This window comes from Alterluteimonas muca, from assembly GCF_021191595.1.
Classification (GTDB): Bacteria; Pseudomonadota; Gammaproteobacteria; order Xanthomonadales; family Xanthomonadaceae; genus Luteimonas; species Luteimonas muca.
Genome location: NZ_JAIWPS010000010.1, coordinates 56,551 through 146,792, shown reverse-complemented (window position 1 = coordinate 146,792; position 90,242 = coordinate 56,551). Strand labels below are relative to the sequence as shown.

Annotated in this window: 84 protein-coding genes, 1 other RNA gene, 2 pseudogenes and 1 riboswitch; of the genes and pseudogenes, 59 read left to right on the top strand and 28 right to left on the bottom strand. The window is 69.9% G+C overall.

The genetic code is table 11. From position 1 onward, the window contains the following. Positions 1–578: 578 nt before the first annotated feature. On the bottom strand, positions 579–1,541 hold the full coding sequence (locus tag LDO11_RS12415) for an aldo/keto reductase (protein ID WP_232141821.1): 963 nt from the start codon (positions 1,539–1,541) through the stop codon (positions 579–581). A gap of 154 nt (positions 1,542–1,695) precedes the next feature. Between LDO11_RS12415 and LDO11_RS12410 the strand changes: the two genes are divergently transcribed. Together LDO11_RS12410 and LDO11_RS12405 are read left to right on the top strand one after the other, a co-directional pair. Then, positions 1,696–2,700: an SDR family NAD(P)-dependent oxidoreductase gene (locus LDO11_RS12410; RefSeq protein WP_232141820.1), complete on the top strand. Its 1,005-nt coding sequence runs from the start codon at positions 1,696–1,698 to the stop codon at positions 2,698–2,700. Between the two features lie 31 nt (positions 2,701–2,731). Then, positions 2,732–3,376, top strand: coding sequence for an NAD-dependent epimerase/dehydratase family protein (locus LDO11_RS12405; protein WP_232141819.1), 645 nt, complete (start codon positions 2,732–2,734; stop codon positions 3,374–3,376). A gap of 160 nt (positions 3,377–3,536) precedes the next feature. Here LDO11_RS12405 and LDO11_RS12400 read toward each other — a convergent pair whose 3' ends face one another. Then, the gene (locus tag LDO11_RS12400) at positions 3,537–4,097 is read right to left on the bottom strand and encodes a COG4315 family predicted lipoprotein (protein ID WP_232141818.1); all 561 of its coding nucleotides are present in this window, start codon (positions 4,095–4,097) and stop codon (positions 3,537–3,539) included. Positions 4,098–4,329: 232 nt separating this feature from the next. On the opposite strand from LDO11_RS12400, the gene LDO11_RS12395 reads away from it, so the two are divergent. Beyond that, on the top strand, positions 4,330–5,472 hold the full coding sequence (locus LDO11_RS12395) for a BaiN/RdsA family NAD(P)/FAD-dependent oxidoreductase (RefSeq protein ID WP_435574643.1): 1,143 nt from the start codon (positions 4,330–4,332) through the stop codon (positions 5,470–5,472). 42 nt (positions 5,473–5,514) lie between these two features. Then, positions 5,515–5,961: an FKBP-type peptidyl-prolyl cis-trans isomerase gene (locus tag LDO11_RS12390; protein ID WP_232141816.1), complete on the top strand. Its 447-nt coding sequence runs from the start codon at positions 5,515–5,517 to the stop codon at positions 5,959–5,961. 4 nt (positions 5,962–5,965) lie between these two features. Here LDO11_RS12390 and LDO11_RS12385 read toward each other — a convergent pair whose 3' ends face one another. Then, positions 5,966–6,247, bottom strand: a complete 282-nt coding sequence (locus tag LDO11_RS12385) for a hypothetical protein (RefSeq protein ID WP_232141815.1) — start codon at positions 6,245–6,247, stop codon at positions 5,966–5,968. 218 nt (positions 6,248–6,465) lie between these two features. Between LDO11_RS12385 and LDO11_RS12380 the strand changes: the two genes are divergently transcribed. Together LDO11_RS12380 and LDO11_RS12375 are read left to right on the top strand one after the other, a co-directional pair. Beyond that, positions 6,466–6,804 carry a thioredoxin family protein gene (locus tag LDO11_RS12380; protein ID WP_232141814.1) on the top strand — a complete coding sequence of 113 codons (339 nt, stop codon included), beginning with the start codon at positions 6,466–6,468 and terminating at the stop codon, positions 6,802–6,804. A 75-nt stretch (positions 6,805–6,879) separates the two neighbouring features. Next, a complete protein-coding gene (locus tag LDO11_RS12375) occupies positions 6,880–7,293 on the top strand; it encodes a host attachment family protein (protein ID WP_129136753.1) in 414 nt (137 codons plus the stop codon). A 22-nt stretch (positions 7,294–7,315) separates the two neighbouring features. On the opposite strand, the gene LDO11_RS12370 is transcribed toward LDO11_RS12375, so the two are convergent. Both LDO11_RS12370 and LDO11_RS12365 read right to left on the bottom strand, forming a co-directional pair. Further along, the gene (locus LDO11_RS12370) at positions 7,316–8,362 is read right to left on the bottom strand and encodes an NAD(P)-dependent alcohol dehydrogenase (RefSeq protein ID WP_232141813.1); all 1,047 of its coding nucleotides are present in this window, start codon (positions 8,360–8,362) and stop codon (positions 7,316–7,318) included. A gap of 174 nt (positions 8,363–8,536) precedes the next feature. Continuing rightward, positions 8,537–8,740 (bottom strand): oxidoreductase-like domain-containing protein, encoded by a 204-nt coding sequence (locus tag LDO11_RS12365; protein WP_232141812.1) that lies wholly within the window; start codon positions 8,738–8,740, stop codon positions 8,537–8,539. Positions 8,741–8,869: 129 nt separating this feature from the next. On the opposite strand from LDO11_RS12365, the gene gspE reads away from it, so the two are divergent. From gspE to LDO11_RS12285, 16 genes are all read left to right on the top strand, one after another. Further along, a complete protein-coding gene (gene gspE, locus LDO11_RS12360) occupies positions 8,870–10,594 on the top strand; it encodes a type II secretion system ATPase GspE (RefSeq protein ID WP_255683455.1) in 1,725 nt (574 codons plus the stop codon). Positions 10,595–10,707: 113 nt separating this feature from the next. Further along, positions 10,708–11,109, top strand: a complete 402-nt coding sequence (locus LDO11_RS12355; RefSeq protein WP_129136750.1) for a GIY-YIG nuclease family protein — start codon at positions 10,708–10,710, stop codon at positions 11,107–11,109. A gap of 9 nt (positions 11,110–11,118) precedes the next feature. Beyond that, positions 11,119–12,336 (top strand): type II secretion system protein XpsF, encoded by a 1,218-nt coding sequence (gene xpsF, locus LDO11_RS12350; protein ID WP_232141810.1) that lies wholly within the window; start codon positions 11,119–11,121, stop codon positions 12,334–12,336. 235 nt (positions 12,337–12,571) lie between these two features. Next, positions 12,572–12,970, top strand: a complete 399-nt coding sequence (gspG, locus tag LDO11_RS12345) for a type II secretion system major pseudopilin GspG (protein ID WP_232141809.1) — start codon at positions 12,572–12,574, stop codon at positions 12,968–12,970. Positions 12,971–12,974: 4 nt separating this feature from the next. Further along, complete coding sequence (gene xpsH, locus LDO11_RS12340; RefSeq protein WP_232141808.1) at positions 12,975–13,451, top strand: type II secretion system protein XpsH; 477 nt, start codon at positions 12,975–12,977, stop codon at positions 13,449–13,451. A 65-nt stretch (positions 13,452–13,516) separates the two neighbouring features. Next, positions 13,517–13,930, top strand: coding sequence for a type II secretion system protein XpsI (gene xpsI / locus LDO11_RS12335; RefSeq protein WP_232141807.1), 414 nt, complete (start codon positions 13,517–13,519; stop codon positions 13,928–13,930). A gap of 287 nt (positions 13,931–14,217) precedes the next feature. Beyond that, positions 14,218–14,862 (top strand): type II secretion system protein GspJ, encoded by a 645-nt coding sequence (locus tag LDO11_RS12330; protein ID WP_232141825.1) that lies wholly within the window; start codon positions 14,218–14,220, stop codon positions 14,860–14,862. Continuing rightward, positions 14,859–15,746, top strand: coding sequence for a type II secretion system minor pseudopilin (locus LDO11_RS12325; RefSeq protein WP_232141806.1), 888 nt, complete (start codon positions 14,859–14,861; stop codon positions 15,744–15,746). The genes LDO11_RS12330 and LDO11_RS12325 overlap by 4 nt, the downstream gene beginning before the upstream one ends. A 115-nt stretch (positions 15,747–15,861) precedes the next feature. Beyond that, positions 15,862–17,016, top strand: coding sequence for a PilN domain-containing protein (locus tag LDO11_RS12320; protein WP_232141805.1), 1,155 nt, complete (start codon positions 15,862–15,864; stop codon positions 17,014–17,016). Continuing rightward, complete coding sequence (gene gspM, locus LDO11_RS12315; protein WP_232141804.1) at positions 17,003–17,617, top strand: type II secretion system protein GspM; 615 nt, start codon at positions 17,003–17,005, stop codon at positions 17,615–17,617. Before LDO11_RS12320 ends, gspM begins: the two co-directional genes overlap by 14 nt. Next, positions 17,607–18,431: a type II secretion system protein, XpsN-like gene (locus LDO11_RS12310; protein WP_232141803.1), complete on the top strand. Its 825-nt coding sequence runs from the start codon at positions 17,607–17,609 to the stop codon at positions 18,429–18,431. Before gspM ends, LDO11_RS12310 begins: the two co-directional genes overlap by 11 nt. A 62-nt stretch (positions 18,432–18,493) precedes the next feature. Further along, complete coding sequence (gspD, locus tag LDO11_RS12305) at positions 18,494–20,704, top strand: type II secretion system secretin GspD (RefSeq protein WP_232141824.1); 2,211 nt, start codon at positions 18,494–18,496, stop codon at positions 20,702–20,704. Between the two features lie 25 nt (positions 20,705–20,729). Further along, positions 20,730–21,647 carry a glycosyltransferase family 2 protein gene (locus LDO11_RS12300; RefSeq protein ID WP_435574640.1) on the top strand — a complete coding sequence of 306 codons (918 nt, stop codon included), beginning with the start codon at positions 20,730–20,732 and terminating at the stop codon, positions 21,645–21,647. Beyond that, positions 21,644–22,498, top strand: coding sequence for a glycosyltransferase family 2 protein (locus LDO11_RS12295; protein WP_232141802.1), 855 nt, complete (start codon positions 21,644–21,646; stop codon positions 22,496–22,498). Before LDO11_RS12300 ends, LDO11_RS12295 begins: the two co-directional genes overlap by 4 nt. A gap of 60 nt (positions 22,499–22,558) precedes the next feature. After that, complete coding sequence (pncB, locus tag LDO11_RS12290; RefSeq protein WP_232141801.1) at positions 22,559–23,740, top strand: nicotinate phosphoribosyltransferase; 1,182 nt, start codon at positions 22,559–22,561, stop codon at positions 23,738–23,740. Continuing rightward, a complete protein-coding gene (locus LDO11_RS12285; protein WP_232141800.1) occupies positions 23,737–24,303 on the top strand; it encodes a gluconokinase in 567 nt (188 codons plus the stop codon). Before pncB ends, LDO11_RS12285 begins: the two co-directional genes overlap by 4 nt. Positions 24,304–24,306: 3 nt before the next feature. On the opposite strand, the gene pyrF is transcribed toward LDO11_RS12285, so the two are convergent. Both pyrF and ettA read right to left on the bottom strand, forming a co-directional pair. Next, positions 24,307–25,119: an orotidine-5'-phosphate decarboxylase gene (pyrF, locus tag LDO11_RS12280; protein ID WP_232141799.1), complete on the bottom strand. Its 813-nt coding sequence runs from the start codon at positions 25,117–25,119 to the stop codon at positions 24,307–24,309. A gap of 315 nt (positions 25,120–25,434) precedes the next feature. Then, positions 25,435–27,099 (bottom strand): energy-dependent translational throttle protein EttA, encoded by a 1,665-nt coding sequence (gene ettA, locus LDO11_RS12275; protein ID WP_129136737.1) that lies wholly within the window; start codon positions 27,097–27,099, stop codon positions 25,435–25,437. Positions 27,100–27,335: 236 nt separating this feature from the next. Here ettA and glyA point away from each other — a divergent pair, with 236 nt between their 5' ends. The 9 genes from glyA (at position 27,336) to thiL (ending at position 34,753) form a co-directional block, all read left to right on the top strand. Then, positions 27,336–28,604, top strand: coding sequence for a serine hydroxymethyltransferase (gene glyA, locus LDO11_RS12270; protein ID WP_232141798.1), 1,269 nt, complete (start codon positions 27,336–27,338; stop codon positions 28,602–28,604). A 51-nt stretch (positions 28,605–28,655) separates the two neighbouring features. Next, positions 28,656–29,192, top strand: coding sequence for a transcriptional regulator NrdR (nrdR, locus tag LDO11_RS12265; protein ID WP_100321799.1), 537 nt, complete (start codon positions 28,656–28,658; stop codon positions 29,190–29,192). 29 nt (positions 29,193–29,221) lie between these two features. Then, positions 29,222–29,539: a hypothetical protein gene (locus LDO11_RS12260; protein ID WP_232141797.1), complete on the top strand. Its 318-nt coding sequence runs from the start codon at positions 29,222–29,224 to the stop codon at positions 29,537–29,539. Between the two features lie 46 nt (positions 29,540–29,585). Then, a complete protein-coding gene (gene ribD, locus LDO11_RS12255; RefSeq protein ID WP_232141796.1) occupies positions 29,586–30,695 on the top strand; it encodes a bifunctional diaminohydroxyphosphoribosylaminopyrimidine deaminase/5-amino-6-(5-phosphoribosylamino)uracil reductase RibD in 1,110 nt (369 codons plus the stop codon). A gap of 102 nt (positions 30,696–30,797) precedes the next feature. Next, a riboswitch (FMN riboswitch) is annotated at positions 30,798–30,952 on the top strand. A 67-nt stretch (positions 30,953–31,019) separates the two neighbouring features. After that, on the top strand, positions 31,020–31,640 hold the full coding sequence (locus tag LDO11_RS12250; RefSeq protein ID WP_232141795.1) for a riboflavin synthase: 621 nt from the start codon (positions 31,020–31,022) through the stop codon (positions 31,638–31,640). Positions 31,641–31,649: 9 nt separating this feature from the next. Continuing rightward, on the top strand, positions 31,650–32,786 hold the full coding sequence (gene ribB / locus LDO11_RS12245) for a 3,4-dihydroxy-2-butanone-4-phosphate synthase (protein WP_232141794.1): 1,137 nt from the start codon (positions 31,650–31,652) through the stop codon (positions 32,784–32,786). A 27-nt stretch (positions 32,787–32,813) separates the two neighbouring features. Continuing rightward, positions 32,814–33,281: a 6,7-dimethyl-8-ribityllumazine synthase gene (ribH, locus tag LDO11_RS12240; protein WP_232141793.1), complete on the top strand. Its 468-nt coding sequence runs from the start codon at positions 32,814–32,816 to the stop codon at positions 33,279–33,281. Then, positions 33,278–33,736, top strand: coding sequence for a transcription antitermination factor NusB (nusB, locus tag LDO11_RS12235; protein WP_232141792.1), 459 nt, complete (start codon positions 33,278–33,280; stop codon positions 33,734–33,736). The genes ribH and nusB overlap by 4 nt, the downstream gene beginning before the upstream one ends. A gap of 60 nt (positions 33,737–33,796) precedes the next feature. Next, positions 33,797–34,753 carry a thiamine-phosphate kinase gene (gene thiL / locus LDO11_RS12230; RefSeq protein WP_232141791.1) on the top strand — a complete coding sequence of 319 codons (957 nt, stop codon included), beginning with the start codon at positions 33,797–33,799 and terminating at the stop codon, positions 34,751–34,753. Between the two features lie 131 nt (positions 34,754–34,884). On the opposite strand, the gene LDO11_RS12225 is transcribed toward thiL, so the two are convergent. The 4 genes from LDO11_RS12225 to LDO11_RS12210 all read right to left on the bottom strand — a co-directional run bounded on the left by LDO11_RS12225 (position 34,885) and on the right by LDO11_RS12210 (position 40,070). Next, the gene (locus tag LDO11_RS12225; protein ID WP_232141790.1) at positions 34,885–36,069 is read right to left on the bottom strand and encodes a MalY/PatB family protein; all 1,185 of its coding nucleotides are present in this window, start codon (positions 36,067–36,069) and stop codon (positions 34,885–34,887) included. A 792-nt stretch (positions 36,070–36,861) separates the two neighbouring features. Next, a complete protein-coding gene (locus LDO11_RS12220; protein WP_232141789.1) occupies positions 36,862–38,142 on the bottom strand; it encodes an APC family permease in 1,281 nt (426 codons plus the stop codon). Between the two features lie 112 nt (positions 38,143–38,254). Then, a complete protein-coding gene (locus LDO11_RS12215; protein WP_232141788.1) occupies positions 38,255–38,644 on the bottom strand; it encodes a YraN family protein in 390 nt (129 codons plus the stop codon). A gap of 40 nt (positions 38,645–38,684) precedes the next feature. Then, positions 38,685–40,070, bottom strand: coding sequence for a penicillin-binding protein activator (locus LDO11_RS12210; protein ID WP_232141787.1), 1,386 nt, complete (start codon positions 40,068–40,070; stop codon positions 38,685–38,687). A 62-nt stretch (positions 40,071–40,132) separates the two neighbouring features. Here LDO11_RS12210 and rsmI point away from each other — a divergent pair, with 62 nt between their 5' ends. The 17 genes from rsmI (at position 40,133) to lpxC (ending at position 59,091) form a co-directional block, all read left to right on the top strand. Then, the gene (gene rsmI, locus LDO11_RS12205) at positions 40,133–40,993 is read left to right on the top strand and encodes a 16S rRNA (cytidine(1402)-2'-O)-methyltransferase (RefSeq protein WP_232141786.1); all 861 of its coding nucleotides are present in this window, start codon (positions 40,133–40,135) and stop codon (positions 40,991–40,993) included. Between the two features lie 153 nt (positions 40,994–41,146). Beyond that, an RNA gene (gene rnpB, locus LDO11_RS12200) (RNase P RNA component class A) lies at positions 41,147–41,591 on the top strand. A gap of 176 nt (positions 41,592–41,767) precedes the next feature. Further along, positions 41,768–42,718 carry an energy transducer TonB gene (locus LDO11_RS12195; protein ID WP_232141785.1) on the top strand — a complete coding sequence of 317 codons (951 nt, stop codon included), beginning with the start codon at positions 41,768–41,770 and terminating at the stop codon, positions 42,716–42,718. 497 nt (positions 42,719–43,215) lie between these two features. Beyond that, positions 43,216–43,662: a division/cell wall cluster transcriptional repressor MraZ gene (mraZ, locus tag LDO11_RS12190; RefSeq protein ID WP_129136721.1), complete on the top strand. Its 447-nt coding sequence runs from the start codon at positions 43,216–43,218 to the stop codon at positions 43,660–43,662. Continuing rightward, the gene (rsmH, locus tag LDO11_RS12185; protein WP_255683452.1) at positions 43,659–44,624 is read left to right on the top strand and encodes a 16S rRNA (cytosine(1402)-N(4))-methyltransferase RsmH; all 966 of its coding nucleotides are present in this window, start codon (positions 43,659–43,661) and stop codon (positions 44,622–44,624) included. Before mraZ ends, rsmH begins: the two co-directional genes overlap by 4 nt. Next, on the top strand, positions 44,621–44,887 hold the full coding sequence (ftsL, locus tag LDO11_RS12180; protein ID WP_255683450.1) for a cell division protein FtsL: 267 nt from the start codon (positions 44,621–44,623) through the stop codon (positions 44,885–44,887). Before rsmH ends, ftsL begins: the two co-directional genes overlap by 4 nt. Then, a complete protein-coding gene (locus LDO11_RS12175) occupies positions 44,884–46,728 on the top strand; it encodes a peptidoglycan D,D-transpeptidase FtsI family protein (RefSeq protein ID WP_435574639.1) in 1,845 nt (614 codons plus the stop codon). Before ftsL ends, LDO11_RS12175 begins: the two co-directional genes overlap by 4 nt. Further along, the gene (locus LDO11_RS12170) at positions 46,725–48,188 is read left to right on the top strand and encodes a UDP-N-acetylmuramoyl-L-alanyl-D-glutamate--2,6-diaminopimelate ligase (RefSeq protein ID WP_232141783.1); all 1,464 of its coding nucleotides are present in this window, start codon (positions 46,725–46,727) and stop codon (positions 48,186–48,188) included. Before LDO11_RS12175 ends, LDO11_RS12170 begins: the two co-directional genes overlap by 4 nt. Beyond that, the gene (locus tag LDO11_RS12165) at positions 48,185–49,603 is read left to right on the top strand and encodes a UDP-N-acetylmuramoyl-tripeptide--D-alanyl-D-alanine ligase (RefSeq protein ID WP_232141782.1); all 1,419 of its coding nucleotides are present in this window, start codon (positions 48,185–48,187) and stop codon (positions 49,601–49,603) included. The genes LDO11_RS12170 and LDO11_RS12165 overlap by 4 nt, the downstream gene beginning before the upstream one ends. Continuing rightward, positions 49,593–50,678: a phospho-N-acetylmuramoyl-pentapeptide-transferase gene (mraY, locus tag LDO11_RS12160; RefSeq protein WP_136412764.1), complete on the top strand. Its 1,086-nt coding sequence runs from the start codon at positions 49,593–49,595 to the stop codon at positions 50,676–50,678. The genes LDO11_RS12165 and mraY overlap by 11 nt, the downstream gene beginning before the upstream one ends. Continuing rightward, positions 50,678–52,015 (top strand): putative lipid II flippase FtsW, encoded by a 1,338-nt coding sequence (gene ftsW, locus LDO11_RS12155; RefSeq protein ID WP_232141781.1) that lies wholly within the window; start codon positions 50,678–50,680, stop codon positions 52,013–52,015. Before mraY ends, ftsW begins: the two co-directional genes overlap by 1 nt. Next, entirely contained in the window at positions 52,012–53,460 is a 1,449-nt protein-coding gene (gene murC, locus LDO11_RS12150; protein WP_232141780.1) for a UDP-N-acetylmuramate--L-alanine ligase, read from the top strand. Before ftsW ends, murC begins: the two co-directional genes overlap by 4 nt. Then, positions 53,457–54,419 (top strand): D-alanine--D-alanine ligase, encoded by a 963-nt coding sequence (locus tag LDO11_RS12145; RefSeq protein ID WP_232141779.1) that lies wholly within the window; start codon positions 53,457–53,459, stop codon positions 54,417–54,419. The genes murC and LDO11_RS12145 overlap by 4 nt, the downstream gene beginning before the upstream one ends. Next, on the top strand, positions 54,416–55,276 hold the full coding sequence (locus tag LDO11_RS12140) for a cell division protein FtsQ/DivIB (protein WP_232141778.1): 861 nt from the start codon (positions 54,416–54,418) through the stop codon (positions 55,274–55,276). Before LDO11_RS12145 ends, LDO11_RS12140 begins: the two co-directional genes overlap by 4 nt. Beyond that, a complete protein-coding gene (ftsA, locus tag LDO11_RS12135) occupies positions 55,273–56,508 on the top strand; it encodes a cell division protein FtsA (RefSeq protein ID WP_100321820.1) in 1,236 nt (411 codons plus the stop codon). Before LDO11_RS12140 ends, ftsA begins: the two co-directional genes overlap by 4 nt. 102 nt (positions 56,509–56,610) lie before the next feature. Further along, the gene (ftsZ, locus tag LDO11_RS12130; RefSeq protein WP_232141777.1) at positions 56,611–57,843 is read left to right on the top strand and encodes a cell division protein FtsZ; all 1,233 of its coding nucleotides are present in this window, start codon (positions 56,611–56,613) and stop codon (positions 57,841–57,843) included. A gap of 339 nt (positions 57,844–58,182) precedes the next feature. Further along, on the top strand, positions 58,183–59,091 hold the full coding sequence (gene lpxC / locus LDO11_RS12125; RefSeq protein ID WP_232141776.1) for a UDP-3-O-acyl-N-acetylglucosamine deacetylase: 909 nt from the start codon (positions 58,183–58,185) through the stop codon (positions 59,089–59,091). A 470-nt stretch (positions 59,092–59,561) separates the two neighbouring features. Here the strand turns inward: lpxC and LDO11_RS12120 are convergent, their stop codons facing one another. Further along, the gene (locus tag LDO11_RS12120; RefSeq protein WP_129136710.1) at positions 59,562–60,011 is read right to left on the bottom strand and encodes a DciA family protein; all 450 of its coding nucleotides are present in this window, start codon (positions 60,009–60,011) and stop codon (positions 59,562–59,564) included. An 8-nt stretch (positions 60,012–60,019) separates the two neighbouring features. Here LDO11_RS12120 and LDO11_RS12115 point away from each other — a divergent pair, with 8 nt between their 5' ends. From LDO11_RS12115 to LDO11_RS12105, 3 genes and pseudogenes are all read left to right on the top strand, one after another. Beyond that, positions 60,020–60,931 carry a M23 family metallopeptidase gene (locus LDO11_RS12115; protein WP_435574638.1) on the top strand — a complete coding sequence of 304 codons (912 nt, stop codon included), beginning with the start codon at positions 60,020–60,022 and terminating at the stop codon, positions 60,929–60,931. A 302-nt stretch (positions 60,932–61,233) separates the two neighbouring features. Then, positions 61,234–63,969 carry a preprotein translocase subunit SecA gene (gene secA / locus LDO11_RS12110; RefSeq protein ID WP_232141774.1) on the top strand — a complete coding sequence of 912 codons (2,736 nt, stop codon included), beginning with the start codon at positions 61,234–61,236 and terminating at the stop codon, positions 63,967–63,969. A gap of 365 nt (positions 63,970–64,334) precedes the next feature. After that, positions 64,335–65,288, top strand: a pseudogene (locus tag LDO11_RS12105) (Nudix family hydrolase); the annotation flags it as partial. A gap of 294 nt (positions 65,289–65,582) precedes the next feature. Here the strand turns inward: LDO11_RS12105 and LDO11_RS12100 are convergent. The 6 genes from LDO11_RS12100 to xth form a co-directional block, all read right to left on the bottom strand. Further along, on the bottom strand, positions 65,583–66,083 hold the full coding sequence (locus LDO11_RS12100) for a YciE/YciF ferroxidase family protein (protein WP_232141773.1): 501 nt from the start codon (positions 66,081–66,083) through the stop codon (positions 65,583–65,585). A 243-nt stretch (positions 66,084–66,326) separates the two neighbouring features. Next, positions 66,327–66,941: a dephospho-CoA kinase gene (gene coaE, locus LDO11_RS12095; protein WP_232141772.1), complete on the bottom strand. Its 615-nt coding sequence runs from the start codon at positions 66,939–66,941 to the stop codon at positions 66,327–66,329. Beyond that, positions 66,938–69,361: a DUF3772 domain-containing protein gene (locus LDO11_RS12090; RefSeq protein WP_232141771.1), complete on the bottom strand. Its 2,424-nt coding sequence runs from the start codon at positions 69,359–69,361 to the stop codon at positions 66,938–66,940. The genes coaE and LDO11_RS12090 overlap by 4 nt, the downstream gene beginning before the upstream one ends. A 178-nt stretch (positions 69,362–69,539) precedes the next feature. Next, on the bottom strand, positions 69,540–72,218 hold the full coding sequence (gene ligD, locus LDO11_RS12085) for a DNA ligase D (protein WP_232141770.1): 2,679 nt from the start codon (positions 72,216–72,218) through the stop codon (positions 69,540–69,542). 15 nt (positions 72,219–72,233) lie between these two features. After that, positions 72,234–72,410, bottom strand: a complete 177-nt coding sequence (locus LDO11_RS12080; RefSeq protein WP_129136703.1) for a DUF3606 domain-containing protein — start codon at positions 72,408–72,410, stop codon at positions 72,234–72,236. A 117-nt stretch (positions 72,411–72,527) separates the two neighbouring features. After that, complete coding sequence (gene xth, locus LDO11_RS12075) at positions 72,528–73,394, bottom strand: exodeoxyribonuclease III (RefSeq protein WP_232141769.1); 867 nt, start codon at positions 73,392–73,394, stop codon at positions 72,528–72,530. Between the two features lie 491 nt (positions 73,395–73,885). On the opposite strand from xth, the gene LDO11_RS12070 reads away from it, so the two are divergent. Further along, positions 73,886–74,167 (top strand): hypothetical protein, encoded by a 282-nt coding sequence (locus tag LDO11_RS12070; protein ID WP_232141768.1) that lies wholly within the window; start codon positions 73,886–73,888, stop codon positions 74,165–74,167. Between the two features lie 125 nt (positions 74,168–74,292). Here LDO11_RS12070 and LDO11_RS12065 read toward each other — a convergent pair whose 3' ends face one another. The 3 genes from LDO11_RS12065 to pilB form a co-directional block, all read right to left on the bottom strand. Then, positions 74,293–75,159: a prepilin peptidase gene (locus LDO11_RS12065; RefSeq protein ID WP_232141767.1), complete on the bottom strand. Its 867-nt coding sequence runs from the start codon at positions 75,157–75,159 to the stop codon at positions 74,293–74,295. 37 nt (positions 75,160–75,196) lie between these two features. After that, positions 75,197–76,468, bottom strand: coding sequence for a type II secretion system F family protein (locus tag LDO11_RS12060; protein WP_232141766.1), 1,272 nt, complete (start codon positions 76,466–76,468; stop codon positions 75,197–75,199). Positions 76,469–76,647: 179 nt separating this feature from the next. Then, positions 76,648–78,369 (bottom strand): type IV-A pilus assembly ATPase PilB, encoded by a 1,722-nt coding sequence (gene pilB / locus LDO11_RS12055; protein ID WP_232141765.1) that lies wholly within the window; start codon positions 78,367–78,369, stop codon positions 76,648–76,650. Positions 78,370–78,562: 193 nt separating this feature from the next. Between pilB and LDO11_RS12050 the strand changes: the two genes are divergently transcribed. Then, positions 78,563–78,802, top strand: a complete 240-nt coding sequence (locus LDO11_RS12050; protein WP_232141764.1) for a type II toxin-antitoxin system Phd/YefM family antitoxin — start codon at positions 78,563–78,565, stop codon at positions 78,800–78,802. Position 78,803: 1 nt separating this feature from the next. Beyond that, complete coding sequence (locus LDO11_RS12045; protein ID WP_232141763.1) at positions 78,804–79,181, top strand: type II toxin-antitoxin system VapC family toxin; 378 nt, start codon at positions 78,804–78,806, stop codon at positions 79,179–79,181. Here LDO11_RS12045 and LDO11_RS12040 read toward each other — a convergent pair. The 5 genes and pseudogenes from LDO11_RS12040 to LDO11_RS12020 all read right to left on the bottom strand — a co-directional run. Next, positions 79,181–79,597 (bottom strand): annotated as a pseudogene (locus LDO11_RS12040) (GspE/PulE/PilB domain-containing protein); the annotation flags it as partial. The gene LDO11_RS12045 and the pseudogene LDO11_RS12040 overlap by 1 nt on opposite strands. 263 nt (positions 79,598–79,860) lie before the next feature. After that, on the bottom strand, positions 79,861–80,304 hold the full coding sequence (locus LDO11_RS12035) for a pilin (protein ID WP_232141762.1): 444 nt from the start codon (positions 80,302–80,304) through the stop codon (positions 79,861–79,863). A gap of 255 nt (positions 80,305–80,559) precedes the next feature. Beyond that, positions 80,560–80,832 (bottom strand): hypothetical protein, encoded by a 273-nt coding sequence (locus LDO11_RS12030; protein WP_232141761.1) that lies wholly within the window; start codon positions 80,830–80,832, stop codon positions 80,560–80,562. 2 nt (positions 80,833–80,834) lie between these two features. Continuing rightward, positions 80,835–82,121, bottom strand: a complete 1,287-nt coding sequence (locus LDO11_RS12025) for a type II toxin-antitoxin system HipA family toxin (protein ID WP_232141760.1) — start codon at positions 82,119–82,121, stop codon at positions 80,835–80,837. Beyond that, a complete protein-coding gene (locus tag LDO11_RS12020; protein WP_232141759.1) occupies positions 82,118–82,426 on the bottom strand; it encodes a helix-turn-helix transcriptional regulator in 309 nt (102 codons plus the stop codon). The genes LDO11_RS12025 and LDO11_RS12020 overlap by 4 nt, the downstream gene beginning before the upstream one ends. 160 nt (positions 82,427–82,586) lie before the next feature. Between LDO11_RS12020 and LDO11_RS12015 the strand changes: the two genes are divergently transcribed. After that, positions 82,587–82,880: a BrnT family toxin gene (locus LDO11_RS12015; protein WP_232141758.1), complete on the top strand. Its 294-nt coding sequence runs from the start codon at positions 82,587–82,589 to the stop codon at positions 82,878–82,880. Next, positions 82,870–83,151: a BrnA antitoxin family protein gene (locus LDO11_RS12010; protein WP_232141757.1), complete on the top strand. Its 282-nt coding sequence runs from the start codon at positions 82,870–82,872 to the stop codon at positions 83,149–83,151. Before LDO11_RS12015 ends, LDO11_RS12010 begins: the two co-directional genes overlap by 11 nt. A 172-nt stretch (positions 83,152–83,323) precedes the next feature. Here the strand turns inward: LDO11_RS12010 and LDO11_RS12005 are convergent, their stop codons facing one another. Then, the gene (locus LDO11_RS12005; RefSeq protein ID WP_232141756.1) at positions 83,324–84,769 is read right to left on the bottom strand and encodes a sigma-54-dependent transcriptional regulator; all 1,446 of its coding nucleotides are present in this window, start codon (positions 84,767–84,769) and stop codon (positions 83,324–83,326) included. Positions 84,770–85,010: 241 nt separating this feature from the next. Then, positions 85,011–86,609, bottom strand: a complete 1,599-nt coding sequence (locus LDO11_RS12000; RefSeq protein ID WP_232141755.1) for a sensor histidine kinase — start codon at positions 86,607–86,609, stop codon at positions 85,011–85,013. A gap of 510 nt (positions 86,610–87,119) precedes the next feature. Here LDO11_RS12000 and sucC point away from each other — a divergent pair. The 3 genes from sucC (at position 87,120) to LDO11_RS11985 (ending at position 89,990) form a co-directional block, all read left to right on the top strand. Beyond that, on the top strand, positions 87,120–88,280 hold the full coding sequence (gene sucC / locus LDO11_RS11995) for an ADP-forming succinate--CoA ligase subunit beta (protein WP_232141754.1): 1,161 nt from the start codon (positions 87,120–87,122) through the stop codon (positions 88,278–88,280). Between the two features lie 26 nt (positions 88,281–88,306). Then, positions 88,307–89,179 carry a succinate--CoA ligase subunit alpha gene (gene sucD, locus LDO11_RS11990; RefSeq protein ID WP_232141753.1) on the top strand — a complete coding sequence of 291 codons (873 nt, stop codon included), beginning with the start codon at positions 88,307–88,309 and terminating at the stop codon, positions 89,177–89,179. A 421-nt stretch (positions 89,180–89,600) separates the two neighbouring features. Further along, a complete protein-coding gene (locus LDO11_RS11985) occupies positions 89,601–89,990 on the top strand; it encodes an endonuclease domain-containing protein (protein ID WP_129136690.1) in 390 nt (129 codons plus the stop codon). Positions 89,991–90,242: the final 252 nt, after the last annotated feature.

Here is a 90,242-nt window from a genome sequence, read left to right as displayed (position 1 = left end):
GTGCTCCCCCGGCCGGAGTCCGCGTCCAGCTACCACGGCCGGCCGCCGGCCATCCATGGCCGGCTGGGAGCACACCCCCCGGTGCACGCGACGGGTCCGTGCATCGGCGGCTGCGGTACGCAGAGCAGGAGCATTGCGCGCGGCTGACCCGCAACGACCACTCCCGTGTGTTGGGGCGATTCCGGGCACGGAGCCAAGAGCGGCGGTTGCTGACGGCGTCGCCTGCAACGACCACGCTTGTTTGGCAGTTCCGGCATGGAGGTCAACAGCGGCAGCCGGAAGTCGGCGACTGCCCCGACGGCCTACGTTCTTCGCCGTTGACCTTCGGGACGCGACGACGGTCGGGGCTCGCCGTGGACGCAGGGGGATGTCCAGAGCCGGCCATGGATGGCCGGCGGCCGGATGTGGGAGCAGGACGCGGAGATATCCGGCTGGGCATCCCCCTGTGGCCGCGGCGGGCTGCCCGCGCCCCTCCCGGGCCCGTGCTCTGGCACTGGCTTGACTCCGGTCTTACGGGCTTCCGGGCTCGATGCTCTGCGCCTGGATGGAACTCTCTCCCAGGGGAGGAACCATCTCTATCAGGACTGCTCCGGCAGCGCGTCCCAGAACGCCTCGATGCGGCGGCGCTGCGCCGCATCCGGCAACGGGCCGCGGCCCGCCGCCAGGTTGTCCTCGAGGTTGGCCAGGCGCGTGGTGCCGGGCAGCACTGCGGTGACCGCGGGATGGCCGAGGTTGTACTTCAGGAACAGCTGCGCCCAGCTGGTGGCGCCGAACTCCGCGGCCCACTCCGGCAGCGGCACGTCCCTGACCCGCCCGAACAGGCTGCCGCGGCGGCCACCCAGCGGCACGTTGAGCAGCACGGCGGTGCCACGCTCCCGGGCGGCGGGGAACACGGTGTCCTCGGCCACCCGGTTGCCCAGCGAATAGTTGACCTGCACCACGTCGAGGGGATGCGCGCGGATCAGCGCCGCGGCTTCGGCATGCTGTCCGTCGTTCGAGGTGGTGATGCCGATATGGCGCAGGCGCCCGGCCTGCTTCCACTCCAGCAGCGTCGGGATGATCGCTTCGGCACCATTGAGGTTGTGCACCATCATCAGGTCGATGGTGTCGGTGCGCAGGTTGCGCAGGGAGGCTTCCATCTGCGCGATTCCCGCGGCGACATCGCCATCGGGCGCGGTCACCTTGGTGGCCAGGAAGAAGCGATCGCGCAGGCCCAGTTCCTCGATCAGTTCGCCGAGGACCGCTTCGGAATTTCGGTACGCCGGCGCGGTGTCGATCACGCTGTTCCCGACCTCCGCCAGTCGCCGCAGCACCTCGCGCAGCGGCGCCTTCTCCCCGGCCGTCTGCACGCCGTAGGCATTGGTGCCCAGCCCGACCACCGGGATGCGCTCGCCGCTGGAGGGAATCGCACGCAGGATCGGCGCATCCGCTGCGGCCGCCGTGGCGGCGCGTGCCCAGGCGGGCAGTGCCAGCGCGGCGGTGGACAGGGCGATCCCCTGCAGCAGGCGGCGGCGCCGCGGATCGCGGACGAAAGTGGTCATGGCAGGTTCCTCGCGGGAGACGTCCCGGATTCTTCCACCGCGTCGGCGTGCGGACAACACGGGCGGCGGCCTGCCCGCGCAGGGCGATGAGTCGTCTGGGGCCGCGACGCACGGGTCCGCTAGCATGGCGTTCCTCCTGCACCCGAGCACATGGATGGCCATCTCCCGAAACCGGCGCGCGTTGCTCGCCGCACTGCCGGCACTGCTGGTTCCGTGGCTGGCTGGCGATGCGCGCGGCGCCGCACCGCCGGCACCGGCGGGTGGGGCTGCTTCCGGTCCGCGACCGCTTGCAGGTGCCACCGCCGACGAGGTGATGCGGGGCATTGACCTCACCGGGCGGACGATCGTGGTGACCGGCTGCAACTCGGGCATCGGGCTGGAGACCATGCGCGTGCTCGCCGCCAATGGGGCACACGTGATCGGTACCGCACGCGACGAGGCCAGGGGCAGGGCGGCCTGCGGCTCCGTACGCGGCAGGGCGACACCGGTCGTGCTGGAACTCACCGAGCCGGAATCGATCGTCGCGTGCGCGCGGCAGGTGGCGACGCTGGCGCCACGCATCGATGCGCTGGTCTGCAATGCCGGCATCGTGCTCGATACCCATGAGCAGCTCGGCGCGCTGGAGAAGCAGTTCGCGGTGAACCACCTCGGCCACTTCCTGCTGGTCAACCGTCTGCTGGCGCCGGTGCTGGCGGCACGCGGCCGCGTGGTGGTGGTGGGCAGCGGCAACCACCGCGATGCACCCGACGGCGGCATCCAGTTCGACGACCTGTCCGGCGCCGGCTGGTACCGGCGCGGCTACTCGCATTCCAAGCTTGCCAACGGGCTGTTCTCGTTCGAGCTTGCGCGACGGCTGGCCGGCACCGGCGCGACCTCGAACTGCGTGACACCCGGCCACACGCGCACCAACATCCTGCGCTCCACCGGTCTGGGTTATGCCGACAACGCACGCACGCCTGCCCAGGGCGCGGCGACGCCGTGCTATGCCGCCGCGCACCCGGCAATGGCAGGCATCAACGGTGCCTACCTGAGCGACTTCCGCGAGGCGCCACAGGGTGCGGCGCAGACCGACCGCGCGATGGCCGCGCGTCTGTGGCGGGTGTCGGAAGCGCTGGTGGCACCGCATCTTCAACCGTGGCCGCGGGCACTGCGCGACTGACCGCTCACGCCCGACACGCGACGATCCGGGGATGAACATCACCAGCGTGCTGCATGTGGGTGCCACCGGGCTGGTCGGCCGCGACGTCCTTGCACGGCTGCTCGATGATCCGCGCGCCACCCGGGTGGTGGCGCCGACGCGGCGGCCGCTTTCGGTCGCGCATCCGAAGCTCGTCAATCCGGTGGTCGATTTCGATGCCCTGCCGGCGACCGCCGACTGGTGGAAGGTCGATGCGGTGATCTGCACGCTTGGCACCACGATGCGCCAGGCGGGTTCGCGCGAGGCGTTCCGCCGCGTCGACCACGCTTACCCGCTGCAGGTGGCGCGCCATGCGCAGGCGGCGGGTGCGCGCGTGTACGCGCTGAACTCGGCGGCTGGTGCCGACCAGCGATCGCGGGTGTTCTACAGCCGGGTCAAGGGCGAGCTGGAACGCGACCTCGAGGCGGTGGGTTTCGAATCGCTGGTGCTCGTGCGGCCGGGGCTGATCGGTGGCGAGCGCCAGGAACACCGCGCCGGCGAGGCCGCGGCATCGGTGGTGCTGCGCGTGCTCGGGCCCGTCTTGCCGCGCGGGTGGCGGATCAATCCGGCGACGCGTGTTGCCGCAGCGCTGGTCGATGCCACGCTTGCGCCACAGCCCGGCCGGCAGGTCGTCGACGCGGCGTTGCTGGCCGGATGACGCCAGGGTGGCGCCGGCGGCATGGAGCCTCTGATCTTCGCGAGGCAGCTGCCGCATCAACGGGTCAGCCGGTCGGAGTGGCAGCCGAGGCGGGTCCGCCCGGCAACGATGACGGCAGCCGACGCGCCAGGTGCCGGCGCGCCGCCGCCTGCTCCGGTGCTCAGTCGTTGGCGGTATTGGTGCCCTGCGGTGCTCCGTCGACCCGTACCAGCTTCCACAGGCCCCACTGGTCCTGCACGCCGTCGCCGGTGGTCCGGCCGGCGCCGGCATCGGCGGCGTAGCGGTAGAGCGGCTCGCCGCTGTAGGTCACGTGGTGGCTGCTGTCGTCGCGCGGGATCACGCCGGCGCCACCGGAGCCGATGCGCGGATCGGCACGGGGCGTGGTGGTGCTGTCGGTCAGCGCCGGCGGCCAGACTTCCTCGCACGCGGCATCGCAGCGTTCGCCGGCGGTGTTGCCCTCGAGTACGTACAGCGACTGGCCGGCGCCGTCGGTCAGGTAACCCGGACCGGTGCCGTCACCGGCGATCGACCGCAGCTGGCGGTCGCTGCCGCCACCCGGGCCGCCTGCGGCCGATGCCTCGGCGGGCCTGGTGCCGCCGGGCATGGTGGTGTCTGCTGCGGTGTCGCCGCGCGCTCCGGTGTTCGCGGTGTCGCCGTCGTTGGCACGGTCCTGGCAGGCCGTGAGCAGCAACAGCAGGGCAAGGGCGGAACCGGACTTCATGCATGCGGACATGGCAATCCCTTCGCGTTGGCGTGTGGGTCCGAGTATCGACAGCGCCGCGACGAGCCTGCGTGAAGCGCCATGCGCGCGGCCGCGGCGGCAGCCACGGCCTAGAATGCGCGGCCCGCAGTCCCACGAGCCGAGCCATGCCGCACTCCTTCCGTTCGCAACGGCGCCCGTGAGCCGGCTCGAAGCCGACGTCGTGGTGATCGGCGGCGGCGCCGCCGGGCTGATGTGCGCGATGACCGCAGGCGCGCGCGGGCTGCGCGTGCTGGTGCTGGAGGGATCCAACCGGGTCGGCAAGAAGATCCTCATGTCGGGCGGCGGCCGCTGCAATTTCACCAATACCGGGACCGGGCCGGGCAACTACCTGTCGGCCAACCCGCACTTCGTGAAGTCGGCGCTGGCGCGCTACACGCCGTGGCATTTCATCGAGCTGGTCGAGCGCCACCGCATCGCCTGGCACGAGAAGGAGCCCGGCCAGCTGTTCTGCGACGAGTCGTCGAAGCAGATCGTGCGCATGCTGCTCGACGAGTGCGCGCAGGCGGGCGTGCGGGTGGAGACGCAGGCGGCGATCGATACCGTGGCAGTCGGCGAGGACGGACGCTTCGAACTCGAGTGCCGGCTCGGGCGCGTGCACGCCGCGCGGCTGGTGGTGGCCAGCGGCGGGCTGTCGATTCCCAGCCTGGGTGCCAGCGGCTTCGGTTACCGGCTGGCCGCGCAGTTCGACCATGCGCTGCTGCCCACCCGCGCCGGCCTGGTGCCGCTGACGCTCAGCGGCAAGCACCAGGAACGCATGGACGGGCTGGCCGGGGTGGCGTTTCCCATCGAGGCCCACTGCAACGGCCAGTCGTTCCGCGACGCCATGCTGGTCACCCATCGCGGCGTCAGCGGACCGGCGATCCTGCAGATCTCCTCGTACTGGCAGCCCGGCGATGAGCTGCGCATCGACCTGCTGCCCGACCACGACATCGACGCATTGCTGCAGGGCTGGCGGCACGACCGCCCGGATGCGGAACTGCGCACGCTGCTGGGCGAGGTGCTGCCGCGCCGCTTCGCCCAGCGCCTGGCCGAGGTGTGGCTGCCGAGCCGGCCGATGCGCCAGTACAGCGCACCGCAGCTGCGCGAGGTGGCCACGCTGCTGCGCGCCTGGCCGCTGGTGGCCAGTGGCACGGAGGGCTACCGCACCGCGGAGGTCACGCTGGGTGGCGTGGATACCCGCGAGGTGTCGTCGGCCACGTTCGAATCGCGCCGCGTGCCCGGGCTGTACTTCATCGGCGAGGTGCTCGATGTCACCGGCTGGCTGGGCGGCTACAACTTCCAGTGGGCGTGGGCCTGCGCGCACGCCGCCGGCAGCGCGCTCGGGGGCGAATGACTGCTGGCATGGCATGCTCTGGCGCCGCATCCGGAGCCCGTCATGACCGTCTTCCCGTTCCGCGCCGCGCTCGTCGCCGGCTGCCTGGCCGTGCTGGCCGCCTGCGGCGGTCCGCCGCCCTACACCGGTGGCGACGTGGCGAGCCTTGAACGCATCGACCTGCGCCCCGGCGACGGCGAGACCGCACGTGCCGGCGACACGGTGACCGTGCACTACAGCGGCTGGCTGTACGACGAGAATGCCGTCGACCGCCGCGGCGCGGCCTTCGACAGTTCGCGCGAGCGCGGCGAACCCTTCGAATTCACCCTCGGCGCCGGCCAGGTGATCCGCGGCTGGGACGAGGGCGTGGCCGGGATGCGGGTGGGGGGCCAGCGCGAACTGCGCATTCCGGCCGGACTCGGCTATGGCCAGCGCGGTGCCGGCCGGGCGATCCCGCCGGGCGCGTCGCTCGTGTTCGATGTCGAGTTGCTGGGCGTCGAGCGCCCCTGAGCCCTCAGCGCGGCAGCTTCAGCGCCGGGAACTGGGTGGTGGTACGTACGCCGTCCACCAGCCCCCAACGCACGCCGATGCGGCGCAGGCGGGCTTCCACGTCGGCACGCAGGTGCGCCGGCGTCATCGCCAGCACCGCGTCATGGCGCTCCGCCCAGGCGTTGGCATAGGCGAACAGGTCGCGGTGGCGATGCTGCAGGTCCTGCATCTCGGCCTCGAGCCGGGCAAGCGCCGCGTCGACGGCGAGTTGCGCGGATTCCGGGTCGGCGGAGGAGAGCTGGGACATGCGGACTTCTCGGTCAACCATCGAACACGTCGCCGGAGCGACAGTGGCTGCCGCCTGACTGCGACAGTGGGCACATTCTCGGCCAGATGGACTGAGAGGCAACCCAATGCTGTAGCGGCCGCCGCATTGACATCTGGAGACCGCCGGTCGGCCACCCGACCACGGCGCGCGCACGTCCTGTCGGTCAGGCTGCAGCCCGGTTCTCCAGGAGCGTTGCCATGACCCATGACTATCTGCCGGAAACCCTCACCCGCGCCGATGCCGATGCACTTGCAGGGGTGACCGTGCTGGATTTCGGCACCGGCTGGTGCGGCCACTGCCAGATGGCCATGCCGCTGGTCGACGCGGCCGTCCGTGCCTGCAATGGCGCGATCCGCCATGTCCGCATCGAGGACGGGCGCGGCCGCCCGCTGGGGCGCAGCTACCGGGTCAAGCTGTGGCCGACGCTGGTGGTGCTGCGCGATGGCGAGGAAGTGGCACGCGTGGTGCGGCCGCAGGAACGTGGCGAAGTGGAACAGGCGCTGGCCGCCGGTGCCCCGGCACCCGGCGAGGCCTGAGGCGGGCGTCTCGCCGCGTCCGTCACGGCAGGCTTCCTAGAGTGGACGCCAACATCCCGAGACACAGGAGGCTCCATGAAGATTCCGGCCCGTACCCTGGTGGTGGTTGCAGATGGCGGCGGCGCGCGTGTGTTCCGCAACGTCGGCGACGAGCAGTACCTGATGCTCAAGCAGGAGGAACTGCTCGAGCTGATGAACATGAACGACGACGGCCCGGCGGGCAGCATGCCCACCGAATCCAGCGGCGAGGCGATCGACGAGGCCACCTTCGCCAAGCAGCTGGCGCAGAACCTCAATGCCGGCGCGCTCAAGCACAGGTATGACCACCTGGTGCTGATGGCGGATCCGCAGACGCTGGGACAGATGCGCCCGCTGCTGCACAAGGAAACCACCGCGCGGATGCTGGCCGAGATCGGCAAGAACCTCACCAACGTGCCGCTGGAGGACATCGAGCGCGCCCTGCAGAACGGCAAGGCCCAGGGCGCCTGAACGCCCCTGGCCAGGTGCGGGCTCAGGCGTCGGCGAGCGACGCCGTATCGATCACGAAGCGGTAGCGCACGTCGCCCTTGAGCATGCGCTCGTAGGCGGTGTTGATGTCGGCGATGTCGATCATCTCCACGTCCGCGGCCACGCCGTGCTCGGCACAGAAGTCGAGCATTTCCTGGGTCTCGCGGATGCCGCCGATCATCGAGCCGGCCAGGCGCCGGCGCCCGGAGACCAGCGGGAATGCGCTCAACGGTGTCGGGTCGGGGATGCCCAGCAGCACCATGGTGCCGTCGATCCTCAGCAGGTTGAGGTAGGCGTTGTAGTCGTGCTGCGCCGAGACCGTGTCGATGATGAAGTCGAAGGTGCCGGCGTGCTCGCGGAACATGCTGCGCTCGCGCGTGGACAGGAAGCCGGTGGCGCCCAGGGCCATCGCGTCCTGGCGCTTGGATTCCGAGGTGCTGAGCACGGTCACCCGCGCCCCCATCGCCCGGGCCAGCTTGACCGCCATATGGCCGAGCCCGCCCAGACCGACCACGGCGACCTCGTCGCCGGCCTTGACGCCGAAGTGGCGCAGCGGCGAATAGGTGGTGATGCCGGCGCACAGCAGTGGCGCGGCACGCTCGGGCGCGATGCCATCGGGGATGCGCACGACGTAGTTCTCGTCGACCACGATGCGGGTCGAATAGCCGCCGTAGGTCGGCTCGCCGCTGCCGCGTTCCCGGCTGTTGTAGGTGCCGGTCATGCCTTCGCGGCAGTACTGCTCCTCGCCGGCACGGCAGGGCTCGCAGTTGCGGCAGGAATCGACGAAACAGCCGACGCCCACCAGGTCACCGACCGCGAACTTCGTCGCGCCTTCGCCGGCACGGCTGACGCGGCCGACGATCTCGTGGCCCGGCACCATCGGGAAGATCGATCCACCCCATTCGTCGCGGACCTGGTGGATGTCGGAATGGCAGACACCGCAGTAGAGGATGTCGATCAGGACCTCGTGCGCGCGCGGTTCGCGGCGCTCGACGGTGAACGGGGCCAGCGGCTCGTCGGCTGACGGCGCGGCATAGGCGGGAGTGCGCATGGCGGCCTCGCGGTGCGGGGAAAGCGCGCATGCTAGACCATCGGCGGGAACATCCCGTTGTCGCGCAGCGGTGGATCGGCAGCCGGCCGATGCCCTGAACCAGGCCAGCGCGGCATCTCCCGCGTATGCGCCCGGCCCCCCCGGCCCCCGGCCGTAGGGGGGGGCGATGCATCCTCAGTCTGTGGCGTCGGGGTTGCGCTGTCTCCAGGCCGCCAGCCGCCGCCGGTAGTCGTCCAGCTCCTCGGCGTAGCTGTCGTACACGCAGACGCTGCAGCCGCTTTCGCAGCAGTCGCTCGGCAGTGGTGGTTCCGGCGCCAGCGGGCGCGGATCCGGGGCGGGAGCCGCCGCGCGTGGGCGTTCCGGGGCGGAATCAGGCATGCGGTGAAGGATATCGCACGGCAGAAGTCCCCTCCGGAAAGGTCGTGGGGGCGCCGCGTGGCGCGCGACGGGCCTGCTAAAGTCCGGCGGGTTGCAGCACGGGACGGCGATCTGGTGAACGCGGTATCCATGGACACGGGCGGGGCGGCGGCCGCGCCCGACAACGAGGGCCGCATCGTGGCCGCACTGGTCGCACGCGGTCGCCTCAAGGAAGCGGACCTCGCCCGCGCGCGCCGCGTGCATGACGAATCCGGTGGCAGCCTGCTGGGCCTGCTCGGAAGGCTCGGGCTGGTCTCCGAGCGCGACCATGCCGAGACCTGCGCCGAGGTGCTCGAACTGCCGCTGCTTGCCGCACGCGAACTGCCGGATACCCCGCCCGAGCCGCTGGAAGGCAGCCAGCCGCTGGCGCCGCGCTTCCTCAAGGAATTCCATCTCTGTCCGCTCGGCGAGCGCGACGGCCGCCTCGAACTGCTGATGGCCGACCCCTGGGACGACTACGCACGCCAGGCGGTGGCGCTGGCCACCGGCAGCGCGCTGGCGCCGGTGGTCGGCCTGCGTTCGGAAATCGCCGACCTCGTCGAGCGCTGGCACGGGCAGGGGCGCAGCGCGATGGGCACGATCGTCGAATCCGCCGATGGCGACGGCGGTGCCGATGTCGACGACGTCGAGCACCTGCGCGACCTCGCGTCCGGCGCGCCGGTGATCCGGCTGGTGAACCTGGTGATCCAGCGCGCCGTCGAACTGCGTGCCTCCGACATCCACATCGAACCGTTCGAGAGCCGGCTGAAAGTCCGCTACCGCGTCGACGGCGTGCTGATCGACGGCGAGAGTCCACCGGTCAACCTGACCGCCGCGGTGATCAGCCGCATCAAGATCATGGCGCGTCTCAACATCGCCGAGCGCCGGCTGCCGCAGGACGGCCGCATCATGCTGCGCGTGCAGGGCAAGGAACTCGACCTGCGCGTGTCGACCGTGCCCACCGCGCACGGCGAGAGCGTGGTGATGCGCCTGCTCGACCGCGAGACCGTGGTGCTGGACTTCCACCGGCTCGGCTTCACCGACGAGTTCCTGCCGCAGTTCCAGCAGGTGCTCGAGCAGCCGCACGGCATCCTGCTGGTCACCGGCCCGACCGGCTCGGGCAAGACCACCACGCTGTACACCGCGCTGTCGAAACTCAACACCGCCGACGTCAAGATCATCACCGTCGAGGACCCGGTCGAATACCAGATCGAGGGCATCAACCAGATCCAGGCGAAACCGGCCATCGGCCTCGACTTCGCCAATGCGCTGCGTTCGATCGTGCGCCAGGATCCGGACATCATCATGATCGGCGAGATGCGCGATCTGGAGACCGCGCGCATCGCGATCCAGTCGGCACTGACCGGGCATCTGGTCCTGAGCACGCTGCACACCAACAACGCCGCCGGCGGGATCACCCGCCTGCTCGACATGGGTGTGGAGGACTACCTGCTGACCTCGACCGTCAACGGCATCCTCGCCCAGCGGCTGGTGCGGCGGCTGGAGCCGACGCATGCCGAGAGCTACCCGGCGAGCCTGGAGGAGATCGGGAAGTTCGACCTGCGCCGCTTCCAGCCTGAAGGCACGATCCGCCTGTACCGTCCGCGCGCCTCGGCGATCGCGCCGACCGGCTACCTCGGCCGGACCACCATCGTCGAGTTCCTGGTGATGAACGACGAACTCCGCCGCGCGGTGATGCGTCACGCCGGCATGGGCGAACTCGAACAGCTTGCCCGCGAATCGGGCATGCGCACGATGTACGAGGACGGCATCCTCAAGGCGCTGGCCGGCGAGACGACGATCGAGGAAGTGCTGCGCGTGACCGAGGATGCGTGACGGGGACGCATGGATGCTGCCGTGGCAGTGGAGCGTCCATGAAGCGATCCCGCTGTTGCCGTCATCCCCGCGAAGGCGGGGATCCAGTGTCTTTCTCTTCGCGGACAACGGTCATGGACAGACTTCCGGCGGTCTACATCCTGGGTAGTGGCCGCAATGGCACGCTGTACATCGGCGTGACCCGCGACCTGGTTGCGCGGATCTGGCAGCACCGCGAGCACGTTGTGGATGGATTCACCCGCAAGTACGACGTCACGCGATTGCTCTGGTACGACGTCGCGGAGACTATGGAAGCCGCGATCCGGCGCGAGAAGCAACTGAAGAAGTGGAACAGGGACTGGAAGGTTCGCCTGATCGAAACGCAGAACCCGTACTGGAATGACTTGTGGCCGACAATCTCGGATACCGTGCCGAAGACGCTGGATTCCCGCCTTCGCGGGAATGACGGGCAAGGGCCTGGGCACGGGAACGACGAGCAAGGACAGGACCACAGGGATGACAGGCAAGAGTCTTAGCCGGATCAAATGACCCTCTACCGCTACAAGGCACTCAACGCGCGCGGGGAACTGCTCGACGGCCAGATGGAGGCCGCCAGCGAGCAGGAGGTCGCGCTGCGCCTGCAGGAGCAGGGGCATCTTCCGGTCGAGGCGCGGCCGGCCAGCGAAGGCGGTGGCGACGGTGCGTGGAAGACATTGTTCAAACCGAAGCCTTTCGGAGGCCAGCGGCTGGTGCAGTTCACCCAGCAGCTGGCGACATTGCTTGCGGCCGGGCAGCCGCTCGATCGCGCGCTGACCATCCTGCTCGACCTGCCGGAGGATGCCGCGGCGCGGCGCACGCTGGTCGACGTGCGTGATGCGGTGCGCGGTGGCAGCCCGCTGTCGACCGCGCTCGAGCGCCAGCACGGCACGTTCTCGCGGCTGTACGTGAACATGATCCGCGCCGGCGAGGCCGGTGGCAGCCTGCACGAAACGCTGCAGCGCCTGGCCGACTATCTGGAACGCAGCCGCGCGTTGCGCGGACGGGTGGTGAACGCGTTGATCTATCCGGCGATCCTGCTGGTGATGGTCGGCGGCTCGCTGCTGTTCCTGCTCGGCTACGTGGTGCCGCAGTTCGCGGCGATGTACGAAAGCCTCGATGCCACGCTGCCGTTCTTCACCCGCATCGTGCTCGGCATCGGCGAGGCGGTGCGCGACTGGTGGATCGTGCTGCTGGTGCTGCCATCGCTGGCGCTGGGGTGGCTGGACCGGCGCCTGCGCGATCCGGCATTCCGCCTGCGTTTCGATGAGCGCCTGCTGGGCGTGCGCGTTGCCGGGCCGCTGGTGGCGCGGCTGGAAACCGCACGGCTGACGCGCACGCTGGGCACGCTGTTGCGCAACGGAGTGCCGTTGATGGGCGCGCTGGGCATCGGCCGCAACGTGCTGGGCAATCGCGCACTCGCCGCCGACGTCGCGGCAGCCGCGGAAGAGGTGAAGGGCGGGACGGGACTTGCCACCGCGCTCGCACGCGGCAAGCGCTTCCCGCGACTGGCGGTGCAGATGATCCAGGTCGGCGAGGAATCCGGCGCGCTGGATACCATGCTGCTCAAGACCGCCGACACCTTCGAACAGGAAACCGCGCAGGCGCTGGACCGGATGCTGGCCGCGCTGGTGCCGGTGATCACCATGGCACTGGCGCTCATCGTGATGGTCGTCATCCTCGCCGTGCTGGTCCCGATCTACGATCTCACCAACGTCATGGGCTGATGGCATGAATTCATATCGTTATTGCAGAAGGGCGGGGCGCGTGGGTCCTGCCGGAACAAATGGAGTTTCGCGGGTGGGTGTGCGTGGGGGTTCGCCTTGCGCAGGCCGTGGCGACGGCTTCAACAGCGCCAACGTTTCATTCCAGTCCCTGCGCGGCCGTGGCGACGGCTCCGGCAGCATCAGACTTTCACTCCAGTCCCAGCGCCGCGACGGCTTCGGCAGGCCGGGCGCTTCGATGTCCGCGCAGCACGGTTTCAGCCTGATCGAGATCATCCTGGTGGTGGTGCTGATCGGCGGCATCGTGGCGTTCGCCGCCACCCGCATCCTCGGCGGCGGCGACCGTGCGCGGGTCAACCTTGCGCGCGCGCAGGTGCAGACGCTGGTGGAAAAGGTCGACAGCTACCGCATGGATACCGGCCGCCTGCCGAATGCACTCGGCGACCTGGTCACCCAGCCCGGCGACGCCGGCGGCTGGCTTGGTCCGTACGCACGCGCGTCCGAACTCAACGACCCCTGGGGCACGCCGTTCGAGTTCCGCGTGCCCGGCGAAGGCAGGCCGTTCGAGATTGTGAGCTACGGTGCCGACCGCAGCCCGGGCGGCGACAGCGTCAACGCCGACATCCGCAGCGAGTGATCCCATGGCGGCGGCGCACCGGGCGTGGCCGTCGCGTTCGCGCGGGTTTTCGCTGATCGAGGTGCTGGTGGTGGTGGCGTTGATCGCCGCCACCGGTGTGCTGGCGGTCGGCGTGTTCGGCAACGGCTTCGAACGCCTGCGGCTGCGCTCGGCGGTCAACGAGGTCGCCGGCAACCTGCGCCACACCCGTGCACTGGCGATCGCCACCGGCCAGCCGCAGCGATTCGTGGTGGTGCCGCAGGAGCGTACCTGGCGTGCCGCCGGCGATCGCCATGGCCGCTTGCCGGAGCAGCTCACGGTGGAGTTCACCGGCGCACGCGAAGTACAGCCGCGCGAGGGCGAAGGCGCGATCGTGTTCTTCGCCGACGGTGCGTCCACCGGTGGCCGCGTCGCGCTGGTGACCGGCAACGCGCGCTGGCATGTCGACGTGGCCTGGCTGACCGGCGAGGTGCGCGTGCACCGCGGTGGGGTGACGCCATGACGGCCGCGCATCGCGGGACCTCCGCGCCTGCCGGTTGCCGGCACCACCGTGGTCCGGCCCGGCACATGCGCGGCTACACCCTGCTCGAGGTGCTGGTCGCGTTCGCGGTGCTGGCACTGGCGCTGACCCTGCTGCTCGGCACGCTGTCGGGCGGTACGCGGCAGGTGCGCTGGTCGGCCGATGCGGGTCGTGCGGCGTTGCATGCGCAATCGCTGCTGGCCGATGTCGGCGTCGGTACGGTGCTCGAGGCCGGTCGTCGTGACGGCGTGTTCGACGATGGGCGTTACCGCTGGTCGCTCGAGGTCTCGCCATGGGTGGAACCAAGCCTGCCACCGCCGGCCGTGGTCGATCCCTTTGCGCCGCACCTGCTGTCGCTGCAGCTCACCGTGCTGTGGGGCGAGGGTGGCCCGCGCGAACGCCTGCAGCTGCATTCGTTGCGGCTGGTGCAGGCCGATGCCATTGCCGGGCCGCTGCCATGAGGCCGCCCCGGTACCGCGGTCCGGGTCGTGCAGGCGGTGGCGATGGCTTCAATGGAACGGGTGGGTCGTGCCGGTCCAGGCGGCAGGCACGCTCACGCGGTGACCTGCCTTGCGCAGGCCGTGGCGACGGCCCCGACAGCACCGGGGTTTCATCTCCGTCCTTGCGCGGCCGTGGCGACGGCTTCCACCGGCCCGGTGCGTCGTTCCAGTTCCAGCGGCAAGGGCTTTGTCGCAGTGGTTCACCGTGCGCAAGCCGTGCCGACGGCTTCTGCAGGCCGGTTGCTTCCATATCTGCTCAGCGGGGCTTCACCCTGATCGAGATCCTGCTGGCCACCGTGCTGCTGGCGGCCGGGCTCGCGCTGGGGTTTGCCACGTTGCGCGCGGCCACCGCCACCGTCGAACGCGGCGAGACGCTGGCGCGCGACAGCGAGCGCATGCGTGCGGTCAGCACCTTCCTGCGCGGACGCCTGACCGCGGCGTTGCCGATGGCGTTCGGCCAGGACGAACAGACCGGCGCGCCGCTGCGCTTCGTCGGCGAGGCCGACCGCATGCGGTTCGTCTCGCAGCTTCCGGACTACCTCGGACGCGGCGGGCCGGCCCTGCACGATGTCGGTGTCGAACGCAGCCGCGACGGGCTGCGCCTGGTGGTCTCGTTCGCCAGCGTGGTCGGCGGCAGCACCTTCGAGGAACGTCCCGCACGCGCGCCGGAGCCACTGGCGGACGGACTGGAGGCGGTGCGCTTCGCCTATCGCGGCCTGGATGCCAACGGCGAACCGACCGCGTGGCTGGAGCGCTGGGGCGGTGCCGACGAGCTGCCGCTGCAGGTGCGGGTGGAGATCACCGGCAGGAACGGCGCAACGTGGCCGACGCTGCTGGTGGCGCTGCCACAGGGCAGTGGCCGCATGCAGGATCCCGCGGGCCTGGTGCCGTGACGCTAGTACCCGCGGGTCGACATGCACGTGGCGCGGCGCTGCTGCTGGTGCTGTGGCTGATCGCGCTGCTGGCCGCACTGATCGGGGCATTCGCGCTGACCGCGCGCACCGAACATCTGCAGGGCCGCGTGCTCCACCGCGGCGTGGTGGCCAGCGAAGCGGCGCGTGCCGGCCTGGAGTACGCCGTTGCGCGGGTCATCGACACTAGGCCGGAAGGGCGCTGGCTGCCCGACGGGCGCGACTACGCATGGCGTTTCCACGATGCCGCGCTGACCCTGCGCATCGTCGACGAGACCGGCAAGGTCGACCTCAATGTCGCCCAGCCACCGTTGCTTGCCGCGCTGCTGCAGGCGGCCGGTGCCGAGGCGGACATGGCGGCGCGGTTGGCGGGCGCCATCGCCGACTGGCGCGACACCGATGACCTCGGCCAGCCCTCCGGCGCCGCGGAGGATCCGCAGTACGCCGCGGCCGGCCTGCCCTACGGTGCCAAGGACGCACCGTTCGAGGACGTCGGCGAACTGCAGCAGGTGCTGGGCATGACCCCCGCGCTGTACGCCGCGGTCGCGCCGCACGTCACGGTCCATAGCGGGCTGCCATCGCCGGACCCGCGGTTCGCCGGCGCGCTGGTGCTGCAGGCCATGGGTCTCGACCCGCAGCCGGTGCTGGAGCAACGCACGCAACTGTCTGGAATCACCCCGCCGCCGGACCTGCTGGGCGCCGGAACCGGCACGTATAGTATCGACAGCCATGCCCGCCTCGCCGATGGTCGCGAGGCGGTGCTGCGGGCGGTGGTGCGGGTCGGCGGGGGGGCGCCGGGCACCGCCTATACGCCACTGTTCTGGAACGAAGGAGTGTCCATATCCGAGCCGCAGTCCAGTCCCTGATGCGCCCCGTCGCCGGTGCCGGTGCCGGCGTGGCCGTGCACGGGGACACGCCGTTGCCGGTGCGTGCCGACGCTGCGGTCGGCCATGACCGGAGTGCCAGCCGATGGCGGGCGTGATGTCGCCCGCGCCCGCGACCTCGCGCGCGGCGTTCGCTGGAAGGATCGGCCCCCGCCTGCTTGCGGCGTGGCGGTGGTGGACCGCGGCACTGCTGGCGTGGCTGCCATTGCGCCTGCGCGAGCGGCTCGGCCTGTTGCCGCAGCGCCTGCTGCTGCACCCGCAGGGTGCCGATCTCGCGATCGCGCTGGAACGTGCCGGTGAGGCGCGCGCGCTGGCCGTGCTGCCCTGGCAGGACGACAGCAATGCCGCCGCGGTGCTGGCACGCGTGCTCGCACCGCAGCTTGCGGACATGCCGCGCTGGCTGGTGCTGCCGGCCGGCAGCGGCCTGCGGCGCACGCTGCGCCTGCCGGCGGCTGCGGCGGAGCGGCTGCGCGACGTGGTCTCGTTCGAGATCGATCGCCAGACGCCGTTCTCAGCGCAGACCGCGGTGTTCGATGCCCGCGTGGTCGCGCTGCGCGACGACGGCCAGCTCGATGCCGAACTGGTGGTGGTGCCGCGGCGCACGCTCGACGACGCGCTCGCGGCGCTGGGTCCGGTTGCCGACACCCTCGCGGGCGTCGATCTCGATGACGGCAGCGGCCAGGCGCTGGGCATCGACCTGCTGCCAGCCGGGCGCAGGCTGCACCGCGTGGATCCGCGGCGGCGCTGGAACCTGCTGCTGGCGGCGATCGCGCTGTGCGCGCTGATGGCCGGGATGTGGCAGGTGCTGGACAACCGCCGCGCCGCGGCCGATGCATTCGAGGATGCGTCGCGCCCGGTGATCGCGCAGGCGCGTGCGGCCTCGGCGCAGCGCCAGCGCCTGACCGGGCTGATCGAAGGCATGCAGTACCTGGAGACGCAACGCGCGGCGCGCCCGACGATGGTCGAGATCCTCGACGAGCTCAGCCAACGGCTGCCCGACAGCACCTATCTGGAGAAGCTCGCGGTCGAGAACGACCGCCTGCTGCTGATCGGCCTGAGCAGCGAGGCCTCCGCGCTGGTCGGCCAGCTGGAAGGCTCGCCGCTGTGGCGGTCGCCGGCGCTGACCGGTGCGCTGCAACCCGATCCGCGCAGTCGCCGCGACCGCTTCACGCTGACTGCCTCGCTGGCAGTCAGTGACGTGGCGACGACCGCCGCGCCGCCGGCACGCGGAGCTCCCGATGCAGGCGGCTGAGGTGCGGCCGCGGGATCGCTGGCTGGCGCTGGGCCTGCTGGTGGCGGTGCTGGCGGTCGCCTACCTGGTGCTGGTGCATCCGTGGTGGACGCGGCCGATGCGCGAGGCCGGGGCGCGGATCGAATCGCTGCAGCAGCGCGAGCTGCGCGCACGCACGGTGCTGCAGCAGGCGCCGCAGGTCGAGGCGCGCGCGATCGAGCTCGCCGAACGCTACGCGCGCACGCCCGGGTTCCTGCCCGAGCGCAGCCCGGAACTGGCCACCGCGTTCCTGGTGCAGCGGCTGGAATCGGCGGTGGCCGAGGCCAGCCCGGGCAACCGCAGCTGCGCGATCGTCAACCGCTCGCCGATGCAGCTGCCGGGGCACGACGCCCGCTTCCCGCGGGTGGTGGTGCAGGTACGGATCCGCTGTGGCGCACCGGAGCTCGCCGCGCTGCTGCACGCGCTCGAAAGCGGTGCGCCGCGGCTGTTCGTGGACAACCTCAACGTGCTGTCGCAGCGGCATTTCCTTGCGGCGGAAGCGCCCGGCCAGGGCGTCGGCCTCGACGTGAGTTTCGACCTGTACGGCTTCCTGCAGCCGGCGGAGGCCCCCGATGCGCCTTGAGCAGGTGGGCACCTCGACCGGCGTGCTCGCGGCGCTTGCGCTTTGGGCGCTGCTGCTGTGGCTGCTGGCGCTCGGCGGCCTCGGTAGCCGCGTCGGCGCACTGGCCGATGACGCGGCGCTGCTGCAGCCGTTGCCGCAGGCCGGCGAGCCCGCGGCCGAGCGCCTCGGCCCGCTGCCGCAGTACGCGGCCATCGGCGAGCGGCCGCTGTTCGCCGATGACCGTCGCCATCGCCCGTTCGTGCTGGATGGCGGTACCGGGGAGACCGGCGCCCCGGATTTCGATGTCGTGCTGACCAGCGTGCTGATCACCCCATCGCTGCAGATGGCGATCGTGCAGCCACGCGAGGGCGGTGATGCGTTGCGCGTGCGCGTGGGCGATGCCCCGCGCGGGTTCGGCAACTGGGCGCTGCGCTCGGTGTCGCCGCGTGCGGCGGTGTTCGCCGGTCCGGATGGCGAGCGCGTGCTGGAACTGCGCGTCTACGACGGCCAGGGCGGGCAGCCGCCGACGCCTTCGACTGCCGTCACGCCACCGGGCGCGGCCGCGATGCCGGTGCAGCCTGTACCGCCGCCTGTGCGCACCCGCGCACAGGCCCGACAGCAGGCGCAGCAGGCCCGGGACGCGGCACAGCCCGCGCAGGCCGCGCAACCTACGCAGGCGGGCGCGGTGGAGGCCGGCGACAGCCCGCCGCGCGACGCCGACCCCACGCCTGCCAGCCAGGCCGAAGCCATCCGCCGCCGCATCGAGGCGCGCCGCGCGCGCCTGCAGGCCGAACGGGCCACCCAGCCCGCAGAACCCGTAGAGTCCCCGCAATGACGCGATCCCGATCCGCCCTGCTCAGTTACGGCCTGCTCCATTACCGCCTGCTCCATCACGGCATGTTCCGTCTCCGCCCCTTCGCGCTCGCACTGCTGGTGGGCCTGCTCGCCGGCTGCGCCTCGATCGCGGTGCCGGAGATCCGCCGCGATGCCCAGCCGATGGTGGCGCCGGGCGAGGTCGAGCGCGAAGCACTCGACGAGGCGGAAGCCGGCCCGCGCGCGCAGGTGCGCCGCGGCACCCAGCAGACCATCAACCGCGCCGCCGCCGCGCAGCCGCTGCCCAACCTCGGCGCCACCAGCGGCGAGGCCACCTTCAACTTCGAGGGCGAATCCGTGCACGCCGTGGTCAAGGCGGTGCTCGGCGACATGCTGGGCCAGAACTACGTGATCGCCCCGGAAGTGCAGGGCACGGTGACCCTGGCCACGCCGCGTCCGGTCGGCGCCTCGCAGGCGCTGAGCCTGCTGGAGATGGTGCTGGGCTGGAACAACGCGCGGATGATCTACAGCGACGGCCGCTACAACATCGTGCCGGCGGATACCGCGATGGCCACCGGCGCGGTCGCCCCGCGCACCGGCAGCGCGGCGGGCGCGCGCGGCTTCGAGGCGCGCACGGTGCAGCTGCAGTACATCTCCGCGACCGAGATGGAGAAGATCCTCGAGCCGTACGCACGGCCGAATTCGATCGTCAACGTCGACAACGGCCGCAACGTGATCACCGTGGCCGGTACCCGCGCCGAACTCGAGAACTACCTGCGCACGATCGAGATCTTCGATGTCGACTGGCTGGCCGGGATGTCGGTGGGCGTGTTCCCGCTGGAGTCCGGTCGCGCCACCCAGGTGGTCGGTGACCTCGAGAAGGTGTTCGGCGAGGACAGCGGCTCGCCGGTGGCCGGCATGTTCCGCTTCCTGCCGCTGGACGGGGCCAACGCGGTGATGGTGATCACCTCGCAGCCGGCCTACCTCGACGAGATCCAGCGCTGGCTGGAGCGCATCGACACCGCCGGCGGCGAATCGCGGCTGTTCTCCTACGAACTCAAGTACATCAAGGCGGCGGAGCTGGCCGAGCGGCTGGCGCAGGTGTTCGGGGCATCGTCGGGTGGTTCCGGCGATACCGGGGGTAGCGCGTCGCTGATGCCGGGCACCACGCAGACGCGCATCGGCAGCCAGGACGACAGCCGCCGCGACGACACGTCGATGAGCGGCGGCAACGACCGTTTCGGCGGTGGTGCCGGCACCGGCGGAGGCTTCCAGGGCGAGATGTCGCTCAACCCGGCCAGCCAGGGCAATACCAGCGTGATGCTGGAGGTCGAGGGGTCGCGGGTCGGTGTGTCCGCGGTGGACGAGACCAACACCCTGCTGGTACGTGCGACGGCCTCGGCGTGGAAGTCGATCCGCGAAGTGGTGGAGCGGCTCGACGTGATGCCGATGCAGGTGCATATCGAGGCGCAGGTGGCCGAGGTGCTGCTCACCGGCGACCTGCGCTACGGCGTGAACTGGTTCTTCGAGCGCGCGGTGACCGATGCGGGCCTGCCCAGCGCGGTGGGGCGCACGACCTGGAGTGGCCTGGCCGGCAATGTCAGTGGCACCGAACGAGGCGGAGTCGCCCCGGGGCTGGGCTGGACCTTCCTCGGCCGCAATGCGGCGGCGGTGCTGTCGGCGCTCGACCAGGTCACCGACGTGCGCCTGCTGCAGACGCCGTCGGTGTTCGTGCGCAACAACGCAGAGGCCACGCTCAATGTCGGCAGCCGCATCCCGGTGGCCTCGGTCAGCGTCAACCCGGTGTTCGGCGGCGGCGACAACGCGATCAGCCAGGTGCAGTACATCGATACCGGCATCATCCTCACCGTGCGCCCGCGGGTGACCCGCGACGGCACGGTGTTCCTCGACATCGTGCAGGAAGTGAGCACCCCCGGCGACGAGCCCGACCAGTACGGGAACGTGCGCATCAACACCCGGCGCATGAAGACCGAAGCGGCGGTGCAGGCCGGCGACACGGTGATGCTGGCCGGCCTCATCAGCGACCAGAACACCCGCGGCTCCACCGGCTTCCCGGGGCTGAGCCGGATCCCGGTGGTGGGCGGGCTGTTCGGCCAGCAGCGCATCGCCAGCGAGCGCAGCGAGGTGATCATCCTGCTGACGCCGACCATCGTGCGCGATCCCAACGAAGCGCGCCGCCTCACCGACGAGTACGGCCGCCGCTTCCGCGCGCTCGATCCGATGCGCCAGCAGCAGGCGGACGAGGCCGGCCGGGCCGCCGACCGGGTCGAGTGAGCATGTCGCGGGACGGGGCCCGCCGATGAGCACCTTACCGATCATCGTGCTGCCGCTGGGCAGCGACGACGACGCGCTCGACGCCTGCCTGGCCGCGCTCGATGCCGGCACGCCGGCGGGTACGCGCGTGTGGCTGGCCGACGACGCCTGCGCCGGCCCGCGCGGGCTGGCGATCGTCGAGCGCTGGCTGGCCGGCACCCGTCTGCAGGCCGACTACAGCCGCCGCCAGCGCAGCATCGGCGAGGTCGCGCACCTCGACGAGGTGCTGGCCGCCTGCGGCGATGCCGACATCGTCGTGCTCGCGCCCGATGCCATTCCCGCAGCCGGCTGGCTGACGCAGCTGGTGGCCTGCTTCGCCCGCGACGCCGCCATCGCCACCGCCACGCCCTGGTGCAACGCCGGCGAAACCGTGGCCTGGCCGCGGATCGGCGAGATCTGCGCGGTGCCGCGCGACCTCGTGCGCCTGGGTGACGCCTGTCTCACGCTGCCGCCGCTGCATCCGGAACTGCCCGCGGCGGTCGGCCACGCGGTGCTGCTGCGCGGCAGTGCACGGCGCCGGGCCGGTGGTCTCGATGCGTCGAGCTACGCCTCCTGGTATGCGGCGCTGATCGACCTGTCGCTGCGCCTCGCCGGGCTCGGCTGGCGCAATGTGCTGTGCGAGACGGCATTCGTCGCGCGCGGCGGCGAGGGCGGTGCCGCGGATGGCGACATGCCGGCGCTCGCCGCGCGCTGGCCCGACTGGCATGCGCGCCTGGCGGCGTTCCTGATGCGCGACCCGCTGGCAGGCTGCCGGCAGGCGCTGCAGGCCGCGTATGCCGCGCTGGAAGGCCCGCCGACCCAGCGCGAACTGTTCCAGCAGGAAGCGGCCGCCCCCGGCGGCCCGCCACCGTCCCTCCCCCCTGCCACGCCGCCGCCTTCCGCTCCACGGACCCATTCCGCATGACGCACGCCAGTGCCACCACCACCGACGGCATCGCCGCGGTGGTGGTCAGCTACAACAGCGCCTCGACCATCGATGACTGCCTGACGCGCCTGCGCGCGGCCGATGGCGTCACCGAGATCCGCATCGTCGACAACAACTCGCAGGATGCGACCGTCGCCCTCGTGCAGCGCCATGCCAGCGCCGATGCGCGCGTGCGTTTCATCGCCAACCCGGACAACCCGGGGTTCTCGGTGGCCTGCAACCAGGGCGCCGCGGCCAGCACCGCGCCGTGGCTGGCCTTCGTCAATCCGGACTGCCTGCCCGATGCCGATGCACTGGCGCGGCTGCGCGCGCATGCCGCCGCGCACGACGGCCCGGTGCTGCTGGGCGGCGACCTGGTCGACGAGGCCGGCGTGCGCGATGGCGCCGCGCGCAGGCGCGATCCCGACTTCGGCGCGATGCTGCGCTCGGCGGCGGCACGACAGCTGGACGTGCCGGTCGACGATGGCACCGCGTTGCAGGACGTCGATGCGATCTCCGGTGCGCTGATGCTGATGCCGCGCGCGCTGTTCCGCCGTATCGACGGCTTCGACAGCGGCTATCGCCTGCATGCCGAGGATCTCGACCTGTGCCGGCGCGCGCGCATGGCGGGGGCCGCGGTGCGGGTCGCCAATGACGTGCGGGTCGTGCATGTGCGCGGGGTGTCCAGCCGCTCGCGGCCGGTGTTCGTGGAATGGCACAAGCACCGCGGCCTGTGGCGCTATTTCCGGCGTTTCGAGGCGCCACGACGCAGCCTGCCGGAGCGCGGCGCGGTGTGGGCGGCGATCTGGCTGCGCTTCCCGCTGGCGGTGCTGCGGCAGCTGCGCCGGTAGGCGTCGCCGTCCGTTCGCGGGAAATGTCCTAGCCTGTCAGCCCGCACACGGGGGCCGCACATGCCCGTCATCCAGTCGCTGCTCGACACCGATCTCTACAAGTTCACGATGATGCAGGCGGTGCTGCACCAGTACCCGGCCGCGCAGGCCGAGTACCGCTTCCGCTGCCGGACCCCCGGCGTGGACCTCGCCCGCCACCTCGATGCGATCTCGGCCGGGATCGATGCGTTGTGCGCGCTGCGCCTGCAGCCCGACGAGCTCGACTACCTGCGCGGCCTGCGCTTCATCAAGCCGGACTTCGTCGACTTCCTCGCCCTGTTCCGCTTCGACCGCAAGTACGTCGACCTGGGGGCCTCGGCCACCGTGCCGGGCGAGATCGAACTGACGATCAGCGGGCCGTGGCTGCACACCATCCTGTTCGAGGTGCCGCTGCTGGCGATCATCAACGAGGTGTATTTCCGCGACAGCCACGGTGCACCGGACGTGGCCGAGGGCATGCGCCGGCTGCAGGCCAAGATCGGACGCATCAACGACGCGGTCGGCTACGAGGACTGCCGCATCACCGATTTCGGCACCCGCCGTCGGTATTCGCGTGCCTGGCACGAGGCGCTGGTCCCGCACCTGGTGGATGGCCTTGGCGCGAAGTTCGCCGGCACCAGCAATGTCGACCTTGCCCGTCGCCACGGGCTGGTGGCGCAGGGCACGATGGCGCACGAATGGCTGCAGGCCTTCCAGGCACTCGGGCCGCGGCTGCGCGATTCGCAGGCCGCGGCGTTCGATGCCTGGGCGCAGGAATACCGTGGCGACCTCGGCATCGCGCTGACCGACGTCATCGGCCTGGATGCCTTCCTGCGCGATTTCGACCTGTACTTCTGCAAGCTGTTCGACGGCATGCGCCACGACTCCGGCGATCCGGTGGACTGGGGCGAGCGCCTGATCGCGCATCTGGAAGCGCATCGCATCGACCCGCGCACCCGCACGCTGGTGTTCAGCGATGGCCTCGACATTGAACGCGTGATGCAGCTGTACGCGCATTTCCATGGCCGCTGCCGGATGTCGTTCGGGGTCGGCACCAACCTCACCAACGACCTCGGCCCGACGCCGCTGTCGATCGTGATCAAGATGGTCCGCTGCAACGGCCAGCCGGTGGCCAAGCTCAGCGATTCGCCGGGCAAGACCATGTGCGACGACCCCGCCTACCTGGCCTATCTGCGGCAGGTGTTCGACGTGCCCGCCCCGTGAACGCGGCCGCCGCATCCGACCCGACGCCGGTGCTCGTCATCACGATGGGCGTGAGCGGTTGCGGCAAGTCGACGCTGTCAGCAGGGCTCGCCGCGGAATTCGGGTTGCAGCTGCTCGAGGCCGATGACTTCCACCCGCCCACGAACGTGGCACACATGCGCGCCGGCGCACCGTTGAGCGATGCCATGCGCGAGCCGTGGATCGCCGCGCTGTGCGCGACCCTGCGCGGGCACCGGCAGCGCGATGAGAGCTGCGTACTGGCCTTTTCCGGCCTGCGCCGCGCCCATCGTCAGCGTTTCCGCGAGCTGGGCTACCCGACGCTGTTCCTGCACCTGGTCGGCGACCCCGGCGTCATCCGCGCCCGCCTGCAGGCCCGCCGCGGTCACTTCGCGCCACCCGGCCTGCTGCACAGCCAGCTGGAGGCGCTGGAACGCCCCATGGACGAGGCGGATGTCGTGCCCATCGACGTCACGTCCGGGTGCGGCCCGATGCATCCACAGGCCATCGCTGCCGTGCGGGCGTTCATCGCCGGCGTCCGGAGCGCGGGCGCCGCCCGGGACTGATCCTCAGCGTGCGGCGTCGAGGGTGTCGCGCAGCGTGCGTGCGGCGTCGGCCGCGGCGTCCGCGTAATCGTCGCCGGACGACGCGTACAGGATCGCGCGCGACGAACTCACCAGCAGGCCGGTGCCGTCGGCGCTTTTCGCATTGCGCACCACCGCTTCGGCATCGCCGCCCTGGGCGCCGACACCCGGCACCAGCAGGGGCATGTCGCCGACGATCGCGCGCACCTCGGCCAGCTGGGCAGGCCAGGTGGCACCCACCACCAGCGCGCAGTTGCCGTGCGCGTTCCAGTCACGGGCGATGGTTCCGGCCACGTGCTGGTACAGCGGGCGGCCACCCACGTCGAGATCCTGCAGGTCGCCGGCACCGGGGTTGGAGGTGCGGCACAGGATCACCACGCCACGCTCGGCGTGGTCCAGGAACGGCTGCACCGAGTCGCGGCCGAGGTACGGGTTCACGGTCACCGCATCGGCGTCGTAGCGCTGGAACGCTTCGACCGCGTAGCGCTGCGCGGTGCTGCCGATATCGCCGCGCTTGGCATCGAGGATCACCGGCACCCCGGGGTGCGCGGCATGCAGATGGGCGATCAGCCGTTCCAGCGCGTCCTCGGCGCCGAGCGCGGCGAAATGCGCGATCTGCGGCTTGAACGCGCAGGCGAATTCCGCGGTGGCATCGGCGATATCACGGCAGAACGCGAACACCGCATCGGGATCGCCGCTGAACTTCGCGGGGAACTTGGCGGGCTCGGGATCCAGCCCCACACAGACCAGCGAACCCGACGTGACCCAGCGTTGCCGGAGCTGCTGCATGAAACCCATTGGATGCCTCCTCTCGCAAACGATGTTTATGCCGCGGATTCATGCGGACAGCGGGCCGGGCCGGACATGCACGGTTGCCGTCACTCCCGCGAAGGCGGGAGTCCAGTGTCGTCCGTGGGTGGTCGCCGGAAGACACCGGATCATCGTAATCCGCAATCCGCGGACCTCCAGCGCAACTCCGACTTACGCACGCAACCGCAACCGCAACCGCAGTGGCCCGGGATGGCCGCCACGCGGCCGTCGAGCGCTCCGACAGAAGCAGTCGGGCTGAAGGCCTGGCCAACGCGCCCGCGCGAACGCGGGCGCGTCAGGCCGTCACTTCAGGGCCTTGAACCGCAGGCGCTTGGGGCCGGCGTCGTCGCCCATGCGGCGCTTCTTGTCTTCCTCGTACTCGCGGTAGTTGCCCTGGAAGAACTCCACGTGGCTGTTGCCTTCGAACGCGAGGATGTGGGTGGCGATGCGGTCCAGGAACCAGCGGTCATGGGAGATCACGAAGGTGTTGCCCGGGAACTCCAGCAGCGCGTCCTCGAGCGCACGCAGGGTCTCGATGTCGAGGTCGTTGGACGGTTCGTCGAGCAGCAGCACGTTGCCGCCCTGCAGCAGGGTCTTGGCCATGTGCAGGCGGCCGCGCTCACCACCCGACAGCGTGCCCACCAGCTTCTGCTGGTCCTGGCCCTTGAAGTTGAAGCGCCCGATATAGGCGCGCGACTGGATCTCGATACCGTTGATGTTGAGGATGTCGAGGCCGCCGGAGACTTCCTGGAACACGTTGTGGTTGCCCGTCAGCGCATCGCGGCTCTGGTCGACGTAGGCCAGCTTCACGGTCGGGCCGATGTCGATCGAGCCCGAATCCGGCTGTTCCTGCCCGGTGATCATCTTGAACAGCGTCGACTTGCCGGCGCCGTTCGGCCCGATGATGCCGACGATCGCACCCGGCGGCACCATGAAGCTCAGATCGTCGATCAGCAGGCGGTCGCCGAACTTCTTCGAGACGTTCCTGAACTCGATCACCTTGTTGCCCAGGCGCTCGCCCGGCGGGATGAAGATCTCGTTGGTCTCGTTGCGCTTCTGGTAATCGACCGACTGCAGTTCCTCGATGCGGGCGAGACGCGCCTTGCCCTTGGAGCGGCCGCCCTTGGCGTTCTGCCGCGCCCACTCGAGCTCCTTCTGGATCGCCTTCTGGCGCGCCTTTTCCTGGTTGTCTTCCTGCTTGAGGCGGTCTTCCTTCTGCGTCAGCCATTCGGTGTAGTTGCCCTTCCACGGAATCCCGCGGCCGCGGTCGAGTTCGAGGATCCACTCGGCGGCGTTGTCGAGGAAGTAGCGGTCATGGGTGACGGCGACCACGGTGCCGGTGTAGCGGGCGAGGAACTGTTCCAGCCACTCCACCGATTCGGCGTCGAGATGGTTGGTGGGCTCGTCGAGCAGCAGCATGTCGGGCTTCTGCAGCAGCAGGCGGCACAGCGCCACACGGCGCTTCTCGCCACCCGACAGCTTGCCGATCACCGCATCCCACGGCGGCAGGCGCAGCGCGTCGGCGGCGACTTCCAGCTGGTTCTCCAGCGTATGCGCGTCACCGGCGGCGAGGATCGCCTCGAGGCGCTCCTGCTCCTTGGCCAGCGCGTCGAAATCCGCGCCTTCCTCGGCGTAGGCGGCATACACCTCTTCCAGGCGCGCCTGCGCCTGCAGCACTTCACCCACGCCTTCCTCGACCGCCTGGCGCACGGTGTGCTCGGGGTTCAATTCCGGTTCCTGCGCGAGGTAGCCGACCTTGGTGCCGGGCTGCGGGCGTGCCTCGCCCTCGAAGTCCTGGTCGACGCCGGCCATGATCCGCAGCACCGTGGACTTGCCGGAACCGTTGAGGCCGAGCAGGCCGATCTTGGCGCCCGGGAAGAACGACAGCGAGATGTCCTTGATGATCTGCCGCTTGGGCGGAACCACCTTGGACACGCGGTTCATGGTGTAGATGTATTGCGAGGACATGCAGGCTCCGTACGCGGACGGCGACGCGAGCCGGGGGCTGCGCCGCGAAGGGAATTCGGGAACGGGGCATTATAGCGTCCGCCCGCGGGCCGGCTCCCGGTGGCGGGGTCGCCGGTTCAGCTGGAGCGGCGCGCCCGGCGGGTTTCCGGGGCACATGGCCGACCCTGGTCGCGGGGGCCGATACCGGCGCGCGGGGCTACAATCGACGGCACGCCCCCGCTGCCTGTGGAGTCACGATGTTCCCCCGCGATGCACGTATCGAAACCTACGATCCCGAGCTGGCCCGGGCGATTGCCGACGAGGCGCGCCGCCAGGAAGACCACGTCGAGCTGATCGCAAGCGAGAACTACGCAAGCCCGCGGGTGATGGAGGCCCAGGGCAGCCAGCTCACCAACAAGTACGCCGAGGGCTACCCGGGCAAGCGCTACTACGGCGGCTGCGAATACGTCGACGTCGCCGAACAGCTGGCGATCGACCGCGCCAGGGAACTGTTCGGCGCGGACTATGCGAACGTGCAGCCGCATTCCGGCTCGCAGGCCAACCAGGCCGTCTACCTGGCGCTGCTGCAACCGGGTGACACCATCCTCGGCATGAGCCTTGCCCACGGGGGCCATCTCACCCACGGCGCCAGGGTCAACGTGTCGGGCAAGCTGTTCAACGCCGTGCAGTACGGCGTCGACGAACAGGGCCTGATCGACTACGACGAGGTCGAGCGGCTCGCGGTCGAGCACCAGCCGAAGATGGTGATCGCCGGTTTCTCGGCGTATTCGCAGGTCATCGACTGGGCGCGTTTCCGCGCGATCGCCGACAGGGTCGGTGCGTATTTCTTCGTCGACATGGCCCACGTCGCCGGGCTGGTGGCGGCCGGCGTGTATCCGAATCCGGTGCCGCACGCGCACGTCTGCACGTCCACCACGCACAAGACGCTGCGCGGGCCGCGCGGCGGCATCATCGTCGCCAGCCGTGACGCGATGGGCGAGCGCGCCGACGAGATCGTCAAGAAGCTGCAGTCGATCGTGTTCCCGGGCATCCAGGGCGGCCCGCTGATGCACGTGATCGCCGCCAAGGCCGTCGCGTTCAAGGAAGCGCTGGAGCCGGAGTTCAAGGCCTACCAGCAGCAGGTGGTGAAGAACGCGCAGGCGATGGCGAAGGTGATCATCGAGCGTGGCTACCGCATCGTGTCCGGCGGCACCGAGAACCACCTGATGCTGGTCGACATGATCGGCAAGGGCGTGACCGGCAAGGCCGCCGAGGAAGCACTCGGCCGCGCCCACATCACCGTCAACAAGAACGCGGTGCCCAACGACCCGCAGAAGCCGTTCGTGACCTCGGGGCTGCGCATCGGCACGCCGGCGGTCACCACCCGCGGCTACACCGAGGCCGATTGCGCGGAACTGGCCGGCTGGCTGTGCGACGTGCTCGACGCCCCGGAAGACGAGGCGGTGATCGAGCGCGTGCGCGCGCTGGTGACGGAGCAGTGCCGGAAGTACCCGGTCTATGGCTGAGCACGGAGCCGATGTGCTGACCGACGCCGTGCCCCTGCGCGCGGCCGCCTGATGCATTGCCCGTTCTGCCAGCACACCGACACCCGCGTGATCGATTCGCGGGTGTCGGAGGACGGCGCGACGATCCGCCGCCGTCGCGAGTGCGAGGCCTGCGGCCAGCGCTGCTCCACGCTGGAGACGATCGAGCTCAAGCTGCCGGCGATCATCAAGTCCGATGGCCGGCGCGAGCAGTTCGACGCCAGGAAACTGCGCATCGGCTTCGACCGGGCACTGCAGAAGCGGCCGGTGTCGGAGGAACGCATCGAGGCCGCGGTGCGCGCGGTGGTGCACGCGGTGCGCATGAGCGGCGAGCGCGAGTTGCCGTCGATCCAGGTCGGCGGCTTCGTGATGGACGAGCTGCGCAAGCTCGACCATGTGGGCTATGTGCGTTTCGCGTCGGTGTACCGCTCGTTCCAGGATGTCGCCGATTTCCGCGAGGAACTCGACCGTCTCGAGCGCGAACAGCCGGCCGAGGCGCAGCTGCCGCTGCTGGCCGGCGACGTGGTCGCCTTCGACAAGGGCGGCAAGGGCAAGGGCCGCAAGCGGTGAGGCGTGGCGCGGCGGTCACGGATGGCGCGGTGGCGGGACTGGTGAAGGCGCTGGTCGCGTCACTGCCCGGCGCGTTGCTGCCCTGGTTGCTGGATCGCACGCTGGTGCCGGTGTTCATGCAGGCCGATGCCGGCGTGCCGGCACTGTCCGCGGCGTGGGCACGGCTGTATCCGCTGGCCTTCGCATGGCCGCTGCTGGTGGCCGGGATCTGGTGGCTGCTGCGCCGGCATCCGCTGCGCGACCGCCTGGCCGTGGGCATCGCCTGGGGCGGCTCGCTGCTGATCGATGCGGTGAGCATCGTCGCGGTGTTCCTGCTGGTGCTGGCGCTGCCGGCCTCGATCGCCTGAGGCGTCCGCGGCGCGTTTCGCCGCCCATCCTTTTCCCGGAGCGACGATGACCGCGAACACGTTCACAGCAATCGACCACGCGATGATGGCGCACGCGCTGCGCCTGGCCGAACGCGGTGCGTACACCACGAAGCCCAACCCGATGGTCGGCTGCGTGGTCGCGCACGCCGACCAGGTCGTCGGCGAAGGCTTCCATGCCCGCCGCGGCGGGCCGCATGCCGAGGTGGTCGCACTGGCCGCGGCCGGTGGCCGCGCCCGCGGCGCCACCGCCTACGTCACGCTCGAACCCTGCGCGCACACCGGCAGCACCCCGCCATGCGTGGACGCGTTGCTGGCCGCCGGGGTGTCGAAGGTCATCGCCGCGATGCGCGATCCGTTTCCGCAGGTCGACGGCCGCGGCTTCGAGCGCCTGCGCGCAGCCGGCGTGGACGTCGCGTCCGGGCTGATGGAGGCGCAGGCGCGCCAGCTCAACCGCGGCTTCCTGTCGCGGGTGGAGCGCGGCCGCCCGTGGGTGCGGGTGAAGCTCGCGATGAGCCTGGACGGCCGCACCGCCGCCGCCGACGGCGATTCGAAATGGATCAGCGGCGAGGCGTCGCGCCGCGACGTGCACCAGTGGCGTGCCCGCGCCGGGGCGATCCTGACCGCCAGCGGCACCGTGCTTGCCGACGACCCGGCGCTGACCGTGCGCTTCGATGACGACACGCCATTCGTGCCACCGCTGCGGGTGGTGCTCGATGCCGGGCTCGCCACCACCCACCGCGGCCGCATCCGCGAGGGCGATGCGCCCACGCTCTACCTGCATGCACCGGACGCGCGGCCGCCGCGCGATCTCGACATCGCCCGCGCCGCCGTGCCCACCCGCGATGGTCGCCTCGACCTGCTTGCGGTGATGGCAACACTCGCGGACCTGCAGATCAACGAGGTCCACGTCGAGGCCGGCGCCTCGCTGTCCGGCGGCCTGCTCAGGGCCGGGCTGGTGGACGAGATCGTGCTGTACGTCGCGCCGCTGCTGCTGGGCGAGGATGCGCGCCCGCTGTTCGACGGGCTCGACCTGCGCACCATGGCGCAGCGCATCGGGCTGGAAACGCTGGAGACCCGCCAGGTCGGCGCCGACCTGCGGCTGATCCTGCGGCCACGCGTGTCCGCCACGGCCTGAACGGCGCCGCCGGCGGGACGGTGCGTCTGCCGCCGCCCCGGGGGCGCGCCGGGGCCCGGTGCTAGAATCCCGGGCTGCCGGCCAGCCGGCATTCCCACCACCAGGCGTCTTCAGGGCGGGGTGCAACTCCCCACCGGCGGTAGGTGCCAGCAATGGCACGAGCCCGCGAGCGCTCCTTCGGCGTCAGCCGCGGGAGGTCAGCAGATCCGGTCCAATGCCGGAGCCGACGGTTACAGTCCGGATGGAAGAAGACGGGTTTCCGCGGCGCGCAGCCGCGCGTCCGTCGTGTCCGCAGACGTCTTTCGCCCAGCGGAAGACAGCAGCATGTTCACTGGAATCATCACCGGGGTCGGCCGGATTGCCGCACGCGAGCCGCGTGGCGGCGACCTGCGCCTGACCGTCGCCACCGGCAACCTGCCGTTCGAGACCCCGCAGCTGGGGGAAAGCATCGCCGTCAACGGCGTGTGCCTGACCGTGGTGGCTTTCGACGCGGCGAGCTTCCAGGCCGACGTCTCCACCGAGACCCTGGCGCTGACCACGCTCGGCCGCCTGGCCGACGAGGCCCCGGTCAACCTCGAACGCGCGCTGCGCGTCAGCGACCGTCTCGGCGGGCACCTGGTCAGCGGCCATGTCGACGGGCTCGGGCGGGTGGCGTCGATCACCGACGATGCGCGCGCGCAGCGCTGGCGCTTCGAGGCGCCGCCGGCGCTGCTGCGCTATATCGCGAAGAAGGGTTCGATCTGTGTCGACGGCGTCAGCCTCACCGTCAATGCGGTGGATGCACAAGGCTTCGAGGTGGCGCTGGTGCCGCACACCGTGGCCAATACCGCGTTCGCCGCCATCGGCGTGGGCGATGCGGTGAACCTCGAGGTCGATCTCGTCGCGCGCTATGTCGAGCGGCTGCTGGCCGACCGCGGCCCCACCGCGCTTCCTTCCGCTTCCTGACGGACCGCCATGTCATTCGCCCCCATTCCCGAACTGATCGAAGAAATCCGCGCTGGCCGCATGGTCGTCATCGTCGACGACGAGGACCGCGAGAACGAGGGCGACCTCGTGATGGCCGCGGAACTGGTCAGGGCCACCGACATCAATTTCATGGTCACCCACGGCCGTGGCCTGGTGTGCCTGTCGATCTCGCAGCCGCGCAGCCGCCAGCTGGGCCTGGAGCCGATGGTCCAGTCCAACACCGCGCAGTTCGCCACCAACTTCACGGTGAGCATCGAGGCGGCCGAGGGCGTGACCACCGGCATCTCGGCGGCGGATCGTGCGCACACCATCCGCACCGCGGTGCGCCCGGATGCCAAGCCGACCGACCTCAGCCGCCCGGGCCACATCTTCCCGCTGATCGCGCAGCCCGGCGGCGTGCTGACCCGCGCCGGCCATACCGAGGCCACCGCCGATCTCGCCGAACTCGCCGGGCTGGAGCCCGCCGGCGTGCTGGTGGAGATCCTCAATGCCGACGGCACCATGGCCCGGCGCCCCGAGCTGGAAGTGTTCGCACGCGAGCACGGCCTCAAGATCGGCTCGATCGCCGACCTCATCGCCTACCGGCTGGCCACCGAGCACACCGTTGAGCGCGTCGACGAGCGCGACGTCGAGACCGATGCCGGTCCGTTCCGGCTGGTGACCTACCGCGACCGCATCGCCCACGAGCTGCATTTCGCGCTGGTGCGCGGCACGCCCTCGGCGGAGCGGCCGGCGCTGGTGCGCGTGCACGTGGAGAATCCGCTGTCGGACCTGCTGCGCTGGCGCCGCGAGGACTTCGGCGTGTCCACCACCGATGCGCTGCGTGCGATCGCCGACGCCGGTGAGGGCGTGCTGGTGGTGCTGTCGTCGCCACGCGATTCCGATGCACTGCTGTCGCGCGTGCGCTCGCAGCCGGAGTCCACGACGGCGGGCAAGGGCAAGGATGTCGGCCAGTGGCGTCGCAACGGTGCCGGTGCACAGATCCTCGCCGACCTCGGCCTGCGCCGCCTGCGCGTGCTGGGCACGCCGCGGCGGCAGGTCGGGCTGTCCGGCTTCGGCCTGGAGGTGGTGGACACCATCGAGCCGGCCATGCTCGCCACCGGTCCCGCGACCCTCGCGGGTTAAACTGCCGCCTTCCCCGGAGTCCCCCGCATGAGTCATTACGAAGGCGACCTGCAACCGCCGCAGGGCGCGCGTTTCGCCATCATCGCCAGCCGCTGGAACCCGCGCATCACCGACGCGCTGGTGGCCGGCGCGCGCAAGGTCTTCGCCGACAACGGCGTGCCCGACGACGCTATCGACGTGGTCCGCGTGCCCGGCGCCTGGGAGATTCCCGTGGCCGCCGCGCGCGTGGCCTCGATGCGCAGCCACGTCGCGCTGCTGGCGCTGGGCTGCGTGATCCGCGGCGATACCCGCCACTTCGAGCATGTCGCCGACTACTGCGCGGAAGCCCTGATGCAGCTGCAGCTGGAGTTCGGCGTGCCGGTGACCAATGGCGTGCTGGCGGTCGACGATGCCGACGATGCCGAGCGCCGCGCCGGTGGCAGCCATGGCAACAAGGGCGAGGAGTGCGCGCTGGTGGCGATCGAGATGAGTGACCTGATGGAGAAGCTGCCATGACCCGCCCCCAGCGTTCCGGTATCGACCCGGTGCTGCGCACGCGCGCGCGCCGGCGTGCATTGCAGGCGGTGTACGCCTGGCAGGTGAGCGGTGGCGAGGCGACCGCGGTGATCGCGCAGTTCGCCCACGAACAGGCCAATGAAGTGGCCGACCTCGAGTATTTCGAGGACCTGGTGCGCGGCGTGATCACCCACCGCCGCGCGCTCGACGAAGCCCTGCAGCCGTTCCTCGACCGCCGCATCGAGGAGGTCGACCAGATCGAGCGCGCGATGCTGCGCATTGCCGGCTACGAGTTGCAGCACCGCATCGACGTGCCCTACCGGGTGGTCATCGACGAGGCGCTGAAGACCGTCAAGCGCTTCGGCTCCGAACACGGCCATATCTACGTCAACGGCGTGCTCGACCGCGCCGCCGCCACATGGCGCGCGACCGAGGTGCAGGCCCCGCGCGGCTGACGTGCCCGGCCATGCGATGAGCGCCCGCCTCCGCGTCATTCCCACGGCGATCGCGCCGGCATGAGCGGCGAGTTCGACCTCATCGCGCGCATCCGCGCACGTGCCGGCAGCCGCGACGACGTGGTGCTCGGCATCGGTGACGATGCCGCGGTGCTGCAGCCGCCACCCGGCCGCCAGCTGGTGGTGTGCACCGACACGCTCAATGCGGGCGTGCATTTCCCAGACGACACCGCTCCAGCCGATATCGGCTGGAAGGCGCTGGCGGTGAACCTGTCCGACCTCGCGGCGATGGGCGCGGTGCCGTCCTGGTGCACGCTTTCGCTCTCGCTGCCCGACGCCGACCGCGCGCGTGCCGACGCCCTGCTGGGTGGTCTGCTGGAACTGGCGGCGCTGCACGGGGTCGCGCTGGTGGGTGGCGATACCACCCGCGGGCCGCTGTCGCTGTGCGTGACCGCGATCGGCCATGTCGCGCCCGGGCATGCGCTGCGGCGCGATGGCGCACGCGCAGGCGACGAGCTCTGGGTGAGCGGCACGCTCGGTGACGCGGCGGCGGCCCTGCGCGGCTGGTCGCGCGGCGAGACGGTGCCGGCGGCGTTGCGCGCGCGGCTGGACCGGCCATCGCCACGCGTCGCGCTCGGGCTCGCGCTGGCGGGGCTGGCGACGTCGGCGATCGATGTCTCCGACGGCCTGTTGGCGGACCTCGGTCATGTGCTCACCGCCAGCCGCATCGGCGCGGAAGTCGATGTCGACGCGCTGCCGGCATCGCCCGCGTTGCATGCGGCCTGCGCCGACGCGGCGCTGCGTCGCAGCCTGCAGGCCGGTGGCGGCGATGATTACGAACTCTGCTTCACCGCACCGCCCGCACTGCATGACGCCGTGCGCGCGGCGGCGGAAGGCGCCGGGATCACGGTAACCCCGATCGGCCGGATGCGTGCCGACGGCGGCCTGCAATGCCGGACCGCGGACGGCACCCCGTGGACCGGCACGCGCGCAGGCTACGAGCATTTCATGGGGTAGCGGCATGCTCGCGCGTGGCGTCGGCGACCTGATGCCGCGCGTCGCCAGCAAGCCAGTGCGGTGGGAACTCGAAGCCGGCCGTGCCTCGGCAGCGCACCGGACCGCCGTCCACGGCCGGCCCGGATATGCGCTCAGGTCCTGCCGACCGCGCCTGCCATCCGTGTCAGCGCTTCCTCCAGCAACGGTCGCGGCATCGCGAAGTTGATCCGCACGAACCCCTCGCCGCCGCGGCCGCAGTCCGCTCCGTCGGTGAGCGCCACGCCGGCCGCCCGGAACCGCGGCGCATGCGGCCCCGGGCCCAGCGTGCGGCAGTCCAGCCATGCCAGATAGGTGCCTTCGGGTTTGCGACAACCGATGCCGGGCATCTCATCGCGCACGCGCTGCATCAGCAGTGCGCGATTGCCGGCGAGGTAGGCGAGCACTTCCGCCAGCCAGTCGCCAGCCTCGCGGTAGGCGACGGTATTGCCGATGACGCCTAGGGTGGCGGTGGCATGTCCGGCCAGCGGCTCCATCGCACGCCAGCGCCGCTGGTCGTCGTCGTTGGTCAGGATCAGCTGCGCGCACTTCAGGCCGGGCAGGTTCCAGCCCTTGGAGGCGGACGTGGCGGTGATCGCCTGCGCCGCAGCGTCGGCGTTCACTGCGGCGTAGGGCAGATGCCGGTGCGGTGCGAACACCAGCGGCGCGTGGATCTCGTCGCTGAACACGCGTGCATCGTGGCGGGCAACGATGGCGGACAGCCGCGCGAGTTCCTCGCGCGTGTACACGCGGCCGATCGGGTTGTGCGGGTTGCACAGCAGCAGCAGCTTCGCCCCATGCGCGAAGGCCGCATCCAGGGCGTCCTCGTCGAAGCGCCAGTGGCCGTCGACATCCAGCATCGGCACTTCGATCACCGGGTGCCCGAGCAAATGCAGCAGCGGCAGGAACGGCATGTAGCTGGGCGTCGGCAGCACCACCGGCGCACCCGGCGGCAACAGATGCCGCAGCGCCAGCTCCAGCCCGGTCAGCACGTCGGGCAGCGGGTGGATGCGTGCGGGCTCGACGTTCCAGCCATAGGCGCTCGCGTGCCACCCGGCACAGGCTTCGGCGAGCGCGTTGGTCAGCGGGGTCGACAGGTAGCCGGTGCGGCCATCCGCGATCGCGGCGTGCAGGGCATCGGCGATCGCTGGCGCGATCCCGAAATCCATCTCGGCAACGAACGCACCGATGCAGTCGGGGAACGCGTTCCACTTGAGTCCGCCAGCCGCGCGCAGCTGATCGTGGGTGAGGGCGTCGATCCGGGTGGCGAAGTCCACGGTGGTCCTCGGTGCTGCTGGCATTGCAGTCTAGGACGAACCGCCTGGCGGACTCCGGCGGACTCCGTTCCTGATGGCGCGGAGGGTGCTCGCACCCGGGCCGTCCGAACGCTCATGGATAACTCGTCGGCCGGGGGCCCATCGGTGGGCCAATTCGCAGGACTGCGCAGAGTATCGTTCCGGCGTTTCGTCGGGCTCGTCCAGAGATGCGGCACTGAAGCAGATCGGGAGTGTTCGTGCGGCCCTGTGTCGCTTCGTTGTGCCGCGCGCCGCCCGGCGCGCCCCCCGGGGGGGGGGGTGCTCCCCCGGCCGGAGTCCGCGTCCAGCTACCACGGCCGGCCGCCGGCCATCCATGGCCGGCTGGGAGCACACCCCCCGGCGCACGCGACGGGCTCAGGCAATCGCGGGCTTCGGCACGAAGAGCAGGAAGCAGGAGCGGTCCCGCTGCAATCGTCTGCAACGACGACGCGCTCGTTCCTGCTTTTGATTTGGATCTTTCGCGCCGATGCGACGACCGGTCGGTGCCCGCCGCGGACGCAGGGGGATGTCCAGAGCCGGCCATGGATGGCCGGCGGCCGGATGTGGTAGCAGGACGCGGAGATATCCGGCTGGGCATCCCCCTGTGGCCGTGGCGGGCTACCCGGACATCCATTGCCCGGAGACCCGGCTCAGGGTCCGCGAGCACAGCCTGGTGACTTGCGTGGCGCGGGTTGTCCCAGGGCACTGGCCTCGCGAAGACGCCATGTACGGCGCGCAGGCTGCACACCGAATCCGCGTCAATGCGTTGCCTGGGCATTCCAGACGCATCCGCCGCGTCTACGCCTTGCGCGGAAACCGGTAGATGACGCTGCCGACGAGGATCGCCACGCCCACTGCCAGCAGGTTGGTGGTGCTGGCGCCCAGCAGCAGGGTGATGCCCAGCAGCAGTGCCGCCACCGGGATCAGCGCGCCGCCGGGCAGGCGCAGCGTGCCGGGAGGATCGCCATGCCGGCGCCGCAGCACCAGCACGCTGGCGGCGGTGGAGATGTAGGCCAGCAACCGCGTGACCATCGACAGCAGTGCCAGCTGCACGAACGAACCCGACAGCGCCAGTGCCAGCGCGAGCACGCACTGCACCACGATCGCGGCCATCGGCGTGCGGAACCGCGGGTGTACGCGCGACAGCGCCGCCGGGCCGTAGCCGTCCGCGGCCAGCGCATGCAGGAAGCGCGGGCCGAGCAGCATGGTGTTGTTGTTGGTGCCGAGGATCGACAGCGCCGCGCCGATAGTAAGCAGCAGGGCCAGTCCCTCGCCGCCGAACACGGCCGCGGCATCCGCCAGCGGCGTGGTCGACGCGGCGATGCCCGGCAGCGTGCCCTGCGCCACCAGCTGCACCGCGGCATACAGCAGCGTCACCAGCGCGATCATCGTCACCAGCGCGAACGGCACGTTGCGTTGCGGGTTGCGGTACTCGCCGGCGGCGGCGGGCAGGTTCTCGAAGCCGGCGTACGCGAACAGGAGGAGCAGCGCGGCTTCGGCCGCACCGTCGCCGGACAGTGACGTCGGCGGCCCACCCGCGGCCAGGCCCCAGTCGACATGGAACAGGCCGATGAACACGAACAGCAGCAGCGGCAGCAGTTTGCCCACCACCAGCACCATCGCCGCGCGCGCCGCCCAGCGCACACCGGCGATGTTGATCGCTGTCAGCAGCAGCAGGGATCCGCCGATCACCGCCACGCGACCGCTGCCATCGCCCGCCGCAGGCCAGAACCGCGCGACCGCATCGGCCAGGCCATTCGACAGCGACGCGGCAACGCTGATGCGGGTCAGCCAGATCGTCCAGCCGACCTGGAAGCCCACGAACGGCCCGAACGCCTCGCGGGCATAGAGATAGCTGCCTCCAGGCTGTTCGAAGTAGCTCGCCGCCTTGGCGTAGCACAGCACCAGCAGCGCGACGGTCAGCCCGGCCAGCAGCACCGCCCACACGCTGAAGGGCCCGAGCAGGCCGAACGCGATGGCCGGCAGCAGATAGATGCCACTGCCGACGACGTCGTTGATCGACAGGCCGACGATCTGCCAGCGCCCGACCGCGCGCAGCAGGCCGGCCTGCACCGGCACCCGGGTGGTGGATGGATCGGATGTGTCCAGCGACGCGTCCCCCGCAGCGTGAGCATCCGATGGTAACCGCGTCGCTGGCGCGGGCAGGCCTCACGCGGAGCGGGCCTGGGCGTCAGTCGTCGGCGCGGAACGCGTCGCGGATCCACTGCAGCCGCGGCGGCTCGCCGCTGGCCTCGACGACGTCGAAACGACAGGGGGCCGCCATCCAGCGCGGGTGGCGCGACAGGAACACCTGCGCGGCGCGTACCAGTCGCAGGCGCTTGCGCGCATCGATCGATTCCGCGCCGCCGCCATAACCCGCATTGCGGCGGTAGCGCACCTCGACGAACACCAGCGTGGTGCCGTCGCGCATCACCAGGTCGAGCTCGCCGACGCGGTAACCGGCGTTGCGGGCGACATCCCGCAGGCCGTGCGCGTGCAGCAGGTCGCGGGCGAGCTGCTCGACGGCGTCGCCGCGGCGTCGTTTCGCGGTCGCCGCGCGCCTGTCGATCGGGTTGGGCATCCTGCCTCCGGTGGCGCGCATCCTGCGCGCGGTCAGTGGATCAGCGGTCGGCGACCGGCACCACGTGGCCGCCGGTAAAGGTGGCCCACGACGGCGCGCGCACGATATTGCCTTCACCGTCGATGCGCAGCAGCCCGGTCGCGCCGCGCAGCTCCGCCTCGTCGCCGGTGACCAGGCGCTCCATGAAAGCGGTCAGCAGCCAGGCGTCGTAACCGAACGCAAACAGCCGCGCGGCTGGGCCACGCGCGGTCGGCAGCGACGATGCCACCGTCGAGGCCATCGGCAGGCCGGCCACGCCGGCCGCTGCCCAGCGCTCGGTCGGGAACACGATGCCGTCGAGCACGGAGTCCTGTTCGGAGCGTCCGCTCGAATACAGCTGCGAGGTGCCGATGCGCGGGCGCGTGGCGAACCCGGCCGCCACCAGCTGCGGGGCGATCGCGCGCGCCTGCGCCACGCGCAGGGCCAGGAACACCGCCTGTGCGCCGTTGTCCTTCAGCATCGCGGTGCGCATCGCCTCGGTCATGTCGGCCGGGGTTTCGCCGGTGACCACCAGCATGTCGCTGACCGCGCCGCCACCGGCTTCCAGACGCTTGCGGAAAGCATCGACGCTGCGGCGCGCAGTGCCGTCACCGCCGTTGAGCACCAGCACCTGGCGCACGTTGCGCGCAAGCAGGTAGTCGGCGGCCGCGGTGCCGTCGTCCTCGGGTGCCAGCGCAAAGCTGAAGGAGCCGGCCGGGGCGCCTTCGCCGGCGCGGTTGAGCGCGAGCACCGGCACCTGCAGGCGATCGGGGCGGGCGAGCAGGGCGGCGACCTCGTCCTGGCCGAGCGGGCCGAGCACGTAGTCGGCACCTTCGGTTACCGCACGCTCGTAGGCCGCACCGGCACCGCCGGCGGTGTCGTAGAACACCAGTTCCGGGCGGTTGCGACGCTCGCCGTAATACCCGGCCAGCAGCCCGTCGCGCACCGGCGCGGCCGCGGTGGCGAGGTTGCCCGACAGCGGCAGCAGCACGCCCAGCCGCATCGGCGGGCGATAGCCGTCGTGGTCGGCCGGCGGCCGGTTGCCTGCGTGCACCGCCCACAGCGCGGCCAGGTCGTAGGGGCGCGGCAGCGGCAGCCCGCGCGCCTGCAGCACGCGGCCGGCGTGCGCATACATGGGATCGCCCTCCGGCAGGCCGGCGGCGAAATCCGTCAGTGCCTGGTCGGGCACCGTGGACAGCAGCTGCTCGATCGCCTGCGCGGCCTGCGCGCGTTCCGGCCCGCGTAGGGTGGGGTAGCGCTGCGCCAGTTCATTCGCGGCGACCAGGTTCGGATCGGTCGGGACTGGCGGTGGCGCCGTCGGCGCGAACGTCACCGATGCGCAGCCGGCCAGCAGCAGTGCGGCCGTCAGCAGGAGCGTGCGGGAAAGGCGACTTGCCTGGTTGCGCATGGAAACCGGTCCGGAAGGGAGAAACGGCTAGGATTCTACCGACCCCGAGTGTGGAGACACGATTGGCCGCTTCCCCCGATGCCCGCGGCGTGCTGCACGTCGTCGCCACCCCGATCGGCAACCTCGCCGATCTTTCGCCGCGCGCGCAGCAGGTGTTGCGCGACGTCGATGCGATCTGTGCCGAGGACACCCGCCACACGCGCGCGCTGCTGGCGCATTTCGGCATCGATACGCCGGCGCTGGCGTTGCACGAGCACAACGAGGATGCATTGGCCGGGCGGGTGGTCGCGAGGCTCGTCGCTGGCGAATCGCTGGCGCTGGTCAGCGATGCCGGCACGCCGCTGGTCAGCGACCCCGGCTTCCGCCTGGTGCGCGCTGCCCGCGCGGCGGGTGTGCGCGTCAGCCCGGTTCCGGGGCCGAGCGCGGTGGTCGCGGCGCTCAGCGTCGCCGGCCTGCCCAGCGACCGCTTCACTTTCGAGGGCTTCCTGCCGGCGAAGGCGGCAGCGCGACGCGAGGCGCTGGCGCGGCTGGCCGGCGAGCCGCGCACACTGGTGTTCTACGAATCCTCGCACCGTATCGCCGAGACCCTGGGCGACATGCGCGGCGCATTCGGCGACGACCGCCCCGCGGCGCTCGCCCGCGAGCTGACCAAGCTGTTCGAGACCGTGCTCGACGGCAGCCTCGCCGACCTGCAGGCGCAGGTCGACGCCGATCCGAACCAGCGGAAAGGCGAGTTCGTCGTGGTCGTGCAGGGTGCCGGCGAAGATGCCGATGCCCAGCTGGCCGAAGGCCGGCGTGTCTACATGCTGCTCTCGGCGCACCTGCCGCCTTCTTCGGCGGCGCGGCTGGCCGCGGAGATCACCGGCGCGCCGCGCAAGGCGCTGTATGGCGGCGGCAACGAAAACCCGCACCAGCACCCGTAGCACCGGTGACAGGAATGGCGATGGATCGCCCGTTGCGTCTGGCCCGGCCGCTGGTGCGGCCGACATGCGGGCGCAGTGACCGGACCGATCGACCCTCTGTTCCTGCCCCGGTGGCGGCAGACGACGCTGGCGCGTGAGACAATCCGCGCCGGCGGAGTCGGCCGGACAGTCGCGTCATCGCTTGCGATGCCGAGGAAAGTCCGGGCTCCACAGGGCACGGTGCCAGGTAACGCCTGGGCGGCGCGAGCCGACGGAAAGTGCAACAGAAAGATACCGCCGATGGCCCTGTCACCCCTTTGCCGCCACCCGATCGAACGGGTGGACATCTCCAGCGCGCTGCCGGCGAAGCCGGCCAAGTGTTTTCTGGAGACGGCAAAGGGGTGGCAGGGATCAGGCAAGGGTGAAATGGTGCGGTAAGAGCGCACCGCGAGTCTGGCAACAGACCGGCACGGCAAACCCCACCGGGAGCAAGACCAAATAGGGACCTCATGGCGCGGCCCGCGTCGGGTCCGGGTAGGTTGCTTGAGCGTATCGGTGACGATGCGCCTAGAGGAATGACTGTCCACGACAGAACCCGGCTTACAGGCCGGCTCCGCCACCTCTCAACTCGAAGTCCCCGACCACGGCACGCGTGGTCCGCAGTGTCGGCATCCCGCTCCGTGCCTGGGGAAGCGTGGTGGCGGCCAAGCCGCCCGTACCGCCTTCGCTCTGTCGTCGCGGCGTCATCCGCACTGCGCAAGATCGCCGTCCCGCAGACAGGGGGACGGGTACACGATGGCTCACCGCTACGCTTCTGGTGCCGTATTGCTGCTGGCGCTCGCCTGCCTGTCGGCAGGGTGTGGACGCGGGCCGGAGCCGGCCGCGTCCACCACGGCACCGGTCACGGACGGCGGCATCGACGCCCACGGCGATGTCCAAGGGCTGCGGCGGCGCGCGCACGCGGCCCTTGAGGCGCGGCGGCTGCATGCCCCGGCGGGAGACAACGCCGCCGAGCATTTCCTTGAGGTGCAGCGGCAGGCACCGGACGACACCGCGGCGCGCGAAGCGCTCGTCGCGCTGCAGCCGTACGTGATGATCGCCGCCGAGCAGGCGCTTGCCCGCGGCGATGCCGGTGAGGCAAAACGACTGACGGCGCTGCTGGAGCGCATCGACCCAGCGGCCCCGTCCCTGCCCAGGCTCGCCGCAGGCCTGGCGACGCTCGCGGCCGCGCCACCCCGGCCTGCCGTTCGGGCGCCTGACGATGCCGGTGCCGAAACGGCTTCCACCGCCGTGGCCGGGGCAGCGGCGGTGGGAGTCGCCGCACGCGAGGCCCCGGTCGCGACCGCGCCCGTGGAGACCGCCACCGCGGCCCCTCCCGGACGTGCTGCCGCGGTGGCATCGCCGGCTCCGGCGCCTCCGATGGCCGTCCCCGTCGCTGCGGAGGCTGGCACCGGCGTGGCGGCGCGAGGCGGTCCCTCGCCCGCGCCGCCCTCGCCGACACCGGCGCTGTTGGAAGACGCCACGCCGCGTTATCCGATGATTGCGTTGAACCGCCGCCTGGAAGGTCGGGTGCAGATCGCGTTCACGATCGACCCGGAAGGCCGGGTGCGGGACCCCCGGGTCACCGCATCGGATCCCCAGGGCGTGTTCGACCGCGCCGCGCTCACCGCTGCTGAACGCTGGCGCTTCGAAGCCACCGGTCGCGTGCATACCAGCACCCGCACCCTGCAGTTTTCCCTCGACTGAGCGCTGCCCCGGCCGCACGTCGGCCCCGCGGGCGGCGCCGAAGACCCCGGTGGCGCCCGGCGGGCGCCGATGTCGCAGCTACGCTTCGCTGATGGGCGGGGGGCCATCTCGACCCGTCCCGCGCCACTGCCGCGTGGTGCGCCGCCCGTGCCCACCAGCCCCGCCGATGCTTCGACCCGGGCTGTGCCTGCGCAAAAGCGGGAGCGCCGCGCGCCTTGCGCACCGCTGTGACGCGCGCCTTTCACGCGCCCTCGACCACCCTGAATTTGGTGATCAATCTCAAATTCTGAGACGAAACAGTCGCTTGTGGATAAAGCTTGAACAAGTATGTGAACTTCTTCGCAAGTCATTGACCGGACTAGCGAAAATTTGACAAACGCATTGTTGACAACCCCCTGACCCGACCCTAAGGTGGCGCCACGTGGGGAAGCCGGGGTTTTTGTGGTTTTCCGCGGAATCTGAAGCCCGCCGCAGACGGGCATCCGGGCCGAGACCAAGTGTTCCAGGGCGAGACCGCCATCACCATTGACGACAAGGGCCGACTGGCGATTCCCACCGCCTATCGGGACATTGTCGCGCGCGTGTGCGCCGGTCGCCTGGTCCTGACCTACAACCCGTTCGAGTCCGGCTGCCTGTTCCTGTACCCGGAAGCGGAGTGGGAGCGGGTGCGCGACGCGGTCAACCAGCTGCCCGGCTCCCTGTCGGCGCACCGGCGCATGCAGCGCTGCCTGGTCGGTTCGGCGGCGCATGTGGAACTCGACGGCAACGCCCGCATCAGCGTGCCGTCCAGCCACCGCGCCGCGGTCGGCATCGAGAAGAAGGCCGTGCTGCTGGGCATGGGCGACAAGTTCGAACTCTGGAGCGAGCAGGCGCACCACGCGCAGATCCGCCAGGTGATCACCGACGAGGATCTCAGCGGGCAACTGCTCGAGTTGAAGCTATGAACGGCGGTGGCACGGACACCCCGTCCGGCCACCTTCCAGTCATGGTCGCGCAGGTCATCGACGGCCTGCGGGTGGTGGAGGACGGCGTGTATCTGGACGGCACGTTCGGGCGTGGCGGCCATGCGCGACGCGTACTGGAACGTCTGGGCGCACAGGGCCGGCTGCTCTTGATGGACAAGGATCCCGAAGCGATCGCCGTGGCCGGACGCGAGTTCGGCGCCGACGCACGCGTGCACGTGCGCCAGGCCAGCTTCGCCTCGCTCGGCGGCTGGGACCTCGCGCGTGCCGGCGTCGACGGCATCCTGTTCGACCTCGGCGTGTCCTCGCCGCAGCTCGACGTTGCCGAGCGCGGATTCTCGTTCGGCAAGGACGGCCCGCTCGACATGCGCATGGACCCGGGCTCCGGCGAGAGCGCGGCCGAGTGGCTGGCGCACGCCGACGAGCGCGCGATCGCCGACGTGCTGTGGACCTATGGCGAGGAACGCCACAGCCGCCGCATCGCCCGCGCGATCGTCGCCCGGCGCGCGCAGGAGCCGATCGTGCGCACTGCGCAGCTGGCCGAACTGGTGGCCGCGGCGATGCCGCGCGGCAAGCCGGGCAGCGAGCGCAACCGCATCCACCCGGCCACGCGCAGCTTCCAGGCCATCCGCATCCACATCAACCGGGAACTGGCCGATCTCGAGGCCGGGCTCGATGCCGCCCTCGAGGTGCTGCGACCGGGCGGGCGGCTGGCGGTGATCAGCTTCCATTCGCTGGAAGACCGCATCGTCAAGCAGTTCATCGCACGCCACGCCAAGCCGCCGCCGAGCAACCGCCGGCTGCCGGAGATCGCGTCGTTCGTGCCGCGCCTGCGCGACCTCGGCGGTGCCATCCATGCCGATGCCGACGAAGTGGCGGCCAACCCGCGCGCGCGCAGCGCGGTGCTGCGGGTGGCCGGGAAACTTGACGGGGTGGCGCCATGATCACCCGCTTCCTGGTCGCCATCGTGCTGGTCGCCATCGTCATCACCGCGATCGGCGTGGTGCATGCGCGCCACCAGCACCGGCAGCTCTTCAGCCAGCTCACGCGGCTGGAGAACGCCCGCGACGAACTCAACATCGAATTCGGCCGGCTGCAACTCGAGCAGGCGACCTGGGCGGAGAGCACCCGCATCGACCAGGTGGCGCGCGAGCGGCTGGGGATGAAGTTCCCGGAAACCGCCGACATCGTGGTGATCCGCCCATGAGGTTCGGACGCATCCCCGGCGGCCATGCCAAGCGCCCGCGCACGCGTGCGCAGTTCGACCTGCGCGCGCGGCTTCTGCTGGTGGGCGGCGGACTCGGGGTGGTGGCGCTGGTGCTGATCGGCCGTGCCATCGACCTGCAGCTCATCGACAACGCCTTCTACCAGCAGAAGGCGGACTCGCGTTTCCTGCGCGAACTGCCGATCGCCACCTCGCGCGGCATGATCACCGACCGCAACGGCGAGCCGCTGGCGATCTCCACGCCGGTGGCGTCGCTGTGGGCGAACCCGCAGGAACTGGTGAAGCACCCCGAGCGCATCACCGAGCTGGCCGAAGCGATCGGCCAGGACCCGGACCAGCTTGCGCGCGCGGTCGCACAGCGCGCCGACAAGGAGTTCATGTACCTGCCGGGGCAGCGCCGCATCCACCCGGCCAGCGCGCAGAAGATCGTCGCGCTCAATATCCCCGGCGTGTTCAGCCAGCGCGAGTTCCGCCGCTTCTACCCGCAGGGCGAGGCGCTGGCGCATGTGCTCGGCTTCACCAATATCGACGACCGTGGCCAGGAAGGCATCGAGCTGGCGTTCGACGAATGGCTGCGCGGGCATCCGGGTGCGCAGAAGGTCATCCGCGACCGCCGCGGCCGCATCGTCGAGAACGTCGACCTGGTGCGCCCCGCGCAGCCGGGCAAGGACCTGACGCTGTCGATCGACCGGCGCATCCAGTACCTCGCCCACCGCGAACTGCGCAACGCGATCGTCAGCTCCGGCGCCAGCGCCGGTTCCTCGGTGATCCTCGACGTCGCCACCGGCGAAGTGCTGGCGATGGCCAACCTGCCGGCCTACAACCCGCATGTGCTCGGCAGCACCGACCGCGAGGCGCGCCGCAACCGCGCGGTGACCGACCTCATCGAGCCGGGCTCGACGATCAAGCCGCTGACCGTGGCCGCGGGGCTCGAGGCCGGCACCATCCGCCCCGACACCCGCATCGACACCAACCCGGGCTGGATCCCGAACGGGCGCTACCGCACCAGCGACTTCCGCAACTACGGCGTGCTCGACGTCACCGGCGTGCTGACCAAGAGTTCCAACGTCGGCGTGGCCAAGATCGTGCACACGCTGCCTGACGAGCGCTTCTACCAGTTCCTGCGCCGCTTCGGTTACGGCCGCAGCACCGGCAGCGGCTTTCCCGGCGAGGCGGCGGGCTTCCTGCGCGAGCCGGCGAGCTGGGACGGCACCATGAAGCAGACGATGTCCTACGGCTACAGCATGTCGGTGACGCCGCTGCAGCTGGCGGTCGCCTACGCGGCGCTGGGCAACGGCGGCAGGCTGATCGCGCCGACCTTCGTCAAGGGCCAGCACAACGAGCCGACCCAGGTGCTCGATCCGGGCATCGCCGCCGAAGTGATGCGGATGATGCAGACCGTGACCGAGCCGGGTGGCACCGCCACGCGCGCGGCGATCCTGGGCTACCACGTGGCCGGCAAGACCGGCACCGCGCGCAAGGCCAGCGGCGGCGGCTATGCGCGCCGCTACGTCGCGTTCTTCGCCGGCCTGGTGCCGGTCGACAACCCGCGTTTCTCGATGGTGATCGTGATCGACGACCCCGACACCTCGCGCGGGGGTTCCACCTATGGCGGCGGCTACATCTCCGCACCGGTGTTCAAGGCGACCATGGAAGGCACGTTGCGGCTGATGGACGTGCCGCCCGACGACATCGACACCTGGCTTGCGGCGCAGGCCGATGCCGAGCGCAAGCGCCGCGCCACCGCCGCGCGCCAGGCACCGGCGCGCCCGGTCGCACCGGCGGTGGCCGCCGCGGTGGCCAATGCGGGAGCCGCGCGATGAGCCGGGTCGCGCTGCGCGAACTGCTGCCCGACGTCGCCGGCGTGCCGGCCGGGCTGGTCGTCTCCGGGCTGGTGCAGGACAGCCGCGAGGTCGGCCCGGGCGATGTATTCATCGCCATCCCGGGCTTCGGCACCCACGGCCTGCGCTTCTCGTCGCGCGCGCTGGATGCCGGTGCCGCGGCGATCGTCTACGAGACCCCGGCGCCGGAAGACCTCGAGGTGCCGGCCGACGCGATCGCGGTGCCCGGGCTGCGCGGCCGCCTGGGTGCAATGGCCGACCGCTTCCATGGTTCGCCCTCGAAAGCGATGGTCACCGTCGGCGTCACCGGTACCAACGGCAAGACCTCCACGGTGCAACTGCTGGCACAGGCGTGGACGCTGCGCGGCCTGCGGGCGGGCAGCATCGGCACCCTCGGCGCCGGCCTGCATGGCGCGGTGGAACCGACCGGTTTCACCACGCCGCAGGTCTCGCAGCTGCATGTGCTGCTCGCGCGGCTGCGCGACGACGGCGCGCAGGCGGTGGCGATGGAGGTCAGTTCGCACGCGCTCGACCAGGGGCGCGTGGACGGCGTGCATTTTCGCGTCGGCGTGTTCACCAACCTCACCCGCGACCACCTCGACTACCACGGCGACATGGCCAGCTACGGTGCCGCCAAGGCGCGCCTGCTGCGCTGGCCGGGGCTGGAAGCGGCGGTGGTCAACCTCGACGATCCTTACGGCCTGCAGCTGTTCGAGTCCGGCCATGCCGGGCGCACGATCGGCATCAGCGCCCGCGGCCATCCTGCGGCGCTGCTGCGCGCGGAGTCGGTGGTGCTGGACGGTGCCGGCATCGGCTTCCGGCTGTGTACCGGTGGTGCGGAGCATCCGGTGCGTTCACCGCTGCTGGGGCGCTTCAATGTCGACAACCTGCTGGCGGTGGCCGGCGTGTTGCATGCACTCGGCGAGGACGCCGCGACCATCGCCGACACCCTGTCGCAGCTGCAGCCGGTGCCCGGGCGCATGACCCGGCTCGGCGGCGCCGGCCGACCGACCGTGGTGGTCGATTACGCGCATACCCCCGACGCACTGGAGCAGGCGCTCGCCAGCCTGCGCGACCACGTGCGCGGTCGGCTGGTCTGCGTGTTCGGCTGCGGTGGCGAGCGCGACCGTGGCAAGCGCGCGCAGATGGCGGCGATCGCCGAACGCCTGGCCGAAGCGGTGGTGGTCACCGACGACAACCCGCGCGGCGAGGACGGCGATGCCATCGTCGCGGAGATCCTCGACGGCTTTGCCGAGCGCAGCGCGGTGACCGTGCAGCGCGACCGCGCTGCCGCGATCGCGCAGGCGGTCGGCCAGTCCGGCCCGGGCGACATCGTGCTGGTCGCCGGCAAGGGGCACGAGCCCTACCAGGAGATCAGCGGCGTGCGCCATCCCTTCGACGACGCGCAGGTCGCGCGCGCTGTGCTGGAGCAGTGCGCATGAGCCTGGCGATCACCCCGATGCCGCTGTCGCAGATTGCCCGTTGGGCGCAGGGCCGGCTCGATGCCGCGCCCGACAGCGACCCGCTGATCGATGCGGTCGAAACCGATACCCGTGCGTTCGGTGCCGGCGCCAGCACCCTGTTCGTCGCCCTGCGCGGCGAACGCTTCGACGGCAACGACCATGTCGCCGCCGCTGCGGACTGTGGCGCGCGCGCCGCGCTGGTGTCGCGGCCGTCCGATGCCGGCATCGCACAGATCGTGGTCGACGACACCCAGACCGCGCTGGCAATGTGGGCGGGCGCCGTGCAGCGTGCGCGCAGCGGCGCCGTGGTCGGCATCACCGGCAGCAACGGGAAGACGGGGGTCAAGGAACTCACGCGCACGATCCTGTCGCGGCTGGGGCCGACCTACGCCAACCCCGGCAACCGCAACAACGAAATCGGGCTGCCGCTGTCGGTGCTGTCGGCGCCGGAAGACAGCCGCTACGCGATCTACGAGATGGGCGCCGGCAAGCCCGGCGACATCGCCTGGCTGACGGCGGTCGCGCGGCCGCAGGTGGCGCTGGTCAACAACGTGGCGCCGGCGCATCTCGAGCGCATGGGCAGCCTGTTCGGCATCGCCGAGACCAAGGCCGCGATCTACGAGGCGCTGCCCGCCGACGGCACCGCCATCATCAATGCCGACGATGCCTTCGCGCCGTACTTCGCCGAACGCGCGCATGGCCGCCGCCTGCTGCGCTTCGGCATCGACAACGGTGCCGACATCGCCGCCACCGCGATCCGCGCCAGCGACGCCGGCAGTAACTTCGTGCTGGTGCTGCCCGATGCCGAGGCCGCGGTGGAACTGCCGCTGGCCGGCCGTCACAGCATCCGCAATGCGCTGGCGGCGGCATCCATCGCGTGGGCGCTTGGCGCCAGCGCGGGCGTCATCGCCAACGCGCTGTCCACCGCGCAGCCGGTGGCTGGCCGCCTGGTGCGCCATCGCATGGGCGGCGGCGGCCTGCTCATCGACGACAGCTACAACGCCAACCCCGGTTCGATGGACGCCGCGATCGACACCCTGGCGGCCGCTGCGGGCCAGCGCTGGCTGGTGCTGGGCGACATGGGCGAGCTGGGCACGGATGCCGCCGCGCTGCATGCCGAGATCGGCCGCCGCGCACACCAGGCGGGCATCGAACGGCTGTACACGGTGGGCCGGCTGAGCGCCGCCGCGGCGCAGGCATTCGGCGCCGACGCCCACCACCACGACGACCAGCCCGCACTGATCAACGCGTTGCGACGCGAGGTGCAGGCGCGGGCTGCGGCAGGCGAGGGCGCGTCGCTGCGCGTGCTGGTCAAGGGATCGCGCTCGAGCGCGATGGAGCGGGTCGTGTCCGCATTGCTGGACCTGACGGAGGACACCACCGATGCTGCTTGAGCTGGCGCGCTGGCTGCAGGGGCTCGAGGATTTCTTCGGCCTGTTCGCGTACCTGACCTTCCGCGGCATCCTCGCCGCGCTGACCGCGCTGCTGCTGTCGCTGTGGTGGGGCCCGGCGGTGATCCGCAGGCTGGCCCAGTACAAGGGTGGCCAGCCGATCCGCAGTGACGGCCCGCAGACCCACTTCTCCAAGGCCGGCACCCCGACCATGGGCGGTGCGCTGATCCTGTTGACCGTGCTCGCCTCGGTGCTGCTGTGGGGCGACCTGCGCAACAAGTACGTGTGGGTGGTGCTGCTGGTGATGCTCGCCTTCGGTGCCATCGGCTGGTACGACGACTGGATCAAGATCGTCAAACGCGACCCGAACGGGCTGAAGTCGCGCTGGAAGTACCTGCTGCAGTCGGTGTTTGGCCTGGCGGCCGGCATCTACCTGTACCAGACCGCGGACGTACCGGCGGCCACCACGTTCTATATCCCGCTGTTCAAGGCGGTGGCGTTGCCGCTGGTGTCGATCACCTTCGTCGCCATCGCCTATTTCTGGATCGTCGGCTTCTCCAACGCGGTCAACCTCACCGACGGCCTCGATGGCCTGGCGATCATGCCGACGGTGCTGGTGGCCTGCGCGCTGGGCGTGTTCGCCTATGCCTCGGGCAACGCGGTGTTCTCCAACTACCTGCAGATCCCGCAGATTCCGGGTGCCGGCGAACTGGTGATCATCTGCGCGGCGATCGCCGGCGCAGGGCTCGGCTTCCTGTGGTTCAACACCTATCCGGCGATGGTGTTCATGGGTGATATCGGCGCGCTGGCGCTCGGTGCGGTGCTGGGCACCATCGCGGTGATCGTTCGCCAGGAACTGGTGCTGGTGATCATGGGCGGCATCTTCGTCATCGAGACGCTCTCGGTGATGATCCAGGTGGCGTCGTTCAAGCTCACCGGCAAGCGCGTGTTCCGGATGGCGCCCATCCACCACCACTTCGAGCTCAAGGGCTGGCCGGAGCCGCGCGTCATCGTGCGCTTCTGGATCATCTCGGTGATCCTGGTGCTGGTCGGCCTCGCGACGTTGAAGGTGCGCTGATGGCCGTTGCCGACACCACCGCCAGCCGCCAGGCCACCCGCCTGGATGCCATCCAGGGGCGCTTCGACCCGTGGCTGTGTGGCGCCGCCATCGCGCTCGCGGTGCTGGGCGTGGTGATGGTCGGTTCCAGCTCGATCGCGGTGGCCGAGGAGCTGGAGGTCGGCCCGTTCTACTTCCTGGTGCGCCACCTGATGTTCCTGGGCATGGGCGCGGTGCTGTGCGCGCTGGTGATGCGCACCGAGCTCAAGAGCATCGAGAAGTACGACCGCCTGCTGCTGCTGGGCTGCTTCGGCCTGCTGCTGCTGGTGTTCATCCCGGGCCTTGGCCACAGCGTCAATGGTGCGCAGCGCTGGATCAACCTGGGCGTCTCCAACTTCCAGGTCGTGGAAGCGGTGAAGCTGATGTACATCGTGTGGCTGGCCAGCTACCTGGTGCGCTTCCGCGACGAGGTCAACGCGACCTGGGGCGCGATGCTCAAGCCGATCTTCGTGGCCTGCGGGCTCATGGTGCTGCTGGTGTTCCAGCCCGACTTCGGCTCGCTGGCGCTGATGCTGGCGATCACCGCCGGGATGCTGGTGCTGGGCGGCGTGCACCTGCCGCGGATGGCGGCGCCGGTGGTCATCGGCCTGCCACTGCTGGCGATCGTGGCGATCGCCGAGCCGTACCGCATGCGCCGCCTCACCTCGTTCATGGACCCGTTCGCGGATCCGTTCAATTCCGGCTACCAGCTCGCCAACGCGCTGATGGCGGTGGGCCGCGGCGAACTCACCGGCGTCGGCCTGGGCGCGTCGATCCAGAAGCTCAACTACCTGCCCGAGGCGCATACCGACTTCATCCTGGCGGTGATCGCGGAGGAACTCGGCTTCCTCGGCGTGTGCCTGGTGATCGGCCTGTACGCGCTGCTGGTCGGGCGCGCGCTGTGGATCGGCCTGAAGTGCGTGGAGATGCGCCGCCACTTCGCCGGCTACTGCGCCTTCGGCGTGGCACTGGCGATCGCGCTGCAGAGCCTGGTGTCGATCGGCGTCAACCTCGGCCTGCTGCCAACCAAGGGCCTGACGCTGCCGCTGATCTCGTCGGGCGGCTCCAGCGTGATGATGACCTGCGTCGCGGTCGGCCTGCTGCTGCGGGTGTCGTTCGAACTCGACCGCGCGCAGCGCCAGGTCGCGCGCCTGCGGGGCGATGCACCTGCTCCGGCACCGACCGCGCACGACCCTGCGCCCGCACGCGCCACGCCTGCCACGCACGCGCCGGCCGCCGAGGCCGCGCCGCTGCCCACCTACGGCACCAGCCGCCTGCGCCAGCGCGTTGAACCCACCTTCGGGAGAACCTCTGCATGATCCGTCGCCTGCTCGACGCCCGCCTGCTGTCCGGCGCCGAACTCGCGCGTGCCTACGGGCGGGTGCATTTCGTCGGCATCGGCGGCGCCGGCATGAGCGGCATCGCCGAGGTGCTCGACACGCTGGGCTACAACGTGTCGGGTTCCGACCTCGCCGACAACGCGGTGACGCGTCGCCTGCAGGCGCTCGGCATCCGCGTGCATCGCGGGCATGCCGCCAACAACGTGCAGGGCACCGACTGCGTGGTGATCTCCAGCGCGATCCGGGCCGACAACCCGGAACTGGTGGAAGCGCGTGCGCGCCGCATCCCGGTGGTGCCGCGTGCGGAGATGCTGGCCGAACTGATGCGCCTCAAGCGCGGCATCGCGGTCGCCGGCACCCACGGCAAGACCACCACCACCTCGTTGACGGCCAGCGTGCTGGCCGAGGGCGGCATGGACCCGACCTTCGTCATCGGCGGGCAGCTGCTGGCCGCCGGCGCCAATGCGCGTCTGGGCGGCGGTGACTGGCTGGTGGCCGAGGCCGACGAGAGCGACGGCAGCTTCCTGCGGCTGAACCCGCTGGTGGCGGTGGTCACCAATATCGATGCCGACCACCTCGAGAACTACGGTGGCGATTTCGCGCGCGTGCAGGCGGCGTTCTCCGAATTCCTGCACCGGCTGCCGTTCTACGGGCTGGCGGTGCTGTGCATCGACGATCCCGAAGTCGCGCGGCTGGCCGAGGAGACTCCGCGCCACGTGACCACCTACGGCTTCAGCGTGGATGCCGACGTGCGCGCCGAGGACGTGGTGCAGCATGGTGCGCGCATGTGCTTCACGCTGTGCCTGCCCGATGGCAGCCGCATGCCGGCGACGCTGGCACTGCCCGGCCGCCACAACGTGCAGAACGCGCTGGCGGCGGCGTCGGTGGGCTGGCAGGTCGGTGTGGACCCGGCGCGCATCGTGCAGGCGCTGGAGAAGTTCCAGGGCATCGGCCGCCGCTTCAACCTGCTGGCCGAACTGACCACCGCGCAGGGCGCGACGGTGCAGCTGGTCGACGACTACGGCCACCACCCGAAGGAACTCAAGGCGGTGTTCGAGGCCGCGCGCGGCGGCTGGCCGGACAAGCGGCTGGTCGTTGCCTTCCAGCCGCATCGCTACAGCCGCACCCGCGACCTCCTCGACGATTTCGCCGCGGTGCTGTCGGATGTCGACGTGCTGGTGCTGACCGAGGTCTATGCCGCCGGCGAGGCGCCGCTGGCGAATGCCGATTCGCGGGCGCTGGCACGTGCAATCCGTGCGCGCGGGCGTCTCGATCCGGTGGTCGTCGACGGCACCGATGAACTGCGTGCGGTGCTGCCCGACGTGCTTGCCGATGGCGACCTGCTGCTGGTGATGGGCGCGGGCGACATCGGCCATGCCGCACAGCAGCTGGCACTGGAAGGTTTCCCGGAGGCGGCGCGATGAGTGCACGTCCGCTGCCCGCCCCGCGCCTCGTCGATCCCGCCGGCTTCGGCCGCGTCGCCGTGCTGCTCGGCGGCACCGGGTCCGAGCGCGAGGTGTCGCTGGAATCCGGTCGCAACGTGCTCGAAGCACTGCGCGCGCGTGGCGTCGATGCACAGCCGGTCGACGGCATCGCCGCGCTGGCGCAGGCACTGGTGGCACGCCGCTACGACCGCGTGTTCAACGTGCTGCACGGCCAGCACGGCGGTGGCGAGGACGGCGTGGTGCAGGGGCTGATGGATGCGCTCGGGGTGCCGTACACCGGCTCCGGCGTGCTCGGCTCGGCGCTGAGCATGGACAAGATCCGCACCAAGCAGGTGTGGTTGAGCCTCGGTCTGCCGACCCCGGCCTATGCGCGCCTGGCGCGTGGCGACGACGTGCATGCCGCCGCGCGCACGCTGGGCCTGCCGGTGATCGTCAAACCGTCGCAGGAAGGCTCCAGCGTCGGCGTCAGCCGCGTGTTCGACGATGCCGGCCTCGAGGAGGCGGTGCAGCTGGCCGCGCGCTACTCGGGCGAGCTGCTGGTGGAGCGCATGGTGGTCGGCGACGAGCTCACCGTCGGCATCCTCGACACCGGCGACGGCCTGCGCGCGTTGCCGTCGATCCGCATCGTGCCAAAGGGGGCGTGGTACGACTACGAAGCCAAGTACGTGTCCGACGCCACGCAGTACCTGTGCCCGGGCCTCGAGGGCGACGACGAGCGTCGCATCGGCGAACTCGCGCTGGCGGCCTTCGTCGCCGCCGGCTGCGGTGGCTGGGGCCGCGTCGACATCATGCGCGACCGCGACAGCGGCAACTTCCAGCTGCTCGAGGTCAACACCGCGCCGGGGATGACCAGCCACTCGCTGGTGCCCAAGGCCGCCGGCCGGATCGGCATCGGGTTCGAGGAACTGTGCTGGCGCGTGCTGGAGCAGACCCTGTGAACGCGATGCTGCGCATCCTCGCCTGGGCACTGGCGCTGGCACTGGTGGCACTGCCGGTGGTGGCGGTGGTGCAGGGCTGGATCGGCGCCGAGCGCTGGCCGCTGCGCACGCTGCGGGTGATCGGCGACCTCGCCTGGGTCGAGGACGCGGCGCTGCGCGAGGCGGTGTTGCCGCATGCACAGCGCGGGTTCTTCGCCGTCGACCTCGCTGCCGCCCAGGCCGCCGTATCGACGCTGCCGTGGGTGGAACAGGCGGAAGTGCGCAAGCGCTGGCCGGACGTGCTGGAAGTGCGCGTCAGCGAACACCGTCCGTTCGCGCGCTGGGGCGACGACCGCCTGCTGTCCGAGCAGGGTCGGCTGTTCCCGGCCGCGGGCACCACGCCGCCAGATGGCCTGCCGTGGTTCGACGGCCCGGAGGCACGCGTGCCGGACGTGGTCGCGCTCTACAACGAGTCGCGCGCGCTGTTCACCGCGGTCGGCGACGACGTCGAGCGCGTGGCGGTGGATTCGCGTGGCAGCTGGTCGATGCGCCTGGCCAGCGGCACCGACGTGGTCATCGGTGGGCAGCAGGCGCGCCCGCGCATCGAACGCTTCGCCCGCCTGTTGCCGCGGCTGCTGCACGAGCGCGCCGAGCGCCTGCAGCGGGCGGACCTGCGCTACACGAATGGCTTTGCACTGACCTGGGGCGAAGCCGCCCCGGCCGATGGCACGGACACCGCCACCGTGGCGGTGGATGGCCGTCCGCTCGCAGCCGCGCGAATGCGTGCAGCGCAGCCGCTCGACGCGATCGTCCGTGCCCTGACCTCCGGCGCCCCGCGCGCACTGTTTCCCCCCTTCATTTCCGGCAGCACCGCATGAACCGCAAAGGCGACAAGGCCCTGATCGTCGGCCTCGACATCGGCACCTCCAAGGTGGTGGCGCTGGTGGGCGAGTACTCCCCCGGCAACCCGATCGAGGTGATCGGCATCGGCAGCCATGAATCGCGCGGGCTCAAGCGCGGCGTGGTGGTCGACATCGAATCCACCGTGCAGTCGATCCAGCGCGCGATCGAGGAAGCCGAGCTGATGGCCGGCTGCGAGATCCGCTCGGTGTATGCCTCGATCTCCGGTAACCACGTGCAGTGCAAGAACTCGCCGGGCATCGTGCCGATCCGCGACGGCGAGGTGACCTGGGCCGATCTCGACCGCGTGCTCGACGCCGCCAAGGCGGTGGCGATCCCGGCCGACCAGAAGATCCTGCACGCGATTCCCCGCGAGTACGTGCTCGACGACTCGCAGGAAGGCATCCGCAATCCCGTCGGCATGACCGGCGTGCGCCTGGAGGTGCACGCGCACCTGGTGGTGTGCGCGCAGTCGGCCGCCGCCAACATCTCCAAGTGCGTGCAGCGCTGCGGCCTGCAGATCGACGACCTGGTGCTGTCGTCGCTGGCATCCAGCACCGCCGTGCTCACCGCCGACGAGCGCGAGCTGGGCGTGGTGCTGGTCGACATCGGCGCCGGCACCACCGATCTGGCGGTGTTCGTGCAGGGCGCGATCTCGCACACCTCGTCGCTGCCGATCGCCGGCGACAAGGTCACCGAGGACATCGCGCACATGCTGCGCACGCCCACGCCGGAAGCCGAGCAGATCAAGGTGCGCTACGCCTGCGCGCTGGCGCAGCTGGCCACCAGCGAGGAATCGATCCAGGTGCCGAGCGTGGGCGACCGCCCGCCGCGGCGTCTGCCGCGGCAGTCGCTGGCGCAGGCGGTGCAGGCACGCTACGAGGAGATCTTCGAGATGGTGCAGGCCGAACTGCGCCGCTCGGGCTTCGAGCAGCACGTGCGCGCCGGCATGGTGCTGACCGGCGGCGCCGCGAAGATGGAAGGCGTGGTCGAACTCGCCGAGGAAATGCTGCAGATGCCGGTGCGCGTGGGCATTCCGCAGCACGTGACCGGGCTGGGCGAAGTGGTCGGCAACCCGGTGCACGCCACCGGCGTGGGCCTGCTGCTGATGGGCAGCCAGATCGAACATCCCCGCCGCCCGGTGATCCCGACCGGGCGCGCAGGCAGCTTCTTCAAGAAATTGAAGGAGTGGTACCGGGGCGAATTCTGAGCCGGCCCGCCACGCGCGGGACGGACGGAGGGAAGCAGGGCGGAGCAGGGCGTTTCAACAACATATCGATAAGCAACACACACACTTGCGAGGACAACGGACATGGCGCATTTCGAACTGGTAGAGAAGATGGCACCCAATGCCGTCATCAAGGTCATTGGCGTGGGCGGTGGCGGTGGCAACGCCGTGGCCCACATGGTCAGCAGCAGCGTGGACGGGGTGGAGTTCATCACCGCCAACACCGACTCGCAGGCGATCAAGAACTGCGGCGCGAAGCTGCAGCTGCAGCTCGGTGGCAATGTCACCAAGGGCCTCGGTGCGGGCGCGAACCCGGAGGTCGGCCGCCAGGCCGCGCTGGAAGACCGCGAGATCATCATGGACGCGCTGCAGGGCGCGGACATGGTGTTCATCACCGCCGGCATGGGCGGTGGCACCGGCACCGGTGCGGCGCCCGTGGTTGCGCAGCTGGCGAAGGAGATGGGCATCCTCACCGTCGCCGTGGTCACCAAGCCGTTCCCGTTCGAGGGCCGCCGCCGCATGCAGGTGGCGCTCAAGGGCATCGAGGACCTGTCGCAGCACGTCGATTCGCTGATCACCATTCCCAACGAGAAGCTGATCACCGTGCTCGGCCGCAACGCCACCATGATCCAGGCCTTCCGTGCCGCCAACGACGTGCTGCTGGGCGCGGTGCAGGGCATCGCCGACCTGATCGTGCGCCCGGGCCTGATCAACGTCGACTTCGCCGACGTGCGCACCGTCATGTCCGAGATGGGCCTGGCGATGATGGGCACCGGCCACGCCCGCGGCGACGACCGTGCGCAGGCCGCGGCCGAGGCGGCGATCCAGAACCCGCTGCTCGACGACGTCAACCTCGCCGGTGCCAACGGCATCCTGGTCAACATCACCGCCGGCCCGGACTTCACCATGTCGGAGTTCGACGAGGTCGGCCGCACGGTGGAGAACTTCGCCTCCGAGGACGCCACCGTGGTCATCGGCACCGTGCTCGACCCGGACATGCAGGACGAAGTGCGCGTGACCGTGGTCGCCACCGGCCTCAACCGCGCGGCCACCCGCAGCAGCGTGCGCGGCAGCGACTACAACGCCGAGCCGGCGCGTCGCCCGCAGGTGCAGCTGATCCACACCCAGGCCAAGCGCGACGGCACCACCGGCATGGTCATCGAGGACGCCGTTGCCGGCCAGGCGCCGAGCATCGCCTCGGCCCTGCGTGGCCGCAGCGTGGCCACCGAGGACACCGCGAAGCCCGCCGTCGCCGATTTCGGCAACGACAGCAGCTACCTGGATATTCCTGCGTTCCTGCGTCGTCAGGCCGACTGATGCCATCCATGGCGAGGCGGCCCGGGATCAGAGCCCCCGGCCCGGCCGTCCATGGCCGGGCGTTCGCCCACCCGCGAGGCAATGCCTCGCAGGCGGGTGGGCTCACCCTGCGCCGCCAGGCTGACTGACGGTCGTCTCCGTTGCAGCGGTCCGGGCCGTCCGTCCCGGGCCGCAGTGGTACTGACGTGTCCTTTGTCACCGGGCCTGCGCCGGCCCGGTGGCGTTTTACGCGAGGCCTCCCGGGCCCCGTCGCTTCCGTTCAGGTTAAGCGGGGCGCGTGCTAACCTTCGCGCGTTCCGCGTTGGCCCACCGGGTTCCCGCGCTCCTGGCAGACCCCTGATGCCCAAGCAACGCACCCTCAAGAACACCATCCGCGCCACCGGCGTAGGCCTGCACAGTGGCGAGAAGGTCTTCCTGACGCTGCGTCCGGCGCCTGTCGATACCGGCATCGTGTTCCGCCGCGTCGACCTCGATCCGGTGGTGGAAATTCCCGCCAACGGCGAACTCGTCACCGAGACCATGCTCTGCACCGGGCTGACCCGTGGTGCGGGCAAGGTGATGACGGTCGAGCACCTGATGTCGGCGCTGGCCGGGCTGGGCGTGGACAACATCTTCGTCGAGCTGTCGGCGGCGGAAGTGCCGATCATGGACGGCTCGTCCGGTCCGTTCGTGTTCCTGCTGCAGTCGGCCGGGATCGTGCTGCAGGATGCCCCCAAGCGCTTCATCCGCATCAAGCGCGACATCGAGGTGCGCGACGGCGACAAGATCGCGCGCTTCAAGCCGTATGACGGCTTCCGGCTCGACTTCACCATCGAGTTCGACCATCCGGCGATCCCCGCCACCCAGTCACGCGCCGTGGTGGAGTTCTCGACCGGGAACTACATCCGCGAAGTGAGCCGCGCGCGCACCTTCGGCTTCATGCGCGACCTCGAGTTCATGCGCGAGCGAAACCTCGGCCTGGGCGGCTCGATGGACAACGCCATCGTCCTCGACGAGTTCCGCGTGCTCAACGACGACGGCCTGCGTTACGCCAACGAGTTCGTGCGCCACAAGATCCTCGACGCCGTCGGCGATCTCTATCTCGCCGGCCACCCGATCCTCGGTGCCTTCGAGGGCTTCAAGTCCGGCCATGCGCTCAACAACAAGCTGGTGCGTGCGCTGCTGGCCGAGCCATCGGCCTGGGAAGAGGTGAGCTTCGACGCGCAGGCCGAGGCCCCGGTGTCCTACGGCGTTCCCGTCGCCGCCTGAGCACGTGCCCGCGCGGCGTCGCATCGACCCTACGCGGCAAACCCACGAACCGGTCCGGACGCGACGCCCCGACGCGAGGACGCGCGTCGGGCGCCGATCGCACGCGCTGGACGCCCTGCATCCGGGCGGATGCCGGGACGCCCTGCATGTACCGATGTCGGGTTGCGCATGGCCACTGGATCGCAGCGCGGTGCGGTCGCATCCGGGGGATCGGCGACGCAATCGCAACGCCAGCGCGACCCGCGCAGGTCACTTCATTGGACTTTCCAATGCGACGCGTGCCCGGCACGAGGTTCTGACCGCTGGCAAGGTGCGTCGCGGGGGCTCACCAACGTGAGTTCCGAGTGAACTCATAACGAAAAGTTAACGGAAATTTACGCTTACTTACCGAGTCGTTAACCCTTCGCGCGGGTATGGCCGATAGGATGCCCCGTCCCCGCCGTGCAGGCCGCGTGAAGCCGCGGCGGGTGTCAGGACCCGCTTCGATCGTCGGTGTCGTTGGTCGACAGGAGCGTGACCGCCTCGCGCAGGGCCTGTTCGGCGTGTGGCGAAAGAGGACGTGACCTGGGCCTGGCCGGGGGAGGCGGCGAGGCGGGTCGGCTGGTGGTACGCACCACCAGCACCGTGACATCCAGCCCGAGGGAGCGGGCGGCTTCCAGGATCTGTGGACCGGCCAGCCTTGCACGGGCATGCCAGACCGCAGCTTCCACCAGCAGTACGAGCCTGCCACCGTCGACGTTGCCCAGCCGCGCATGCGCGGCCAGCGCCGGGGGAAGCAGGGGACGCAGTCGCCGGTCCAGGTCGTCGAGCCACAGTGCCCGACGCAACGGATCACCGGCCGCACCGCCCAGCAGCGTATCGAGCGCCGGCTGTGGGGTTTGCGGACCGGTTCTTGGTGGCTTTGAACGAACTCCGGACATGTGAAGCAATGACCTTGAACTCTTATACCCGGCAGGCGCGAGCCCGCATGATGCACTGGTTGCGGTGCACGCGTGCCCGGATCGCCCGCCGCCCGATGACCGCCGCCGCCGTGCTGGCCTGCTCGGGCCTGGTCCTCGGTGCCGGCGCCGCTGCCGGCGAGATCTCCCGCCTGAAGGCGGAAAACACCCGCCAGCAGGCGCTGATCGACAACACCCGCCAGGAGGCCCAGCGCGAGGTCAACGCGCTCGCCGCGCGTCTCGGCGAACTCCAGGCCCAGGCCAACCGCCTCAATGCGCTGGGCGAGCGCCTGACCCGCATCGGCAAGCTCGGCGAGGGCGAGTTCGACTTCACCACCGCGGTCGCCGTCGGTGGTCCGGGTCCCGTCCAGGACATGCCGGCCCGTGCGCTGCACGAGGGCATGGAGCAGGTGGACACCCAGTTCCGCACCTCGGGCGACCAGCTCTCGGTGCTCGAGGCGCTGCTGCTCGGCGAGGAGATGGAGCGTGCCGCGCTGCCCTCGCGCTCGCCGGTGGGCAGCAGCTATGTCACCTCCAGCTACGGCTACCGCGCCGACCCCTTCAGCGGCGGCCGCGCCTTCCACCGCGGCATCGACTTCAGCGCCCGCCTCGGCGATCCGGTGATGGCGGTGGCCGATGGCGTGGTCAGCTACTCCGGCCAGCGCTCCGGCTACGGCAACGTGGTCGAGGTCGACCATGGCAATGGTTACGTCACCCGCTACGCGCACAACTCGCGCAACACCGCGCGGGTCGGCGACCTGGTGCGCGCCGGCACCGAACTGGCGAAGGCCGGCTCGACCGGGCGCTCGACCGGCGTGCACGTGCACTTCGAAGTGTGGGAAGGTGGCCGCGTGCTCAACCCGCGGCAGTTCCTCGCCGACATGGGTGTCTCGCGCCAGTAGGACCCCAGGCGAACCGTGCGGAAGATCGTCCGGTTGCGACCCGCCACGTTCGAGGTATCTCCCGCCCGGCACCATCGCCCCTCTCCTGTTTACGCGAGAGAGGATGGGGTGAGGGCGGAGCTCGCCGCGCTCGTCCCAAGGTGCCCTCGCCAGTCGGGCCGGTGACTCGGTTTTCCTTGAAAGCCGCCGCGCGCGTCCCCACGCTACAATCCGCGTTGCCATGAGAAAGGGCGCCCCGCGCCCTTTTTTCGTTGCGGGCCGGCACGACCGGCCCGTGCCCCGAACCCCGAACCGGTACACCCATGCTCAACCGCCTGCTCACCAGCGTCTTCGGCAGCCGCAACGAACGTCTCGTCAAACAGCTCGACAAGGTCGCCCAGAAGGTCAATGCACTCGAGCCGGAGATGCAGAAGCTCACCGACGCCGAGTTGCAGGCCAGGACCCCGCACTTCAAGCAGCGCGTCGCCGATGGCGAGTCGCTCGACAAGCTGCTGCCGGAAGTGTTCGCGGTCTGCCGCGAGGCCAGCCGCCGGGTGCTGGGCATGCGCCACTACGACGTGCAGCTGATCGGCGGCATGGTGCTGCACATGGGCAAGATCGCCGAGATGCGCACCGGCGAGGGCAAGACCCTGGTGGCCACGCTGCCGGTCTACCTCAACGCGCTGGAAGGCAAGGGCGTGCACGTGGTGACGGTCAACGACTATCTGGCGCGCCGCGACGCCGCGCAGATGGGCAAGCTCTACAACTGGCTGGGCCTGACGGTGGGCGTGGTCTACCCGGGCATGCCGCACGGCGACAAGCACGCCGCCTACGGCGCCGACATCACCTACGGCACCAACAACGAATTCGGCTTCGACTACCTGCGCGACAACATGGCGCTGTCGAAGGCCGACCGCTACCAGCGCGGGCTGAACTACGCGATCGTCGACGAGGTGGACTCGATCCTCATCGACGAGGCGCGCACGCCGCTGATCATCTCCGGCCCGGCCGACGAGACCCCCGAGCTCTACATCAAGGTCAACCGCATCGTGCCGTCGCTGGTGCGGCAGACCGCCGAGGATGGCGAGGGCGACTTCTGGGTCGACGAGAAGCAGAAGCAGGTGCACATGTCCGAGGCGGGCCAGGAGCACGCCGAGGAACTGCTGCGCAAGGCCGGCATCATCGGCGAGGACGAGGGCCTGTACGACCCGCACAACATCCACGTCGTGCATCACCTCAACGCCGCGATGCGCGCACACGCGATCTACCAGCGCGACGTCGACTACATCGTGCGCGACGGCGAGGTGGTGATCGTCGACGAGTTCACCGGCCGTACGCTGCCGGGTCGGCGCTGGTCGGATGGCCTGCACCAGGCGGTCGAGGCGAAGGAAGGCGTGCCGGTGCAGCGCGAGAACCAGACGCTGGCCTCGATCACCTTCCAGAACCTGTTCCGCATGTACGGCAAGCTCTCGGGCATGACCGGTACCGCCGATACGGAAGCCTACGAGTTCCAGTCGATCTACGGGCTGGAAGTGGTGGTCATCCCCACCCACCGGCCGATGGTGCGCAAGGACCACCCCGACGCGGTGTTCCTCAACCGCGCCGGCAAGTACCGCGCCGTTGCCCGCGAGATCAAGGATGCCTACGAGCGCGGCCAGCCGGTGCTCGTCGGCACCACCTCGATCGAGGTCTCCGAACTGCTGTCGGCCGAACTGCGCAAGGACAACATCCCGCACGAGGTGCTCAACGCCAAGCAGCACGAGCGCGAGGCGCAGATCATCGCCCACGCCGGCCGCCCGAAGGCGGTGACCATCGCCACCAACATGGCCGGCCGCGGTACCGACATCGTGCTCGGCGGTTCGCTGGAAGCGGAGCTGCACGAGCTCGGCGAGGAAGCCGGCGACGAGCAGAAGGCGGCGGTACGCGCGGCGTGGCAGCAGCGCCATGACCAGGTGGTGGCGGCGGGTGGCCTGCACATCATCGGCACCGAGCGGCACGAGTCGCGTCGTATCGACAACCAGCTGCGTGGCCGCGCCGGGCGCCAGGGCGATCCGGGTTCCAGCCGCTTCTACCTGTCGCTGGAAGACAACCTGATGCGCATCTTCGCCGCCGACTGGGTGCAGAAGGTGATGGCGCGCATGGGCCTGCAGGAGGACGACATCATCGAGTCGCCGCTGGTCACCAAGCAGATCGCCAACGCACAGCGCAAGGTGGAAGCGCACAACTTCGACATCCGCAAGAACCTGCTCGACTTCGACGACGTCAACAACGACCAGCGCAAGGTGATCTACGGCCAGCGCGACGAACTGCTCGACGCCGACAGCGTCAAGGAAACCGTCGACGGCATCCGCGCCGACGTGGTGGCGGAAATCGTGGGGCGCTTCGTGCCGCCGGAATCGATCGACGCGCAGTGGGACCTGCCGGGCCTGGAAGCGGCGCTGGAAGCCGACTTCGGCCTGCGCCTGGACCTGCGCAGGCTGGTCGAGGAGGAGATCGACGCCGAGGGCATCACCGCGCACGTGCAGGAAGCGGTGGACGCGCTGTTCGCGGCCAAGGAGCAGCAGATCGGCAGCGAGACCATGCGCATGCTCGAGAAGCACCTGATGCTCAACGTGGTCGACCAGAGCTGGAAGGAGCACCTCGCGCGCATGGACTACCTGCGCCAGGGCATCTACCTGCGCGGCTACGCGCAGAAGCAGCCGAAGCAGGAGTACAAGCGCGAGGCGTTCCTGCTGTTCTCGGAAATGCTCGACAAGGTCAAGCGCGAGGTCATCGCCATGCTGGCGCGCGTGCGCGTGCGCAGCGAGGAGGAGATCGCGGCGATGGAGGCCGAGGAGCGTCGCCAGGTCGAGGCCAAGCTCAACCAGGCGCAGTTCCAGCATGCCGATGCCGGCGGCTACGGCGCCGACGAGGAAGCCGAGGCCGTGCAGCGTGGGCTTGCAGCGCAGGGTGGCGGCGTGGCGCAGGTGACCCGCGACGCGCCCAAGGTGGGCCGCAACGATCCCTGCCCCTGCGGCAGCGGCAAGAAGTACAAGCATTGCCACGGGCAGCTCAGCTGAGCTGAGCTGCCCGTGGTGCCGTCCGCGGAGCGGGCGGCAACCCCCAGGTCCGCGTTGCTGACCATGGGGTGCCACGACGTTGCTTCCGATCCCCGCGCCTTCGGCGCGCCCCCTTACCAAGGGGGCTCTCCACCAGTAGGAGCAGCGCACCGGCTCGCTCCCCGCCACTAGTGGGGCAGCTCATCAGCTGGTTCCCCAGCGTGTACGGGAAGGCCAAGACTGGCCCGTCAGGACGCAGCTGTCTGAACGCTTCTCCCGCCCGCGGGAGAAGGTGGCGCCCCGATGCACATCCCGCGCCGGATCCAGCACCGGAACCCTCGCCAACATTCACCACCGGCAGAACCGCAGTTCCCGATGATGTCGCCATGAGTGACGAAGACAACGCCCCCGTCGTCGAAGTGATGGCGGGTGTGATCACCGACCCGCGCGGGCGGGTGCTGCTGACCCGCCGCACCGAGGGGCGTGACCTGGCCGGCCTGTGGGAATTCCCGGGCGGCAAGCGCGAGCCCGGCGAGACGCCGGAGCAGGCGCTGGTGCGCGAGCTCGACGAAGAGCTGGGCATCCGCGTCGACGTCGGCGCACCGCTGATCAGCGTGCCGCAGCGCTACCCGCACAAGCGCCTGCGCCTGGACGTGCGGATGATCGATGGCTGGCGCGGCACGCCGAAGGGACACGAAGGCCAGGCGATGGCCTGGGTGCCGCAGGACAAGCTCGAACGCTACATGATGCCGCCGGCCGATCGCCCGGTCGTGGCGGCGTTACGCCAGCCGGACCGTTACGCCGTCACGCCGCCGCCTGCGGAAGACGAACGCGACGAGGACTGGCTGGCCGGCGTCGAGCGGCTGCTTGCCGATGGCGTCCGCCGGCTGCAGCTGCGCCTGCCCGGCGTCGCGCCCGAGCGACGCGAGCGGCTGGTGGCCGCGGCGGCACTGCTGGCACGCGCGGTCGACGCCGAGGTGCTGGTCAATGGCGATGCCGTGCTGGCGGCCGAGCACGGCTGCGGGCTGCACCTGCCTGCGGCCCAGCTGATGGCCTGCGAAACACGCCCGGTGGCCGAGGAGATTCCGTTCGGTGCTTCCTGCCACGACATCGCCCAACTGCGCCACGCGCAACAGGTGGGTTGTGATTTCGTCGTGCTCGGCCCGGTCGCGGCGACGGCGAGCCACCCGGAGGCCACCGGGATCGGCTGGGAGGCCTTTGCGGCGATGCGCGAGGAGGTGTCGCTGCCGATCTACGCGATCGGTGGCCTGGGCCCCGGAGACATCGGGATCGCACGCACGCATGGCGCGCAGGGCATCGCCGCGATCCGGGCGCTGTGGGCTGCGCACGAGCCCAGCCCGCCACGGCGGCGGGTGCGCGGCCAGGCACGCCGCCTGCTGGGCATGGGTGCGGGGCACGGCAGTGTGTAGCGGTTGCGCACCCTGACCAGGAACGCCCGGGGACTGGCGCGCCGGGCGCGAGAAGGGGTGTGCGGTTGACGGCCCAGAACCACCTTGCAGCCAGCGTCCGCAGGCCTACGATCTGGCCAACGTGGCCCGGAGACCCTGTGACGGCGCCTCCGGACCACCAGAGCGCCGCGACAGCCGTCGGCGGCGATCATCCACCTGCTTCGATCAGGCGGCCTGTTCGGCGGCGCGCTGGTTGCCACCCTGCTCGGCGAGGATGGTGAGCTTCTCGTCGGTCGCCTTTTCTTCCTCGAGCGTTTCCAGCAGCAGCGGCAGGGCGTCCTTGTAGCCGAGGCTCTTGGCCATCGCGCACAGCGTGCCGTAGGCGGCGATCTCGTAGTGCTCGGCCTTCTGCGCGCCGCCGATCAGCGCGGCGTCGCGCAGCGGGCCGGCGTCGATGGAGTCGATGATCTCCTTGGCCTCGTCGACCAGGCCTTCCATCGCCTCGCACTTGATGCGCTTGAGCTTGACGCCCAGCACTTCGGCCACCTGCTCCAGGCGTTCGACCTGTGCTTCGGTCTCGGTCAGGTGCGCCTCGAACGCGGCCACGAGGCCTTCGTCGGTGGCGGCCTTGGCCAGCCGCGGCAGCGACTTGGTCATCTGCTTCTCGGCGCTGTAGGTATCGGACAGTTCGTGGATGAAGAGGTCTTCAATCGTCTTGATCGCCATCGTGTGACTCCTGGAGTGAGGGGGCCGGAACCGGTCCACGGGCGGGCGGGGTGGACGCTCGTCGCGTCCGGTGGCAGGCGCGGTGGCGGCGGATGTGCCGTCTCCGCGACGCCGCGGTGGCCGCCGCTCAGCGTGGATGCCAGACCGTAGACAGCGCCCCGTGAGCGTGGCGCATAGGGAAACCGGGTGCTGCGCAAGCACCCCGGCGTGCACGGACGTGGGCCCCGGGCCCCCTGCGCGGGCTCAACGATGGCCTGCGGCCAGGCGCCGGTAACGCGTATCCAGCGCCGCGACATGGCCGTCGAGCGCGTCCAGCGGGCCGTCGTTGTAGACCACGTCGTCGGCCAGCTCCAGCCGCGTCGCGCGGTCCACCTGTGCCGCCAGCATGCGGCCGGCAAGCGCCGCATCGATGCCGTCGCGCTGCTGCAGGCGTGCCAGCTGCACCTCGCGCGGCACGTCCACCACCAGCACCCGGTCGATCCACGGGTAATGCCCACGCCCGCCTTCGGCCAGCAGCGGAATCGCCGCGATCGCGTAGGGGCCGGGCGCGGCTTCGCAGGCGCGACGCAGGCGCAGGCGCACCTGCGGATGCACGATGGCCTCCAGGCGCCGGCGCGCGTCGTCATCGGCGAACACGATCCGCCGCATCCGCGCACGGTCGAGGCTGCCGTCGGCCTGCAGCACCCGGCTGCCGAAGGCATCCACGACCGCGGCCAGGCCTTCGCTCCCCGGCGCGACGGCGTCGCGGGCGGCGATGTCGGCGTCCGCCACCGTCATCCCGTGCGCCGCGAAACGGCGTTCCACCTCGCTCTTGCCGGAGGCCACGCCGCCGGTCAGCCCGACCACATAGGTGCTCATGCCTCGTCCCCGGTTGGCGATGCATCGTCCTGCACGAACAGGCCGGCGTCGTCGCGCAGCACGCGGATGCTCTGCGCCATCGGTGCCAGCCGGATGCCTTCCTCGCGCAGCCGGCGCAGCAGGGTGAACAGCAGTTCGCTGCGAACGCCGCCGGCCGTGCGCGGAGAGTCGGTGAACCCCACCGCGGTCACGCTGATGCCGGTTGCGGCGATGCCGTCGAGGGTCTGCGACGGCGCGGGGTCTTCGAGCACCGCCGGATGCGCGGCAAACGTCTCCAGCAGGATCACGCGCAGGCGGTCGACGTCGGTATCCAGCGGCACCGGGAACTGCAGCAGCACCCGGCCCAGCGGGTTGGCCAGGGTCATGTTGCGCAGCGGTTTGGTGATCAGTTCGGAGTTGGGCACGATCACCGTGGAGCGGTCGGCCACGCGGATCTCGGTGGCGCGCACGCTGATGCGCTGCACGTCGCCCTCGAAATCACCCACCCGCACCCAGTCGCCGATCTTGACCGGTCGCTCGGCCAGCAGGATCAGCCCGGAGATGAAGTTCTGGGTGATCGCCTGCAGGCCGAAGCCGATGCCCACCGACAGCGCACCGACCACCAGGCCGATCTGCTGGATGCCGATGCCCAGCGCGGCCAGCCCCAGCGCCAGCACCACGGTGATGCCGAAGTACCGCGCGACGGTCGCCACCGAGTTGCGCGAGGCGGCGTCGAGGTCGGTGGCGGGCAGGAAGCGCTCCACCAGCCAGCCGTGCAGGGCCTGCACGGCCATCCAGCCACCGCCGAAGATCAGCACCGCCCTGAGCACGCCGCCGGGCGAGATCACCACTTCGCCGATGCGCAGGCCCGCACGCGCGGCCGCCACCAGCTCGCGCCAGCCGGAGAAACTGGTGCCCAGCGGTGCCAGCACCAGCGCGATCGCGACCAGCACCAGCAGGGCGCGGGTCACGGCGGAGACGATCAGCCCGGCCTGGCGCAGCCGGTGCGGGCGGATGCCGGTGGCGCGCGCGGTGGCGGTGCCCAGCCGGCTGCCGTCGCCAAACAGCACGCCGCACAGGTCGTCGATGCCGATCCACGCCAGGTACAGGCCCATCGCCACCACGCCCACCCACACCACCTCGCGGCCGATCAGCAGCGCGAACTGGAAATAGCCCAGCACCAGCGCCACCAGCAACGCCAGTACCGCCAGCCGGATGGCCCCCAGCAGCGCCCGCACCCAGGCGGCGACCGCCACGGTATCGGTGCCGCCGGGCCCCAGTGGCAGGCGCCGGCGCCGCACGCTGATCGCGAGCAGCGCATAGCTCAGCGCCACCGCGCCGGTGACGGTGGCGGCGAGCGCGGCGTGCGCATTGATCGCGACCATCACCCCTTCGACCACCCGGTCGACGAACACCAGCCCGCCGGCCAGCCACGGATACGGCCGCAGGCTGCCCACCATGTCTTCCGACAAGGGTGGCAGGCGCCACTCGGGGCTGGCGCGCATCAGCAGGCTGTTGCCCAGGCTCGCCACCAGCGCGCCGTACACCGCGGCGGCCACGATGGCGTTGGCGAGCTGCTCCATCACCGCCACCGGCGGGTCACCCCAGCGCAGCAGGTGCGACGCCAGCCACGCCGCCAGGCCGATGCACAGCATGCTCGACAGCACCAGCCAGGCCGCCAGCGCGGTGCGGCGCAGGCGGCTGTCGCCGGGGGTGTGGCGCAATGCGAAGCGGCGACCCGCGCGGCGCAGCACGCGGCGCAGCGGCCACGCCAGCACGATGGCCAGCGCCAGGACGCCGACCGCCACCGGCAGCCCGAAGCGGGCGATGCCATCGCGCACGCTGCGCTCCAGCAGGCCCAGGAACGCCAGCACGCGCTGGCGGTCGCTGGGGAAGTCCTCCGCGACCGCATGCCACAGCCGCGGCGTCAGCGGCGAACCGTAGCGCTGCGACAGCTGCTCGCCGAGCTGGCGGCCCTGGGTGGCGGTGATCTCCTCGCGCACGTCGCGGATGTCGATGCCGAGGAGCCGCCCGCGCTTGACCGCGCCATCGAGCACCGAAACGCGCGCCGCAAGCTCGGCACGGCGTTCGCGGATCCCGGCATCCTCGCCGGCGGCGTCCTCCGGAATCGGCCCCAGTTCGTCGAGGCGGCCCTGCACGCGGGCGAGTTCGGCTTCCAGCGTGCGTACCGCATCCTGCACGCGCACGTCGAGTGCCACCGCGGCATCGCGCAGCTGCACGAAGCCGGCGGTGTCGGTGGTTTCGCCCAGCCGCTCGCGCAGGGCCAGGAGTTCGTCGTCGGCCGTGTCGAGCGTGGCGGTCGCCGCCTCCGCGGCCGGGACGGGGGCCGTGGGTTCCGCCACCGGCTGTGCGAAGGCCGGCGCCATCAGCAGCAGCCAGAGCAGCACCATGGCGATACGCGCGGCCAGCGGATGCGACAACGCCCCGCGTTGCGTGGAGCGGGCAGAACTGCAGCGGAACCTGGGCGCTGGCGTCATGCGGACCGTTCGGACAGGAGTCGGCCGCCATTGTCGCCGCCGCAGGCGTGATGTCCACGTGTCAGGTGCAGGCGCCCTCATCCGCGCTGTTCGCCGACATGTCCAATCGTGGCCGACGGCGCTACTCCGCGTCGGACCAGCGTGACAGGTCCTGGGTGATGCGGTCGATATCGGCCCACGGGTGCTTGCGGCGACGACGCAGCAGCGCCGGAACCTCGTGGATGGTGAAGGCATCGGCGCGCTTGAGCTTCGACAGCTCGCTCCATGCCAGCGGCAGCGCCACCGGTGCGCCCGGCCGGCCGCGCAGCGAGTACGAGGCCACCGCCGTCGCGCCGCGGCCATTGCGCAGGTAGTCGACGAAGATGCGCTTGTTGCGCAGGCTCCTGGTGGCGGTGGCCAGGAAGCGGTCCGGCAGCGCACGCGCCAGCGCATCGGCGAAGCCATGTGCGAAGCGCTTGGTGAGGTCCCAGTGGCAGCCCGGGTTGAGCGGCACCACCACATGCAGGCCCTTGCCGCCGGACACCCGCAGGAAGGATTCGAGTTCGAGTTGCGCCAGCAGCTTGCGGATGTCGACCGCGGCCTTCCTGACCTCGGCGAAGGGCACGTCGGGCCCGGGGTCGAGGTCGAACACCACGCGATCGGCGATGTCGGGTTCGGCCGCGTGCGAGCCCCAGGGATGGAACTCGATCGCGTTGAACTGCACCAGCTCCATCAGTGCGGCCTCGTCCTCCACCACCAGGTAGTAGGCGTTGACGCCGCTGTCCTCCTTCAGCCGCACCGACGAGACCAGCTCCAGCCCGGCGGTGTGGTGCTTCTGGAAGAAGCAGGGGCGCTCGACGCCACTGGGGCAGCGGATGATCGACAGCGGCCGCCCGGCGATCTCCGGCAGCAGGTGGTCGGCCACCGCGGCGTAGTAGTCCCACACGTCCTTCTTGGTTGCGCCGATGTCGGGAAACAGCACCTTGGTCGGGCTCGACAGCCGCGGCGGCGTGCGTGCGGCGGCGGGCGAGGGGGCCGCCGCCGCGCTGGACTTCGCGGCCGCCGCGCGCTTCGTCGACTTTTTCGCAGCCGACTTTCCTGCCGCAACCCTGGTCGGGGCGGCCTTCGTAGCCTTCCCTGCAGACGCTTTCGTGGCAGCCGCCTTCGTCGCGGCCCTGCGCGCGGTTTTCACCGCCTTCTTCGCCGGCTTGCCAGCCCCCGGCCCGCGATCGGAATCGGCGAGGTCGTCCACCGACTTGTCCCAGCGCACCGCCTTCAGCGACGGCTGCCGCAGCAGCTCCTGCCGCCCGATGCCGCGGTAGAACACCTCCACCACGAAGCACGGCTCGAACCAGGTGGCGGTGCGCAGGTCGGTGTCGGTGGTGCCCACATGCACGGTGGGCTTGCGCGCGCCGCCCTTGCCGAGTTTCGCGGTGACCTCGCGCATCAGCGTGTCGTTGAAGCCGCTGCCCACGCGTCCGGCATACAGCCAGCCATGCTCCGCATCCGGTTTCGCCAGCAGCAGCGAGCCGAAGCCGGTGCGGCTGCCCTTCGGCGCGGTGTAGCCGACCACCGCGAACTCATCGCTGGCCAGCAGCTTGGTCTTGCGCCAGTCGTCGCTGCGGCCGCCGTGGTAGGGGCGGTCGATGCGCTTGGAGATGATGCCCTCGAAGTGGGTGTCGCCCGCCAGCTTGAACGCGGCGTCGCCATCGCCTTCGATATGCGAGCTGTAGGCGAGGTGCGGCGGGGCACCATCCAGCAGCTCCTGCAGCAGGGCCTTGCGTTCGCGCAGCGGTGCGGCGGTGACGTCCACGCCATCGAGGTGCAGCAGATCGAACAGCGCGAACGCCAGCGCCCCCTGGCGTTCGCCCGAAAGCGTGGACTGCAGCAGGTTGAAGTCTTCCCTGGTGCCCTTGCCGGCGATGAGCTCGCCATCGAGCGCACCGGACTTCAGGCCGAGCGCGGTGATGGCGTCGCGGATCTCGGGGATCCTGTCGGTCCATTCCAGCGCATTGCGCGACCACAGGCGGACCTCGCCGTCGGCGATCGTGGCGAGGATGCGGTAGCCGTCCCATTTGAGCTCGTGCAGCCACTGCTCGCCCCTGGGCGGGGCATCGCCGAGCTTGGCCAGCTGCGGCTGGAACGGCCCGGTGGGCGCGTCGGCGCGCTTGGCACCGTCGAGTGCCAGCGCCTTCTTCGCCCAGTCCTTGCGGCGCCGGCGCGTCGGGGTGGGCGCGGTGGCGAGCTTCTTCTTGACCGCCTTGCCGGCGCCTGCGCGTTTCAGGTCCGCCGCCGGTGGCGGGGTGACGTCGGCCAGCAGGTCGTCGGCCTCCAGCGTGCCGGCGTAGGCATCCTTGTCCTTGAACAGCAGCCACTGCGGCTGCCGCGCCGGCTTGCCGGAGCGCACCAGGTGCCAGCCGCCCTTGAGCTTGTCGCCGAACAGCTCGAAGCGCAGATGCCCCTTGGCCAGCTGCTCCTCGGGATCGCCGCGGGTGGCCCAGACCCCGTGGTCGAAGCGCGCGACATGGCCGCCGCCGTACTGGCCCTTGGGAATCTCGCCCTCGAAGCCGGCGTAGTCGACGGGGTGGTCTTCGACCTCCACCGCCATCCGCTTGACGTCGGGGTCGTAGCTCGGGCCCTTGGGCACCGCCCAGCTCTTCAGGGCGTCGCCGACCTGCAGGCGGAAGTCGTAATGACGACGGCTGGCGTGGTGCAGCTGCACCACGAAGATCGCGCGCCTGCCCTTGGGCACCGGCTTGCCGGGCTCCGGCTCACGGGTCTTATCGAAACTCCGCTTGCGGCGGTAGTCGGCCAGGCTCATGCCGGCGCCGCGGCGTTACTGGCCGAGGTGGCGACGCACCGCGTCCGCGGTGGGGCCGACCGCGTCCACGGCCTCCTGCAGGCGATCACGGCTGACGCCCAGCGCCTTGGTCCAGTACTGGACTTCGTAGTCCTCGCTCATGTTGATGCGGTCGCGGTCCGGGCTGCCGGTCTGGGTCTTGTCGTCGGCCATGGGCTGTCTCCAGGTGAGGGTGGCCACACCGTGCGATGGCCTTTGTGGTGCCGCCGTGAACCGGCGCGTCAGGCACTCCAGTGGGGCCTGCGCACCGTCGTGCGCGTGCGAGGCGCGTCAGGCGCTCTTTGCGCGCTTTACGCTTTTCGCAGTCTTCGCGGTCTTCGCAGTTGTTGCGCGCTTGCGTGGTGCGGCGGGCGCGGTGACCTCGATCCACGTCGGTGCGTGGTCGCTGGGCTTCTCCAGCGCGCGCACCCAGCGATCGACACCTGCCGCCTTCAGGCGTTTGGCCAGGGGCGGGTTGAGCAGCAGGTGGTCGATGCGCAGGCCGCGGTCGCGCTGGAAGTGCTGGCGGAAGTAGTCCCAGAACGTGTAGATGGTTTCGTCCGGGTGCAGCGTGCGCAGCGCATCCGTCCAGCCCTGCGCCAGCAGCCGTTCGAACGCCTCGCGCACCTCCGGCTGCAGCAGCGCATCCTTGCGCCAGGACTTCGGGTCGTAGACATCGTCGTCGGTGGGGATGACGTTGAAGTCGCCGATCATCGCCACCGGGTGCGGCAGCTCCACCAGCGTGCGCGCGTGGCGGATCAGCCGCTCCATCCACGCCAGCTTGTAGTCGAACTTCGGCCCCGGCTGCGGATTGCCGTTGGGCAGGTACAGGCAGGCGACCACGATGCCGTGCACCGCCGCCTCCAGATAGCGGCTCTGGGTATCGTTGGCGTCGCCCGGCAGGCCGCGCCGGCTTTCCACCGGCACCGCGCCTCGGGCCAGCAGCGCCACGCCGTTCCACGAGCGCTGGCCCTGCCAGATCGCGCCGTAGCCGGCGGCGTCCAGGGCATCCACCGGGAACGCCTGGTCGAGCGCCTTCAGTTCCTGCAGGGCGACGATGTCGGGCTGCTCGCGTTCCAGCCAGGCGAGCAGATGCGGCAGCCGGGTGCCGATGCCGTTGACGTTGAAAGTGGCCAGCCGGAGCGTGCGGCGGCTCATGCCCGCACCATGGCGCGATCATCCGTGTTCAGGCGATCTCCGGGCGGGATCGATCGGGGCCAGCGTCGCTCCCACAAGCACGGCGCACGGTCGGAGGCCGCTGCTGGCGCCGGTGACGACGATTCCCCGATCGGCGTGGGCTTCATGACAGGACTCCCCGATCTGGACGGCGAGCGTAGGGCGGGTGTGATCGGCAAGGAGTGAAGCCGGCGCGGATTCGCGTTGCCCTGACCAGCGCGTGGCGAGGCGTGGGCCACGTCCGCGTCAGCCTTTGAGCGAAAGCGCGAGGCTCCCGCGGGCGCGCCGATCGCCGATGGTGTTGCCGCGCACCCGATGGCGCGCGGCAGCGGCGGGGGCGCCTGCGTGATCTTGCCGCCGCCATGACGCGGAACCGCCTACGCTCGGCCGACGCGCAAGGAGGAAGGATCATGGTCGAGCACGCATCTGTCGATATTGCCGCGCCGATGGCATCCGGCGCTGACGCACACCTGGTGTCCACTGGTCCCGCCACGTCGACGGAGGCGTCGCCCAGGCGCCCGGGCGCGCTGTCCGACGAACTGGAGACCCGCCTGTGCTCCCTGCAGCGCCGCCTGCCCTGGGCGCGCGAGCGCTACCCGGCCGACGAGGACTTCTGGACCTGGTTCCGCGGCGAGCTCTCGCTGATCCAGAGCCTGCCGACCACCCCGGCGGAACGCGCCGCCTATCAGCTGCGCATCGCCCTGATGATCGCCGAGCACCCGACGGCCTGCACAGCGCCGCAGGCAGCTGCGTAACGTTGCTCGGGGCGTTTATCGCGCCTGCGGGATCGGAATGTTGCGGTTTTCGGGGCTGGCCGGGTGAAACCCTTCTCCCGCGTGCGGGAGAAGGTGGCGCGAAGCGCCGGATGAGGGCAGACGCCCTAGACCCCCAGCCCCGCCCAGCTCATGTACGCCCCGATCAACCGGTCGCCCCACATGAAGACGATCCACCCGGCGGTCGCCAGATAGGGCCCGAACGGAATCGGCGATGCCCGGTCGCGCCCCTGCGTGGCCAGCCAGATCGAACCGATGATCGCGCCGGTCACCGCCGACACCAGAATGATCGGCAGGATCCCCACCAGCCCGCACCATGCACCCAGCGCGGCCAGCAGCTTGAAGTCGCCGTGGCCCATGCCGTCCTTGCCGGTGAGCTGCTTGAACACCCACCACACCGACCACAGGCTGACATAGCCCGCGATTGCGCCCAGCAGCGCAGGCTTCGCCGGCATATAGAGGTTGTCGGCCGCGGCGATCAGGCCCAGCCACATCAGCGGCAGCGTCAACTGGTCCGGTAGCAGCTGCGTGCGCAGGTCGATGCCCGACAGCGCGACGAGGAAGCAGGTCAGCACGATCGCGCCGAAGCCCTGCCAGCCGAAGCCGAAGTTCCACACGCAGGCCAGTACCAGCAGCATCGTCAGCAGCTCGACCAGCGGGTACTGGATCGAGATCGGCGCCTTGCATGAGCGGCACTTGCCGCGCAGCGCCAGCCAGCTGAAGACCGGGATGTTCTCGTACCAGCTCAGCTGGTGGCCGCAGTGCGGGCAGTGCGAGCGTTCCACCACGATGCCGGGCGGCGGCGGATCGTAGATCTCCGGTGCTTCCAGCACCTCGCGCGCGTCGCGCTTCCATTCCCACTCCAGCCGTTTCGGCAGCCGCAGGATCACCACATTGAGGAAGCTGCCGAGCATGAGCCCGAGCGCAGCCGCAGCCGGATACCCCAGTTCGGGGTGCTGATCGAGAAATGCCATGCGCGGGATTCTAGAGGAGCGGGCTAAGGGCTGCGGATCAGACCACGGCCGCCAGCTTGAAGATCGGCAGGTACATGCCGATGACCATGCCGCCGACGACCACGCCGATGAAGATCATGATCATCGGCTCGATCAGGCTCGACAGCGCATCCACCGCGTTGTTGACCTCTTCCTCGTAGAAGTCCGCCACCTTGAACAGCATGGTGTCGAGCGCACCGGCTTCCTCGCCGATCGCGGTCATCTGCACCACCATGTGCGGGAACAGGTTGACCTGCTTCATCGCCATGTTCATCGGGTAGCCGACGGAGACATCGTCGCGGATTTGCCAGGTAGCCTTCTCGTACACCGTACTGCCGGTGGCGCCGGCAACCGATTCGAGCGCCTCCACCAGCGGCACGCCGGCCTTGAAGGTTGTCGCCAGCGTGCGGCTGAAACGTGCGATCGCCGAGTTGTGCAGGATCTGGCCGATCACGGGGATTTTCAGCATCCAGCGGTCGATGGTGTGCTGTAGTGCAGGTGATCGCTTGTAAGCAAAGATGAAGGCAACGGCAGCGCCGACGGCAATGCCGAGAATCATCCACCAGTACGCGACCATGAACCGGCTGGCGGCGACGATCATCTGGGTAAAGGCGGGCAGTTCCGCACCGAAGCCTTCGAACACCGACTCGAACTGCGGCACCACGAAGATCAGCAGGATGGCGCTGACGATAATCGCCACGGCAATGACCGTCGCCGGGTAGAACAGCGCCTTCTTGATCTTGCCCTTCAGCGTCTCGATGTTTTCCTTGTAGGTGGCGATGCTGTCGAGCACGGTCTCCAGCACACCGGCGGATTCACCCACCCGCACGAGGTTGCGGGTCAGTTCGTCGAACTGCACCGGATACTTGCCCAGTGCCTCGGCGAACGCCGTGCCGTTCTCGATGTCGACGCGGATCGCGTTGATCATCTCCGCCATCTTCGGGTTCTTGTGACCGCTGCCGATGATTTCCAGCGCCTGCACGATCGGCACGCCGGACTTGATCATCGTGGCGATCTGGCGGCTGAAAACCGCGATGTCTTTGGGCGTGATCTTCTTGCCAGCGCCGCCAAACAGCGCCTTCTTCTTGGGCTTGACAACCCCGGGGCTGATGCCCTGCCGGCGCAGCTCGGCCTTCAGCAGGCTGGCGTTCTTCGCCGACTGCTCGCCCTTCATCTTCTTGCCGCGCTTGTCGGTGCCCTCCCAGACGAACGTCTCCAGGGTCACGCCCTGGCGACCGGGCGACACAGGCTTGCGGGCCGCGGACTTGGCGGCGGATCGGGTCACGGACATCGGCTTATCCCCTTGACCGGCCTCCCCGGGCCGGGTAACGCCCGCATGGTAGCGCGTCGCGGCCCCGTGCGGAATTTCCCACTGTGACGCCCGGCAGCCTTTGCATCACCACCGGCTTTTTCCCCTCTCCCGCAGGCGGGAGAGGGTGCCCCAAAGGGGCGGGTGAGGGCGCTCCAGGCTCAATCCTTCGTCACCCGATTGATCTCCGCCAGGCTCGTCACCCCCTGCTTCACCTTCAACAGGGCCGACTGCCGCAGATCCCGCACCCCCGACCTCTTCGAGGCCTCCGCAATCTCCAGCGCATTGCCGCCTGCCAGCACGATCTCCTGGATCTGCTCGCTCATCGGCATCACCTGGTAGATGCCGGTCCGGCCCTTGTAGCCATTGGTGCAATCGTCGCAGCTGCCGGCGTCGAACAGCTTCAGGCCCGCATGGATCTCGTCCGCTGTGAACCCCTCCGCCAGCAGCGCGTTCTCGGGCAGGTCGATCGGCTTCTTGCACTTCTCGCACAGCCGCCGCGCCAGGCGCTGTGCGATCACCAGCGTCACCGAAGAGGTGATGTTGTACGGCGCGATGCCCATGTTCATCAGGCGCGCGATGGTCTGCGGCGCGTCGTTCGTGTGCAGGGTGGACAGCACCATATGGCCGGTCTGCGCCGCCTTCACTGCGATCTCCGCCGTTTCCAGGTCGCGGATTTCGCCGACCATGATGATGTCCGGGTCCTGGCGCAGGAACGAGCGCAGCGCCGCGGCAAAGGTCATGCCGCGCTTGGTGTTCTGCTGCACCTGGTTCACACCGGGCAGGCGGATTTCCACCGGGTCCTCGACGGTCGAGATGTTGCGCTGCTCGTCGTTGAGGATGCCGAGCGCGGTATACAGGGACACCGTCTTGCCCGAGCCGGTCGGGCCAGTCACCAGCACCATGCCGTAAGGCTTGTGGACCGCATCCATGAACAGCTTCTGCTGGTCGGGCTCGTAGCCCAGCTTCTCGATGCCCAGCTTCGCCGCACTGCCATCGAGGATACGCAGCACCACCTTCTCGCCGAACAGGGTCGGCAAAGTGCTGACGCGGAAGTCCACCTGCTTGGTCTTGGACAGGTTGAGCTTGATGCGCCCGTCCTGCGGCACGCGCTTCTCCGCGATGTCCAGCTGCGCCATCACCTTCAGGCGCGCGGTAATCCGGCCGTTGAGCTTGACGGGCATCTTCGCGGCCTGCTTGAGGATGCCGTCGATGCGCAGTCGCACCCGGTAATCATCCTCGTAGGGCTCGAAGTGGATGTCGGATGCACCCTTGCGGATCGCGTCCACCAGCACCTTGTTGACGAACTTGACGATCGGCGTGTCGTCGGAGCCTTCGCCGACGGTCTCGGAACGACCCTCGTCATCACCGCCAACATCGAGCCCCTCCAGACCCTCGGCACCCTCAAGGGCGTCGCCAAAGCTGTCGTTGGCGTCCAGCCACACATCCAGGGTGCGTCGCAGCACCTCCTCGTCCACGAGGATCGGTTCCACCACCAGGTTGGTGTGGAACTTGATCTCGTCCAGCGCGCGGGTATCCGTCGGATCTGCAGTGCCGACGAACAGCTTGCCGCCGCGCTTGAACAGCGGCAGCACGCAGTGCTTGCGCAGCAATTCGTCCTTGACCAGCTTGATCGCACTCTGGCCCGGGTCCATCACGGTCGGGTCGAACAGCGGCATGCCGAACTCGATCGAGTTGGCGGCGGCCAGCTGGGCACCTGTGATCCTGCGGTGCTCGCGCAGCCAGGTGGTGACGTTCTTGCGCTCGGCAGAGGCGCGATCCAGCGCGTCGCGGGCGGTAGCCTCGTCCAGCGCGCCGTCCATGACCAGGCGGCGGGCAATGCCGGTGATGCCGACGAGGTTCGGGGCTGCAACTGCGCTCATGTGCGGGTTCCTGACGTGGTCCGGGCGACTTTAACCCACCCGTGAAGTGCGGTCAGGGCGCTTTGCTCCCCGTGGCGCATGCCCCGATGGCGCGCCTGCGGGCCTGAACTCTGCCGCTACGGGTTCCATGTGCCGGCTTGTTCCCAGGATCGGCGGCTGTCAGACTTAGTCCAGTTCAACCAGGTCACCTCTCATGGCCACCACGGTCAATGTCCACGAAGCCAAGACCCATCTTTCGCGGTTGGTGGAGCAAGCTGCGGCCGGCCAGGAGACCATCATCGCCAAAGCAGGCAAGCCGATGGCGCGGCTGGTTCCGCTGGTCGCCGAGCCTAAAGCCAAGAAGTTGGGACTACTTAAGGGCAGGATCGCGATCGCCGCGGATTTCGACGCGCCGTTGCCGGCGGATTTTCTGGTCTCCGGCCGGGACCCGTAGCGTGAAGCTACTGCTCGATACGCACGTCCTGCTGTGGGCGCTTGGCGACCCGACGCGTCTCGGCAGGAAAACGGTGACCCTGATCGAACGTTCAGAGGTGTTGGTGAGTGCCGCCTCCCTCTGGGAAATCAGCATCAAGGCAGCGCTGGGGAAGCTGAAGGCCGATCCAGCCGAGGTATTCGACGCTGTCGTCGTGGCAGGCTTCGACTGGTTGCCCGTGCAGGGCGAACACGCAGCGGCCGTGTTCTCGCCGGGTCCACTGCATGGCGATCCGTTTGATCGCCTGCTGGTCGCGCAGGCGCAGACGGAGCATGCGGTCCTGCTGACGTTTGATGAGACTCTGTTGGCCTACGGGAAGGCGGTTCGGCTGGCCGAATAGTCCTCGTCGACCAGGATCGGCTCCACCACCATGTTGGTGTGGAACTTGATCTCGTCCAGCGCCCGGGTGTCGGTGGGCTCGGCCGTGGCCACGAACAGCTTGCCGCCGCGCTTGAACAGCGGCAGCACGCAGTGCTTGCGCAGCAGCTCGTCCTTGACCAGCTTCACCGCGCTCTGGCCCGGGTCCATCACCGTCGGGTCGAACAACGGCATGCCGAACTCGATCGAGTTGGCGGCCGCCAGCTGCGCACCGGTGATCCTGCGGTGCTCGCGCAGCCAGGTGGCGACGTTCTTGCGCTCGGCCGAGGCCCGGTCCAGCGCGTCGCGGGCTGCGACCTCGTCCAGCGCGCCGTCCATGACCAGGCGGCGTGCGATGCCGGTGATGCCGACGAGGTTCGGGGCTGCGACTGCGCTCACGTTCGTATCCTGATTTGGTTCGCTGAATCTAACGCACTCAAGGGGCGCCGGCAGCGCGCGCTACGCCGGAAGGTCTCTCAAAACGCCGATTCCACCAGGACCCAGTTTGAACGAACTTGTCGGCCGACATTATTGATATGGCGTGCGGTGACCATTGCGGAGGTCCCGGTCGTTGTGATCTGAAAGTAGTCGTCAAAAAAAAGCCCCGACTCTCGCCAGGGCTTTCCTTGCTCAATGTTGAGTAGTGACAACGATGCCCAGTATCAATTGGACAGCGTGGTCTTGCAGGTCTGAGGACGCAACTTTTCGGCGACGTTGGTGCTGCAGGTCCAAGCGCCGACTACACCCCCCGTGGTATCTGCCGCACGGCTCCAACGAACAGATTGCCCGGCGATTTGTGCATTTCCCTTGAGTGCGCAAGTCACAGCAGACTGGCCACTAGTTTGCACACTGACCGTATAGGTGCAGCGATCGGAGGATTCTTGTAGACCGACCGCCTGAGGCGTGGTGATAGCGGCAGAAATTCCCTCAGCAACCTTCGACTCAATGTTCACTTTCGCAGGCGTGATCTCGGACAGACCTGCGGCAACCTGAGAGCGAGCGGTATAATCCTGGTAAGCTGGCAGCGCAATCGCGGCCAGGATGGCGATGATCGCGACGACGATCATCAGTTCGATCAGGGTGAAGCCCTTCTGCATCTTCTTCATGGTGTATCCCCTAGGAGTGATTTGAACTCACGTGCCGTTGGGCGGCGGGTGCCGGGTCCGTTGGCAGCCGTGCGACCTCCGCACGTGCTCCAGTATCTACGCAACAGCCATGCCAACCGTGTGGGGAATCCCCTGACGGGCAGGTTCTGCCGGGCGCGGTCACAGATCGGGGTGGCTGGAGCGATGCGGGGTGACGCGACGCGTCAGTTCAGGGGATCGAAGTGACGCGAAAGGTTGGGCTGGCCGCCGGGCGCTTCAGGAGGCAACCGCGTTCCAGTAGATGTAGCCGAGGCCGAAGCTCTGCACGAGCAACCAGATCCACGCGGCGGCGGCGTGGTGGAAGCGACGGTCGAGAGGCAGGTCCTCGCGGCTGGCGGCGAGGAGTCCGACCCAGGCGATGGAGAAGGAGATGCCGAGGGTGAGCAGGCCGCCGCGGGGCTGGAGCAGGCCGTAGCGGGGGTCGACCTGCATCAGGGCGAGGTAGCCGAGGACGTTGGCGAGGGTGATGAGGGCGGCGATCCGCTTCACCGTCAGCGCTCCGGATCGATCACGCCGACCATTGCGGAGACTTCAGCAGCCCTTGCACCGCAGCGTCTGGCCTCCTCCTGCCAGGGCCGGACCGCGTGGCGCACCTCATCCAGGATCTCGCGGGCCCGTGCTCCTTGAAGACGGTAGAAGTCGTGCACCTCGAGCAGCAGGCGGCTGTCCGGGGTGGGGTCGTCGGCGCCGATGGCCAGCACATGGACGTCCTTGTCGGGGTTGGGGTTCACGTCGAACGCCGGGGAGAGCCGCCAGCCACCGGGCGCGCGGAGGAAACCGTGGTTGCGCAGGTGGTCGTCGCGGTTGCCGACCAGCACGTTGAAGGCGACACGGCGGAACAGTGCGTGCAGGTCTTCCTCGATCGCGTCCGGCACGTTTTGATGCTCGATGGTCTCCACCAGGTCCAGATAACTGCTGCCTTCGCTGTCGTCCACGTCCAGCAGGGTGAAGGCCGAGGCATAGGCGCGCCGCTGACCTGTCCGTGTCCGGTCGAAGCGCTGGACGGCATAGGTCGTGCCGTGCCCGGACAGCCGCATCGGCATGGCCTGCGACATGACGATGCCGGCCTGAAGTGCCAGGCGATGGGTGATGTATTCCCACAGGCCGACGTCACGACGATCGTCCGCGGATGGAAACTTCGCCATCCACAGCGATCCGGCCGCGTCGCGCGCCCCGGCCTTCGGTCTCGCACCGCCGAGCGAGGCGCCGGGCGCCACCAGTTGCCGGATCCATGCCGCTTCCTGCCCGTCGGCGGCCGTGTCGCCCTGCTCCATGCGGCGTGCAATCGCTTCCAGTTGTCGGAGTTCGGTCATGGGCGGAGCGCTCAGCACGTCGTCGTCCAGGTATGGACCGTCCGGCGTGCGCAGGCGCAGTGCGCCCATCCTGGACTCGTCATTGACACCGAGGAGGTAGTCCCAGTGGCGCAGGGTGCGGGGTCGCCGATCCTCCGCACGTGCGGCGATCACTTCACGGCGGTCCATCAGGATCTTGCCCCAGCGGTCGGGGGAGCAGTCCAGGAACGCGCCGGTCAGGCTGGCGGCGCCGGCACGGGCACGCTTCGCGCCAGGGCCGAGGAGGAGCTGTGGATCCAACGGAAACCTGCGGTGGGGCGGAGCGCTTTCCAGCCAGCCCGGAGCGTAGGTGAAATCGATGGTGTCGCCGGTCCGGCTGGGGCGGCGGTTCAGTTGCCCCACCAGCGCGGGGCCACCCAGGGTGGCGTCGTCGAGCCAGACCTCGACCATCGTGATGTCTTCGCTGGATCGCGTGGCCGGGGTCATCGGGGCCCACCCCCCGGGCGCCGCAGGCGGTTGTCCTGGAGTTCCCGCCCCAGCGGATCGTCCTGGGCCAGCTTGTCGATGTCGGCCTCCAGCCCAAGCACCGCAAGCACGCGCCACACAGTGGAGAAACTCGTGGACGAATCGCCCGCTTCCAGCTTGCCGATCGTGGGGACGCTGACGCCAACGCGCGCCGCGAGTTCGCCCTGCGTCATCTCTCGCCGCATCCGCGCCGCGCGCAGGCGCGCCCCCAGCCGCTGGATCTGCCGCTGGGCGCGGGGCATCACCGGGGGTGTGCGCTTCGCCATACGAAATTAAATTATGCTTGAACGGGGCGAAATGCAATTTTATTTGTGGTGGAGGCAGGTCATAGCAGCCGGGTGTGCAGCGGCGTGATTCCCATTCGCCTGTTGGACGGGCCACGCAGCTGTGTTGACAATGTAAATACAAATAGGCAGATTTGCAGCCATGGATGCCCACTTCGAACTCAATGGCGTCAGCTTCGTGTGGGATGAGAAGAAAGCGCTGTCGAACACGGCCAAGCATGGCATCACCTTCGAGTGCGCGGCGGAAGTGTTCTTCGATCCGTTTGTTCGCGTGGTGGACGCCAGCCGGAACGGCGAGACACGCGATGCAGCGGTTGGTTATGACCGCAGGAGCCGGTTGCTGTTTGTGGTGCACGTGCTGTTCGAGGACGACACCATCCGGCTCGTTTCCGCCCGCAGGGCTACGACCGAGGAGCGCCACGAACATGATTCCTGACAAGCTCAAGACCCGCCTGCAGAAAGACCGTGCGATGACCACGATCACCCTGCGGATCCCCGTGGACGTGGTGGAGTCGCTGAAGACCATTGCGCCGTTGAAAGGCATGAGCGGATATCAGGCGCTGCTGAAGGCCTACGTCAGCGAAGGGCTGCGCCGCGACGAGGCCGCGCATGTGTTCGGTCCTGCTGCGCGGCTGGCCGAAGCCCTGCGACGGCGCGGCGTGCCAGCCGAAGTCATCGAAGCAGCCGTGCAGGACGCTGCGGCTTAGGGTCCGCTGTGAGATGCCCTCATCCGCCCCTTCGGGGCACCTTCTCCCGCTTGCGGGAGAAGGGTTGGATCAGCCGCTTTGGGGAGAAGGTTGGATCGGCCGCTTGCGGGAGACGGGTTCGATCAGCGGCGCGGGGTCAGGAGAGTGCGGCCGGGTTCGCGCCCAGGTCCGATCAATCAATCCCCAGCTTCTTCAGCTTGTAGCGCAGCGCACGGAACGTGATGCCCAGCGCCGCCGCGGTTTTTGTCTTGTTGTAGCGGTTTTCCTGCAGCGCCTGCTGGATGGCGGCGCGTTCGATTTCCTCGATGTACGAGGGCAGGGCGGTGGAGGCGGTGTCGTAGGGGCTGAGGGTGCGCGGGTCGGGCATGGGCGCAGGTGATTGTGCGCCGCCGGGTGACTGGCCGGGTACGGCATCGGCGCGGCCGGCGCCGGCGCCCAGGTGCATCCCCGGGCGCTGGCCGCGCGGCAGGTGCAGGTCGTCGGCCTGGATGAGGTCGCCCTCGGCCAGCGCCAAGGCGCGCTCGAGAATGTTCTCCAGTTCGCGCACGTTGCCGGGGAAGGGGTATTCCTCCAGCGCGGCGAGTGCGCCCGGGGCCAGTACCGGGGTGGGGCGGCGCATCGCCTGGGCGAGGCGCTGCAGGATGCCGGTGGACAGCAGCTTGAGGTCGCCGGTGCGCTCGCGCAGCGGCGGCACGTGCAGGCCGATGACGTTGATGCGGTAGTACAGGTCGTGGCGGAAGCTGCCGAGGTCGACCAGCTGGGCGAGGTCCTTGTGGGTGGCCGAGAGGATGCGCACGTCCACCGGCACCTCGATGGAGGCGCCCACCGGGCGGATGGTCTTCTCCTGGATGGCGCGCAGCAGCTTGACCTGCATCGACAGCGGCAGTTCGGCCACCTCGTCCAGGAACAGGGTGCCCCCGTCGGCGGCCTGGAACAGGCCGGGCTTGTCGGCGTGGGCGCCGGTGAAGCTGCCCTTGCGGTGGCCGAAGAACTCGCTCTCCATCAGCTCCGCCGGGATCGCGCCGCAGTTGACCGGCACGAAGGGGCCGGCCGCACGTGCGCTCTGCGCGTGGATGGTCCGCGCGACCAGCTCCTTGCCGGTGCCGGATTCGCCGCTGATGTGCACCGGGGCCTGGCTGCGCGCGACCTTGGCCACCGTACGGCGCAGGTCGACCATGGCATCGGATTCGCCGAACAGGCGTCCGGCCGGCTCGTCGCTGGGCGCCGGAGCAGGGCGGGTGTTGAGGTCGAGCGCCTGGCGGACCAGCCCGCGCAGCATGTGGATGTCGACCGGCTTGCTGACGAAGTCGAACGCACCGGCCTTCAGCGCTTCGACCGCCGCCTCGACGTTGCCGTAGGCGGTGATCACCGCGACCGGGGTGCGCGGGAAGCGGGTGGTGATTTCCGACACCAGCTCCAGGCCGGAGCCGTCGGGCAGGCGCATGTCGGTCAGGCACAGCTCGTAGCTGCCGCTGCCCAGCAGCTCGCGCGCGGCGGTCAGGGTGGGCGCGGTGTCGGTGCGCAGGCCCATCCGCCCCAGCGTCAGCACCAGCAGCTCGCGGATGTCGTGTTCGTCATCGACGATCAGTACGGAGCGTTGTTCGCTGGTCGTGGTCACCGGGGATCCTCGTTGGGGTTTGCCTGGCCGCGATCCATGCGGTGGGGGGGGGGTGGCTGCATGGCCTGCGGGAGCGGAGCGCCTGTGGGAGCGGCCTTGGCCGCGATCCCCGGCCTCGCGGCTACCGGCATCGCGGCCAAGGCCGCTCCCACAGGCGCTCCCACAGGCCGCTCCCGCGGGGTCACCCAAGGCCACTCGGGCAGGCGCACGGAATTGCCCGCGCAGGTCAATACGTGACCAATTATGCCGAAAGCAGCGGGTTGCGTCCCGACAGCACCAGGCGGAAGCAGGCCCCACCCCCGGGCACCGACACGTAATCCAGGGTGGCGCCGTTGGCCTTGGCCAGTTCGCGGGCGATATAGAGGCCCAGGCCGGTGCCGTATTCCGACGTGGTGAAGAACGGCCGCCCGATCTGCGCGGCCACCGCTTCGGGAATGCCCGGGCCGCGGTCGGTCACCTCGATCGCCGGCCGGCCCTCGCGCACCTCCACCGCCACCGTGACGCGGGCGATGTCGCCGGGCATGCGGCCGTGGTTGATCGCGTTCTGCACCAGCACGGTGAGGATCTGCTGCAGATGGCGCGGGTCGAACACGGCGTCCAGCGGGCGATCACGCCCGGACTGCTGCAGGCTGCCGTTTTCCGGCGCCAGGGTGAGGTGGAAGTCGGCCACGAAGCGGCGCACCGCGGCCACCAGTTCCAGCTTCTCGGGCATCGCGCGTTCGCGCCGCGCCAGCCCGAGCACGCTTTCGACGATGCCATTGGTGCGCTGGCACTGCTGGCTGATGATCTGCAGCAGGCGACGGTCGGCATCGGCGAGCTCGGCTTCCTCCAGCAGCTGCGCCGCGTAGTTGATCGCCGCCAGCGGGTTGCGGATCTCGTGCGCCAGGCTGGCCGAGAAGCGGCCCATCGCCGACAGGGTCAGTGATTCCGCGCGTCGCGAGACCAGCGAGGCGTCGTCGAGGAATACCAGCGCCGAGTCGCCGCCTGGCAACAGGCGCATGAAGCGCGGTTGCACCTCGATGCGCTCCGGGCCGCACAGCACCGGGGATTCGTCGTTGCGGTTGTCCTGCCGCCAGCCGGCCAGGCGGGCGGCCAGGTCGGGGGCGGGCCCGGCCAGCGCGGTGCCGTCGAGGGCGCCATCGTCCTCGCCACCGAGCACCAGCGTCGCAGCCTCGTTGGCGAGCTGGATGCGGTCCTGGCCATCGACGATCAGCACGCCCGTGCGCATGCGCCGGATGATCAGTTCGTTGAGGCCGGCCAGGTTGGCGGCGTGCTCGCCATGGCGATCGGCCAGCGCCTGGCTTTCGCGCATGCGTTCGCCCAGCAGGTTGGTCAGCACCGCCGTGGCGATGAAGCTGATCGCGAACATCAGCGCCTCGGCCAGCGATCGCCCCGAGCTCCCTTCCACCTGCGACCAGAGGTATTCGCCCAGCGTCGCCGCGGCGGCGGCAAACGCCACCAGCAGCGCCACCCGCAATTTCAGGAACAGCGCCGCGCCGCCGATGTTGGTCAGCAGCAACAGGGCGACGCCCGGACCTGCCGCAGGCAGCGCATGGGTGATCAGCAGTGCCAGCGCGATGTCCACCACCGCGCCGATGAGGGCCAGTTCGCCCAGCTGCGCATCGGGCCGACGCGCCCAGAGCCACAGGGCGAACGCAGCGGGCAGGCCGGCGATGGCCACGGCGATCGCCAGCTCGGGATCGTGGGGTTCGGCGATGATCGGCCCGACCGGGCTGAACACCAGCAGGCACAGCAGGCTGGCTTCGAGCAGGCGGTACAGCGCCAGCAGCTTGAGTTCGCGTCGCAGGACGCGGTCGGTGTAGACGATGCTGGCGGGCAACTGGAACAGGGGCGCCGTCCTGGCGGGAGTTCGTCGCGAGTATAGGGGCACCACAAGGCGGGGCTCCGAGGCTTCCGGCCCTTCTGCCGCGGGCGGGAGACAGATCGGCAGGACCGCCGATCTGGACGGCGAAGCCGCCCGCAGGGCGAGCGACATGGAAGTCGCGAGTCCAGGGGGCGCGCAGCGCCGGATGAGGGCGGTGGCATCAACTGCCCTCACCCGCCCCTGCGGGGCACCCCGCTCTGCGCCCCGGCCCTCGCGTCACCACTCGGGCGTTCGCCGTCACCTGAGCCGATGGCTCACAAGCGTGCCGCCTCACCCCGCAAGCGGGAGAGGGGTCGGAAGGAACTCCGGCCCCGATCGAACCGATTCGCCGCGTCGATCGTGACCCCCCACTTTTGCCCCGCAGCGCAGCATCGGCGAGAATGGCGGTCTGCCCGCGCCCCTGTCGCCAGCCCCATGGCCAGCGAGTCCGTCGTGCGCGGTCCGTCACCCCACGCAGGATTCCACATGAATTTCCACGAATATCAGGCCAAGCAGCTGTTTGCCGACTACGGCATCCCCGTGCCGGCCGGGCGCGTCGCGTCCACCGCCGAAGAAGCCGTCGAGGCCGCCAGGGCGCTCGGCAACGGCCCCTGGATGGTGAAGGCGCAGATCCACGCAGGCGGCCGCGGCAAGGCCGGCGGCGTGAAGTTCTGCAAGACCACCGATGACGTCAAGGCCGCAGCGGCAGGCATGCTCGGCACCAATATGGCCACCTACCAGTCGGCGGGCGTCGCCCTGCCGGTGAACCTGGTGCTGGTGACCGAGGCCGGCGAGATCGCCAAGGAACTGTACCTGTCGGTGCTGGTCGACCGCGGCACCCGTTCGATCACCTTCATCGCCTCGTCCGAAGGCGGCGTCGACATCGAGCAGGTCGCGGCCGAGACCCCCGAGAAGATCCAGACCTTGAACGTCGACTTCGTCGAAGGCCTGCAGCCCTACCAGGCGCGCGAGATCGGCTTCAAGCTCGGCCTCAACGCCAAGCAGGCCAACCAGCTGGCGAAGATCATGGGCGGCCTGTACCGGCTGTTCAACGAGAAGGACCTGGCGCTGGTCGAACTGAACCCGCTGGCGATCCTCGACTCCGGCGATCTCTACGCGCTCGACGGCAAGGTCAACTCCGACGACAACGCCACCTTCCGCCACAAGGACCTTGCCGCCATGCGTGACACCACGCAGGAAGACGAGGCCGAGGTGCGTGCCAGCGAGCACGACCTCAACTACGTGACCATGGACGGCAACATCGGCTGCATGGTCAACGGCGCCGGCCTGGCGATGGCGACAATGGACGTCATCTCGCTCAACGGCGGTTCGCCGGCCAACTTCCTCGACGTCGGCGGCGGCGCCACCAAGGAGCGCGTGACCGAGGCGTTCAAGCTGATCCTGTCGTCCGACAAGGTGAAGGCGATCTTCGTCAACATCTTCGGCGGCATCGTGCGTTGCGACATGATCGCCGAGGGCATCATCGCCGCGGTCAAGGAAGTGGACGTCAAGGTGCCGGTGATCGTGCGCCTGGAAGGCACCAACGTCGAAGCGGGCAAGAAGCTGCTGGCCGAGTCCGGCCTGGCCATCACCCCGGCCGACGACATCAACGACGGCGCCCGCAAGGCCGTCGCTGCCGCTGCCTGAGCCCCACGAATCTCCCAGGAAACGAAATGTCCGTCCTCATCAACAAGAACACCAAGGTGATCGTGCAGGGCTTCACCGGCCAGCAGGGCACCTTCCACGCCACCCAGATGGTGGAATACGGCACCCAGGTCGTCGGCGGCGTCACGCCCGGCAAGGGCGGCACCACCCACATCAACCTGCCGGTGTTCAACACCGTGCGCGAGGCCGTCGAGGCCACCGGCGCCAACGCCTCGGTGATCTACGTGCCGCCGCCGTTCGCGGCCGACGCGATCCTCGAAGCCGCGGCCGCCGGCATCAAGGTGATCGTGTGCATCACCGAAGGCATCCCGGTGCTGGACATGCTGCGCGTCGACAACGTGCTCAAGCAGCACGACGACGTGGTGCTGATCGGGCCGAACTGCCCCGGCGTGATCACCCCCGGCGAGTGCAAGATCGGCATCATGCCGGGCCACATCCACATGCCGGGCAAGATCGGCATCGTGTCGCGCTCGGGCACGCTGACCTATGAAGCGGTCAAGCAGACCACCGCTGCAGGCCTCGGCCAGTCCACGGTGATCGGCATCGGTGGCGACCCGGTCAACGGCCTGAACTTCGTCGACTGCCTGAAGCTGTTCAACGAGGACCCGCAGACCGGGGGCATCATCATGGTCGGCGAGATCGGCGGCGACGCCGAGGAAGCGGGCGCCGAGTACATCAAGGCACACGTCAAGAAGCCGGTCGTGGGCTTCATCGCCGGCGCCTCGGCCCCTCCGGGCAAGCGCATGGGCCACGCCGGCGCGATCGCCTCGGGTGGCTCGGGCACCGCGGAAGGCAAGTTTGCGGCGATGGAAGCGGCGGGCGTCAAGACCGTGCGTTCGCCGGGCGACCTCGGCGCGGCGATCGCCGAACTGGTGAAGTAAGAGCGCTCGCGCGCACGGTGTGCGGTAAGCACCTCTTGAAAGGCCGCCTCCGGGCGGCCTTTTCTGTGCAGAGGCGCGGGCCGTTGCAGTCGCGCGGAGTGACCCCTCTCCGGCGAGCGAACAAAGGCCGAGGGCGTTCCGGTGCATCGAAGCGGTCCTCATCCGCCCGCTGGGGCACCCCCGACCAAAGACATCTCGGGGGCAGGCTCTTCTCCTGCGTGCGGGAGAAGGGTGGCGCGTGCTTCGCGGCCGCAGGTTCGAGTTGTTCCAACGCGCGGAATTACCCCTCTCCCGCGAGCGGGAGAGGGGCTGGGGTGAGGGCAGAAAGGCGGAGCATCCGACAACAACGCGCGGACTTTTCCGATGGTCGCAGCAGGGGGGGTGTCGCACATTGCGCTCGTCGCTGGACCGGAGCGCATGGATGCGCCAGAACGTGAAGAAGGGTCTCGCGCGCCAGTTGCGCCGCGAGATGACCGACGCCGAGCAGCTGATGTGGTTCCACCTGCGTAGCCGGTCCATGCTGGGCGCGAAGTTCCGTCGCCAGTGTCCCGTGGGCCCTTTCGTGGCCGACTTTGTCTGTGCGGAAGCGCGCCTGATCGTCGAGATCGATGGTTCGCAGCACGGCAGCGACGTGGACGCCGCGCGTACCCGATTCCTCGAGCGTCGCGGTTACCGGGTGCTGCGGTTCTGGAATCACGATGTGCTGGTGCGAACCGCACGGGTGCTGGAGGCGATCGTGGCAGAGCTGGACGTAGCGGATTGTGCGTGCGCGACCGTGGCATCGCGGTGGAGGGAGGTCCAGCAGGCCTGAGACGCCCTCATCCGCCCCTTCGGGGCACCTTCTCCCGCACGCGGGAGAAGGGTCCAAATAGCGGCGTCCGACTGTCCGGCATCGCGCGCCCTTCGAGGGTCCGGTCCTGCACCACGACAGACCGATGTGGGATGACCCCCTCGCCATCGATCCGGCCGACGGTCGTGCTGCCCGGCAGGTCGGTCGCCTGATCCAGCGCATGCAGCCCGTACATTCCAGTCTGGAATAATGGCCACCTTCCCCGTTTCCGGT

Bases quoted from the DNA above. Each gene is read 5' to 3' on its own strand.
- LDO11_RS12370 (WP_232141813.1), bottom strand. From the start codon at position 8,362: ATGCGCACTCCCGCCTATGCCGCGCCGTCAGCCGACGAGCCGCTGGCC.
- LDO11_RS12035 (WP_232141762.1), bottom strand. From the start codon at position 80,304: ATGAAGAAGATGCAGAAGGGCTTCACCCTGATCGAACTGATGATCGTC.
- gspM (WP_232141804.1), top strand. From the start codon at position 17,003: ATGCAGGCGGCTGAGGTGCGGCCGCGGGATCGCTGGCTGGCGCTGGGC.
- LDO11_RS12310 (WP_232141803.1), top strand. From the start codon at position 17,607: ATGCGCCTTGAGCAGGTGGGCACCTCGACCGGCGTGCTCGCGGCGCTT.
- ribD (WP_232141796.1), top strand. From the start codon at position 29,586: ATGACCGCGAACACGTTCACAGCAATCGACCACGCGATGATGGCGCAC.
- LDO11_RS12020 (WP_232141759.1), bottom strand. From the start codon at position 82,426: ATGGCGAAGCGCACACCCCCGGTGATGCCCCGCGCCCAGCGGCAGATC.
- LDO11_RS12250 (WP_232141795.1), top strand. From the start codon at position 31,020: ATGTTCACTGGAATCATCACCGGGGTCGGCCGGATTGCCGCACGCGAG.
- LDO11_RS12175 (WP_435574639.1), top strand. From the start codon at position 44,884: ATGAGGTTCGGACGCATCCCCGGCGGCCATGCCAAGCGCCCGCGCACG.
- LDO11_RS12120 (WP_129136710.1), bottom strand. From the start codon at position 60,011: ATGTCCGGAGTTCGTTCAAAGCCACCAAGAACCGGTCCGCAAACCCCA.
- rsmH (WP_255683452.1), top strand. From the start codon at position 43,659: ATGAACGGCGGTGGCACGGACACCCCGTCCGGCCACCTTCCAGTCATG.
- LDO11_RS12415 (WP_232141821.1), bottom strand. From the start codon at position 1,541: ATGACCACTTTCGTCCGCGATCCGCGGCGCCGCCGCCTGCTGCAGGGG.
- LDO11_RS12215 (WP_232141788.1), bottom strand. From the start codon at position 38,644: ATGCCCAACCCGATCGACAGGCGCGCGGCGACCGCGAAACGACGCCGC.
- LDO11_RS12355 (WP_129136750.1), top strand. From the start codon at position 10,708: ATGGACAGACTTCCGGCGGTCTACATCCTGGGTAGTGGCCGCAATGGC.
- ftsZ (WP_232141777.1), top strand. From the start codon at position 56,611: ATGGCGCATTTCGAACTGGTAGAGAAGATGGCACCCAATGCCGTCATC.
- ftsA (WP_100321820.1), top strand. From the start codon at position 55,273: ATGAACCGCAAAGGCGACAAGGCCCTGATCGTCGGCCTCGACATCGGC.
- LDO11_RS12210 (WP_232141787.1), bottom strand. From the start codon at position 40,070: ATGCGCAACCAGGCAAGTCGCCTTTCCCGCACGCTCCTGCTGACGGCC.
- LDO11_RS11985 (WP_129136690.1), top strand. From the start codon at position 89,601: ATGCGCCAGAACGTGAAGAAGGGTCTCGCGCGCCAGTTGCGCCGCGAG.
- LDO11_RS12145 (WP_232141779.1), top strand. From the start codon at position 53,457: ATGAGTGCACGTCCGCTGCCCGCCCCGCGCCTCGTCGATCCCGCCGGC.
- LDO11_RS12380 (WP_232141814.1), top strand. From the start codon at position 6,466: ATGACCCATGACTATCTGCCGGAAACCCTCACCCGCGCCGATGCCGAT.
- pyrF (WP_232141799.1), bottom strand. From the start codon at position 25,119: ATGGGTTTCATGCAGCAGCTCCGGCAACGCTGGGTCACGTCGGGTTCG.
- LDO11_RS12025 (WP_232141760.1), bottom strand. From the start codon at position 82,121: ATGACCCCGGCCACGCGATCCAGCGAAGACATCACGATGGTCGAGGTC.
- LDO11_RS12410 (WP_232141820.1), top strand. From the start codon at position 1,696: ATGGCCATCTCCCGAAACCGGCGCGCGTTGCTCGCCGCACTGCCGGCA.
- secA (WP_232141774.1), top strand. From the start codon at position 61,234: ATGCTCAACCGCCTGCTCACCAGCGTCTTCGGCAGCCGCAACGAACGT.
- LDO11_RS12195 (WP_232141785.1), top strand. From the start codon at position 41,768: ATGGCTCACCGCTACGCTTCTGGTGCCGTATTGCTGCTGGCGCTCGCC.
- glyA (WP_232141798.1), top strand. From the start codon at position 27,336: ATGTTCCCCCGCGATGCACGTATCGAAACCTACGATCCCGAGCTGGCC.
- LDO11_RS12080 (WP_129136703.1), bottom strand. From the start codon at position 72,410: ATGGCCGACGACAAGACCCAGACCGGCAGCCCGGACCGCGACCGCATC.
- gspE (WP_255683455.1), top strand. From the start codon at position 8,870: ATGGACACGGGCGGGGCGGCGGCCGCGCCCGACAACGAGGGCCGCATC.
- LDO11_RS12225 (WP_232141790.1), bottom strand. From the start codon at position 36,069: ATGCCAGCAGCACCGAGGACCACCGTGGACTTCGCCACCCGGATCGAC.
- sucC (WP_232141754.1), top strand. From the start codon at position 87,120: ATGAATTTCCACGAATATCAGGCCAAGCAGCTGTTTGCCGACTACGGC.
- lpxC (WP_232141776.1), top strand. From the start codon at position 58,183: ATGCCCAAGCAACGCACCCTCAAGAACACCATCCGCGCCACCGGCGTA.
- LDO11_RS12300 (WP_435574640.1), top strand. From the start codon at position 20,730: ATGAGCACCTTACCGATCATCGTGCTGCCGCTGGGCAGCGACGACGAC.
- LDO11_RS12010 (WP_232141757.1), top strand. From the start codon at position 82,870: ATGATTCCTGACAAGCTCAAGACCCGCCTGCAGAAAGACCGTGCGATG.
- coaE (WP_232141772.1), bottom strand. From the start codon at position 66,941: ATGAGCACCTATGTGGTCGGGCTGACCGGCGGCGTGGCCTCCGGCAAG.
- LDO11_RS12365 (WP_232141812.1), bottom strand. From the start codon at position 8,740: ATGCCTGATTCCGCCCCGGAACGCCCACGCGCGGCGGCTCCCGCCCCG.
- LDO11_RS12375 (WP_129136753.1), top strand. From the start codon at position 6,880: ATGAAGATTCCGGCCCGTACCCTGGTGGTGGTTGCAGATGGCGGCGGC.
- nrdR (WP_100321799.1), top strand. From the start codon at position 28,656: ATGCATTGCCCGTTCTGCCAGCACACCGACACCCGCGTGATCGATTCG.
- xpsF (WP_232141810.1), top strand. From the start codon at position 11,119: ATGACCCTCTACCGCTACAAGGCACTCAACGCGCGCGGGGAACTGCTC.
- LDO11_RS12170 (WP_232141783.1), top strand. From the start codon at position 46,725: ATGAGCCGGGTCGCGCTGCGCGAACTGCTGCCCGACGTCGCCGGCGTG.
- nusB (WP_232141792.1), top strand. From the start codon at position 33,278: ATGACCCGCCCCCAGCGTTCCGGTATCGACCCGGTGCTGCGCACGCGC.
- murC (WP_232141780.1), top strand. From the start codon at position 52,012: ATGATCCGTCGCCTGCTCGACGCCCGCCTGCTGTCCGGCGCCGAACTC.
- LDO11_RS12060 (WP_232141766.1), bottom strand. From the start codon at position 76,468: ATGTCCGTGACCCGATCCGCCGCCAAGTCCGCGGCCCGCAAGCCTGTG.
- sucD (WP_232141753.1), top strand. From the start codon at position 88,307: ATGTCCGTCCTCATCAACAAGAACACCAAGGTGATCGTGCAGGGCTTC.
- xpsI (WP_232141807.1), top strand. From the start codon at position 13,517: ATGCGCGGCTACACCCTGCTCGAGGTGCTGGTCGCGTTCGCGGTGCTG.
- xpsH (WP_232141808.1), top strand. From the start codon at position 12,975: ATGGCGGCGGCGCACCGGGCGTGGCCGTCGCGTTCGCGCGGGTTTTCG.
- LDO11_RS12295 (WP_232141802.1), top strand. From the start codon at position 21,644: ATGACGCACGCCAGTGCCACCACCACCGACGGCATCGCCGCGGTGGTG.
- LDO11_RS12165 (WP_232141782.1), top strand. From the start codon at position 48,185: ATGAGCCTGGCGATCACCCCGATGCCGCTGTCGCAGATTGCCCGTTGG.
- gspD (WP_232141824.1), top strand. From the start codon at position 18,494: ATGTTCCGTCTCCGCCCCTTCGCGCTCGCACTGCTGGTGGGCCTGCTC.
- gspG (WP_232141809.1), top strand. From the start codon at position 12,572: ATGTCCGCGCAGCACGGTTTCAGCCTGATCGAGATCATCCTGGTGGTG.
- LDO11_RS12385 (WP_232141815.1), bottom strand. From the start codon at position 6,247: ATGTCCCAGCTCTCCTCCGCCGACCCGGAATCCGCGCAACTCGCCGTC.
- LDO11_RS12015 (WP_232141758.1), top strand. From the start codon at position 82,587: ATGGATGCCCACTTCGAACTCAATGGCGTCAGCTTCGTGTGGGATGAG.
- LDO11_RS12400 (WP_232141818.1), bottom strand. From the start codon at position 4,097: ATGAAGTCCGGTTCCGCCCTTGCCCTGCTGTTGCTGCTCACGGCCTGC.
- ligD (WP_232141770.1), bottom strand. From the start codon at position 72,218: ATGAGCCTGGCCGACTACCGCCGCAAGCGGAGTTTCGATAAGACCCGT.
- ribH (WP_232141793.1), top strand. From the start codon at position 32,814: ATGAGTCATTACGAAGGCGACCTGCAACCGCCGCAGGGCGCGCGTTTC.
- LDO11_RS12320 (WP_232141805.1), top strand. From the start codon at position 15,862: ATGTCGCCCGCGCCCGCGACCTCGCGCGCGGCGTTCGCTGGAAGGATC.
- xth (WP_232141769.1), bottom strand. From the start codon at position 73,394: ATGAGCCGCCGCACGCTCCGGCTGGCCACTTTCAACGTCAACGGCATC.
- pilB (WP_232141765.1), bottom strand. From the start codon at position 78,369: ATGAGCGCAGTTGCAGCCCCGAACCTCGTCGGCATCACCGGCATTGCC.
- ftsW (WP_232141781.1), top strand. From the start codon at position 50,678: ATGGCCGTTGCCGACACCACCGCCAGCCGCCAGGCCACCCGCCTGGAT.
- LDO11_RS12390 (WP_232141816.1), top strand. From the start codon at position 5,515: ATGACCGTCTTCCCGTTCCGCGCCGCGCTCGTCGCCGGCTGCCTGGCC.
- LDO11_RS12405 (WP_232141819.1), top strand. From the start codon at position 2,732: ATGAACATCACCAGCGTGCTGCATGTGGGTGCCACCGGGCTGGTCGGC.
- LDO11_RS12050 (WP_232141764.1), top strand. From the start codon at position 78,563: ATGGCCACCACGGTCAATGTCCACGAAGCCAAGACCCATCTTTCGCGG.
- LDO11_RS12395 (WP_435574643.1), top strand. From the start codon at position 4,330: ATGTGCGCGATGACCGCAGGCGCGCGCGGGCTGCGCGTGCTGGTGCTG.
- pncB (WP_232141801.1), top strand. From the start codon at position 22,559: ATGCCCGTCATCCAGTCGCTGCTCGACACCGATCTCTACAAGTTCACG.
- mraY (WP_136412764.1), top strand. From the start codon at position 49,593: ATGCTGCTTGAGCTGGCGCGCTGGCTGCAGGGGCTCGAGGATTTCTTC.
- ribB (WP_232141794.1), top strand. From the start codon at position 31,650: ATGTCATTCGCCCCCATTCCCGAACTGATCGAAGAAATCCGCGCTGGC.
- LDO11_RS12100 (WP_232141773.1), bottom strand. From the start codon at position 66,083: ATGGCGATCAAGACGATTGAAGACCTCTTCATCCACGAACTGTCCGAT.
- LDO11_RS12065 (WP_232141767.1), bottom strand. From the start codon at position 75,159: ATGGCATTTCTCGATCAGCACCCCGAACTGGGGTATCCGGCTGCGGCT.
- thiL (WP_232141791.1), top strand. From the start codon at position 33,797: ATGAGCGGCGAGTTCGACCTCATCGCGCGCATCCGCGCACGTGCCGGC.
- ftsL (WP_255683450.1), top strand. From the start codon at position 44,621: ATGATCACCCGCTTCCTGGTCGCCATCGTGCTGGTCGCCATCGTCATC.
- LDO11_RS12115 (WP_435574638.1), top strand. From the start codon at position 60,020: ATGACCTTGAACTCTTATACCCGGCAGGCGCGAGCCCGCATGATGCAC.
- ettA (WP_129136737.1), bottom strand. From the start codon at position 27,099: ATGTCCTCGCAATACATCTACACCATGAACCGCGTGTCCAAGGTGGTT.